This window comes from Microbulbifer variabilis ATCC 700307 (assembly GCF_000380565.1).
GTDB classification, from domain to species: domain Bacteria; phylum Pseudomonadota; class Gammaproteobacteria; order Pseudomonadales; family Cellvibrionaceae; genus Microbulbifer; species Microbulbifer variabilis.
The window spans coordinates 402,452-507,753 of sequence record NZ_AQYJ01000026.1 but is presented as its reverse complement, the minus strand read 5'-3'; the positions used below and the strand labels follow the sequence as shown (position 1 = coordinate 507,753).

Sequence of the window (105,302 nt, the reverse complement as noted above, 5' to 3'; positions counted from 1 at the left end):
GGACGGGATAACCGCTGAAAGCATCTAAGCGGGAAGCCTCCTTCAAGATAAGATCTCCCTGGGAACTTGATTCCCCTAAAGGGCCGTGGAAGACTACCACGTTGATAGGCTGGGTGTGGAAGCGTTGTGAGGCGTTGAGCTAACCAGTACTAATTGCCCGTGCGGCTTGACCATACAACAGAGATGGTTACTAACGACTAGCTAAGCTAGCGGATTGTGAGTTAGAGACATACGATCGCTTGCGGTGTATTACTACAGATTGTTTTACCGACTTATTTGGGGTTATCGCCGGTCAACAACATGACCGAGGCAAACAGCGATAACGCGGCAGGCCAAGCACATTGCTTATAAGACCAGCGCCAACCCAAGCCAGTTTGCCTGACGACAATAGAGTTGTGGAACCACCTGATCCCTTGCCGAACTCAGAAGTGAAACGCAACATCGCCGATGGTAGTGTGGGGCTTCCCCATGTGAGAGTAGGTCATCGTCAGGCTTCTAATCCGAAAGGGCCACCCAATGGGTGGCCCTTTTTTTATGTGTGAAAAAAACAAATAAAGACCTAAATTATGATTCCGCACTCTGGGAAAGGCCGTAAAGTCCGGATGTGGGTTGTGTTTATCTATTTTTAGGCTTCAAATTACTTGATTAGCTTCACTAAAAGATAATACTTAACTGGAATACAATAAGTAACATGTGGGCTGTAACTGACTATTTCAGTCGCTATGGAGTAATAATCATTTTGAAAATAATAAATAGGGTCAAGGGGGCTTTATGCCAGGTAGGGTGAGATTTTTAATAATTGCTTTAATTATGCTGCTATCTTCTTGTGCAACTGTGGAATTAACAGATGCAGGAAGAGATATACAAATTGTGCAACAGATATCTATTTCTGATCTTGATAAATATTATGAAGTTGGTGAGGTTGCTTGTAACTTTGGATTTAATGCACGATCAGCAATCACTAATATAAAGCAATGCCGAACTGATTTGAAGAATCAAGCGGCACAGTTAGGGGGGCATGTGATTGTTATAGAGCACCAGCAACTCGGAACAGGAGGGGGAACATCCTATGGTAAGGGGTATTCTGGCTGCCCAAACTGTATTTCGATGGTGGGAACCACCTATAAGGAAAAAGATACTGCTACAAACAATAAAAACTAATTCGATTTAAATCAGATAGTGAATCAGGTGCTCTTTTAAAAGTTATATTAAAAGAGCATTATTCTGTCAGGACGATTTTACTTTCATTAAATGGCTTTTAGGGGCTGTTGTTTTGAATTTATAAGATTTATCTCTTATGTTTTCAATTTTCACTAGATGTCATTCATTACTTTATATTTATATATAAAGTCGATATGCAAAGTATCGATTATAGCGTTCCTTCACTTTAATTCTAACAGTATTGACTATTAAAGACCATTGCATCGTAAATATGGGATGTTAAATTTCTGCTGAATGCGGTGCCAAAAGGTAAGCTTAGTTCCCACTTCTATAAATTATTTCTTAGAAATTCTACCAAGTAAGGCTAGAAAATATCTTCCCTGGTAACATAGATAAAACACCATGAGGATATAAACCATGTGGAAGCTTAAGTTTCTTTATGTAGTCTTGGGAGCTTTGACCACTTTCACTATTTTTAGTGGTTATTCAAAGTTTTCTGATTTTCCTTTAGGTTATGAAAAAACGAAGCATCGAGAGATTGCAGCTCGGGTAGGTAAGCATGAAATTAGCATTGAGGCACTGGATAGCGAGCTTCAATTTGCTCTATATGATATAGCTGAAATGCAATACGAGTTACGATTAAATAAGCTTCATGAATTAATAGGTAGTACGGGGGAGGGTAGAGCTGATATCGAGATATTATTACCTTTTCCACAGCCGCCTCGTATCGAGCTGACTTATAGTGCACGAAATATTCGAGGAAATCCCCGGGCGCCTGTCACCATCGCAGTATTTTGTTCTTTTCAGTCGCCACATTGTAAATCCACTCAGCCTGTGTTTAGGCGCTTAATGGTTGAGTATCAGGAATGGATAAGGCAGGTTAATTTCGATTTTCCTTTGAAGTTTCATAGAGAGGGTGTAATGGCTGCAGCTGTAACACGTTGTGCAGCAGAGCAAAGCAAGTTTTGGGAGTACCATGATGCATTATATACTCTGGCTCCAAGCGTTAATAAAAACGAATACGTACGCTTGGCTAAACAGCTTCAAATGGATAGTTCACAGTTTGATCGTTGTAGAGCTGACGGGCTATATAGATCTCAGGTGCTTGAAGACCAAAAACTAGCCATTGCTCTTGGACTAAAAAATGTACCCGTAGTTTTTATCAACGGCTTATACCTAAAGGGACCTCGCACTTTTGAACAGTATTCTTTCTGGATTGAAAAGGAATTGTATTCTTTGGGAATAAACCCAAAAGATGAAGCTGTCCAGAAAGATAGCAATAATATCAATGAGCGAAATTTACCCTTAACTAAATTGCCGCTTCGACTGCTTGGGATTAGCGAGTCGAGTGTCAAAAATAGATCAAAAGCATTAATTGAAGTGAATGGGGCAACGGCTCAATATTTCACTTTGGGACAAGCGCTTTTAGAGGGAGTCTCGCTGCTGCGGCTCTATTCCAAGTTTGCCGTCATTGAGAGCAATGAGGGATTGGCGAAACTTCCCCTTGAAGGTGAAGAGGGCACTGATATTTTATTGACCCAGTCATATATACATAGTGAGAAACTTAAGCGTCGTATTGAACAACCGATGGGACCTGGAACCCGTCAGCTAATCTCTCCATCTGGAGTGCTTACCCTGGGGCAGGAATGGTTGAGTAGACAATTGGAGGAGCGTGAAATCCTGGAGTCTAAGTTTACAGAGGCAGAACTGGAAGTCGAAGGGTATCACCTGATGCGACTGGAAGGCGTTGCTGATAATGAATTCTTTACTGCATTAGGCTTTCAGGAAAATGATGTATTGCTGAGGGTTAATGATAGCTGGGTTCATAGTGGTCAAAATGCCCTATGGGATGCGCTGACCAGCGGAAAGATAATTGATGTGGCATTCATGCGTAAGGGATTGCCACATCGATTACAGTACGTTGTTGAAGAGTTAGGATACTTTGAAGAAGAGCCGGATAGCGAGAAAGAATAACAGAAATAAGAAATGAGCCTGCTGTAACAACAATCTAAAAAAGCAACAGGCTCTATATCCACCGAGCAGTAAAATTTGAACTTAATTACTTATCTGTATTGCCTTGCCACAAAAGATCAGCCACTATATTCTGGCCTTGGACACTGGGATGGAAGCAGTCACCGCCATCAATATCGTCCTTACCAAATTGGAAAGTACCGGCATTTACCTCACCTTCACCAGTGTACTCGGCTATTACTTCAACGCCATTGGTGCCATTATAGCTTTCTGCCTCCTCGGCAAGTATTTCGTTATATCGACGTTGGGCTGCGCTAATACCGTTGTAGCGAGTGGTAAAATCCTCTCCATTCATAGTACCGCCATTGGTAGCAATTCGGCAGATACCAAAGGTAGACCAGACACTTTCACAGTCTACCCGAGAGTTTCCGGCTTGCTTTTCCAACCCTGCTGCGCGCAGGTCTTGTACACGGGGTACCGAACCGAGAAGAATAGTAGAGCCATTGGGCAGGCCTTCGACCAGTTTGTCTAACCCCGCGCGAATTGCAGAGCGCCATTCACTATCAGTGTAAAGTGGATCATCACAATTCGCCGGATCTACACACTCGCGGTTACAGATATCATTACCGCCTAAAACTACTTCTACGTGGTCAGCTACATTATTCTGCGAAAGAATCCGGTCGGCTTGAGTAGAGAAATTGTCTCCACCACTGAGCATTTCCGCTCCAGATTCCGCCGCATTTTTATTAGCGGCCATATTTGGTGAATTAACTTTATACTTGTCATGAATACTTTCAACTGAATTGTCATCACCATCAAACCAGGAGTGCTCTGGTTGGTCTCCACCAAGGAGACAGAAAAGATCCCAGAAATACTTATTGCGGGTACAGTCCGCTCCGAATGCCATGGTAATACTGTCACCCGCGGCGACCGACTTGGAGGGGGCTGCCATTGCTGGCTGTATCGACAAAACGCACAAAGCCAGGGTTATTACTACTCCATATTTATTCCACATTGTGTTTTCTCCCACACCGACTTTCGTCGTAGATAATTATTTTTTTGGTACTGCATCGGTGAACCAGTGGAGTGTAGGTCGGAGTGGAAAAGGGAGAGAAGTGAATGCTTCCGACTAATTAGTCAGAGTTTAATAAGTTGAAGTGGGTTGGGGTTTTGTCGTCTGTAACATTTCTTTCTGCAAGGCCACTTCTATTAAAGATCTATGCGATGATATTTATCCGCCCGGGTGACCTTCTGTTCATATCTGTTAGCTTCCACTATACTGCGCTCTACTTGTCGGAGTGCCTGTGGGCTGAGATCGCTGATGCGAGATCCGTTGAACCTGATCGGGGTAACCCCCGCGTAGGGAACAAGATCTGAAGTCGCCTGTTTTTTTACAGTTTGGCGTCTTTTCTCTTTGTATGTGCCCTGGATGCTGCGACCTTTAAATTCCCAAGTTTTAAGGTTACGCATGTCTGAGATCATTGAACAATCCGGTAAAGCCGGAAAGTCCTCCCGCGCTGCCAGTCGCGATTCCGCTAAAGAATTTCTTGAGAATCTTACAGTTCAGTCTTTCCCTAACTCGAGCAAGGTGTATTTGCCCGGTGAAACTCCCGACATCCAGGTTGGTGCCCGCCAGATCTGTTTGGGAGATAGTCTGGTAGGCGGGGATGCAGAGAATCCGGTGTTTGAACCCAATGAGCCCCTCACTATTTACGACACTTCGGGCCCCTATTCTGAACCCAATTTTAAAGTGGATGTACGGGAAGGGCTGCCCAAATTGCGCCAGGGCTGGATAGAGGGCCGCAGAGATACTGAACTGCTGGACTCTCGCCAAGCGGCCTACAGCCAGAAGCGTATGGCGGACCAGGGGCTGGATCATATCCGCTTTGAAAACCTTCCCGGCCCTCGCCGGGCCAAACCGGGACAGAATGTATCGCAGATGCACTATGCCCGCCGCGGCATTATTACCCCAGAGATGGAATTTATCGCAGTGCGCGAAAATATGGGGCGAGCCAAGTTGGCAGCGGAAATGAGTGAAAGTGAATACCAGAAGGCACGTGATGGTATTTACATCCCCGAGCAAATCACGCCGGAATTTGTGCGCCGGGAAGTTGCAGAAGGGCGGGCAATTATCCCGGCGAATATTAATCACCCGGAAGTGGAGCCGATGATTATCGGGCGCAACTTCCTGTGCAAGGTGAATGCAAATATTGGTAATTCTGCTGTGACTTCTTCCATTGAAGAGGAAGTAGAGAAACTGGTTTGGTCTACCAAGTGGGGCGCGGACACAGTGATGGATCTGTCTACCGGCGCCAATATCCACGAAACCCGCGAGTGGATTCTGCGCAACTCGCCAGTGCCCATCGGTACTGTGCCAATTTACCAGGCGCTGGAGAAAGTAGACGGAATCGCCGAAGAACTTAACTGGGATGTGTTCCGCGATACCTTGATTGAGCAGGCAGAGCAGGGGGTGGATTACTTCACTATTCATGCTGGCGTGCTTTTGCGCTATGTGCCGCTCACTGCCAAACGTATGACCGGGATTGTTTCTCGCGGTGGTTCCATTATGGCCAAATGGTGCCTCGCCCATCACCAAGAGAATTTCCTCTACACCCACTTCGAGGAAATCTGCGAGATTATGAAGGCTTACGATGTGAGCTTTAGTCTCGGTGATGGCCTGCGCCCGGGCTCAATTGCGGATGCTAACGATGAAGCCCAGTTTGGCGAGCTGCACACGCTTGGCGAGCTGACTGAAATTGCCTGGAAGCACGATGTTCAGACCATGATCGAAGGCCCCGGCCATGTGGCTATCCATAAGATCAAAGAAAATATGGATGAGCAGCTAAAGCACTGCCACGGCGCACCTTTCTACACTCTAGGTCCGTTGACCACGGATATTGCTCCCGGCTACGACCACATTACTTCCGGCATCGGCGCTGCACTTATCGGCACCTACGGCTGCGCCATGCTCTGCTATGTGACCCCCAAAGAGCACCTGGGCCTACCCAATAAAGAGGATGTTAAAGAGGGCCTTATGGCCTATAAGATTGCGGCTCATGCCGCAGACTTGGCCAAAGGGCATCCGCGGGCACAGAAGCGCGATGACGCCCTGTCAAAAGCCCGCTTTGAATTCCGTTGGGAAGACCAGTTCAATCTCGGCTTGGACCCGGAGCGGGCACGCACCTATCACGATGAAACCTTGCCAAAGGAATCCGGCAAGGTAGCTCACTTCTGCTCCATGTGCGGCCCAAAATTCTGCTCCATGAAAATCACCCAGGATGTGCGCGATTATGCGGCCAAGCAGGAAGCGGCACAGGGCATGGAGGAAATGTCGATTAAATTTAAGGACATGGGCAGCGAGATTTATCACAAGGGCTGATGAGTATTTTGGGGGAGAATCCTCTCCCCCAAGAATCGGATAGCAAAAGTACGGCGAGTGCACAGAGTTTATCGCCGGGTGTCGATTTGGATTTGCGAAGATAGGTGGTCTGTGACAAGCGAAACCAAAGCCAAAGTAGCTATTGCCGGTGGCGGCCTGTTAGGTCGCTTGCTCGCCTGGCGGCTCTGCCAACGGGAACTGGATATCACCCTGTTTGAAGCGGGTGATTTGTCGGCACCAGTCGGGGGAGCCTGCTGGGCGGCAGCGGGAATGATCTCACCACTATCGGAATTAGTGCACAGCGATAAACAGGTTTACAACCTGGGGCTGAAAAGCCTTGAGCTTTGGCCTGAGTGGGCCCGGCAGCTGAAGGAGCAGAGCGGGCAGGACGTGGAATACCGCAGGGCGGGCTCAGTGCTGGTTGCTCACGGCAAGGATAGAAGTGAGCTGTTGCAATTCCTGCGGGAGTTACAGGGCAAGTTGGGTGAATCTGCCAGGGAGCAGGTGCAACCACTCGATAGCAATACTTTAGCGAAATTAGAGCCCTCCTTACACGGCTTTGAGCAGGGGCTTTACCTGCGGGGTGAGGCGGATATCAATAATCACCGCCTATTGCCCGGGTTACTCAGCGTATTGCACCGAGGTGCAGTCTCTCTGCGAGAGCACAGCAAGGTAAATTGCGAAGCCGGGTATATCTCTGTGAACTCGGAGCGCGAAGAATTTGATTGCGTGATCGACTGCCGTGGTCTCGGTGCCAAGGGGCAGATTGAAGGCTTACGCGGTGTCCGTGGTGAGGTGATGGTGGTGGAATCCCGGGAAGTGGTTTTGCAGCGTCCAGTGCGCCTGCTCCACCCACGCTATAAGCTCTACGCTGTACCACGCAGCGATGGACGCACTGTAATCGGCGCCACAGAAATTGAGAGCGAAGACCAGTCGCCCATTTCCGTCCGCTCCAGTATGGAATTGTCTTCCGCGCTTTACTCCCTCAACCCGGCTTTTGCCGAGGCTCGTATTGTTGAGACCCGCGTAAATTGTCGCCCCGCCACTATGGATAATATGCCTTATATCCACAGCGAGGATGGCCTGATTCGGGTGAATGGCCTTTACCGTCACGGTTATCTTTTAGCGCCGGCAGTAGTGGAGCAAGTGGAGAGTCAAGTGGCACAACAACTGTTACAGGTGGTTTGATGCAGGTATTAATTAATGGGGAAACTCAGAGCCTTGAATCCCCGCTAAAACTCTCTGTGCTTTTACAGCAGCTCGGCTATCGCGGAGAAACATTTGCCGTTGCGATCAACGGTGGATTTATTCCCCGTACGGAATATAGCAATACACAGATAAATAACGGCGATAGCCTGGATATTGTTGCTCCGGTAGTGGGGGGGTAAAGGTGAGCGATCTACTAACACTGTACGGAAAGGCATTTAACAGCCGGCTTTTGGTGGGCACCGCCCTGTATCCATCCCCTGCGATTATGCGCGAATCCGTGCAAGCCTCAGCTTCGGAAATTATTACTTTGTCCCTGCGCCGGCAAAATCCGGCACAGCAGCAGGACAATAGATTTTGGGATTATATTCGCGAGTCCGGCTGTCAGCTGTTGCCCAATACCGCCGGTTGTAAATCGCCGCGAGAAGCGGTGGAGCTGGCAAAAATGTCCCAGGAAATTTTCCAGACCGATTGGCTCAAGCTGGAAGTGATTGGTGATGATTACAATTTGCAGCCAGACCCCTTTGGCCTGGTAGAAGCTGCGCGGGAATTAATTCAGTTAGGCTTCAAGGTTTTGCCTTATTGCACAGATGACCTGGTGTTGTGTCGAAAACTTTTGGATGTGGGTTGCGAGGTATTAATGCCCTGGGGGGCTCCCATCGGTACCGGGCAGGGCCTGCTCAATAAATATAACCTGCAAACACTGCGCGAGCGCCTGAGTGATGTACCGCTCATTATTGACGCCGGAATCGGTGCGCCATCACAGGCGGCAGAAGCACTGGAGATGGGCTTTGATGCGGTGTTATTGAATACCGCGATTGCAAAAGCCCAGGATCCGGTACTGATGGCTAATGCTTTTAAACTGGCTGTGGAATCCGGGCGCGCCGCCTTTAATGCCGGCTTGATGCTCAGGCGTCAAACTGCCAGCCCCAGCACCCCCACCCTGGATATGCCGTTCTGGCAGCAGGCAGAGAGCATATTGCAGGATTAGTATTTTTATGCGCGATCAACTTCAATCGAAAAAGCCAATTGTCTGGACCATTGCCGGCAGTGACTCCGGCGGTGGCGCCGGCATTCAGGCGGACCTGCTGACTTTTGCCGATCTCGGCTGCCATGGTTGCAGTGCTATCACGGCCAATACCGCGCAGAATACGGTGGAAGTCACTGCAATTAATGCAGTTTCCCTAGAGGTCTTGGCTTCACAATTGCGGGCCTTACAGCGGGATCTATTTCCTGCCGCAATTAAAATCGGTCTGCTAGCGAATGCTGAACAAGTTGTTGCGGTGGCAGATTTCCTGCGCCAGCTGAAAGCGGTGCAGCCGGTTCCGGTTATATACGACCCGGTTGCTGTTGCCACCAACGGAGCCGGGCTCACCGAAGGGAATATTACCGCAACGGTGTTGGCTCAGTTGATGCCACAGTGTGATCTGGTCACTCCCAATTTACATGAATTGGAATGGCTTACTGGAGCCAGTGTCACGGGTGCGGAATCTATTGTGCAAGCTGCGCGTCAGTTGCACGCCCAGGGCGGTACTGCAATTTTAGTTACCGGCGGCCATACCCAATTGCGTGCGGGAGAAGTTTCCGACTTACTGTGGGATGGTGAAAAGGCCGATTGGATTATTGGCCGGGAAGTGTCCAGTACAGGCACACATGGCACAGGCTGCACTCTGTCCTCCGCTATTGCCGCCTGCCGCGCCTTGGGCTATCCGTTGCGAGATGCCTGCGTCGTGGGTAAAGCCTATGTTCAGCGGGGCTTGTGCCGGGGAAATAATACACACATCGGCGCTGGTGCCGGCCCTGTAGGCCACTGTGGCTGGCCCCTGGATTTAATCGACTTCCCGGAGATTTTAGTGCCGGGAGAAGAGCGTGCGCTGGATTATGGTTTTGGTGCGGCCCAGCCTCTTGTTCAAGGGTTTGCCCAAACAGACTCTCAAGCATTGGGTTTATATCCGGTTGTGGATACAGTGGAGTGGTTGCAGCGCTTGGCCGAGCTGGGGGTGCGTACTTTACAGCTGCGAATAAAGAATCCGGGTGGGGACCTGCGCGCACAGATTGAGCGTGCAGTGGCTATTGGCAGGACGTATAACCTGCGCCTGTTCATCAATGATTACTGGCAGTTGGCGATTGAGTGCGGCGCCTACGGTGTGCATTTGGGCCAGGAGGATTTGCAGTCTGCTGATCTGAGGGCAATTCAAGCGGCAGGATTGAAGCTGGGTATCAGTACCCACGGCTTCTATGAATTACTATTGGCCTACCGTTATCGCCCCAGCTACCTGGCGATTGGTGCAATTTATGCGACCAACACCAAGGATATGTCGGATCAGTTGCAGGGCGTGCAGAAACTTGCGCGAATGGCAGCACTATTGCCCGATTATCCACTCGTGGCAATTGGTGGTATTAATATGCAGCGGGCCAGTGAGGTTATCGCTAGCGGCGTTGGCAGTATCGCCGTGGTCAGCGCTGTTACTAAAGCGGAAGACTACAAGCAGACGGTTGCCGATTTTAATGTCCTGTTGAAAGGTAAGCATGCGGAAGTAGAGCCATGTTAAGTAGTAAGGAATTACAGCGTTACAGTCGCCAGATAATGTTGCCCCAGGTGGGTGAAGAGGGACAGAAAAAGCTGTCTTCTGCGCGAATTCTGATTGTTGGCTTAGGTGGGCTCGGCAGCCCGGCAGCGATGTATCTAGCCGCAGCCGGTATTGGAGAGCTGCACCTGGTGGATGGTGATCATATCGATCTCTCCAATTTACAGCGCCAGGTTTTGTACAAAACCAATCACCAGGGAAAATCCAAAGCCATGGTGGCTGCACAACAATTGGCTGCGGCCAATCCAACTATTCGCATTCACCCCCACAGCCAAATGGCGAATGAATCCTGGCTGCGTGAGCAGGTAAAACAGGTGGATCTGGTGTTGGACTGCACCGATAACCTGGAAATCCGCCATACGATCAACCGGGTTTGTTATCAGGCAGGATGTCTGGTGGTAATGGCATCGGTGCAGGGGTTTTCCGGCCAGCTGATTAGTTTTGATTTTTCTGAAGGAAAAGGTCCCTGTTATGCCTGCCTGTTTCCGCCCCAGGAGCAGGCTGAAGTCCAGAACTGCTCTACAGCAGGTGTGATCGGTCCTGCGCTGGGTGTAGTTGGCAGTATGCAGGCTCTGGAGGCCATAAAGTACTTGGTAGGGTTGCCGGTATCGAGCTTGAATAAATTGCACTTAATCGAGACGGAAAGCTTAGCTCTGCAAACTTTGCAGCTGCCGAGCCATAGTAATTGCCCGGTTTGTAATACCTAGCAACTTTGTTTCCTCTTAAATTTTTCTTTCAGTAGATTTATACAGGGCTGGCAATATGAGCATATGCATAGCCAATATGCTTTATTTTTGCTCCTTTTTTGGCGTAATAATTATCTTTTTACTTTAGACCTACAGTTGCTCTAGAGCAGGGTTCCGCCAGACTCAAGGTATATTTCGAGTTAGTTGCCTGGATAAATATGTTTGCCTTTTTAGTGTCTTATAAACTTGGCTCGGCTATATAGATAAGCTATCAACCCGATAGCTTGTGAGAAATCTTTAAAGCTATCAGAATGGCATCACAACCACTTCGGTGACAAAAGTATTGGAAGAAGGATTTGTTTAATGAAAAAAATCGATATTGGTATTAGCGAAAAAGATAGGGAAAAGATCGCTGGTGGTCTCAAGCACTTGCTGGCGGATAGTTACACTCTGTACCTGCAAACGCACAACTTCCATTGGAATGTTACCGGGCCATTTTTTCGTGAACTGCACCTGATGTTTGAAGAGCAGTATAACGAGCTGGCCACCGCGGTAGATGATATTGCCGAGCGGATTCGCACCTTGGGGGTTTCTGCGCCAGGCACCTACCAGGCTTTTGGGCAGTTGAGCTCTATTAAAGAAGTTGTGGAAATTCCCGCAGCCGAGGATATGGTGAAAATTCTCACCAAGGGCCATGAGCAAGTGATTAAAACTTGCCGCGATGTATTAAAAGCTGCGCAAAAGGGAGAGGATGAATCGACTATTGCCCTGGTATCCGATCGTATGAGTGTCCATGAAAAAACTGCCTGGATGCTGCGCGCCACCAGCAGCAAGTAGTGGCTGGCCCTCTGGGCAAGTTACTGTTCCTGCGGTGCTTACTGCTCGGTGAGCAACTCCAGGAAAGCACCGGCGGGTGCAGAGAGGTTGCCGCGGCTTTTGAGCAGCGTGCCAACTTCCTGTGTCACCGCCGGAGCGGAGAGAGGCAGACAGGTTAAACCATGCTCTCGCATTTGTGCCTCACAAAGACTTGGTACGGCACTGACTCCCAAGCCTGTCCTGATCAGCTGCCCGATAGTGCTTAGTTGGTTGGCTTCACAAACATATTGAGCGGCTTTCCCACACTGGTTAAAGGCAGTATCCGTCCAGCGCCTTACCGCTGATCCACGGTTCATCGATATAAAAGGGTGAGTGGCCAAGTCGCGCCAGCGTATTGTCTTTTTTTCCGCCAATATGTGCTCTTTGGGCACTACTGCGATAAAACGATCGCGTTCAAAGGGCACAAACTCCATTCCGCCCAGTTCATCCGGGCGAAAACTGATACCCAATTCCGCGCGTCCCTCCTGCACCGCCTCTACAACCCGTTCCATAACCACATCTTCCAGCACAATATTGATTTGGGGAAACTTCTGGTGGAAGTCAGCCAATAGAGAGGGTACCCGGTTTAAGGCAAAAGCGGGGATAACCGCCAGCCGTAGCTGGCCGCGTTCCAGGCGGAAGCGCTGCTGTATAGCATCCAGTGATTGGTCCCAGCTATTAAGCAGTTGTTCCGCACGAACCAGGAACTCGCGTCCTTCTGGGGTCAAGACCAGTTGGCGACCATCGCGACTGAATAGGGGGCCTCCGGTGGCTTCTTCCAGATTACGGATGGCTATAGAGAGCGCCGGCTGGGAAGAGTGTAACTGGGCACTGGCCTGCGCCAAGCTGCGGCTGCGCGCTACGACAACGAAGGCACGAAGTTGTTTAATAGTAGCGCTCACTGGGGCTCCAGATACTTCAGGGAATGTTAAATTTTATTAAAGAAACCATCGAAAGATTAAAATAGTTTAAAGTCGTCGGGCAAGGCATGATTGCCGCTTTCGCCCTGGCGAAGGTCAAACAATCACCGAGAATAATGAACCTACAAGGTCTGTTGAGATGAAGGACAATGCACAACCCCTTTGGCAACCGAGCCCAAAGGCCATAGCCTCAACCCAAATGGATGAGTTTCGCCGGCTGGTTAATGAGAAACACCAGCTACAGCTGGAAAACTACAACGCGCTATACCAGTGGTCTGTTGAAGAGCGCGAGGACTTCTGGAGCGATTTGTGGGATTTCTGCGAAGTAGAAGCTGGTGTGCGCGGAGAAGAGATCTTGGGCCACGACAGTATGCCGGGTGCTGAGTGGTTCCCCGGTGCACAACTTAATTTTGCTGAGAACCTGCTGCGCTACCGCGACGATAAGGCGGCTTTGGTTGAGCGCCTGGAGAATGGTAGCCGCCGCCAGCTCAGTTACGCGCAGCTGTACGACCGGGTAGAGCGCTTGGCTTCAGCCCTGGCCAATCAGGGCGTGTCCAAAGGGGATCGTGTGGCTGGCTTTATGCCAAATGTGATCGATACCGTAGTGGCCATGTTGGCAACTACTAGCCTCGGTGCTATCTGGACTTCCTGTTCGCCGGACTTTGGCATTAATGGTGTGTTTGACCGTTTCGGCCAAGTGGAGCCGAAAGTGCTATTTGCCTGCGAGGGCTATCTCTATAACGGCAAAGTGATCGACTCGCTGCCGCGCCTGCGTGAGATAGTGGCCCGTATCGATTCTATTGAGAAGCTGGTGGTGGTACCTGTCGCCCGCTCTCAAGAGGAAACGGCTCAAGTACTAGCGGCAGAACCGCTGGATAAAGTGGTGTTACTGTCGGAGTTCGAAGCTGCAGCGCCCAAGCGCGAACTTACCTTTGCCCAGACCGCATTCGATCACCCCCTGTATATCATGTACTCTTCGGGTACCACTGGAGTGCCGAAGTGCATAGTGCACGGGGTGGGTGGTACCTTACTCCAACATCTGAAGGAGCATCGCCTACATTGCGACTTGCGTCGTGAGGATTCCCTGTTCTACTTCACCACCTGCGGCTGGATGATGTGGAACTGGCTGGTAAGTGGCCTGGCTTGCGGTGCAACTCTGGTGCTGTTTGATGGCTCTCCCTTCTATCCAGAGGCCAGGGGCCTATGGGATATGGCAGATGAGGAAGGCATTAGCGTATTCGGCACCAGCGCCAAGTATATTGCCGCCCTGGAGAAGAGCGGCTGTAAGCCTCGGGAAAGCCACAAACTGGAGAAGCTGCGCGCGGTGCTGTCTACCGGCTCGCCACTGGCCCATGAAGGCTTCCGCTATGTTTACCGAGACATAAAGAAAGACTTGTGCCTGTCTTCTATTTCCGGCGGCACCGATATTATTTCATGCTTCGCCCTGGGTAACCCGACTTTGCCGGTTTATGCGGGAGAACTTCAGTGCCGCGGCTTGGGTATGGCTGTGGAGGTCTGGAATGACGATGGTAAACCAGTAACTGCAGCGAAAGGGGAGCTGGTGTGCGCCAAATCCTTCCCCTGTATGCCGATCGGCTTCTGGAATGACCCCGATGGGACAAAATATAACAGTGCATATTTTGAAAACTGGCCGGGCGTTTGGGCGCACGGTGACTATGCGGAAATTACCTCCCATGGGGGGGTGATTATTTATGGTCGCTCCGATGCGGTACTGAATCCCGGTGGCGTACGCATCGGCACCGCCGAGATTTACCGCCAGGTGGAGAAGGTGGAGGAAGTGCTCGATAGTATCTGCATCGGCCAGCAGTGGCGGGATGATGTACGCGTGGTGCTCTTTGTTGTGCTTCGTGAGGGAGTGGAACTGGATGAGGATTTGGTGCAGAAAATCCGCTCCACTATTCGCGCTAACACTACCCCGCGTCATGTACCGGCCAAGGTAATTCAGGTGGCGGATATTCCGCGTACTATTAGCGGAAAAATTGTCGAGTTGGCAGTGCGTAATGTGGTGCACGGCAAGTTGGTCAAGAATAAGGAAGCCCTTGCTAACCCTGAGGCTCTGGCACAGTTCGAAAACCTGCCGGCTCTGGCTGAGGACTGAAGCTATTAATTAAGGGGGAAGGGTACGTAGGCGGGCGTCATTTTGTTTACCCGCGTTCTGCGCTACCCTTGCCATATAGTAATACCAATAAATTCAAGGCAGAAGAACAGGTATGGTTACTTATCTCTATTGGGCGGCGGTTATCGCCCTGGTCATTCTCTCCCTTTTTGTTGGCAGCCGTATGGGCAGCTTGAAAATTGGCGCTATTGCGGCCGCAGTTTTCTTCTTTGCGGGTTGGTTGGCGTATTACTTCCACTACGAACAGGTCTTTGTAAAACGCTTCGGTGGGGTGATGCGTATTTCCGTGCCCGATGGTTACCGACATATTGGCGCCACCTGGAAAGAGGACAATCTCTGGATTGAGAACTACGACCCCAAAACCAATCAATGTATTTTTACTGAATACTCCAAGGGAAATATTCTCGAAGGGCGAGTGATAATTCAGGATTGTAATCCGTTACTTGGCAATCTCAGCTCCCAGCCATAAGCTACTTGTTTATTCCTGGCCGGCGATTGATGCAATGTGAAGCTATCAATTGCTTTGCTTTTCGCCGGCAAACTTCACCTGGACATTACCAGTTCTGGGGCAAAATCGTATGTGAAGGGAATGGATACCTGGAAGTGCGCGGAGTAGCCGCTGCGGTCAACGGATTAATATTTTGCGAACTCTCTTTATCTCCCTGCTTATCGGTTTTGCATTGCTGCCTCTGCAGCAGGCAATAGCTATCCCTTTTTTCTCCAAATTACCTAGCTTTTCATTGTATGTACAAGGTGATTCCCAGCTGCAAGAAAAATTGAGTAAAGAACTCAATGAACTTCGCAAGAACAGCAGCGCCCTTGAGAGCTATGAAGACCCACAGGATGTAGCCCACTACGAACGCGGCAACCTCGCAAAATTGCTGCGTTCGGAGGGGTACTATGACGCTACTGTACGAGAGTCTGTACTGAGCAATGAAATTGTTTACCAGGTTGTACCAGGCCCACAGTACCTGATCAAAAGTCTGGATATTGAAATGCCTGTAGAACTGCGTGCGGGCTTTCCCGGCTTGCCTATCTCAGTTGGCGACCCGCTTCAGGCCGATGAGGTACTCGAAGGCGTGCAGAAGATAACCACGTACCTCAACAATAATGCCTGTCTGCTCAATGTCGATGTTACCTACCAAGCTACAGTGATCCACCAGGAGGCCGCTGCTCGCCTGGTGTACCGTGTAGCGCCGAGCCCGGAGGTAATGGTGGGCGATGTACAAATTCTCGGCGCTACCTCAATTGAAGAAGACTACTTGCGCAGCAAGTTGAATATTAGTCCTGGAGACTGTTTCAGCCGCAGCAAATTGGATGCAGCCCAGTTGCGATTATTGCGCACGAATTTAATTTCCAATGTGACTCATCAGGTATCGGAACCCTATAACGGCTTGGTGGATGTCATATTTATTGTGCAAGAACGAAACCACCGTACAGTTACATTGGGGGTGGGATACACCTCTGATGAGGGCCCCGGTGTGTCCGCCAGTTGGGAGCATCGCAATATTTTTCATCGCGGTGAAAAGTTGGAAGTTGAAAGCAAGGTAAACAAAGTCAAGCAGACTTTAGAGAGCAAACTGACCATACCGCGCTTCTTTAGGGACAAGCAGCGCTTTACCGCGAGCGTGGCCCTTACCGGTGAAGATGTAGATTCTTATCGCTCCAAAGCATTGACTCTCAAGGGGCTGGTATCGCGAAAATTGAGCAAGCACCGTACTATTAGCGCAGGGGCTGAACTCAAATTCAGCCGTGTGGATGAAAAAGTGGATGGTGCTGTGGAGGATGGGGATCCGGATGAGAACTATCATCTGCTGGCATTTCCCCTTGGTTTTAAACTGAATACTACAGATAAACCACTAGATGCTCGTCGTGGGGCTACCACCGCATTGGAAATTAAGCCCTATCTGGACTTAAACAAAAACAGTACGTCCTTTGTAAAAAATATCCTGCAACTGACTGCTTATAAAACGGCAGAGTCTATGCGCTACGAACCCACACTGGCCTTGCGTATTAAAGCGGGGGCTATTACCGGTGCGGCCAACCTGGAACTTCCTGCGGATGAGCGCTTTTATGCGGGGGGCGGCGGTTCGGTGCGTGGATATGGCTACCAGGAGTTGGGGCCGCGTATTGTTGAAATTAATGAGGACGGCGAGGAAACCCTGTCCGACTCAATAGGTGGACGCGGTCTCAGTGAGGTTTCTATTGAGGGGCGCTTTCGTTTTACGGATACCTGGGGTGGGGTCTTATTCCTTGATGGTGGCAATGCCTACGAAGATCCGAGCCCTAACTTTTCAGACCTTTTTTGGGGCACAGGTTTTGGTGTGCGCTATATCACCTCTTTTGCCCCCATTCGTTTCGATCTCGCCTTTCCCCTGGATCGCCGCGATGGTGTGGATGATCGTTACCAGGTCTATATCAGCCTGGGGCAGGCTTTCTGATGGCCAGGTTGAACGCATTTGCAATGGGTTTGGCCCGGGCGCTGGGTGCTCTCCTGCGTGGTCTGTGGCGATCCTTTGGTGCTGGGGGATCGCTTCTAACCGGCCTGTGCTTACTGATTGTACTTTCATTGATTTATTTCTTGGGTACTGAACAGGGGCGGGTAAGTCTTACTCGCACAGCTTTTTATGGGGCGGAGCAGGTGATAGACGGCCTCTCTATTGAGGCGGAGGGAATTGGTAGTGAGCGCCTCGGCGCATGGTTTTTCGAGCGTCTTCGGGTAGATTTTGAGAGCAATACCCTGGCGGAGGGTTATCAACTGGAATTGGAGCTGCAAAGTTTTTCCAGTAATCCTGTCAATATTGATCGAGTTGTAGTCAAGGACTTTCTATTAAATATTGATGTACTCGATGAACTACTGAAATCCCTGGCTCGAGCGGAAGAGAAAACCGCTCAGGATTTACAGGAAGAGGCTGGTAATAGAGAAGCCACCACTTGGGAAACCTTAGTACCTAGGTTCCGCCTTGGGGAGCTACGGCTTGAGCGATTGCAATTGATCAGCAGTAAGATAACCGATATCCCTGCGATCTCTGTGTATGGCAACAGCCTCTACCGGTGGGAGGGGCAGCCCACCCAATTGCAGCTGGAAATTCGCGAATTAAGTGGTGGTGATTTGCAGTTTATTGCCGATGGGCGCGAGCGTCAGCCCGGGCGATTTGTTTTGGATTTCTCTGCCAGTGAAAAAGCACAGGGATTTGTTGGGCGGCAGTTGCATTTACCTCAGGGGCAGGGGCTGGATGCGCGAGGAAAAATTTCCCTACGCCGTCGCGATAAACAGATACAGGTTGATATTGAGTCTCTTTCCACACCTTTTTCCCAGCACAAACTGGCGCTGACAGGCAGTTTGGTTTTTGATTTGTTTCCCTGGCGGGTGCATACCGATGGCATCTGGTTACAAGTGGATGGTAAACGCAGCACCTTGTCTGGCAATATTAGCGCTGACAATATCAGCGCAGAGCTTCATCTCAATCGCTTACCTATTACACTTTCCCGCCCTTGGCAAAATGTCTTGCACAGCGGTTGGTTCAGTGCTGGCTTAACAGTTTCCGGCACATTACCGCTGCCCGATATCTCTGGCCAGGTAAAACTGAACAGTAGTTATCGGGAGCAGCCCCTGGAGCTGATAGGCGAGGTAAATACCATACAGGGAATGATTCACCTGGAGTCCCTGTGGCTGGAATTTGCTGGGGCACAGATGCGTACCGCGGGCAGTATAGATACTGAAAATAAAACCCTGGATATGAGTGCGGCCGTGCAGGAGCTGGGAGTTGAGGAGATTCGCCGCCTTCTATTTTCCCTCCCGCAAACAGAGCAGCTGAAAATCCCTGATGACTTTTCCGGTACTCTGCACCAATTACAGCTAACCGCACAGGGACCTTGGGATAACCCGGATTTGCAGGGAGATTTGAGTGCTGTATCGGTTTACCGAAATTTACAGAATGAGTTGACAGCCCGAGTCAATGGAAACTTGAAGGGGCTAACCATTACGGATTTTTCCCTGGTGGGGGACAAGTTAAATATCCTTGGCGGTGGCACTGTAGATATTGAGTCTGAAGCACTGAACTTGCAGCTGCAGGTAGATATTCGCAATCTCAACCCAAGTGAAGATCTCGGTCTCGCTTCAGCTAAGGGTGTTAGCTTGGGCCTGCAGGGGCAGGTTGGTGTGGAAGGTCCCTGGTCCAATCCGCGCCTGAATACTAGCCTGGAATCCGATGGCCTGGTTCACGAATACCGATACAACCTGAAGGGTGATGCCAGCGGCGACCTCGAAAAGATTAATCTGCAAGGGTTGCGTGTGGAGTTATATGCCAACGGATCCATAGACCATTTCGACATGGGGCAATTCCGCGGCCCCCAGTCACCGACCACTATCCCGAGTATGCAAAAAGGGGCGAGTCAGCCCGAGCAAAATGCGAGCCGTCTCACCGAACTTGCAAAGGAAGCCCAGCGCCTGGGGCGCGAGGGAATTGCACTGATTGAAGCTGAGGGAGCACTTGAGCCAAAGCTGGGTCGGCTTGAGCTGGGGGTGAGTGCGCGCAACCTGCCGCTACCCCTGTTCGAGGTGTTAGGGTTGCCGCTACCCAAGACCCTGGAAGGCGAGCTTAGCCTGGATGGCGAGATCAAGGGAGCACTTACCAACCCTGAAGTACGCGCCAGTGTGTTGGCCCAGGGTGGCTATCGCCATGAACCCTGGCAGTTGCAGGGAGTGCTTGATTATGCGGATAAGAGTCTGGTTGTGGACGGGCTGGAATTTCTGTGGGCGGGGCGCAACCAGTTGTGGGCCCACGGTAGTCTCAACGAGCAGCGGCTGGATCTGCAGCTGCAGGGCAGGGCCTCACTGGAAGATCTCTCACGAGAGTTACCGTTTAATACACCTGAGCAGGGTGATGTCGTTTTGTACTCAAGTATTACTGGCAGCCCGCGCCAGCCACAGCTTGAAGGGGAATTGCGAATCAGTGGTTATACGCCCGGCCGTGAGCAAGGGCGTGTGCAGGTGCAGCCTCTCTCAACAGTGCTTGAATGGCATACCGAAGGTGGGGAATTGCAGGTATCTCTCGTGGCTGAGCACGATGGTCGCCGTGCAATAGATAGCAGTGCCAAGTTATTGATTTCTCCCATTTTTGAACGGTTGTTTTCTGATAGTTCAGCGGGGTCTGTGAGCGATATTCCTCTACAGCTGGTGAGCAGTGGTTCCGCAGATCTGTCTGTCGTTGCTGAATTTATTGACCCCAGGATACATGTAATGCGCGGTTTGCTGAGTTTCTCAGCGGATGGTGTCGGCACTTTGGGTGAGCCTCACCTTGTTGGTGGGATAGAACTGAGTGGAGCAAGCTATGAGCACCGCCCAAGCCACACCCGTATTACCAATATTGATTTTTATACACGCTTGACCCCGGGAAAGTGGCTTGTCGAAAGAGGCAGTGCCACAGTTGTTGATGGCGGTACGATTAGTTTGGGAGGGGCCGTGTTTTTTCCCGAGCAGGCACCGCCACAGATGAGCTTAAGCTTAAATCTGAATAGGGCACACTTACTGAATACTCCGGGAGTACGCGGTGCAATCTCTGGAGAAGCTACCCTGTCGGGTTCGACTGAGGATGCGCAAATCACCGGTCGTTTTACCCTGCGACCATTGGCAGTACAAATTGAGCAGTGGATTGGCAGCACGGTTCCGGAAATTCAAGTAGTGGAGGTCCAGGTGGATGGCCCACAGGTGGAGCGTGCACCGCTGCTGCTTAGCAAGATCAGTTTGGGAGTCGAGGTGATTCTGGATCAGCAGTCCTATGTGCGCGGACTTGGACTTAACTCGCAGTTGCGCGGTCAAGTGGATATTCACGGAACTGCGGCCAAACCGGAAGCCTCAGGTGAGCTGACTATCGTGCGCGGCAGTTTTGACCTGCTAGGTAAGAAGTTTAATCTTCAGGAGGGAGAGATTCGCTTCGAAAATAATGAAGTGGCAGTGTTTGTCGAGGGTGTTTATAGCTATCGCGATGGTGAAATCACAGCAAATATTTCAGGCTCTGCAACTGACCTGGATATTACTTTCAGCTCAGATCCTTCAGCCTCTCAGGATGAAATTTTAGCGCAATTACTATTTGGCAAGTCTCTTTCAGATATTTCACCGCTACAAGCCGTACGTCTGGTGAGCGTGGTGCGTAGCCTACAAACCGGTCGTGCCGTGCTCGATCCGGTAGCAAAAACCCGTGAATTGCTGCGTCTCGATACCCTTAATATTGAGCAGGAGGAAGGAGATGAGGGCGAAGAATATGCCCTTAGTTTGGGTAAATATATTACCAATCGGATTTATGTAGAGTTGCAACGCAGCACCGATCCGCTGAGCCCCTGGCAGGCGGAAATGCAAATAGAATTGCGTGAGAACCTAAACTTGGAGTTCAAAACCGCAGATGATGGAGATAGTGGTTCTGGCAGTGTAGAGTTGCAGTGGAAAAAGGATTATTAGTTTATAGCCGCCTGCAACCTATATTTCATTTTTTCTCAGACCTCAAAAATATCTCAACTGGATCGCAGAACGATCCAGTTTTGTACCAGCTTCTGGCTACTGATCCTCAGCTAATCTATACGTATGAATAGATTACCGAGTTGCTCTCTTTTTTCTTTTTTAGGTACTTCTTACACGGATAATACAATGTGCCGATAAGTACAATCCAGAATAAGTAGGTTCGCGCCAGGTTTGGCTCATAGCCTTCTGGCCATACTTTAGTGCCATTGAAGAAGTTGGTTGCAACTCCAAATTCCAGATATGTCCAAAGGTGAGCGGCTAAATTGATAATCGGTACATGTAAGAGATAGAAAAAGAGTGATGCCTGGCCGAACATAAGAAATATATTTAATACCTTGTTTTTTCTGTTTTCTACTAATGCCATTGTTAGTAATACTATACACATAGTCATTACTATATAGTTAAATGACATTGGATATTTGGAAGTATTGATAAAGCCGAGAATACCTTCATCAGGATTCCAGACATGGGGGTCCCCAAAGCCAATAAACCTTGAACTAAAGAATAGGATCGCTAGTACTGCTGCTGCCATTAGGAGAAAGTGTACCCTTTTTTTTGCCTCCAGTTCATATAGAGTGCCAGATGCATACCCTAGGTACATAAGGGCAAATAGAGGGATGATATTGTAGGCGGCGAAAATTCCGGTATCAAACTCAAATAGCCTGAATCCGCTGCGAACATGAGCCAGGATCCATATCCACTCGTAACTTCCCAGTAGTTGGCGTATGTAATTATCGTTTATATAGCCATGCAATCCAACTAAGGCCAGGCAGGCTATAAGGGTCAACTTATTGGGGAGGTAAATCAGGCCTGCTAGTAGTATCATTGATAGCCCCAGCGCCCATATAACCTGAACAAAGGCATAGTTGTAATCAAACTGCCAGGAAAGATTAACTAATGTAAGCTCCAGGAGGATTAGTACCAGGCCCCTTACCAGCAAAAACTGAGAGAGTTCCTGCTTGGAGTTTAACTTTTTACCATGTAAATAGGCACTTAGCCCGGTTAAAAAAATAAAACCAGGGGCGCAAATATGTGTGATCCAGCGGGTAAGAAATAGCATCACAGAGGTTTGGGATAGGTCGAGGGGGTCAAACTGGATGGCCGTCCAGAAATCTCGAGTGTGATCGAGCGCCATAACAACGACTAAAATACCTCTGGTAATGTCTATTGCTGGGTATCGCAAGTGGTTATCTCCAAGTTCGATTATTATTAAAATATTCGATTTTTCTTTGTAGGGGACTGGTGACTACTATTTGCAATTATGATTTTATATTAAGGACTGCTGTCATGTTGAGATATTTGTTTCCTTCAACAGTATCACATCTTGATATCTTTCCGACGCCCATTCATGGCATAAATCTGATAAATACTGGGCTAGTTCCCCCTCGGTAATCTCAAATGGTATAATTATCCCTGCAGGTCTTCGCTTTCCTTCAGGACCTTGGAAGAATGCCAGCCAGCCGTCATTATGCCTTTCAATTATAACTTCTCGACCAAAAATACTGTAACTATAAACTTTCATTGTAAAAATTCTACTTTCTATTTTTTTCGATGTTAATTGCCCAAATTGGTACAGGCTCTTTTGGCTATGTTTCTGAGGCCACGCTTAGCTAGAGGCTCTCTAGATTTTCTGGAACTCTTGCCCAATGAGGAACTCCAGATGTGAAAACCTTATTGGATGGGTTAAATATATCTGGGTTGTCTAAAGTGCCTGCTCCAACACTAATCAGGCCGAACTCTGTCTCCCCCCAAAGATTTGAGCCACAGTTTTTGCAGAAATGTTGTTTTACGGTCCGCCCTTCACTTGATACCTTTTTGTAGATTTTTGGAATACCTAGTGAGCATAAGAAATCTGAACTCCTAACCATAAATCCTGGCCAGGCATCTGATCCGGTTATCATTCTACAATCACTACAGAAGCAAAAAAGCTGTAATACAGGTTCCCCCTTGATTTTGTAACGTACATTGCGACAAAAACATCCACCTTCTTGTAAGTAGCTCATTTATTTTTCCTTTATTTCGTATGAGAGTTTGATTGGCACAGCGTGCAGCTTGATCGTATATTAGGGGGAGAGCTACTAATATTACATTTAAACCTGTGAGTGAGTAAATTTTGAGTCGCATTTTTCTTTGTCTAATAAATTGTTTGTGTGTAAGTCTTGGTTTTTTTGAATTTATTTTTAAGTCGATACGTTGGTACCTTCGTTTAGAGTTGTCTGAATAAATTTCTGGGTGTTTGGTTGGATGCCAGTGTGCTGGTGATGATGAGGAGGTGCCAAATTCGGAGGGTGTGGTGTGGATGGTCACTAGGATGATGACAGATAACTTTTTTCGCTCCATGGCTACCGTTTGCTGCGATCATTTCTCTCCTTTTATTGGCCGCCTAGTACTAGTAGGTGTGTCTAAGTCACTTCATATAATTACAAGTTGTGATCTGGTAAGATCTCCCAGGTATCAGTGTCATAATAAAGAAAAGGTGATTGTAAAAAACTTGGAAGAGGGTGAGAGAGAATAGGTAGATGATTCATTGATGGGTTGAAGCTGACTGTTTCCGTATTTTTGAATCTCTCGGTCATAGATTGATTGCTGATGACAAAAACTATACTCTCAATAATATCCAAAAGATTCGTAGTTCCATAACCCTAATAAGATCAGTGATGATAAATCTGGGAGGATATTACCCTGATTGTCATTCTGTTAGATTCCTTGCTCAGGATTAAAAGAAGATATGCTCGAACAGTTCTCTATAAATATTTCCTCTTGGGCTATTGTGCTCATTCTGGCTATAGTTTTCCTGCTGCCAAAAGCCATTGTTATCGTTAAGCCAAAGCAGTACCATTTTGTGCTATTTCTTGGCAAATACTGGAAGACCGCTACTCCTGGATTCAACTTGATTATTCCCTACCTCTCATGGGTTGATAAAAAGGCATCCACAGCTCTGCACGAGACGCCGGTGGATCTTAACCTGAAGACCAGCAATCATGTTACCTTCGGTTTAGTACTTAAAGTACAGCACCAGGTATCGTCCGATGTGAAGCTTGCATATAAAGCATTGTATGATCTGGAGAATTACCAATCTCAGCTGAAGTCTTTTGCCACTGATGCTGCAATTCCGGTAGCGAATGGCATTGAACTTGAAGATGTGTACAACAAAAAAGAACAGATAGCTGATAAAGCCAAAGAGCGCTTACGTGATTTTTTTCACGACTTTGGCGTTGAGATAGTCGATGTGCTTTCGGATGAGCCGCGTCTGCCCAAGTCTGTCGAAGTCCAGGCTAACAAGGTAATGGAAATGCAGCGGGAGAAGCAGGCGGCTACCTATGAAGCCGAAGCAATCCGTGAGCGGGAAGTGGGCAAGGCCAAAGCCGACGGTGAATCGGTTAAGATTCGTATGGAGAAAATGGGTGAAGCGCGTCGAGTTTATGCCGAGAGTGCCGCTGAAGCAGTCAAAGTGTTAACTAATGCCGGCACCAGTGCCGATGAGGCTTTACGATTTATGACTGCTATCGCCGACAATGATGCACTGGTGAGCGCCGCTCGCCACGGCAGTACTGTGGTTATGGCCACTGGCCAGTCGCAACAGGTGCCTGTTGCTCTGCCGATGCCGGAGAAACCTGCTGCCAAAGCTAAGTTTCGAACTTTAGAAGAAGTGCAACCCGTCTAAAAATAGTACTTTTACAGTGTGGGACAGGCTGGGGCTTTCGGCCTGTCTTGCAGCTCCCCTGGTCAGTGATGCATCGCTAATTATTATGTAATTTGTCTTAGTTTCTGTTTAGACCCACTTTGCATCAATTCCTTTGGCTTTGAATTCCTCCAGAATTTCCGGATTTTCTTCATTGTAAAAAAGGATAAGCTTTTTCAGGTTAGGTAGGAGATTCGTATCTGCAGTTGAGCATATGTCAAAATCGTCTGTTGTTCCGCACCAAAATGGAATGATTTGAGTCCAGATAGGGTAACTGCCTTCCTGACGAAGTTCTGTGATATCTGTGAGCCACTCTTTCTTTATTTCTATTCTTCGAAAATAATCTTGCACTTCATGGATCGGGTCATAACCTTCTTCTTCTATATCTATTGTTCTCCCTAGATGATTGGCAGCAAACTCGAAAACATTAAATTCCGGTTGGATGACTTTATGGAAATACATCAGTTTTTCCAAAACTAGAAGCCTAAAGTTCTCGTCAGTAAATTCTGCGTATTCACTCACTATGATTTTTCCCTATAAGTAATACAGATATGGATCTATTCTCGGTACTTTCTGAAGCACTGGGCTGGAGCACTGGGTAGTAGATTTTCCATCCTTGTTAGTCGTAAATAATCTCTTCTCTCTTTTTTAATACTGGAAGAAATTAGCTTCACATTAACAGGAAAAAGTGTGTATAAGTAGTCGTTGCGGAAGTTTTGACTATAAGTAAGTAAATACTCTAAATATTTACATGTTCAGTTTCTATTGTGCTTCTAGGTGGCTTTCTAGGGGTTTATAAGCCTGGAGTCACTGCACTTTTTCCACTAAGAAGAAAGGCGGGATCCAGCCGGTAGAACCGGCTTAGTTCTGCGTAAAGTTCAGGGTGTAACGCCCTCATGGCGATGGGAACCGTGTAGAAGCTTTCAGTTGCTACCGCAAAAAATTCGGCTGGAGATTGAGCGCCGTATAAATCCAGCACAGAGGGGGTATCTCCCGGGATTTGGCCATACTCGGCTCTTTGCCGGAGGCGATGAAACTCCCGGCTCATTACCTCGGCCCAGTTGGCCCCTTCGTCTACTTTTTCAAATAGAGGGCGACCATCAAAGAAACCATCTTCCTCATCTACCTTGTGGGCGAATTCATGCAGAGCAACATTGTGTCCTCGTTGAGGAAATTGCAAGTCTTCTTCCAGGTCTCCCCAGGAAAGTACAACTGGTCCTCGGTAGTGGGCCTCGCCTTCCCGAGCACTGCGCTTGGCTGTTTCTATAAAGCCTTCCCTGCGGGTCTCGTGAGCGACATAGGTATCCGGATAAAGCAGTAAACTGTACAAGTTAGGGTAGCATTCATTCTTACGCCCTAGCAGCAGCAGGCAGGCATGAGCGGCGATTGCAACTCTCATTTGCTCGGTAACCTGCAGGCCATCACAACCGACAAATTCCTTATCGTGTAGAAAGAGTGCAATATTACCACGCAGTTCTTGTTGCTGGTCGGCATTTAGGTAGCGATATAGGGGGAGCATCTCACGAACCAGCTGCAATTGTTCCGGAGTGAGTGCTTGTGAGCGACGGTGTCTGATACGCCAGCGGCGATAGAAGTGGGGCACAAACCAAACTGCTAGGGCGAGCAGGATAACAATGATAAAAGCGCTCATAGATTTATTGCTGACCGTTTGGTGGAGATATTCTCGCCAATTTCAAAAGCTTCACAACGAGTGCCTTGATGGTAAATCATTTGCCATTGATCATTATTGAGTACCCAAATAGAGGAACGCTTGCAGAAGTCTGAATAGTTACCCTGTTGATGGCGGTGAGCGCTGCGATAAAGTAGCAGTCGTACAGATTCAGAGAGTGCTGTACAGTGGTAATCCTGGCTGTGGATTTCCCCCTCGCTACTTTCTTTGGATTGCATCAGTGTAATTATCGAGTTGAGGTCAAAACTGCGCCCAGACTTCCCTACCTCATAAAAAGCTGGGTTTAATAGCTTCTCCACTATTGTCCGATTTCTACGGATTCCTGCACAGTGTAAGGCGGTTTCGTACTCAATCAACAGCTCTATATCGGACATCATTCCGCAGTTCCCTTTCTGGATTTAACCTCGTGGATTTTCTTGCAATTATTGGGTATCCCAACTCATACACTTTGCAAGTTTGACCTTACAGTCTGCCTGAGAAATAGACCTTTGGTTAAGATTCAGGTGATTTCTATCTGTTTTTCGGTTTCTGTTTCAATAATTTCAGAATTGGGGAGTTAGGCGCTTCTTTCAAGCCTCTTGGTTATTAAAGTTTTACCATTTAGTTGATTGCAGCGACTTGAAAAATGGCCTTAAGGTGCCAACACTTATGACGTCAGGGTGATTTTTCTATCACTGTGGAGATATTTATGCGTATGCGTTCCCTAATTGCTGCTCCCATATTGATATTCGGTGTCCTGCTCCAAGCGATAGCCCAGTCGGGCGGTACGCCTCTGAAAGTGGCGATTGCCGGCGATGCTCCGCCTTATGTGATCAATAATGCTACCAGTGGCCTGGAAATAGATATTGTGCGGGAGGCACTTCCGGGATACTCCTTGGAATTTGTCCAGATGGGGTTTGCGGAAACCGCTCCGGCTCTGGAGCAGGGCAAAGTACAGGCGGCGGTCAATGTGATGAAAAAAGACGATGATCTTTTTTATTCCAACAATATGATCAGCTTTGCCAATTACGCCATTACCAAAGCCAGCGATAAAATGAAGATTGACAGCATTGCGGACCTTGCTGGTAAGAAGGTAATTACCTGGCAAGGTGCTCCAATGGATTTGGGGCCTGAGTTTAAAAATATGTATGGTCCGAACGGAACGCAACGTCAGAATATTATTCAGGCGCCAACTGCCCCCGACCTGGTTGCACAGTTTTGGAAAATGAAAGATGTGGTGGCGGTTGTGGATATGGAGCTGTTCAAGTTTTTCAGTAATAAAATGGGGCACAAAATGGATCAGGTCAACCTTTTCCAGATTTTTCCCCTAATGACAGATTTCCGTGTGGGGTTCCGAGATCAAAAGGTACGAGATGATTTTAATCGTGGATTGGCAGAGTTGTGTCGTACTAGCCGCTACAAGGAGTTATTGAAAAAGTACGATGTGGTGCAGAAGCAGGATATCTGTAAGTAATTGACAGGCCAAATTACTTTTTGCTGGTAATATATACATGAAGGGCCGGGATCATCCCGGTCTTTTTTAGGTTAATACTATTTTTTATCTTGTTATGAAAATAGTTTCAAATTTTCTCATTTGTTTATCCGTTTGTGGCTGTTAGTTTTAAATTATGTCCACTTTGCTGGAATAAAAAGCGATATGCCCTTTAAGGAAACGGCATTCATCATACGGATCTTTATATTGCCAAGCAGCATCGCTAATGTTGTTACTATCAACCTGAATTGACCAGTAGCTGGCTTGGCCTTTAAATGGGCAGTAGCTGGTAGTTTTGCTTTCTATTAGCATTTTCTGTTTTACGTCGTCAAATGGAATATAAAAGACTTCAGGTAGGCCGGATTCTTTTACAGAGAGTGCTTTATCTGTCGATGCTATTGTTACCCCCTGAGAGTGTATTTGCACCTTTCTATTTAGTGGTGAAATCTCTACTTTGTGGTAGGGGTTCTCTTTAAATCCTGGTGCGGGATTGGTCATTTTCTGTAGCTCTCCTATTAACCCTGACATCAATCTTTAAATTGACTCTTTTATAGCGCACTTTTTATGGGCGAGTGGATTGTCAGTACGGGTCAAAGCAGACAAGTAGCGAGATTGTGGTCAACCCGAACTCTTACCCTGAACATTATTGTTAACTAAGACTCCTCACTACATAATTGATAAACTTTTTCCCTGATTCAAATATGTGCAGGGCTATAGTGGGTACGTTCATGCCAGGCCATTATTTTGCTGAATCCTGGAATATCAAATGGCAGTTCAGCTGTTGCAAGACCATCAATGCCGATTATGAGTTTCCTTGGAACTACTGCACATAGTTCACAGTTTTTCAGGACTTCTATCAAAGATAAAAAATTGGGGACAGAGATCGAAACGTGTCGGTGTCTGCCCAGGGAATCCAGAACAGTGTCGGTAACTCCGTGGAAAGCGTTGCCGGAAAAGGAAACTATTCCATGTTTCATGCTACAGAAATTACCTACAGTCAGTTTTTTGCCGGCCATTGGGTGACCGTCTGCCATAATGCAGATATAGCTTTCCTCGAATAGTGTTTTTGCTCGTAGCTCCTTATGCGCGGCATCGGGCGTAGTGATTGCCAAGTCCAGCTGACCCCGCTCCATTAGGGCAAACAGTTGCACATCATTTATTGGCTGGATTGAGATTTGAATATCTGGAGCTTCTTCCTGTAGGGCGTAGATTAGTGGTGTGACGACTGCCTTTAGTGCGTAGTCGGTGGCCGCAATGGAAAACGCCATGGTGCTCCCTATTTCACTTAGAATTTTCTTAACCGGATCTGCCAGTTCCAGTGCCCGAGGGGTGGGGTTGATGCCATGTTGCGAACGAGTAAAGAGAGGGTCATTGAGGCTGTTGCGCAATCTGGTGAGCATGCCGCTAACGGCTGGCTGGGTAACGGATAACCGTTCAGCCGCGCGGGATACATTGCGTTCGTCCATCAGAGTATCAAAGGCCCTGAGTAGGTTTAGGTCGATGTTTCTGATATTTGCCATTGCTATTTGCAGCTACAGGTCTCTACGTTAATGGGTGGTCTCATTATAAATTCTGTGACTTTATACGATAGCTTCGTGCTGGGTTTTTAGTGCTAGGCACTGAACTCAATAGGAAAGGTTGGGGAGGCGAGCGCTTACTTGGGCTTGGATGCAGCATCAGAGAAAAGAAAAAGGGCTTATATCTTGCGATATAAGCCCTCTTGTATGGCGCGCTCGGGAGGATTCGAACCTCCGACCGCCTGGTTCGTAGCCAGGTACTCTATCCAGCTGAGCTACGAGCGCGTTGTGGTTGCGAACTATAGTCAGTTGATCCTGTTAAGTCAACTAATTTTTAAGGAAAACTCCTTAAAAATCCGCAGCTTACCGAACTTCTTCGCTCTCTAGGAAGTGACTTCGAAGATCGATAGGGCGCGCATTCTGCCGCGTGGTTAGGGAGTTTGCAAGCCCTATTTTAAAAATAGTTGCTCCGACGCCTGTAAGTAACAATCTTTGGACTTGCGGGGGAGGGTACTTACATCCGCCTTTGCTGGCGGGGAACTATACTTAGTGCTCCAGACTATGGTGGTTGCTTCAGTTTAGGAAGTTGTCCGTCCCAGATTTAGTGAGATCCTATGGCAATGGCAGACGACCAGGATAAAGGGCAAAAGCTGCCGCCAGAGGACCCGCAATCCCCTCTCTCAAGTAAACCCCTCCAACAGAGTCCTCTAAGTTGGTTGCAGTACTTGGTCCTGATCTTTCTGGTCATTATGACCTTTCAATATTGCTCCAATGGTCGCTTCGGTAGTCCTAAGGAGCCCCTTGCTTACAGTGAATTTAAGAAGTCAGTCAGTGAGGGCAAGGTTGCGACTGTGGTTTTTGAGGGCGAACGAATTATTGGAACTTTCAAAGAACCCACTAACAAGGCAAAGCTTGAACAAGGCAGGAAGGGGGAGCCTCGCGAGCCCCAGCGTTTTATTACTACCATACCCTCGGTACAGGACCCTGAATTACTTCCGTTATTGGAAAAGCAGAAAGTTGAAATCCAGGCGGAGTCGTCCCAGGGAGGTATTTTACAACGCTTGCTTATTCTTCTTCTTCCCTGGATCTTAATAATTGGCCTACTTATCTGGTTAGGGCGACGTATGCAGGAGCGTATGAGTGGCGCTGCACCTGGAAGTCCTTTCGGCTTTGCACGCTCTCCGGCTAAACGCTATGAACGCAGTGAGTCCCAAGTGACCTTTGACGATGTGGCGGGTCTAAGTAATGCCAAGAAAGACCTGCAGGAAATAGCCGGTTACCTCAAAGACCCGGAGCATTATCGCAAGCTTGGGGCGAAGATTCCCAAAGGCATACTCCTGATGGGCCCTCCAGGCACAGGTAAGACATTAATGGCCAAAGCCTTAGCGGGGGAAAGTGAGGCTCCATTTTTCAGTATCAGCGGTTCAGAATTTATCGAGATGTTTGTTGGTGTCGGCGCATCGCGGGTGAGGGATATGTTTGCCGATGCAAAGAAGGAGGCACCCGCGATTATCTTTATTGATGAGATTGACTCTGTCGGGCGCGCACGGGGGACCGGTCTTGGCGGTGGGCACGATGAGCGCGAACAAACCCTTAATCAGATACTGGGAGAAATGGATGGCTTCGATCCCCAGGAAGCGGTAGTTGTGGTCGCAGCCACCAACCGGCCAGACGTGTTGGATGCCGCGCTCCTGCGCCCAGGGCGATTCGACCGCAAGATTACCCTGGACTTGCCGGATAAAGTGGCTCGGGAGGAGATACTGCAAATTCACTCGCGGGAAGTTCCCCTTGATAAAGATGTTGATTTGGAGCACCTGGCTGCATTGACTGCGGGCTTTGCCGGAGCAGACCTGGAAAACCTAATCAATGAGGCCGCCCTATTGGCTGGCAGGGAAAATAAGTCAACGGTGGACATGGATTGTCTGTTACGTGCCAGGGATAAAGTAGTGCTCGGTGGCGAGCGGGAAATGGTGATGGGAGAAAATGATAAGAGAACAGTTGCCTACCATGAAGCCGGTCATGCACTGGTAGCTAGCCTGCTACCCAATGCTGATCCCCTGGAAAAGGCCACCATCATTCCCCGCGGGCATAGTCTTGGGGCAACGGAACAAATTCCTGCTGAGGAACATCACAATATGCGAACCAGTTACCTGAAGGATCGCATCGGCGTAATGCTGGGGGGGAGGCTGGCTGAGCGTGTGGTTTTTGGTGAGGTCAGCACTGGAGCAGAATCGGACTTGAAGCAGGCTACGCGCCTGGCCCGCCATATGGTTACTCACTGGGGAATGAGTGACAAATTGGGACCGGTGGCCTTTCGCCGTGGAGAAGAACATATATTCCTGGGCAAGGAGATGGCCCAGCAAAAGGATTTTAGTGAGCATACTTCAGAAATTATCGATAATGAAATTATTGCTCTAGTGAGTGGCATAGAACGAGAGGTCGAGCAACTTTTGAGGAAACATCGCAGGCAATTGGACGCGCTTGCGGAGGCTCTATTGGAAAATGAAACTCTGGATGGGAGCGAAATGCACAAGATCATTGCGCAAGTGGATGATGCAGATTCATCAACACACTAATTATCCAAAAAAATCTTTATAAAATTTACAAAAGTACAACCGGACTTAGTGGTCAGTACTTAACATCCTTTGGCAAATTAAGATAAGTCTCGATGAATTTTGGGTATTAGTTAAATATCTACAAGTACCAGTTTTTAACTTTTCACTATTTAGGGTAAGTAAATTAAATATATGACTAATTAGTCTGTCCGATTGGTTTTAATCCGCTGCGGCAATGGATATTGTTTTCTGTGCATATTGCGAGCTGTTTTATTTTGGCATTTTCAAGGGATGTCAGATTATTACTATTTTTATTAATAGAGGGTCGATCGAGGGTGCGATTTATAAAAGACTGCTAGCAGCCCAAGACAGATTTTTTGCACTCAAACAGTGCGTTTTGCAATTTTTATATCCGTTACTTTTTTATTTTTCTGTTGAAAGCGAACTTTCCAGACTTATTGAGTTATTTTTATCGTTATCCACGATAAATAGACTTCCACCCAGAGGTATGAGCCTGTAACCTGTCTGCGTCACAGAAATCATGCAAATTCTGTGTCTCTTTATCAGCACGGTCTTAGATCGGAGCTCCGTTAAAGTCGGAATCTCATAAGAGAGTAGAGCGGCGGGGCCAGGTAGTACCGATTGCGATAAGTCCGTTGTTGTAGATAAAAAAAATAAAACAATGGAGAGAAAACATGGGAAGTCCGTCAAGACTCAAGCAGCATACTGCTCTGCTTTCCGCCTGTTCAGTAGCAACTCTTTGGTTAGCCAGTGGTGCAATCCCTAGTTTTGCCGCTGAGGGTTCGGTTAGTACTCTTATGGAAGAGGTGCAAGTCACCGCACGTAAACGCGCCGATGCGGAGATATTGCAGGAGGTTCCGGTAGCGGCAACTGCCTACTCCGGCGATCAGCTGGAGGCCTTGCATACTAAAGATCTGCAAAGCCTTTCATTCAAAATGCCCAATGTTCAACTGGAGGATGTGGGCACCGTCAAAAATACCGCGAACTTTACTGTGCGTGGGCTTGGAATTAACAGCTCCATTCCCTCTATTGACCCCACTGTTGGGGTTTTTGTTGATGGAATGTACCTGGGGGTTAATGCGGGTGTTGTTACTGACCTGTTTGACCTGGAAGGTATTGAGGTTTTACGAGGCCCGCAGGGGTTGTTATTTGGTCGTAATGTCACCGGTGGTGCTGTGGTAATAAAGACCGCACGCCCAACAGAAGAATTTTCTTCCCGAGTCAAGGTCTCGGTTACAGATAACCTGGATACAGTAACTGCAGGTTCCATCAATGGAGCTATCGCGGATTCGGTCAATGGTCGCCTGACTGTTTATTACAATGATGACCGGGGCTGGTTCGAGAATGTGGCAACAGGCAATGATAATGCCGGAGCCTCCGACAGTTGGTTTATTCGTCCAAGCTTTAGTATCCAGTTGGACGAGACCGCGGAGTTGCTGGTGCGCATGGAGCACGGCCGCATGGATTCCGATGGCGTGGTGGCGCAAAACCGCGGCTACGAATCGACCATGGTTCAGACTTTAGAGGGGCCGCAGTTCGCACCAAGTGCGCCCATATTTGCTGCAGCATTTGGCGTGGATGATTGGGATAACGGCAAAGATTCATTTGAAGTGGCTCAGGATGAAGAGGGCTACCAGAAAGATGAGTGGAGCCAGATAATTACCGAGTTCAATAAAGATGTGGCCTTTGGCGATGGCACCATCACCAATATACTCGCCTGGCGTGAGTACGAGGCCCGTGGTATTGGCGATATTGATTCACTACCGGTTACTCTTTTCCATGCAGATTCCAGTGTGGACCAGAGCCAGCTTAGTAATGAGCTTCGCTATGCTGGGCGTTTTGGTCGCACGGCCCTGACAACCGGAGTGTACTGGTTCAGTCAGGATATAACTTATCTTGAAAACAGACTGTTAGAGTTTGGGCAAACTAGTATAACGGGGGGGGGAGAGCAGGATCACAGTACCTATGGCATCTTTGCACAGGCAGATATTGATCTGAATGAAGCCTGGGTACTGACCTTGGGCGGACGCTATTCGAGCGAAGAAAAAGATGCAAAAATTGCCTCAATTCCATTGAATTTCTGCACTCTGGATGGCTGTGCGGCCTATGACTTTGAGGACAGCCAGAGCTGGAATGCCTTTACGCCAAAGGTTGGACTGCAGTGGACTGTATCTGAAGATACCCAGCTGTATACGTTCTGGACCAAGGGCTTCCGCAGTGGTGGTTACAACTTCCGCAACGCAGGTATTAATCCGAGTACCGGTAGGCCCTATACCCCTCAGGTAACTGATCAGGAAGAGCAAAGTAGCTTTGAGATTGGTGCCAAGGTAGATTGGCTGGATGGACGTTTGCGGACCAATATGGCGGTTTTCCATAACACCATTGATGATATGCAGAGGGAGGAAAACCTGCCTGATCCATTCACTGGTGTTGCACAGATAATCCGTAACACCGCCGATGCCACTATTCGGGGAGCTGAGTTGGAGGCCATGGCGGTTCTAACTGAGAACCTGCTGTTTACTTTTAATGTCGGCTACGTGGATGGTGACTACGACAAAGTACTGGGAGATCTCAATGGGGATGGTGTTGTAGATGGCACTGACCTTGGTCTTGAGATTCCTCGCCTAGCTCCATGGACATATGGTGTCGGATTTGTCCATGATCTGCAGTTAGGCACCTATGGTAGTTTGACCTCCCGCGTTAACTTTAATCATCGGGATGCGGCGCCTTATACCGATGATAATCGCGGAATGTTGTCCGAAGTCGATATGCTGGACTTCAGTATTGGCTATACACCGGATAGTGGCAGTTTCACTGTCTCCATGTTTGGTAAGAATATGCTGGATGAAGTGACAGAGGGTAACAATACTCAGCTGCCGCCTATTATGGGAGGGGTTGGTGCGAGCTTTACTCCGCTCAATAAAGGGCGTGTTATGGGGCTGGAGCTTCTCTACGAGTTCTAAGTTGCCATAGTTTATTGACCCTTACTCTCAGTTAGGTAAATCGTTTTCGCCGAAATGGTGAATAGCGGCCAGGCAGTCTTTTGGGGAGTTCTAGAAACTTCTTGGGAGATTTCCTGGCCGCTTCTGGTTTGCAGCTTATAGACTGTTTTACTCCCTGATTAAAGAAGCAGGACTTTTGGGCTGGTGCCTTGATAGATTCTCATACTGCCCCATTTTAAAAAAGTTGAGACAGCCTTAGGGCAATTTTAAGAATAACCCCTGTTGAAGGAGTGAACATGCGCGCAATTGATCTGCCGGAGTATGGTGGCCCAGAGAAAATGCAGGTCGCAGACCTGCCTACGCCAATTCCGGCCGCAGATGAAGTGTTGGTGAAGATTTCTGCCGCGGGGGTGAACCGGCCTGATATTGTTCAGCGCAATGGTCTTTACCCGGCTCCAGCGGGAGCTTCTTCAATCCTTGGCCTGGAAGTGGCTGGAGAAGTGGTTGCCGTGGGGGATGAAGTCAAGCGCTGGAAGTTGGGCGATAAAGTTTGTGCTCTGACTAATGGCGGTGGTTATGCGGAGTTCGTAGCAGTTCCGGAGGGGCAATGTTTACCCATTCCTGCCGGTTTGACCGAGGTTGAAGCGGCGGCTCTGCCTGAGACTTTCTTTACTGTATGGAGCAATGTATTCGACAGGGCAAAGTTACAGAGCGGTGAAATTTTGTTGGTGCATGGCGGCTCTTCCGGGATTGGTACCACCGCTATTCAGCTGGCACATCACTTGGGTTCCAGGGTTTTTGCTACTGCCGGCTCTACCGAAAAATGTGAGGCTTGTGAGAGGCTCGGTGCCGAGAGGGCAATTAATTATCACGAAGAAGACTTCGTGGCGGTAGTGCGCGAAGCTACGGCAGGCCATGGTGCCGATGTCATCCTGGATATGGTCGGAGGGGAATATATAGAGCGTAATATTCGTATGGCAGCCCATGACGGCCGGATTGTAAATATTGCCTTCCTCAAAGGTTCTAAAGTTGAGGTCAATATGCTGCCGGTAATGCTTAAGCGCCTCACACTGACAGGTTCTACACTGAGAGCCCGCACCGCTGAGGTGAAAGCGGATATTGCCTATTCGCTCGAAACCAAAGTTTGGCCGTTAATTGAAGCAGAAAAAATTCGCCCGCAAATTGCAGCTCAATTCCCTCTCGAGCAGGTAGCTGAAGCGCATCGTTTATTGGAGTCCGGTAAAGTTATTGGAAAAATTGTATTAACGCTTTAACGCGCTTTTTTATACGGTTTCCTTTTACTCATTGTGATGGGGGAGGGGAGACCTGAACAATCATCCCTTCGGGTGTGTTGCTTGGAGAGCAAAACCTGTCGGGTGTTTGCTGCGTTGATGGCCGCATGGATACATCATCACTCATCATCTCTACATAAGCCTTGTAGAGGTTGCTGATATTGCGCACATACTGTACCGGTTCGGAGCCTCGCACATAACCGTAACGCGCCCGTTTAAAGTACTGGGGTTGGGCCAGTTTCAGCATGGCCACCTCGACGTTGTCGAACCAGACATTTGGGTCCAGCCCCAGCTGTTCGGCAAGCCGTTGCGCATCGAGTAGATGCCCGTAACCTGCGTTGTAGGAAGCGAGGGTGAACCACAGTTTGTTCACCGTGGGCAGGGCGGGATTAAATCTGTCTCTTACCCAGTCCATATATTTTACGCCCGCTTTGATACCACGCTCTGGCTCAAACAGTGGTGGGGGGAATCCCATTTCTTCTGCGGTTGCTGGCATCACCTGCATCAGGCCCTGTGCGCCAACTGGGGATACCGCTTTGGGATTAAAGTTACTTTCTTGCCACATTTGGGCGACGATCATGCGCCAGTCAAAATCGTATTTAAAGGCGGATTCTTTAACCAAGTCATCGTAGGGAGATAAGTTTTCCCCCGGGATAACCCGGGTGCTTACTCTTTGCATAAAACGTTTATTTGGCTCGAAATATGCTGCGTATTGCTTTTTGTATTTATCGGTTTTTCGGTAACTTGTCAGGAACTTATTAAGATTTTGCAGCAAGTGCCAGTTTTGACGCAGAACCAGCCAGCCCTCTGGTGTTGGATCGCCTAGTACTGTGCCTAGCACTAAGTTCGGTTGAACTGATGCTTCAATTTTTGCGCGACCGGAGTGGGCGATAGTGGCATCCACCAAGCCCTCCGCAATCATCGAAAATATCTGAGACTGGGAAATATCCGGTGGTGCCACCCGTATATCCACGTCGATGCCCGCATTTTGCAGTGTTTTTGCTGTTTCAATAAATGAAGAATAAGCACGTAAGGTGAGTTTGCGCCCGTTTAAATCCTGAATTTGTTTGATGGGCGGAGTTCCCCTACCACTCACTACTTGCTCAGTAGATTCAACGACAGGTTTGGTAAATACCATTCCCTGTTTTTCTACCGCTGATGTAATATTCATTTCCGCTCCGGCAAAATCACCGCGACCTGCTCTGAGCCAATCTGCCAGGTTTTCCTCATAGGGCACCACGATAACCTGCAATTGGAGTTTGTGTTTGTCTGCAAAAGCCTTAGCTAGATCGTAGTCAAAGCCCATCAACAACCCCTTCCACAGGAAATAGGTGGTGGGGCCATTGTAGGTGAGCAGGCGGATTACTCCTGATTTTTTAATACCTTTCCAGTCAGTGATTCGCTCTTCTTGCGCTTTCACCAAATTACGGGTGAGAAAATTATCTACAGTGGACTGCAGGCGCCTGGAGGTTTTACGCATTCCCCAGGCAATGTTCTGGGGTTCGCTTACATAAGCACCAAGGCGTAAGTCGTCGCGGTAATTACGCAGGTCTTCTGCTGAATAATCCTCGAGAACTGCCACCCAGTTATTTTCCTCGTTCATCTTATCTACAAGACCATCGCGGTTACCGTGGATTTTATATTCCCGCATGCTCAGGTTGGCATCCGGAAATTCCGCGATTAGCTGCTGAGCAGTCTCTACATTGGCGGAACCTTTAGGGACAATAAGCTCGACATTATTTAATTTGCTCGGTTCGGTGATATCTGGTCCTGAGGCGCCGGTTACCAGTTGTCGCCGGGCCTGGCGAATAGGTACGCTAAAGTCAATTTGCTCTTCACGGGAATCGGTGACTGTCAGATCATAGGCGATGATATCTGCCTCTCCGGCGAGGAGCATTTTAATGGCATCGTCAGGGGTTTCTGCCTTGATCCATTTGGCTTCCAGTTTTAGCTTGTCGGCCAGTTTATTTGCCAATTCAAAGTGGCGAAGGCTGACCACGCTATCCCGGGGCAGCATATTTTCAGATGCACCGGTCAGGTTTACAAAGCGGATAGTGCCGTGTTTTTTTATTTCACGCAGATCACCGGTTTCAATGTAATTGACCTGCTGCTCTTTGGCGGGGATAACAGGGGGAGTGACGTTTTCAGGCTGTATGTTTTCTTGGCTCGTAGCAATCCTTGCCGGGCTGGCAAGGTCGCTTTCTTTTCCCTCTTTACTACATGCGGCAATGGCCAATACAAGTATTGAGAGGAAAATCACAGCCCAACAGGTGGGTCTGACTGCACTGTTAGCAGATCCCATAGATCGCTCCATAAGCTCTCTACAGGACGATTATAGTGTCGTGCCTAGGGCGCTTTTCTATTCTGGACTTTAGTCCCCAATACTTTCCACCCTTGCAGAAAAGTTCCCGCGGGCCAGTTTAATATTGACCTCCTGGTCTGCTTCCAGAGTACGGCTGTCTTTAATGGCTCTGCCGTTGGTGTCCATAGCGATAGCATAACCCCGTTGTAGAACCGCCAGTGGACTCACATTGTGAAGTAACTGTGCCAGTAGGTTGAGTTTGTCGTTATTGTGCTTCAAACGAAATTCAGTGACGCGTTGCAGGTTCGATTCTGCTTGTTGCAGCTTTTCACGTTTCTCCTGAATATGACGCTTTGGTTGGTAATGGACAAGTGACCGTTCGGCCGAGGCCAGTTGGGCTCGACGCTGCTGGGTTTGCAGCTGTCCGGCGGCAAACAGGCGCATTTCAATGTGGTCCAGGTGCTGGGCACGATTCTGTAACTGCTCGCGAGGGTGGCGCAGGCGGTTGCGCTTCAACATGACCAGTTGCTGTAAGTGGCGCATCTGGTGTTGTATTGCTCGATATAACCGAACTCTGCTATTTTCGAGCCGTTGAAATAACTCCGCTGCATTTGCGCTGGCGATCTCCGCTGCGGCTGAAGGGGTGGGAGCGCGCAAGTCGGCGGCCAAGTCTGAAATTGTGGTATCGGTTTCGTGGCCTACTGCCGAAATTGTGGGGATGGGGCAGGCAGCCAGTGCCCTGGCTACGACTTCTTCGTTAAAAGGCCACAGGTCCTCCAGTGAGCCGCCTCCACGTCCCACAATCAGCAGCTCATGGCGGCCGCTGCTACCGGCTTTTTCAATTGCCGCGGCAATTTGTTGTGCCGCCCCCTGTCCCTGAACAGCTACCGGCCATAGCTCGATTTCCGCGGCTGGGTAACGGCGACCTAATACATGGATCATATCGCGAACGGCGGCACCGGTTGGTGAGGTAATAATGCCAATATTGGTGGGCAAGTAGGGCAGGTTGCGCTTACGTGATGGATCGAATAATCCCTCGGCCTGCAACTTTGCTTTGAGTTGCTCCAACTGGCGCATCAGTGCACCGAAGCCGGCCTCTTCCATATGCTCGATAATGAGCTGGAATTCCCCGCGTCCTTCATAGAGGCTTACCCGTGCGCGGATCAGTACTTCGCGACCATTCTGTGGGCGAAAGGCCACATTGCGGTTACGTCCGCGGAACATGGCACAACGCACCTGTGCGTGTGCATCTTTAAGGCTGAAATACCAATGGCCTGAGCTGGGCACAGTAAAATTGGATATCTCCCCGCTGATCCATAATAGGGGTACGTTGCTCTCCAGCAGGTGTTTCACCTCGCGATTCAGTTCGCTTACAGACAGGACGCTGCGCTTTTGGTTGGGGGAGCTGGATTGCATCTGGGTCTCACTGGGAATAACTGGCGGAGCAATATTGCAGTATCCCCCCTACAGGTAAAGGGCTTTACTCGAGAAAACCACTTTTCTGCAAATTGACATTTGCGCTTTGGGCGCTGAGAGGTATAATCGCGCCGATACCCAATCCCGCCTATTCGAGGTTTGAGTGTCAACAATGTCTGAATCCAATCTGCGCATCGCGCGCGAAGCCCTCACTTTTGACGACGTCCTACTTGTGCCCGGTTTTTCCGAGGTTACCGCCAAGGATGTCAGCCTGAAAACCCAGCTTTCCCGCAATATCACCCTGAATATTCCCATTGTATCCGCTGCTATGGATACGGTGACGGAAGCACGCCTGGCTATTGCCCTGGCTCAGGAAGGTGGTATTGGTATTATCCACAAGAGCATGTCTATTGAAGAGCAGGCTCTTGCGGTTCGAGCCGTAAAAAAATTCGAAGCTGGTGTGGTAAAAGATCCTATTACTATTGAGTCTGATGCCACTGTACGCGAGCTGATCGCACTGACAAGCCACCATAATATTTCCGGTGTTCCGGTAATGGATAAAGGCAATCTGGTTGGTATCGTAACCAGTCGCGATGTACGCTTTCTTACCGATCTGGATGTTAGCGTCGCCAGTGTGATGACTCCGAAAGAGCGTCTGGTAACTGCTCACGAAGATGCCTCTTCAGATCATGTGCGCGAATTGCTGCACAAGCACCGCATCGAGAAAGTACTCGTTGTGAACGATGACTTTGAGTTGCGTGGTCTGATTACCGTTAAAGACTTTAATAAGGCCGAGCAGTATCCGAATTCCTGCAAGGACTCCGATGGTCGCCTACGTGTCGGCGCATCTGTCGGTACAAGCCCTGATACTGATGACCGTGTGGCAGCTCTTGTAGAGGCTGGTGTGGATGTGTTGGTAGTCGATACTGCCCACGGCCACTCCCTCAACGTGATTGATCGTGTACGCCGTATCAAAGAAATGCACCCCCAAGTGGATGTCATCGGCGGCAATATTGCGACAGGGGAAGCCGCTCGTGCATTGGTTGAAGCTGGTGCGGACGCAGTGAAGGTAGGTATTGGGCCCGGTTCTATTTGCACCACTCGAATCGTGACTGGTATCGGTGTGCCCCAGGTAACGGCAATTGCCGAGGTTTCCACTGCACTTAAAGGGACAGGCGTGCCTATGATTGCCGATGGCGGTATCCGCTACTCCGGTGATATTTCCAAAGCGATTGTCGCTGGTGCTTCCTCTGTAATGATGGGCTCCATGTTTGCCGGTACCGAAGAGGCGCCGGGTGAGGTAGAACTGTATCAAGGACGTACTTATAAATCCTATCGGGGCATGGGCTCTCTCGGCGCTATGGCGCGCACCCAGGGATCTTCTGATCGCTATTTCCAAGATGCCAGCAAGGGCGCAGAGAAACTGGTTCCGGAAGGTATCGAAGGGCGCGTCCCCTACAAAGGTCCTCTGTCTGCCATAGTGCACCAGATGCTGGGCGGCCTGCGCTCAGCTATGGGTTATACCGGTAGTGTGGATATTGAAACCATGCGCACCCGTCCGGAATTTGTGCGAGTAACTGCCGCCGGCATGGGTGAGTCCCATGTGCATGATGTACAGATTACCAAAGAAGCGCCCAACTACCCGGTGGGTGGACGCTAAGCCTCCCGGTGAACAACTTTCAGTACCAAGCCGCAAACGGACCTTTCAGGTCCGTTTGCCGTTATTTATTCTGTTAATGAGTCAATCATGAGCCAAGATATCCACTCCAGCCGAATTCTGATCCTCGACTTTGGGTCCCAATACACCCAGTTGATCGCCCGCCGTGTGCGCGAGCTGGGTGTTTTTTCCGAAATTCGCGCCTTCGACATGAGCGAAGAAGAGATCCGCGAATATAACCCGAAAGGTATTATCCTGGCCGGTGGGCCCGAGTCTGTACCGGAAGAGGGCTCTCCCCGCGCGCCAGAAGTGGTTTACAGCTTGGGAGTGCCGGTACTGGGGATTTGCTATGGCATGCAGACCATGGCACACCAGCTGGGCGGCGCAGTGCAGGGCAGTGATGTCCGTGAGTTTGGCTATGCCCAGGTAAAAGTAGAGGGCACTTCGAATCTGCTGCGCGATATCAGAGATCATCTCAACGATGAAGGTGAGGCACTGCTGGATGTATGGATGAGCCACGGTGATAAAGTCGTGCAGATGCCAGAAGGCTTTGAACTTCTGGCTTCCACCGATTCCTGCCCCATCGCTGGCATGTACTCGGCCGAAAAGAACTTCTTTGGTGTGCAGTTCCACCCGGAAGTGACCCATACCCTTCAGGGAATGCGTATCTATGAACACTTTGTTATCGACATCTGCGGTTGTGAAAAGCTCTGGACTCCGGCCAATATTATCGAGGACTCCATCGCCAAAGTGCGAGAACAAGTGGGCGATGGCAAGGTATTGCTGGGTCTTTCAGGGGGTGTCGACAGTTCTGTTGTGGCGGCACTGCTGCACAAGGCGATTGGTGATCAGCTGACCTGTGTTTTTGTGGACAATGGCCTGTTGCGCAAAAATGAGGGCGATCAGGTGATGCAAATGTTCGCCGACAATATGGGCGTACGGGTTGTTCGCGCCGATGCGGAAGAGGACTTCCTCTCACGTCTGGCAGGTGTGGATGAGCCTGAAGCCAAGCGCAAAATTATCGGTAATACCTTTATCGAGATTTTCGATCGAGAAGCTTCCAAATTGCAGGATGTGAAGTTCCTGGCGCAGGGTACTATTTATCCGGATGTGATTGAATCCGCCGCGGCCAAAACGGGCAAAGCCCATGTGATTAAGTCTCATCACAATGTGGGTGGCCTGCCGGAAGATATGCAGTTTGATCTGGTAGAACCTCTGCGCGAATTGTTTAAGGATGAGGTGCGCAAAATCGGCCTGGAGCTGGGTCTGCCCTACGATATGGTCTACCGCCATCCCTTCCCGGGACCGGGTTTGGGAGTACGTATTCTTGGCGAAGTAAAAAGGGAGTACGCTGATATCCTGCGCGAAGCAGATGCGATCTTTATCGAGGAGCTACACAAGGCCGATTGGTACCATAAAACCAGCCAGGCGTTTGTGGTATTCCTGCCGGTGAAGTCTGTCGGTGTCGTGGGGGATGGTCGTCGCTACGAATATGTGGTGGCACTTCGCGCAGTGGAAACCGTGGACTTTATGACCGCGCGCTGGGCGCATTTGCCCTACGAACTGATTGAGAAGGTTTCCAATCGCATTATCAATGAGATAGAGCATATCTCGCGCGTAGCCTACGACGTGTCCAGTAAGCCGCCAGCGACTATTGAATGGGAATAAAATAAGTAATTACTTCCCCGCCGCTTGCAGGGGTGTTTGGCACCCCTGCACCACTTTTTTCCCGCCAAGCGTGCCACTTTCCACAGCCGTGTCTCTTCCTGTTATTTCGGTCATTTACTTAGGGGATCTTTTAAGCAGGATTTACTTTCATTCGTAACTCGTTGATTTTTTGAACGTTTCCAGCTTTGGTTATTTTTTCTTCAGATTGTCACAATGACGTAACCATGGGCCTTTGCGCCGATCGCTTGAGAGTTAATCACAGAGATATCCACAGAATCTGTGAGTAGAGGTAGCTAGTGGATAAAGTGCAGCTGCTGTCGTGGAGAGGTGCCCAAATGCGGGAGCTTATTGGGGGTTAAAGAGTTTAGCGGGAGTTGTTTAACCCCCGGGGAAGCTTCAGAGTTGGTGGCGGAAGCTAATTAGGGCGGCGGTAACCGCTACATTCAGGCTTTCGACATCATTGTGCATGGGGATGCGGAGTAATTCATTACACTGTTTCGATACGGCCTCGCTGACACCGCGTGTTTCATTGCCGAGAACAAAAATGGTGGGGACTTCACCTGTAACCTCTGCCAGGGTCAATTGCGCGTGAGAGGAGAGGCCGCAGACACGGGCTCCCGCCTTGCGGAATTCTCCCAGTGTGTTCGCCAGTGTTTCACAGCGCAAAATGCGAGTTTTAAACAGGGTGCCAGTACTGGCCTTGATCACCAGTGGGTCAATCTGTGCGCAGCCTTTGCGCGGTAGGATTATGCCATCTATGCCGCCTGCACAGGCGGAACGAATAATCATGCCCAGGTTCTGTGGATTGGTAATACCATCGAGTGCCAACAGCTCGTAGGGCTTTTTATTGTTGTCGCCTTGACGCTGCTGAAGAAATCCTTCGCAGGTGCTGTAGTGGGGGAGGGCCAGGTCAAGTGCCACTCCCTGGTCCTGGCGAGAATTCTTCGAGATTCGTGAGAGTCCCTTGCGGTCCCAATGGACAATTTCCACCTGGCGCTCCTCGGCCAGCGCCTCCATACGACTGATTAGTTGATCGCGCCGGTTGCTGCTTGCCAGGTGTAGTTTATGCACCGGTAGGCTGGGATCTTCCAGGGCTTCGAGAACCGGCTTGCGCCCATAAATGGTTAGAAGACTGTCGTAGAAGGCTCTTTTTTTCAGGTACTCAGAGGAGTCTTTCACCGCATTGGCTCACTCAATAATTCGATCAAACTGGCCGCGCTCTCATCCGATAGCTGGCCGCGCCGCGCCAACTCTACACAGGCGAGTCCCAGTTGGCGATAGTGAAGTGCCAATTGTGGGTCCACAGAGGCAAGATTCTCCACTTGAGTGGCAACTGTCTCCAGGTCACCTCGGGCAATAGGACCTGTGAGGGACTTTTCGGGGCCCAGGGACATATTGTTCTGTGCGGTCTGCAGGACAATAGGTTCAAGCAGTTTGAGGGCGCTGTTGCGCTCGATACCCGCCGCGGCAAAGCTGCGTAGACTCAGGTCAATCAGAGCGGTGAGATAGTTGCAGGCAATTACTGAACCAGCGTGATACAGGGACTTGTGTTGAGCCTCAATGGTAAGGATTTCGCAACCGAGGGCGGTGAAAGCATTTTCCAGAGCACTGACAGCAAGACTGTCTCCCTCCAGTGCGACACTGCTGCCGGGGAGGGTATCCAGGGAGTGCAGGGGCTCGGCGAAACTGTGAACCGGATGGGCACTGGCGATAGAGGCGGGGCGCAGAACTTCGAGAACCTGCGAGCTGAGTGCTCCGCTGCAATGAAATGCGATAACGTCGTTGCGCTCTGCAAGTTTATCGGAGAGGCGCTGGGCAATCACAGCAATGTCACCGTCAGAGCAGGAAATCAGCCAGCAGTCGGCTTCGGCCATGGATTCTATAGACTCGGCAGCCTGGCCTGCACCGATAAATTCAACCGCTGCCAGTGCACTGTCGTAGCTGCGATTGAAGATGGACTTAAGTTGGAACAGTCCTTTTTGCTGCCACAGGCGCCCGAGGGTTTTCCCCAGGCGGCCAGCACCAATAATGTTAAGTGTCTGCATCAGTTTCCGGCGAGGCAATCGAGGTAGGCTTTTACGGCATTCTCAAGCCCCATACTTATGGCATCCACCGTGAGAGCGTGGCCGATGGAGACTTCCTGTAGCCCCGGCAGGGTACGATAGCGGTGCAAGTTAACGAGATTGAGGTCGTGGCCTGCATTAACACCGAGGCCCAGCTGACGTGCGTGTTCGGCAGCGGCGCAGTGGGTGGCAAAAATGCTATCCAAATCCGGGCTCTGTTTGGCAACAGCTTCCGCGTAAGGACCGGTATAAAGCTCAATACGATCAGCGCCAATATCTCTGGCCAGGCTGATCTGTTCCAGGTCAGGGTCCATAAACAAACTGACGCGGATTCCCGCCCCCTTCAATTTCGCAATCTGTGGCACTAGGCGCGGGCCGTCGAGCTTGAGATTGAAACCGTGGTCTGAAGTCAGTTGGTCATTGCTGTCTGGTACCAGGGTGCACTGATCGGGCTTGGTTTCCAGTGCCAATTCCACCAGGCCTGGATAGTCCGCTAAATGTGTAGCGAAGGGGTTGCCCTCAACATTGAACTCTATGCCCTGTCGTTCCCTGCACAGAGTTGCAAGTTCGCGTACATCGCCAGGGCGGATATGGCGCTGATCCGGACGCGGATGCACAGTAATTCCCTGTGCGCCAGCATCTAGGCAGATCCTGCCGTGGGCGACAACGTCGGGAAAGTTGCCCTCGCGGGAATTGCGGATGAGGGCAATTTTGTTGAGATTTACGCTGAGAGCTATCACTGCTTATTCTCCCTTAGTGTTGTTGGCGATAGTTTTATCGCCGACATCGATTCTTTTTGCGTCGAGGATACGGATAGGCACGTTGGGTGCACTCGGGTGCTTTCGATATAGGCCACGAGGCTCCCGCACAATTTTTTCTACTACATCCATGCCTTCGATCACCTTGCCAAATACGGCATAGCCCGCCTGGTCTTCTTTTGCATCGAGCCTGGTGTTGTCCACCAGGTTGATAAAAAATTGTGAGGTTGCACTATCTGGATCGTTAGTCCTCGCCATCGACAGGGTGCCACGCAGATTCTGTAAGCCATTGGTGGATTCGTTGACAATTGCGTCGCGGGTTTCTTTCCTTTGGAAATCAAAAGTGAAGCCGCCAGCCTGTACTACAAAACCGGGCACGACCCGATGAAAGATAATCCCGTTATAAAACCCGCTATCGGTATAGGCGAGAAAATTCTCCACTGTGGCCGGAGCCTCTTTAGCGAACAGCTCAACCCGGATTACGCCCAGGTCAGTTTTCAGTTCAACCTGGGGATTTTTGGCCAGTGCGGGAAGCGCAAAGAGAGCACAGAGAAAACACACAAAAAGTTTACGCATCATCCTTGTCCTTTTGGGGTTGTTTTAGGGATCTGATTTAACAGCGCGCCCGGTCCAATGCTGGATGAAGGGCTGCGGGGGGCGGCAAATGCCGCAACCCCAGCTCTTAATAGTATGCGATTTCTTTGCCCGGAAGTGAGATCAGTTGGCCCACTCGGAGTGGCGTTTGCGGGGGCGAACGCGGGGGGCAATCATTGCGAGTATGGCACCGACTGCCACAGATAAGGCACCAAACAAATACCATCTCTGGGATTCACTGCCGGAAAGACGTTGGATCTCGGCCTCTGCCATAATTTTTTCCTGCTTGAGTAGCTCGTGCTGGTGCAGAAGTTTCTGGTGACGCTCATTGAGGGATATAGCGTCCGAGGACAGGGTCTTGAGTGCTTTGAGTTCAGTAGTAAGGTCTTGTGTCTGTTGCTGGGCCGCGCTCAGGGAACTATTCAACTGGCTGTTCTCCTCTTCCAGGCGGCGGACCTCGCCACCGAGATTTCCCTCCATCTTTTCAAAGCGGGCCAGGTTGGCTTCGGCACTGGCCAGTTTGAGCTTTGCTACCGGTTCGGATACCAGGTATTGGCGCCTGACCCAGCCTTCAGTGCCGCCCGGTGTCCGCACTCGTGTCCAGCCTTCAGATGCAGCGTCCTCCAGGACCGTAAGCTCGGTGCCACTTGGCAGCCCCCGGTGGAGAATGCGAAACCCGTTACCCTTGCCGGAACGCATGGGTACGTGAAGTTGGTCGGTGATATAGCGGGTTTCAGCGCTTACTAAGGCTGGAACCACATTTAATAGTGCCGCAGCAAGCAGGCCCGACATTAGTTTTCTCATGGTCATACAGCTTCTATTTTTATGTTGTTATCAGGGCAGCACTAACTTGAAGGGTTTGACGGTTATTGATGCGTAGACCCCTGCTTCGATATAGGGGTCTCTGTCAGCCCAGGCTTTTGCATCCTCCAGCGAGGGAAACTCTGCAATAACGAGGCTGCCACTGAAGCCTGATTCACCTGGCTCTTCACTGTCTATGGATGGATGGGGGCCGGCGGCGAGCAGGCGGCCTTCATCTTTCAGACGGCCGAGTCTAGCCAGGTGATCAGCGCGCGCTTTTTTGCGCAAAGGGAGACTATCGCTAACATCTTCACTGATGATTGCGTACCACATTGTATTTAATGCTCTTGTTAGTTCTTTAAAGTGCTATTGCGCGACCATCACTTCTTCCAGTTTCAACCCGGTCAGCTTGCCGATGCGGGAGAAAAGGAAAAAGAGGGCACCCATTAAGATCAGGGTTGATGGGATTGCAATAACCAGATATCCATATGCCGTCATTTCACCCAGCTCGGTGTTGTAGGCTTCGGTGCCGGGTGGGCTGGTGACGATCATTTTGGCGAGAATGTAGTTCAGCGCCGAGGAGAAAAAGAATGACCCGGCAACAATCCATGAAGTCTGGCGCAAAGTGCGCTCAAAGGCCGGCTGGTTGCCATTTGCCTGTAATGACTGGGCAATTTTTGCCGTATTCAGAATTTGATCGTTGTAGAGGAGAGTTTTGACCAGGGGCCAGCGGGTATAAACGGATAGAGCCGTTGCAACGCCCAGCAGGCCGGGGATCGCGGCTTCCTTGATCGCAATGTATTGCGGGTCCAGCTTTAGCAAGCTGATACCGCCGGTGAGAAGGATGCCTATAAACCCGAGGGCCGAGAAGAAGTTGACCTTGCCCAGGCGCAGCAGGTCGCGAAGACCGTATCCCAGCGGGAAGGCCAGGGCCACGATTAACGCCCAAGTTGGGCCCAACCAGTCATCCCCGGAAAGTTTGGTCAGTATCAATGTCGGAATGATGACATTGAAGGTGATATTGCTGAGAAACCCTTCCTTTTTAGGTTTCTCGGGAGATGTTGTGGTCGAATTCGTTTCGGTCATACTCTATTCCGGTGATAATGCCCGCAGGAAATCAGTCTGGAGGCGATATCTCTATAGTCCCTCCAAAACAATTTCTTCCCCACTGACAATACTGCTGTCAGACTCCGGCCCCGAGGTCACCTAGGCTGACCATTGGTCCGGGCCTTATCCCTGAAAACGCCGGGTGCCGCTGTGACAGCATTGCCGGGTAATTGTTCCAAAATAATGGATACTGCGACGATCACTGTCGCCAAACTGAGTGAGAGCCCACTATTGAGAGCCCTGTCTGCTGATCTGAATACCGATCTTGTCGATCTGCACTGTCACAGTACCGCTTCTGACGGTATTTTAAGTCCTGCACAGCTGGTGTCGAGGGCGAAATGCCAAGGTGTGACACTGATGGCACTCACGGACCACGATACGGTGGATGGAGTAGCACAGGCACAGGAGGCTGGTGACCAATTGGGCATCACTGTGCTGGCTGGAATTGAATTCTCCAGCCTTTGGGGGCGTCGCTCGATTCACATTGTTGGTCTCAATGTTGATCTGACGTCGCAGGAGCTGCGTAATGCCATAAGCTTGCGCGAAGGGCTTCGCCTGGAGCGTGCCGAGCGTATTGCTGAGCGACTGCACAAGCGCGGCTTCATCGGTGCTCTAGAGGGTGGGCGTGCTGTTGCAGGGGAATCTGTATTGGGCAGACCGCATTTTGCCCGATGGTTAGTAGAAGCGGGTCATGTAGAGGATACAGCGCGGGCTTTTAAGCGTTATTTAGGCGCAGGTAAGGTAGGTGATGTGAAGGTCGAGTGGCCCCAAATGGTGGAGTCCATAGAGACAATTCATGCGGCTGGTGGCAGTGCTGTATTGGCACACCCACTTAAGTATGGGTTTACCCGCACCCAGTTGGTCCGGTTACTTGGCGAGTTTTCGCGCTGCGGGGGCGATGCGATAGAGTTGCTGTGCGGCCGCCAAAATCCTACCCAGACTAAGGAATTGCGGAGTCTAATGTCTTCGGTCACAACTGAACTTAACGGTCCGCAATTGCGCTGTTCCCTGGGAAGTGATTTTCACCAGCCAGACCAGCCCTGGCGGGAATTGGGTTGCGTGCGTCTACCAGAAGACGTCGAGCCGGTATGGAATCTGTGGCACACTCTGCACCGGGATCGACCCGGTCATGCCATGACAGCCTAGCCAAGCGTACTTTTTACGTATGTTTTGTAGATGCTGTCGAACCGAGATCCCTTGCGGGTCAGTCAAGGTCCGCAAAGAGGTTTCAATTCATTAAAGGCTTGGGGGGCTTTTGTGGCGCAGTTTTTTCAGATTCATCCGGATAATCCTCAAGGGCGCCTGATTTCTCAGGCTGCTGATATCGTGAATGCAGGAGGGGTTATCGTCTACCCCACAGATTCTGCCTATGCCATTGGCTGCCGTCTTGGAGAAAAGTTGGCCGTTGAGCGCATTCGCGCATTGAGACAGCTGGATAAACAGCATAATTTCACTCTAATGTGTCGGGATCTATCGGAGCTGGCTACCTATGCCAAGGTAGATAATCAGATGTTCCGCCTACTCAAGAATCATACACCTGGCCCCTATACATTTATTATGCCGGCTACCGCAGAAGTGCCACGTCGTCTTATTCACCCGAAGCGTAAGACTATTGGTATCCGTGTACCCGACAATGCAATAACTCTCGCCCTGATTGAAACAGTGGGTGAGCCCCTGATGAGTTGCAGCCTGATCATGCCAGGTGATGAGCAGCCCCTGACCGACCCCTACGATATTCGCGATACCCTTGAGCATCAGGTCGAGCTGGTGATTGATGGGGGGTTCTGTGGTATGGAGCCAACCACTGTTGTAGACCTTACCGGCGAAGAGCCGGAGCTGATTCGCCAGGGTTGCGGAACGGCTGATGAAATTCTGGGCTGAATAGTGTCACGCTAGTGTATAATCGCGCGTTTGCGCTTTCGAGGGTGGGGCAGGGTGTCCAGTGAAGAATTACTAGCCGAGGTGGAGGGGCAGGTGCTTGCCGAGGTCGCGGCGAGTGAAGGCGACTCTACCGAAGCTCCCCCTGAGAGTGTAGATACGCCAGGTCATTCGGAAGATGCGCCTGTGGCACTGGTATTAGGCGAGGCTTTTACTGACCTGCCACCAGACCTGTTTATTCCGCCAGATGCTTTGGAAGTGATTTTGGAGGCCTTTGAGGGGCCCCTGGATCTGCTTCTATACCTGATTCGTCGCCAGAACCTGGATATTCTTGAAATTAATGTATCAGACATCACCCGCCAGTATATGGCCTACGTGGAAATGATGACGTCGATACGTTTTGAGCTTGCAGCCGAGTACCTGGTGATGGCAGCCATGCTCGCAGAGATCAAGTCGAGAATGTTACTGCCGCGCCCGCCGGAAGCTGAGGAAGAGGAGGGTGAAGACCCTCGGGCCGCATTGATCCGCCGCTTGCAGGAATATGAGCGTTTTAAGACTGCTGCGGAGGATCTCGACGAGATTCCACGTATGGGGCGAGATATTCACCAAGCCAGCGCTGAAGGCCCCGATCGCAGTATCACCCGACCCGACCCGGATGTGGATCTCAAAGAGGTATTGGTTGCTCTGGCAGATGTATTGCGTCGTGCGGATATGTTTGAGAGCCACCAGGTCGAACGGGAGAAGCTCTCTACCCGTGAACGTATGACCCAGGTACTGGATCAGATTCGCCACGGCCAATTTGTGCCTTTTGTGAGCCTGTTTACCGTGAAGGAGGGGCGCCTTGGTGTGGTGGTTACTTTCCTTGCGGTGATGGAGTTGGTGAAAGAGTCCCTGGCGGAACTGGTACAAAACGAGGCCTTCGGCCCGATCCATGTACGGGCAGCCGGGCAGAGTGGCTCCGGAAGTGTTGATAGTCATGACGAGTACCTCTCGGGTCCTGAAAGTAGCTTGGAAGGAGACGACGATGCTCAGCCAGCTGAAGCACCAAGTGGTGAATTACTGCCAATTGAGAGTGAGCTGGAGGGTAATGACACACTGGTTGCTGAGGATGAGCAGTCGGTAGTAGAGCAGAATGGGCAGCCAAGCGAAGAGTTAGCTGGTGCGTAAAAGTGGGACGTGCCGGATGAATTGCCGAGAAAGCATCAGAGTTAGAAAATAGAAGATGACAATCGCTCCGGAATTACTGCGCAGAATTGTAGAGGGCGCCCTGCTTGCGGCAGGGCAGCCTCTGAGTGAAGAAAAGTTATTGTCGCTGCTTGAAGAAGAGGAGCAGCCCTCCAATACAACCTTGAGAGATATCCTTGAGGAGATAGCGCAGGATTGTATTGGGCGCGGCTTTGAACTCAGGAAGGTGGCCACGGGCTGGCGTTTCCAGGTGCCTGAAGATTTGGCGCCCTGGGTAAACCGCCTTTGGGAGGAAAAAGCGCAGAGGTATTCCCGCGCAACTTTGGAAACCCTGGCAATCATCGCCTATCGCCAACCGGTAACCCGCGGAGATATCGAGGAGATTCGCGGTGTAGCGGTGAGTTCGCAGATTGTTAAAACCCTGCTTGAGCGCGGTTGGGTCAAAGTGGTTGGCCATCGTGATGTGCCTGGCAAACCATCGCTGTATGCGACCACGCGGGAATTTCTGGATTACTTTAATCTAAGCTCCCTGGATAATTTGCCAACCCTGGCTGAGATTCGCGATATAGAGAGTCTCAACAAGATCCTTGAAGCAGAGGGGTTGTCCCCAGAAGAGATTACTGCGGCAGAGACTGATAGTGCAGATATTGAGGTGTCGCAAATCAGCGGTGAGGTTTCTGCAGAAAGTGGAGAGTCGGAGGTCCAGGAGGGTTCTGAAGAAGAAGTTGTTGATATTGCGGCTGAAGAGTCAGTGGGCGATATTGATAAAGAGCCTGATGATATTGATGGAGATGTGCGGGTTGAAGTGCTGGTAGAGGAAATTGTAGCGCAGTCAGAAGACCAGCCTGCTGAAGAAGTTGAGCCTGTGTCGCCAGTGGAGCGAGAGAAAATTGATGAGAAATTAGATGAGGGCGATCGGGATGATGCGGTTGAGGCTGCGGCATCGCTGGTTGCGATGGAGATTGAGCGGGAGCAGGAAGAAACGGTATTAGAGAATTTGGGTGCCGTTGACACAGGTGATACTGAAGCCGCCCCCCAAGACGATAATAGAGAGACTGAACTGGTAGCGGAGGCGCATAGCACAGCCCCGATAGCGGCGACCCTGCCGCCTAGTAGCCTGTTTGGTGATAACGACACAGCGAGCGAAGTCGGACTGGAAGATAGGGCCGAAGGGAATGCTGATGTCGATGATGATTCCCAGGATGTAGTGCAAGTGGAAAACACCACCCCATGAGTGATGGCACCTCGCCAGCAGGCGAAAAATTGCAGAAAGTATTGGCACGCAGTGGCCTTGGTTCACGGCGAGAGATGGAGCGCGCGATCGATGCTGGCCGCGTGACAATCAATGGAAAAGTGGCGGAGCTGGGTGAGCGGGTTACCGACCAGGACCGCATTGAATTTGATGGTCAGCGACTGCCATCGACCGAGGAGAATCGCTGCCGCGTCATTCTGTACAACAAGCCGGTCGGTGAGATTTGCTCACGCCACGATCCCGAAGGGCGCCCGACAGTTTACGATCGATTACCAAGGTTGAAGACGGGCCGTTGGATTTCTGTGGGGCGCCTGGATTTTAATACCAGTGGACTCCTATTGTTTACCAACAGTGGTGAGCTGGCCAACAAATTGATGCATCCCTCCTCGGTGATCGATCGCGAATACCTGGTACGAATCCAGGGCGAAGTGGACGATGAGATGAAAAGGCGCTTGGTCAAAGGGGTATTGCTGGATGATGGCTCTGCGCGCTTTACTGATATCGTCGAGAGCGGCGGTGAGGGTAGGAACCGCTGGTTCTATTGCGTGGTAATGGAGGGGCGCAACCGTGAAGTGCGGCGTTTGTGGGAATCTCAGGGTGTGCGAGTGAGCCGCCTCAAGAGAGTTCGCTACGGTAGTGTATTTATCCCCTCCCATGTGCGTGTGGGCCAGTGGATTGAGATGGAGCCCCGCGAAATTGATGATCTGTGTGTTACTGCGGGTCTGCCAAAACTTGGTCAGAGACCGCTCACACAGGGAGAAAAACAGACTCTTGAGCGCCAGCGCCGAAAGCTACGCAAGTCGCCGGTGCCGGCGCAGCGCCGCAACAAGTCCAGGTAAGCCCCAATAAAAAAGCCCGCCATTAGCGGGCTTTTTTATTGAAAATAGTAATGAGGCTGGTAGCGCGGTCTATGGTGATTGGGGTTCATTCTCCGGTGTTTCCCCAGCTTCCTCCTGCTGTTGGTTTTGCATTTCCGATTGAACACCCTGCGGGCCTCCCCCCATAGCATCATCAACATCCGAGGGAATATCTGAGACGGAGTCTGTAGTATTGCTGCTCCCCTGGTCTGCTCCGCCGGGCGTCGGACCCTCAATTGCATCAGTACTGGATTCCAACAAATTCTTAAGTTTTGACAGTCCGTGTTCGTAGGACTCACCTACCATTTTTTTCACAGCCAGGCCCATCCAGCGTTCCCTGGGGCCGCCTCCTGTATCGCTCATAAAGGCCCAGGTTATCTTGGTGCCTTCACCCTCGGGTTGGAGCTTAAACTCCGCCTCCGCAGTGCTACCATCACCGAAAGCCAGTTTGGTGCGGACCATAGAATTTGGCGTGCTGGCGGTGATAGTCTGGCTGCCGCTGCCTGCCTTCGAGTTCTCGCCACGCCAACTCATTTCCGCGCCCACGCCCTCTTCAGGTCCGCTGTAATCGTATTGCATAGATGGGTCTATATTGCGCCAAGGGGACCAGCTATTGAATTTGCGAAAATTATTGACGTAGGGAAAGACGGCCTGGGGAGGCTTATCGATATAGACGCTCCGCTCAAGGCTTACCTCTCGAGGGAACAGATATCCGGCGAGCAGTAACAATACCAGGAATATGAGGATATAGATGATCCAGCGCATAGCAGGGTCCTTTGCTATTGGCGGTCAAATAGTCATGATCGCCAGCCCGTGCTGGCGATAGATTGTTTATAGCAGTTTTTGCGCCGTTCAATCGTCGGTGATATGCAGAAGTGGCAGCTGAATCTCGACACACAGGCCGGCACCAATGCTATTGCGCGCAGTGATACTGCCTCCATGGTGCAGCAGAGTGCGTTGGGCAATAGCCAGACCCAGGCCAAAGCCACCACTCTCCCGGGTGCGTGCGCTGTCCGTTCGATAGAAGGGGCGGAAAATAGCCTCCAGTTCATCCTCCTCGACCCCTGAGCCAGAGTCGATTACAGAGATGCTACAGGATTCTCCGGACTCCTCTACCAGTACTCGTACGAGGCCGCCTGAGGGGCTGTATTTGATGGCATTACGCAGAATATTCTCCAGTGCTGCGGTCAGTGAGCTGCCGCGAGTAGCGATTAAAAGCTCTTCGCCAGTGGTGCTCACATCAAAGCTCAGGCTTTTTTCCTCAGCTTCTATGTGCAGATCATCAATCAATGCCGAAAGCAGGCTGTTCAACTCGACCACATCATCCAGTGGACGCTGCTCCTGGCTACTGACTGGCAGGGACAATACATCGGCAATGATATCCTCCAGGTAATCCGCAGCCTTGCCGATTTTGTCCAGCTCGGTGTCAAGCCCTGCCACCTGCTTTTGGCGGGCGATAGCCAAAGCTACCTGGAGCCGAGCCAGGGGGGAGCGCAACTCGTGAGAAACATCCTTGATCAGGCGGCGCTGTTCGGACATGGACTCCTGCAGTTGTGCGGTCATTGAGTCAAAATCGAGGGCAAGGTCAGTCAGTTCATCGTTGCGGGTGCGCAAACTCGGAGCAACCCTGTAGTCCAGCTCACCGGCAGCGACTCGTCTGGTGGCGGTTCGGAGCTGTTCAAGGGGGCGGCTCAAGTAGCTGGCCAGCCAGTAGCAGGCAACTCCGGAAGCGATCATTGAAAGCAGCAGCATGGGCCAGAAATTGCGCCATAGGAAGCGCAGCAAAAGGCCTTCCTTGCTATCGCCGGCAACCAGGGCGATGCGTAGAGGGTCCCCTGTGCGTAGTGGCAGGAAGAAGCCCACGGTGGGTTTATTGTCCACTAACATGTGCGCTTCGCGATTGCGGTAATCCAGGCTGTTGATCAGAGGCTTCATATCGGTAGGAACCTGGCGCCCAAGCAGATCGTTGCCCAGGTGGTCCACCGCGTAGACGCGGCGTTGGACTTTCTTAGGCGCTCGCTCCAGCCAGTGCTGGAACTGCTCAGGACCATGGCGGCGGGCTATACGCATATTGCGCATGACTTCTCGAAATAGTGCGGGCCCCTCCCAGCGCTCCTCCTGGCGTGGGTCGCCAAACTCGCCAAAATGGGTAATGTAAATGGCGGCAACCACCATCACCATGGCGGTGATCCATGCGCCAAAAAACATTTTCCAGAAGAGGCTGCGCATTTTGATACTACCTACTGCTTGGCCTGGGTGAGCATATAGCCAGCGCCGCGAATATTGATAATCAGATCGCGGCTGGCGCCTTTGTCGGCGAGCTTCTTACGGATATTGCTCACATGTACGTCGATTGAGCGATCGTAGGGCATAAGCTTGCGCCCTAGTGCACTTTCGGTCAGAACCTCTTTACCAACCACATCCCCGGCGTGCTGCACCAGCACTTTGAGTACTGAGAATTCAGCACCAGTGAGGGATAGGGCCTGTTCGCTCCAATAGGCCTGGTGTTCAGCTGGTAAAAGTCGCAACTGACCGCTGCTAAGGCTGTCGTCATTTTCTTCTATTTCAACCCGCCCACGGCGCAATATAGCGCGCAGGCGCGCGGCCAGCTCACGTGGATTACAAGGTTTGGGCAGGTAGTCATCGGCCCCCATTTCCAGGCCCACAATGCGATCCACGGTATCGCCTTTGGCTGTGAGCATGATGACAGGCAGGGATCTACTCGTTGGGGAGGCCTCTTCGCGGAGTTTACGCAGCACGTCAAAACCGTTGTGTACTGGAAGCATTACATCCAGTACCAGGGCGTCAAAGTTTTGGCTCTGTGCCAGCTCAAGCCCCCGGCCGCCATCATTGGCCGCTGTTACTTCAAAGCCTTCGCCGGTGAGGAACTCCCTCAGCAGGTCGGTCAATTCTGTGTCGTCATCGATCAGGAGGATTCGGCTCATGGCGTTCTCTCTGTTGCTGTGGTGCCATTATATGCAAAGCACTGGCGCTAGTTATCGCAGCCCTGTGGGCTTTTTACCGTTCTTAACAATTGTTTACCCCGGTTTGCCCCTGTTTACACAGGCCACACTTACTATGAAATCACTGAATGCAAACGAGAGGACAGAATGATGAAGAACTGGAAACTGGCGGTAAGCAGTTTGGCCCTGGCGGGTGTTTTAGCTTTCCCCGCAGCGACGATGGCGTCTGGCGGGGGTGGGGATCACCACAAGCGCGGCTTTGAGCACATGGCCCGTGAGTTGCAGCTGACCGAGGGACAAAAGGCACAGCTAAAAGCCAACCGCGATGGTACCCGTGAGGCGAGAAATGCCCAGCGTGAACAGCTGAATGCTCTGCGAAAGCAAATCCATGCTGCGATAGAGTCCGGTGCTGACCAGGCTACAGTGGATCAGCTGGGTGCCGAACTGGGTCGGCTGAAGGTACAGCAAATGCAGAGTCACTACCAGATGCGCCAGCAATTTGAGGCGATTCTCACCGATGAGCAGAAAGCCAAGTTTGAAGAGCTAAAAGCTGAGCGCAAAGAGCGCCGAATGAAATGGCGCGAAGGCCGCCTTGAGCGCCGCTCTTCAGACTCCTGATTACCCTTCTATAGACTCCTTGTGCGATCCACCGGGCGCGCCCTTCCCCAGAGGCCCGGTAGGTTCATAACCCTTTGCCCCCGTTCAAGGGGGCCTTTTTGTTTCCCCTGCTTTTGCTTTTCAGAGTCAGCTTGCTGCATTCCGCTATTGCTGGGAGAATACGCCGCCCCGCAAATAGGTGTCTAGTGTGGCCCGGTTAGGGCAGAGAGGAGTGACTGTGAGCAAAATCGGCTTGTTTTATGGCAGCGACGAAGGCAACACTGAATCTATAGCCCTGCGTATCCGCGCCCGCCTGGGTGAGGATAGGGTAGATCTGTTTGATATTGCCGATGTCACTCAGCTGGATATCGCCAACTACGAGCAGCTGATTTTTGGTATTCCCACCTGGGATTTCGGCCAGATTCAGTCCGATTGGGAGGAGTTCTGGGAAGATGTGCAGGAAATCGACTTTAGCGGTAAGACCGTGGCCCTTTACGGTTTGGGCGACCAGTTCGGATACGGCGATTACTTCCTCGACGCTATGGGCATGTTGCACGATGTGATTGTCGGGCGAGGAGCGACCATTGTCGGTTTGTGGTCTACTGAAGGCTATGAGTTTGAAGCTTCCAAGGCGGAGGTCGAAGGTGAGGGCAAATTTATGGGCCTCGCTATCGATGAGGATCAACAGGAAGAGTTGACTGCTCAGCGCCTTAACCTGTGGTGCAAACAAATTGCTGATGAATTCAATCTTGATGGTGGTGCTGACAGCATCATTGAGTTGGATGATTAAAATTGCATGGATCAGGCAATACCCTTTAAAGAATTCTGGGCTTGGTTGGCCGAACATCCCAACTGTATCCTTCGTGCCGGGAGTACAGACTCAGTAGTTTACGATGATGATGACTACTATTGGCGCTTTGCTGAGGAGGATGCCCGCACCTTGCTCGTTCAGGTTATCCGAGGAAAGCGCCCCGTAGCAGAATTCTTTATCGAACCTGCGCATGTATCCACTGTTCGAGTGAACCCTGGTGAACGAGGGGAATTCAATTTTGATTTGGTTACCGAATTTCAAGGGCAGATGCAGGTAATTTTTTATTTTGTATTGTCACATGGCTTTGACGAGGAAGTCAGTCCAGTCGAAGAGTCTTTCAAGTCTTCAGGGCACCTCCACTAAAAGCCAGGCTGTTCGGCTGTGTATTGGCGACACCAGTTGATAACTTGACTGGTGTCGAAAAGATTTGCGTTAGCTCGTTACTGTTTTTTCGTTGGCGATTTTTCTGCGGACCCAATGCCGATATTTTTATCAAGGAAGGCGAGCAGTTCGGTATAAAGCTTCATCTTGTTCTCCTCGCTATAAAATCCGTGCCCTTCGTTGGCAACAATAAGGCTTTTTGCAGGCTTCCCTTCTTTTTCAAGTTTTTTCAGTAGCTCCTCAGCATGTTCAACAGGTACACGCTCATCTTTCTCACCGTGAATAATAAACAAGGGGATATTGAGTTTATCGGTGTTGTGGATTGGAGAGTTTTCCTTTAAGAAGTTCTTATCTTTACTCAGTTCCCTATTAAGGTAGGCTAACCCTCTATCACGACGCTTGATATCCCCTTTCTTGTACATCATCTCCAAGTCATAAACACCCACATAGCCAGCCGCACATTTATACAGGTCTGGATATCTGATCGGATTCATTAGGGCAGAGTAGCCCCCAAAGCTGGCACCGTAAATACAAACTTTTCTTGGATCTGCATAGCCTTTCTCTACTGCCCAATGAACTGCATCGGCTATATCCTTTTGAATTTTTCCTCCCCACTCTTGCTCTCCGGCAGTGTAAAAGTGGTCGCCGTATCCTGTTGAGCCACGAAAGTTTACCTGGAGAACCAAGTAGCCATTTTGGGAAAGTATTTGTGCTTCTTGGTCATATCCCCAGTAGTCACGGGCATGGGGGCCTCCATGTGGTACTACTACCATAGGCAGATTTTTAGTTTGTCCTTTGGGGAAAGTCAGATAGGTGCCTATTCTCATGTTGTCCGTGGTGACGAATGACTCAGCTCGCATTGAGTTTAGAGTTTCAGGGGCAAGCCATTCTGATGATGATAATAGAAAGTCTACTTTCTTAGTCTTCAAATTTGCTAAGAAATAATCCCCTGGGAGTCGGTCTCCATAAACTTTTAGTATTCCTAAAGAGCCGTCATTAGTGAAGCTTGTAAAGTTGATTCTGTAGCCCTCAAAAGCCTTTTTTAAGCCACGGAAATAAGCTGCAAACCCATCTCCCTCATCAAAAAAGTGCTCTTCAGGATAGTCGGGGTTTAAGTAGACACCGATGGGGTTTTCACTTACAGGGTGGTGGATTACTCCGCTAATGTCGGAGTTATCGTGGGAAAATATTGGAGCTAGTTGGTTTGTCTTGTTATTAAATTTAACTAGTTGCTCTGTGTTATTGGGTCGGTCTATTAAAAAGTAGAAGTCACCGGTCTCAGAGTCTCTGCCTGTTGGCCAACCGCGGGTCAAGAGAGGATTTTCAAGTTTTTCCCACCCTTTTTGGGATTTCTTATAGATTTCACGAATGCCTTTTCTATTGCTGCCTGTGGCGAAAACTACATTGCCAAGTCCATCACTATGGGCTCGGCCCACCTGAGGCAGCCCTGTTATTCTAGTTTTAACACCACTATAAATATTTACCTTTAGGATTTCTCCTGTTGTTTCCCAGTCATTTGCCCAAGGTGATGTTGAGAGTAAGATTTTGTTTTTATCTTCTGGAAGAGTGTCAATAATTGTTGCATGCGCATATGTTGCTTTGGCTCTTTTTAAACGTGTGCCAGTCTGCATCTCGCTTGCTAAATATCCAAATATATTTTTTGCTTTGGATCCATCGAAGTTTACTGCAAACAGGGTTCCATAGAAGATTGGAGTTTCTAAGGCAGCTCTGCGCGACATAACTTCGGTGATAACTCTTTCATTGTTGGCCCAATAAAAATGTCCAACTTCATCCTTTCCTTTGAGCCGTAAGCCTCCTGTAATTTCAAAGTCATCAAGGGATAAAAAAAGTAAAATTCTCTCGCCTTTATGGATTTTTCTGATGGCTAAGTGGGTGCCTTCTGGAGATATTTTCACCTCCTCAATTTCTGCATGGCGTATTAGGTCCGATAGAGGTATCTGAGTGCCAAATGCGAAAAGCGGCCAAAGAAAAGCGAAAAATAAAAGCTTGCGCATATATGTTGCCCTTGTATTGAAGGTTCATAATTATGCGTGATAGGGCTATTAATGGAAATGGTTAGGACGGGTCTAGAAAGTTCGTCCTGACCTAAAAAACAGGAAATTAATCTTAATTCACTACTAAGTCCTGACTCTCTCGCTCAGGCTTGTGCTGTTCAAACCAGTACAAGATAGAGGCTACCTTAGCAATCATCTGGCTGGGTCTCGCGGCAATACTGTGAGAGGCGCCTGGGATACGCACCATTGCAGCTTCCACATCGTTCAACTTCAGTGCCTGGTAAAACTGCTCTGTTTCAGACATCGGTGTGCGGTAGTCCTCCTCTCCGGTAAGCAGCATGGTTGGCGTAGTGACATTGCCCACATAAGTCAGTGGTGAACGGCGGCGATATTCCTCCGGTTTTTCCCAGGGCATGCCTGAGAACCAGTACTTAGTAAAGAACCTGGAATAATCCGCAGTCAAGACGAAGCTTTCCCAGTTGATTACTGGTTTGGCAACGACCGCAGCTCGGAATCGATCGGTTTTGCCGATGATCCAGGCTGTTAGGGTGCCGCCCCCGCTGCCGCCGGTAACAAACAGTTGCTCCTCATCGATAAAACCCTGGTTGATGACTGCATCCACGCCGGCCATCAAATCGTCGTAATCCTGGCTCGGGTAGTTGTGGTGAATCAGATTGGCAAATTCATGCCCATAGCTGGTGGAGCCTCGGGGGTTTGTATAGAGAACCACATAGCCTGCGGCAGCAAAAAGTTGCACCTCTGCGGCGAACCGGGGGCCATAGTTAGAGAAGGGCCCGCCATGAATTTCCAACAGCAAGGGATATTTTTTCTTCGGGTCGAAGTTGGGCGGGTAGGCGACCCAGCCCTGTATATCACGGCCATCAAAACTGGACTTGTAATTGATCTCCTCCACGCGGGCCATATTGCGCAGCGGCATCACATCGTTATTGAGGCTGGTCAGCGCTTTTACTTTGCCATTGTGGGCCAAAGCCAGCTCTGCCGGATGTTGTGGATTGGTTTGCGTGTAAGCAATAGCTCCGCGCTTGGATGTGGCAAAGTGAGTGCCCGAGTAGGGTCTCCCCAGCGATAGACCGCCAGCATCACTGGCGACTACAGTGTCACTGCCACTAATTTTTTTAATGGCAATTTTTGTGGAGCCCTGATCGTCGTAGCTGTAAGCGATACGTTTACTGTCGCCTAGCCAGTGGTAGCTGGAGATACTGCGGTCTTTTGCGGTTTGGATTTTGCGAGACTCGCCGCTGCCGAGATCGATGATGCGCAGGCTGTGTTGTTGGTACCCGAGCCGTTGATCCTCAAATCCCAGGTAGGCAAGCTTTTTACCATCGGGGGAGATCTGCGGATGGTGATCAGGCCCGAATCTTTCGGTGATCTGCTCAATGTCGCCATCCTTGAGATTTACTCTATAAATTTCAGAGTTCATCAGTTCGATCTCGTGATCGGGGTGGCGGTTTGCAGAAAAGTAAATAGCGTCGTTGTTTTTACTCCAGGCGAGACTACTGTTGTGGTCGAACTCACCGCTGGTAAGCTGACGCGGCGTGCCGCCCTCACGGGAGATGACAAATATTTGGGTGTGCCCCTGCTTGAGATAACCCATACCGTCCGCACGATAAATACTGCGGTCGATAAACTGGGGTGATTTTGCCCACTCGGCGCCCTCGGGCGCTCCGGGCAGTTCAACCGGCAGAGGTTTGCTCTCTGGCACAAACATGGTGAAGGCAATTTGTTTGCCGTCCCTTGACCACTGAATATTTGAAGGGGATTTTGGCAGGTGGGAGATCTGCAGGTTTTGACCGTTATCGAGCCACAATAGGTGTATCTGGGGGCTGCCGCTGCGGGAACTGATAAAGGCGATTGTTTTACCATCCGGGGATAGGCGCGGCGAATAATCAGCGTAATCTCCTGAGGTCAGTGGGCGGTGGTCCTTGCCGTCGGCACTGATGCGCCATAGGTTTGCCCGCTTGTTGTCCGCCATTTTGTTCATGGAGTTGCGGACGTAGTAAATACTCTTTCCGTCGTTACTGAACTGAGGGTCGCTGGCATACTCGAGATTGAATACATCCTCATAGCTGAAGTTAGTGGGTTGCTCTTCAGCGAGGGTAGGACTGGCGATTAATATCGCCGCGGCTATTTTCAATAGTCTGTTCATTATCTGCGGGCTCCTCCATTTTGTTATCGGAAGGAGCATACCGCAGAGACGGTCGGGCAGGAGGCGAATAAGCCGATCCGTGTATTTAGTGGGATAGTCCGTGCAATTAATAAATAATTATCGTCTGGGTCAGTAAGCTCAGGTTAGAAGCTCCCTAAGTACTTCCCGATAAATTTCCTTAAGTATATCCAAATCGTCGGCTTTGACTCTCTCATCAACTTTGTGAATAGTGGCATTGACCGGCCCCAGTTCCACTACCTGCGCTCCTGTTGGAGCGATAAAGCGGCCATCGGAAGTGCCCCCGGCCGTCGATAATTCTGTTTCCTTTCCTGTGATTTTTTGAATCGCTTGCTCTACAGCGTGGACCAGTGGACCCTCGGCAGTGAGGAAGGGATGGCCGGACAAATTAAAGTTCGCTTCATATTTTAAGTTGTACTTATCCAGGATTGCTCGGGCACGGGCCTCCAGTTCTTCGGCGGTGGATTCTGTAGAAAAGCGCCAGTTACAGAGCAGATCCACCTCACCGGGAATCACATTGGTTGCTCCTGTACCTCCGCTGATGTTGGAAACCTGGAAGCTGGTGGCTGGGAAAAATTGGTTGCCCTGATCCCACTCTTCTGCGGCCAGTTCAGCAAGAGCTGGGGCCAAATTGTGAATTGGGTTTTCCGCCAGATGTGGATAGGCCACATGTCCCTGCACACCGAAGACTTTTAATTCAAGGCCCAGGGAGCCGCGTCTTCCATTTTTGATAATATCGCCGACGCGCTCGCTGCTGGAGGGCTCACCGACAATACAGCAGTCTATTTTTTCTCCCTGCTCTTCGAGCCACTCAACGACTTTGACTGTGCCGTTGATTGCCGGCCCCTCTTCGTCGCTGGTGATCAAAAAGGCGATGCGACCGCTGTGATCGGGGTGCTGATGGATAAACTCCTCACAGGCCACCACCATTGCTGCCAGTGAACCCTTCATATCGGCCGCGCCGCGACCATACAAAAAGTTATCGCGGATTTCGGGTTCGAAGGGTGGGCTGCTCCAGTTTTCCTCCGGCCCGCTCGGCACGACATCGGTGTGACCGGCGAAGGCGAGCAGTGGGCTTTTGCTTTGCCCGTTGCGCACCGCCCAAAAATTATCGGTATCGCCACGGCACAGCTTTGCCACTTTGAACCCAATTTTTTCCAGTCTCTCAATCATCAGGTCCATACAGCCTGCGTCCTCGGGGGTTACGGAGCGACGGCGGATGAGTTCAAAGGCCAGTTGCAGTGTGGGGGTCACGGAGTAATCCTTTTAGTCGATAAGGTGCGCTGTTATCAGAATTTATAGATGTAAGGAGTGGGCAGGGCTGGGGCCCCGCCGAAGCAAGTTTTAATTGCTGTGCAGTGCTGCATTCAACTCAATGGCACTCTTATTCGTTAAACATTCAACGGCGCCATTGGTAGAGTTTCTGCGGAACAGGAGGTCGGATTTTCCGGCCAGTTCGCGCGCTTTGATATGCTCGACCAGTTTGCCGCTGTCATCTAGCAGGGCCACCTTAGTTCCGGCGGTGATATATAAACCCGCTTCCACAGTGCAGCGATCTCCCAGGGGGATGCCGATACCGGCATTGGCTCCCAGCAGGCAGTTGTCGCCCACAGAAATCACTATGTTCCCACCGCCGGAGAGGGTACCCATAGTGGAGCTGCTGCCACCCAGATCGGAGCCCGCGCCGACAAATACGCCGGCCGAGATGCGGCCTTCGATCATGCCCGGTCCCTCGGTGCCCGCGTTAAAGTTGACGAAGCCCTCGTGCATGATCGTGGTGCCCTCGCCGAGATAGGCGCCGAGGCGCACACGCGCGGTGTGGGCGATACGCACTCCCGTAGGTACCACGTAGTTGGCCATCTTGGGGAACTTGTCGATGCAGGAAACTTCCAGGTGCTCTCCTTTTAAGCGCGCTTCCAATTGTCGCTGTGGTAGTTCCTCCAGGTCGATGGCTCCCTGGTTGGTCCAGGCTACATTGGCTAATTTACCGAAGATGCCATCGAGATTAGTTTCGTGGGGTTTTACCAGACGATGGGAGAGTAGATGCAGTTTCAAGTAGGCTTCGGGAAGCGATTGTGGTGCTTGGTCAGTGGAGAGTACTACCGCCGCCAGAGGCCGCTGGGTGATAGTAAATTGTTGCAGGATGTCTGCTTGATCGTTGGCACCCAACTGGCGCAATTTCTTTTCCAGGGGATGCAGTTGGGCTGGGTCCAGAGAAAGGCTGTAGTTGCCTTCGCCGATCTTCAGGGTTTCCTTGATTACAGCAGCTACACCCGTATCGGGCTTAAACAGAGGCCTGGGGTAGTAGACTTCCAGCCATTCCCCCTTATTGTTACAAGTGCCTACGCCAAACCCAATACTGTAAATATCGCTCATATTTTCCTCCTAGTTGGATTTGCTGGCGAGTTGGGCGAATTCGGTCTCTTTAAAACCGAAATGGGTGTTGTTACCGCTGGTGGTTACCGGGCGTTTGATCAGTGTTGGGGTTTCCCTGACCAATGCTAGGGCGATGTCATTATTCATGCTGTTTTTCTGGTCGTCAGTAAGTGCGCGCCAGCTGGTGGAACGGCGGTTTAGTACTTCCTGCCAGCCGAAATTTTCCAGCCAGTCTTTAAGGGGTACATTATCCATTCCATCTTCTCGGAAATCGTGAAATTGATAATCAACCCCATTTTTTTCCAGCCATTTACGGGCTTTCTTTACAGTGTCGCAGTTTTTAATTCCGTACAGAGTAATCACAGTTACGCCTTTTTGGTTTTCTTGGGATTTTTGCGGTTGGGATAACAGGTAGTGCAGATTTCGCATACGGTGCCATCACAGCCTCGTGCGGAACAGTATTCCCGGCCGTAGAAAATAATCTGCAAATGTAACTTATTCCACTTTTCCTTGGGAAACAGCCGCTTCAGATCCTTTTCAGTTTGGGTAACATTTTTTCCGCTAGTGAGCCCCCAGCGCTGGGCAAGTCGGTGAATATGGGTATCCACCGGGAATGCCGGATGTCCAAATGCTTGCGACATCACCACACTGGCGGTTTTATGGCCGACACCGGGCAGGGTTTCTAGTGCAGCCATATTTTCAGGTACTGCGCTATGGTATTCATTGACCAGAATTTGCGACAGTTTACTGATGGCCTTGGATTTCTGCGGGGACAGGCCACAGGGGCGGATGACCTCTTGGATTTTTTCCACCGGTACCTGTGCCATGCCTACCGGGTTGTCTGCCAGCAACCAGAGTGCGGGCGTTACCTGGTTGACGCGCTCATCGGTGCACTGTGCCGAAAGTAATACGGCCACCAGTAATGTGTAAGGGTCTTTGTGGTCAAGGGGGACCGGAGTTTCCGGGTAGAGTTCTTCTAGGCGCTGTAGAATAAAATCCACTCGCTCCTGTTTTAGTAAGTTTTTTACTGCCATTCTTTGTTGTGCCTGGGGCTCCGGGATGTATTTTTTGTGTCCGAGTGTTTGTGCTAGCTGCAAAAGGTTTTGATGCGCCGAGCGGCTTCCACGCACTCCTCAAGCGTCGCTACCAGGGCCATGCGTACGTATTCACTTCCCGGGTTTAAGTGCTCGTTTTCGCGTGCGAGGAAGGCGCCTGGCAAAACGGTAATGTTCTGCTGGCAAAATAGCTCGCGGGCAAAACTCTCTCCATGACCGACGCGCGGCCAGAGGTAAAAGCTTGCCTGAGGGAAACTCACTTCGAGGCAACCATCGAGAATATCAAGTACCGCATCAAATTTCTGTTGATAGAGTGTACGGTTTTGTCTTACATGCTCTTCATCCTGCCAGGCTGCGATGGACGCATACTGGTTTGGCAGAGGCATAGCGCAGCCGTGGTAAGTGCGATAGAGCAGAAATTTATCCAGCAGTTGCGCGTCGCCGGCTACAAACCCCGAGCGGAGGCCGGGCAGGTTTGAGCGTTTGGAAAGGCTGTGAAATACCACACAGCGGCGATAATCGTTGCGGCCGAGATCTTTGCATGCCTGCAGTAATCCGGTGGGTGGTGATGCTTCATCGAAATAGATTTCTGAGTAGCATTCATCTGAGGCGATAGTGAAATCGTAGCGATCAGCAAGCTGGATCAGTTGCTGTAAATCTGTTACTTCCAACAGCGCGCCAGTAGGGTTTCCCGGTGAGCAGATATACAGCAGTTCGCATTGTTGCCAAACTGACTCGGGGATGGAGGCAAAGTCGGGTTTGAAGCCGTTGGCCTTCACACAATTTATAAAATGTGGCTGAGCACCGGCAAGCAGTGTTGCGCCTTCATAGATCTGGTAAAAGGGGTTGGGCATAAGCACTTTACTGCCCGGTGTCACTATGGCTTGGGCAAAAGCGAATAGCGCCTCGCGGGTACCGTTTACTGGTAGCACCTGAGTTTCCGCACATAGCTGGTCCAGGTGGAAGCGTTTGCGCAGCCATTCTGCGATTGTCACACGCAGTGATTCCAGTCCCTTTGTGAGCGGGTAGGAGGAAAGCTTGTCCAGGTGTTGAACCAGCTTACCGCGGACAAAACCGGGTGGGGCATGCTTTGGTTCACCAATAGAGAGGGCAATATGCGGCTTGTCTGCTGCCTCCAAGCCCTCTTTCAGCGCTTGCAGTTTAGTGAATGGGTAGGGCTGCAACTTTTCCAGGTTGGGGTTCATAGCAGTCTCATACGCTCTCTCAATAGTTATTAGTGCGGTGTGGTGTGGTCGTCCAGTTCCCGGCAGATTGCCTCTTCCAGTGAGCGATTGATCTCGTTGTCACAGAGAGCTCGTCCCTCTGCATCGGTAATATGGAAAATGTCTTCCACTCGCTCGCCGAGCGTGGAAATTTTAGCGTTGTGCAGGCGCAGGTCATGGGCGATAAAAATACGCGCAATACGGGCCAGCAAGCCGGGCCTGTCGGCACTGGTTATTTCCAGGGTGCTATACAGGTCTCCGGGTTCGGCTGATAGGTGCGCCTGGCTCTCCAGTTCAAACATTTTTAGGCGGCGGGGGGTGCGACGCTGGATCACCTTGGAGTAGTCCTCCACCAGGGCCAGCTCCTCCTGCAACGTAAGCCGAATTTGCTGTAGTCGCTGCGGTTCGTCAAGCAGGGGTTGGCCGGACTCATCCAGTACGTAGAAGGTGTCCAATGTGTATCCGGAGGCGGAATTATAAAGTCGGGCGTCGTGCACACTTAAGTTGAGCATATCGAGTCCGGTCACAGCGGCAGCAAAAACATTGGCCCGGTCGGGAGTGTATACGAATACTTGGGTGGCACCGTCGTGCTCACCGGGGCCGGAATTGCGGGTCAACACCAAGGTGTCGCTTTGCTCCAGGGGGGCATTGCTGTGCAGCTCATGGATAGCGGCAGTGTGCCAGGTAATGTTGTCTGCACTCTCGCGTACAAAATAGTCCTCGCCCATCTGTGCCCAGATATTAACTACTGAAGCTTCGGGCAACCCCATTGCCTGTAGCTTTTCTAAAGCAAGGCTGCGGGTTTCCTCGATAATTTCTTCCCGATCTATAGGGTTTTCCAGGCCGCGGCGCAGGGCATGTTGGGTAGCTTGGTAGAGCTGACGCATCAGGCTCGCGCGCCAGCTGTTCCACAGCTCCGGATTGGTGGCATTGATGTCGGCCACTGTGAGTGCGTATAGGTAGTCGAGATGCTCGCGGTCACCAACTTCGCGGGCGAAAGCATGTACTACTTCGGGGTCGCTGATGTCCTGTTTCTGGGATACCTGGCTCATCAATAAGTGTTTTTCTACCAGCCAGCAGACCAGTCGCCGGTCGCGGGCGGGCAGTTGGTGTCGCTGGCAGAATTCAGTTGCATCTACTACTCCCAGCTTGGAGTGGTCGCCGCCGCGGCCTTTGGCAATATCGTGGTAGAGGCCCGCGATATAAAGCAACTCTGGTTGACGCATGCGACCTAGTATGTCCGCAGCGATGGGAAATTTTTCCCTCGCTTCTGGACTGCGGAAACTGCGCATATTGCGCACTACCTGCAAGGTGTGGGCGTCTACGGTGTAAATGTGGAAAAGGTCGTGCTGCATCTGACCGGTAACACGTCCAAACTCCGGTAGATATCGCCCTAGAATTCCGTAACGAGTCATGCGCGATAACTGCGTGGATAGCCCCCGCGGGGAACGTAATAACTGCATAAACAGTTCGCTGTTGGCGGTATTTAAACGGAAGTCTCGGTCGATCAAATGCCGGTGTTCGCGAATCAGGCGGATAGTAGAGGCGCGCACCCGGGTGATCTGCGGATTTCTCGCCATCAGTACAAAAATTTCCAGCAATGCTGAGGGGTACTGGCTGAAAACCTGTGGGTGAGTAACTTCAATCGCACAACCGCGAAGCTGGAAGCGTTCGTTAATGGGGGTGATATCCTGCTCGCCGCCGGGTGCCAGAATTGCTTCGCCGAGATATTGGAGAAGTACATCGTTCAGTTGGCGCAGTGCCATTACAGTGCGGTAGTAGCTGTGCATAAACTGCTCTACCGCCAGTTGGTTATTACTGTCCTTGTAACCAAACTGATTTGCCAGCTCCCTTTGGTAATCAAACAGCAGGCGTTCCTCCGCACGCCCGGCAAGCAGGTGGAGTCCATAGCGAACACGCCAAAGAAAACTCTCGCCAGACTGGAGGATGGCAAACTCCTCCTCAGTAAAAAAAGCCTTGCCTTGCAACTGTTTAAGTGTGCGCACCCGAAAGAAGTACTTGGCGACCCAGGCGATGGTCTGGATGTCGCGCAATCCCCCGGGGGAGTTCTTTATGTTGGGCTCGAGAATATATTCCGCCGCTTGTTGGCGGTTGTGGCGCTCTTCCTGCTCAGCGAGTTTTGCGTGGAAGAAGTCTACAGTGGACCATAGTTTGTTGCGCTCTAAAGAGGATGCCAGGTGTTCTCCTGGTGCGGCATCGCCAACCACCGTACGCGACTCTGTGAGGTTGGTCATCACGGTTATATCTTGGGCGCCAAGTTCCAGGCACTCCTCGACACCACGTACCGAGTGGCCGATATCCAAGCCCAGGTCCCAAAGGAGTGCCACAAAGCGCTCAATATTGTCGATTGTCTTCGAGTCCGAGCGGCCATTAGTAAGTATTAACAGGTCGATATCTGAGTGAGGGTGTAGCTCACCACGTCCATAGCCGCCGACTGCGAGCAGCCCTGTGCCGGGTTTCCATTCGTACTGATGCCATGCGTAGTGCAGTAAACAGTCCACGAATAGGGCTCTTTCATGAATCAGAGTGTTTACATCTTCGCCCTCGCGAAACCGCTCTGTCATCTGATGCTCGGCAGCGCCGACGGCATCCTTAAAAACTTGTAGGGGTGGCTTTTCGCCGGCGGCCAAATCTCGGCGAAATCTGGCCTGATCAAAGAAAAATAGAGGCCGTTCAAAGTGGGGGATGTGGGCCGGCTGCATGGGCGGAGTCCATTTGACTGTGTCCCGCCGCTTGGCGGCGGGTCTTTGCATCTTTTACTGAGGGCGCAAGCTAGGCGCACGGGCTAAAACTGTTCCTCACTGCGGGCGGTTAAAACCTCAACACCATTGCTGGTGACCGCCATAGTGTGCTCCCACTGGGCGGACAGGCGGCGATCTTTGGTGATTGCAGTCCAGCCGTCGCCGAGAACGCGGGTGGCGGCTTTGCCGGCATTGATCATTGGCTCAATGGTAAAGGTCATGCCCTCCTGCAGCACTTCGCCGGTTCCAGGCTGGCCGTAGTGCAGAATTTGAGGCTCCTCATGGAATACATCGCCGATACCATGACCGCAGAAGTCGCGCACTACGGTGTAGTAGTTTTTCTCGGCATGTTGCTGAATCACATGGCCAATATCGCCTAGGGTAGTGCCTGGGCGCACAATCTCAATAGCTTTGTACATGCACTCCTGAGTTACCCGCACCAGCCGCTCGGCATGTGCGGCTGGCTTGCCAACAAAAAACATCTTGCTGGTATCTCCAAACCAGCCATCTTTGATCACGGTGACATCAATATTGATGATGTCGCCTTTTTTCAGCACTTTACTTTCGGAGGGTATGCCGTGGCAGACCACTTCGTTGACAGATGTACAGATGGACTTTGGGAAGCCGCGGTAGCCGAGGCATGCGGGTATGGCCTTTTGCACGTTAACGATGTGTTCATGGCAGCGCCGGTCCAGTTCTTCCGTAGTGACACCGGGAATGACATGCTCGCCAATCATCTCCAGGACCTCTGCTGCGAGGCGGCCTGCGATACGCATCTTGGCAATCTGTTCCGGGGTCTTAATGGCTGAAGTCATGCGTGTCCTTAGGTCAGTAGTTGAAGGCGGGCTGTACCCACCGCGGCGCGATATTGTAGCGGATTGCCGGCGGCTGGGCATAGCTCACAGGCATGGAGGCGCTGCGTGCGTTGGACACAACCCCTGCGCGCCAAATTCTCGACTGTCCTTCACTCGGGTGCTGGATTGTGGTATAAAGCGCGCCGCTCCGGGATGCTCCCGGGGTGAAAATGCCGCACACGCATCGGCACATGTGTCTGGGTGCCTCAGAAGGGGTTGACGCATGGGATGTGTGGAGGACTAACCCGTATATTTAGAGGTTTATTATGCCGCAAGTAAGCATGCGCGATATGCTGCAGGCTGGTGTTCACTTTGGTCACCAGACTCGTTACTGGAACCCGAAGATGGGTCAATACATCTTTGGTGCCCGCAACAAAATTCATATCATCAACCTGGAGCACACTGTACCGGCTTTCAATGAAGCCCTGCAGGTGATCAAGGGGATGGCTGCTCAAAAGAAAAAGATTATGTTTGTTGGCACCAAGCGTGCTGCACAGAAATCTATCAAAGAGCAGGCTGAGCGCTGTGGCCAGCCATATGTCAGCAACCGCTGGCTGGGTGGTATGCTCACCAACTATAAAACCATTCGCGCTTCCATCAAGCGTTTCCGCGACCTGGAAGTTCAGTCCCAGGACGGTACTTTCGAGAAGCTGACCAAGAAAGAAGCCCTGATGCGTACTCGCACCATGGATAAGCTCGAGCGCTCCATCGGTGGTATCAAGGATATGGGCGGCCTGCCCGATGCGATCTTCGTAATCGATGTTGAGCACGAGCGCATTGCTATCCAGGAAGCCAACAAGCTGGGCATCCCCGTAATTGGTGTTGTTGATACCAATAGCGACCCGATTGGTGTTGACTACGTAATTCCCGGTAACGACGACGCTATTCGCGCGATCAAGCTGTACACCACTGTTGTAGCCGATGCGGTTCTCGCCGGTGCAGCTGAAGCTGGCAGCGCAGTGAATAAAGACGAGTACGTCGAAGCTAGCGATGACGAAGCTGCTGCAGAGTAATTTGCAGGGCGAAGTGGTGTAACCCAATAGCGTTACATTGCGAACTCAAAAAGGGGCCCAAATTACGGCCCCTTTTTTCTAATTTTTAGTGACAGAACCCCGAGGAAAGAATCATGGCGATTACCGCGTCTATGGTAAAAGAACTGCGTGAGCGCACCGGCCTGCCAATGATGGAGTGTAAGAAAGCACTCACCGCAGCGGATGGCGATATCGAGAAAGCAATCGAAGATCTGCGCAAAGCCTCTGGCCTGAAGGCTGCAAAGAAAGCTGGCCGCACCGCTGCCGACGGCGTTGTTGCCGCTAAAGTTGCTGAAGATGGCAGCTTCGGTGTGTTGATCGAGGTGAACTCTGAAACTGATTTCGTTGCCCGTGACGATAACTTCCAGGCTTTTGTTGCCAAGGTTGTTGATAAGGCATTTACTGAGCGCCAACAGGATGTCGCTGCCCTGATGGAAGGTGAGCTGGAAACTGCTCGCGAAGCACTGGTTCAAAAGATCGGCGAGAACATTGGTGTGCGCCGGATCGAGCTGGTTGAAGCCCCGGTCGTGGGTGCCTATGTACACTCCAACAATCGTATTGCGGCTCTGGTCGCTCTGAGCGCTGGTGAGGTTGAGCTGGCAAAAGACGTCGCCATGCACGTAACCGCAGTTAACCCTCAGGTAAACAAGCCGGAAGATATGCCTGCCGACGTTCTGGAAAAAGAGAAGGATATCATCAAGGCCCAGCCAGATATGGAAGGCAAGCCGGCTGAAATCGTAGAGAAGATGATGGGTGGTCGTATCAAGAAGTTCCTGAAAGAGAACAGCTTGGTAGAGCAGCCGTTCGTTAAGAATCCAGACGTGAGCATTGGCAAGCTGGTTAAAGATGCCGGTGCTGATGTAACTTCTTTCATTCGCTTCGAAGTGGGTGAAGGTATCGAAAAAGAAGAAGTTGATTTTGCAGCGGAAGTTGCCGCTCAGGTTAAATCCTCTTCCTGATCGAATAATGTGGGTGCCTCGGTACCCGCTCACGGTGGGGTGCTTCCGCTGGGGGTCTTATGCCTACAGCGGGGCACCCCTCTGTGTAATTGACTGAAAGTGTTGTAATGTTCGGCGGCAATACTTGGCCACTAAACAGGTACATTTGAGAGGACCGACGAATGCCCGGTATTAAAGACCGCAAATATAAAAGAATTCTGTTAAAGCTCAGCGGCGAAGAGCTGATGGGCGACCAGGGCTTTGGTATCAGCCCCAAGGTGCTGGATAAGATGGCCCTGGAAATTGGCCAGCTCGTCGGTATTGGTGTTCAGGTTGGTTTGGTTGTGGGCGGGGGTAACCTGTTTCGCGGAGCGGCACTGAGTGCTGCGGGCCTTGATCGGGTAACCGGCGATCATATGGGAATGTTGGCCACGGTGATGAATGCCCTGGCCCTGCGCGATGCCCTGGAGAGATCCGATATCTCTTCGCGAGTTATGTCCTCAATCCAGATGAGCGGCATTGTGGATCACTATGACCGCCGCGCAGCAATTCGCTATTTGGAGCGTGGCGAGGTGCTGATTTTTGCTGCGGGAACTGGCAATCCGTTTTTTACCACGGACTCTGCAGCCTGTTTGCGCGGGATTGAAATTGAGGCTGAGCTGGTATTGAAAGCCACAAAGGTGGATGGTGTTTACTCGGCTGATCCGGTCCTGGATCCGAGTGCAACTCGCTATGATCAGCTCACCTATGACGAGGTTCTGGATAAGAAGCTAGGCGTAATGGATTTAACTGCAATCTGCCTCTGCCGGGAGCACAACATGCCTGTGCGGGTGTTCCGCATGGATAAGACCGGGGCGCTGCTCAATATTGTTGTGGGCGGTGAGGAAGGCACGCTAATCGAAGAGGAAGTGAAATCGTGATTGAAGATATCAAAAAAGACGCTAAGACTCGTATGGGCAAGGCGCTCGACGCACTGGCCAATAATTTCAATAAAATTCGCACCGGCCGCGCGCACCCGAGTATTCTCGACGGTATTCATGTTTCCTACTATGGCTCCGATACTCCACTGTCTCAGGTTGCCAACGTCACTGTTGAGGATGCGCGTACCTTGTCGGTAACTCCCTGGGAGAAGAATCTGGTTCCGGATATCGAGAAGGCAATCATGAAGTCCGATCTGGGTCTGAACCCCAGTACTGCCGGAGCGGTTATTCGTATTCCGATGCCGATGCTGACCGAAGAGACTCGAAAGAACTTTATTCGTCAGGCTCGCGGCGAGGCTGAGACTGCGCGTGTATCTATCCGCAATATCCGTCGTGATTCTTTGGCGGAAGTGAAGTCCCTGGTAAAGGACAAAGAAATCTCTGAGGACGACGAACGTCGTGCTGGCGATGATATTCAGAAGATTACAGATCAGTTTGTTGCGGATGTTGATAAATCACTCGCGGTCAAAGAAAAAGACCTGATGGAAATTTAATGAGCATCGGTGGTACCGAGCTGACTAGCCCCAGGCATATTGCCATCATCATGGATGGCAATGGTCGCTGGGCCGCCCGCAGGGGGCTCGCTCCCTCAGCGGGCCACAAAGCCGGAGTCGAGCGTATTCGCGATCTCCTTTCTGCGTGTAGGAGCCGCGGGGTTGAAGTTCTGACATTGTTCGCCTTTTCCAGTGAGAACTGGCAGCGCCCGCCCAAAGAGGTGGAGCTCTTAATGAGCCTGTTTCACTCATATTTGCGCAAAGAGGCCCGTCGTATGTGCGATGAAGGTATTCGTTTGCGGGTGATTGGGCGTCGCGATCGTTTCTCCCCCCGATTACAGCGTGCAATAGCTGAAGCGGAGGAGATTACTCGAGAGGGTAGTCAGGGTAACTTGGTTATTGCTGCTGACTATGGCGGGCGTTGGGATATTACTCAGGCAGCACGCCAATTAGCGGAACAAGTGTTAAAAGGTGAACGCTCGCTCGATGCTATCGACGAAGAGGCAGTCGGTAGCAATATACAACTCGCCGATTTGCCTGCGGTGGATCTGCTGATAAGATCCAGTGGAGAGCAACGTATCAGCAATTTTATTTTATGGCAGGCCGCCTACAGCGAACTCTATTTTACAGATACACTGTGGCCTGACTTTGGTGAGGCCGCTCTGGATGCGGCAATTGCGGCATTTCAACAGCGCGATCGTCGTTTCGGCGGCCGGGCTGGCGAAGGGGACACGGCTGCGCAGGCCTGATTGATATTGGGCCGGAGGCGCGGCTATTTTTTTGCCTGTGTGAAATTTAGGAATACTACACCGGGGTATTCCGGGTCGCGAGAAGAGTGCGATCTGAAATGCGGGTCCAGATGAAAGGGGTTTTCGGTGCTAAAACAAAGAATAATTACTGCGCTGGTATTGCTGGTACTGTTTGCAGGGGTGCTATTTTTTCTGCCGATACAGTGGTATACGCTGGTTTTTGTCGCTGTAGTATTGCTGGGCGGCTGGGAGTGGGCCAATCTTTCTAATCTGAATCGCGCTCTGCGTTTCGTTTTTCTTGCATTACTGGGTGGTACTCTTGTTCTAACCGCGCAGTATGTATTTTCTATGGAGTTTGCTTCACCGGATATAGATCGAGCCCGTCAGATATTGGCGGTGGCCTGCGGCTGGTGGGCTCTTGCTTTCCTTTGGGTCCAGAGCTACCCCGCCAGCGCTATGCTTTGGGGCAATCGCTGGGTGCGCGGCATGGTGGGACTGTTGGTTCTTGTGCCCAGCTGGCTCTCTCTTGTGATTCTCCGAGGACTTGATCACGGTGCCTGGTTGGTGCTCTATGTAGTCGCTATTGTTGTGGCGGCAGATGTGGGCGCTTATTTCGTAGGACGCAAGTACGGTAGACGCAAACTGGCGCGCGAAGTCAGCCCAGGCAAATCTTGGGAGGGCTTTTTTGGTGGTCTTGGGGCATGCCTGATACTTGCACTTGGGACCTCATTCTTATTTGCACTGCCTTTAAAGAACACTCTTCTCTTTACCTTTGGTGTCCTTGTCACTGCTCTTGCTTCTGTAATAGGCGATCTCCTGGAAAGCATGTTCAAGCGACATCGGGGTATCAAGGACAGCAGCCATATACTACCAGGGCACGGGGGGATTATGGACAGGCTCGACAGCCTTTCCGCTGCTCTGCCGGTATTTACTATGGCCGCTCTCGCCAGTGAGTTACCCAAGTATCTGTAATGGGCTCATTTGCCCTTTTGAACTCTTTTCCGGTGTTATGTCATTTTGTTCGCACTGCCTCAGGTTGGCGAGGTGTGAGTGGAGTGATGGCGCCAACAGTTTCCCAGGTTTAGCGAGCGCTCATGCAAGGTAATTCCCCACAGGCGGTAACCGTACTAGGCTCCACAGGCTCAATCGGAGTTAGTACGCTGGATGTACTTGCCCGCCATCCGCAGCAGTACTCAATATTTGCCTTGACCGCCAATGAGAGAGTGGCGGAGCTAGCTCAGCAGTGCCGCAGATTTAATCCCCGCTATGCCGTGGTTAACGGTGCTGAAAAGGCTGAAGACTTACGGGCGCTGCTAGCAGAGGGAGTGGATACTGAAGTGCTATCGGGTGCCGAGGGCCTATGTCGGGTAGCCTCAGAGGATGAGACTGATGTGGTGATGGCGGCAATCGTCGGTGCTGCCGGCTTACGCCCGACACTTGCGGCGGTTGAGGCTGGGAAAAAAGTGCTGCTCGCCAATAAAGAGGCGCTGGTTATGGCTGGCCCTGTATTCCTGCGAGCCCTGCATGCCAGCGGCGCCCAGTTGTTACCTGTGGACAGTGAGCACAACGCAATTTTCCAGTGTTTACCATCTCCGTGTGAGAGCTTGGAAGAGGCGGGTGTGGAGAAAATTTTACTTACAGGTTCCGGGGGGCCTTTCCGTACACGCGATACCGGCGATCTATATAAGGTGACACCAGACGAAGCTTGTGCACACCCAAATTGGTCCATGGGGCGGAAGATTTCGGTGGATTCCGCCACCATGATGAACAAAGGGTTGGAATTTATTGAGGCCTGCTACCTGTTCAATGCACGACCGGAGCAAATTGAGGTGGTGGTGCATCCGCAGAGCATTATTCACTCTATGGTCCAGTATAGGGATGGATCACTGCTTGCTCAGATGGGGAACCCGGACATGCGTACGCCAATAGCCCATGCTCTAGCCTTTCCTAAGCGGATTGATGCCGGGGTGCCTGCTCTCGACTTAATTACTCAGGGGCGGTTGGATTTTGAAGCCCCTGACTATCAACGCTTTCCTTGCCTGCGCCTGGCCCAGGAGGCTATTGACATGGGAGGAAGTGCGCCTACGGTGCTGAATGCAGCAAATGAAATCGCGGTTGAGGCGTTTTTACAGGGGCGCATTGCGTTTACTAGTATTGCAGCTGCTATAGAAAAAGTGATGAATAGCACTGCGGTAGTTGAACTGACGGGGCTGGACGCAGTCGAAACCATTGATCTCAATGCGCGGGAGCTGACTGAGCGAACCCTTGGGGCGCTCTAATAAGTCGGTAGGCGTATAATGCCGGGGTTTGCGCATGAAAAGAGACTGTAACTGAGTATGGATTTAATTCAGACGGCAATCTGGGCCTTGGTGGCTCTCGGTGTACTGGTATCCTTCCACGAGTTTGGACACTTTCTTGTAGCACGTCTCTGTGGAGTCAAGGTGCTGCGTTTTTCCGTGGGCTTTGGCCGCCGCCTCATTTCCCGTTATGACCGCCACGGTACAGAATTTACTATTTCGGCTATTCCTCTTGGCGGTTACGTCAAGATGCTTGATGAGCGGGAGGGCAAAGTTGCCAGTCATGAACTGGATCATGCTTTCAATCGCAAGAGTGTCTGGGCGCGAATGGCAATTGCTGCTGCAGGGCCGGCCGCAAACTTCCTATTGGCAATAGTACTCTTTTGGGTAGTGTTTATGGGGGGCAGTGCCGGCCCAGTACCCATCATTAGCGCGGTAAAACCCGGAAGTATCGCCGAGGTAGCAGGGCTGGAGTCCGGTCAGGAAATTATTGCCGTCGATGGTCAGAGCACACCAACCTGGCAGGCTCTGAATTGGCGCTTAGCGAATCGCCTAGGCGACAGTGGAAGCATCGAGTTTTCCGTACGCTATCCAGATTCCAATCTTGAGTACCAAATGGTCGCGGATATCAACCGCTGGCTATCAGGCAAAGAGGTAGCTGACCCGCTGTCTGAGGTGGGTTTGGAGCTCTGGACGCCGCCCGTGAGTATGAAACTTCACAGTGTTTCCAAGGGGAGCCCTGCCAGTGCCGCGGGGATTCGCCCCGGAGATGAGATAGTGGGAACTGATGGGCGGGCCTTTTCCGGTTGGAAAGAGTGGAGTGAATATGTTCGTGCCCGCGCCGGTGTGCCTCTCCAGGTAGAGGTTGATCGCCAGGGGCAGCGCTTGGCGCTTTCGGTAACTCCAGCAGAAGTGGCACTGGATAGCGGTGAGCGAATCGGCCGTATAGGGGTTAGCCCTATAACTGAGCGCTGGCCGGAGGAGCGGGTGCGGGTTTTTCACTACGGAGTTCTGGGGGCTTTTTCAAAGGGTTTACAGGAGACCTGGGATAAAACTGTATTCACCCTGAATAGCTTGAAAAAGTTGATATTTGGTCAACTTTCAACCAAAAACTTGAGTGGTCCAATCACCATTGCTAAAGTGGCGGGTACTTCTGCAGAAGCTGGATGGCAGTCATTCTTGTCACTTTTGGCCCTGCTCAGTATCAGTCTCGGTGTACTCAATCTGCTACCTATTCCGGTACTCGATGGTGGTCACCTTCTTTACTACGGTATTGAGGCGATCAAGGGCTCTCCTGTTTCTGAGAGGGTTCAGATGATCGGGCTGCAGGTAGGTATGGCTCTCGTGCTCTGCATTATGGGGCTTGCGCTATACAACGATATTTTGCGCTTGTAATTTGAGAAAAAATTCTGACTCACCGATTGGATGTGAAAAATTGTGCTTGGGATAGGGAGCTCTCTTGTAATGCTGAAACTCCTGAATTGCAGTTAGTAAGGTCTGGAATAGTAGATGAATTACTTCCTGAAAGCGGTCTCCCTCGGCCTGATGCTGGCAGTGAGTGCTATGGCACAGTCGTTCGTGGTCAGCGATATCCGTGTGGAGGGATTACAACGCGTTTCTGCAGGCACAGTTTTCTCGGAACTTCCGGTGCGCGTCGGCGATGAACTCGAAGCAATGGAAGTCCAGGGCTTAACGCGTGCGCTATTTCGTACCGGTTATTTTGAGGATATTCAGATAAGTCGTGAGAACGATATCCTCGTTATTATTGTTCGGGAGAGGCCTGCTATCTCCAGTATCGAGATAAATGGGAATAAGGCGATTGCCACAGAAGACCTGCTGAAAGGTATGGAGGAAAATGGTCTGGCTGAAGGGCACATCTTTAAGCGGGCAACTCTCGAAGGCTTGGCTAAGGAGCTTGAGCGTCAGTATGTGGCCCAGGGCCGTTATGGTGCCAATGTGGAGGCGGAGGTGAAGGAATTACCGCGCAACCAAGTGAAACTTCGCGTAACCGTTGATGAAGGTTCTGTTGCAGCAATTAAGCATATCAACATCGTCGGGAATCGGGTTTTTTCAGATGAAGAGCTTAAAGGGATCTTTGAGTTGCGGACTACCGGTTGGCTATCCTGGTTGCGCAGAGATGACAAATATTCTCGTGAAAAGCTGACTGGCGACCTGGAGCGCCTACAGTCTTATTACTTGGATCGCGGGTATTTGGGATTTCAGATTGATTCTACACAAGTATCCCTGAGCCCGGACAAGAAGAGCGTGTTTATTACAGTCAATATGACTGAAGGCGATATTTATACAGTTGGTGAAGTGGAACTCGCCGGCGACCCGGTAGTACCTGAGGAGGAAATCAGGCGTCTGCTGCTAGTGCGTGAAGGAGAGACTTTTTCCCAGGTGAAAATGACTACAACTTCTGACTTTATTGCACAGCGATTGGGTAACAAAGGTTACGCTTTTGCGGATGTAAATGGTATTCCAGAGGCGGATAAAGAAGATAAGACGGTAAAAGTTACTTTCTTTATCAATCCGGGTAAGCGCGTTTACGTACGGCGTATTAGTTTTCGCGGAAATACTCGTACAGCGGATGAAGTTTTACGTCGAGAGTTGCGCCAGATGGAATCTGCTTTAGCTTCTTCCGCCCGTATTGAACAATCCAAAGCGCGTCTCGAACGCCTTGGTTACCTCAAGGTTGTAGAAGTTAAGACCGTTGAGGTACCTAGAACCTCAGACTAGATTGATATCGAATGGACGTTAGAGGAAAACCCTCAGCTGTTGGGGGAAACGGGGCACTAATCGGTGCCATAACTTCTGGATTGCGAATAAAAAGACCTGGAATTAGTAGATGAAAGATTTCCTGAAAGCGGCCTCCCTCGGCCTAGTGCTGCCACTGAGTGCTTTAGCACAGTCGTTCGTGGTCAACGATATCCGCGTGGAAGGATTACAACGTGTCTCTGCCGGCACAGTTTTCTCTGCTCTGCCAGTTAGGGTGGGAGATGAAATCGAGTCTGTTGAGATTCAGAGTGCAACCAGGGCACTGTTTCGTACAGGGTATTTCGAGGATATCCAGATAGGTCGCGAGAATGGCGTCTTGGTAGTGACTGTCCGGGAGCGTCCGGCCATTTCAAAAATAGAAATTACTGGCAACAAGGCAATTTCAACTGAAGATCTGTTGAAGGGCATGCATGACAACGGTTTGTCGGAAGGGCAGATCTTTAAGCGCGCTACCCTCGAAGGGCTTGCCCAGGAGCTTGAACGCCAGTATGTGGCTCAGGGCCGCTATGGTGCCAGTGTCAAAACAGAAGTGAAGGAGCTGCCACGCAATCAGGTTGAGCTCCGAGTGATCGTTGATGAGGGATCTGTCGCTGCGATTAAGCACATCAATGTTGTAGGAAACAAGGCTTTCTCCGACGAGGAGCTTGCAGAGATTTTTGAGCTGCAAACAACCGGTTGGCTGTCCTGGTTGCGCAGTGATGATAAGTATTCCCGAGAGAAACTGACAGGTGACTTAGAGCGCCTGGAGTCTTACTATCTGGATCGCGGCTATTTAGATTTTCAGATCGATTCCACCCAAGTTTCTCTGAGCCCTGACAAGCAGAGCGTTTTCATTACTGTCAATGTAATTGAAGGTGATGTTTACACGGTGAGTGATGTAGAGCTTGCGGGTGATCCGGTAGTAGGGGAAGAGGAAATCAAGCGCCTACTTCTGGTGCGGGAAGGGCAAACATTCTCTCAGGTGAGAATGACAACAACTTCAGATTACATTACCAAGCGGCTTGGCAACGAAGGCTACACCTTCGCCGAGGTGAATGGTATTCCCGAGCCAAACAAAGAAGAAAAGACGGTAAAAATCACCTTCTTTATTAACCCAGGCAAGCGCGCTTATGTACGCCGTATTAGCTTCCGTGGGAATACGCGTACCGCTGACGAGGTATTGCGTCGTGAATTGCGACAAATGGAATCGGCTTCGGCTTCTTCTGCCCGTATCGAGCAATCCAAGGTGCGCCTTGAGCGTCTTGGTTATTTCAAGGGGGTAGAGGTTGAAACTACAGAGGTTCCGGGTACCTCGGATCAGATTGATGTTGAGTATACTGTTGAGGAGCAACCCTCTGGCTCTATTGGAGGCACCCTAGGCTGGGCCCAGAGCAGTGGCCTCGTTCTCGGGGCAAATATCCAAGAAAATAACTGGCTGGGCACGGGTAAGTCGGTAGGAATCGGGTTGAATGTATCTACCTATCAGACAGCACTTAATTTTTCTTATGCAGACCCTTACTTTACGCCGGATGGTGTTAGTCGTGGGTTTAATGTCTTCTTCCGTGAGAATGATTACTCAGAGGTAAACCTCTCAGACTACAACACCACAACTTACGGTGGCGGGGTAAGCTTTGGTTATCCTGTTTCAGAAATTTCCCGAGTAGGGTTGAATGTTGGCTTTAGTCATCTGGAACTTTCTGCATCAGGCCGCTCTGTTCAGGAAATTAAATCAAGCCCTTTACCTATTGAGGGGCTTGATGACACCGTTACCATAGATGGATCTGCAGCGGTAGACTTGGCGCTAGATAATGATGAGGCGTTAGACGAATCAATGCCTCTGGATGAAGGCTTATTGAATACAGATTTAAATGGTTTTATTGATCGTTATGGGGATGCATTTAATAACCTTACTTTGACTACTTCCTATGCGCGCTCAACTTTGAACAGGGGCATATTGGCTACTAGGGGAGCCTCACAAAATTTCTCAGCAGAGTTTACGGTTCCAGGTAGTGACTTGGAGTACTATAAATTTGTTTATACCGGCCAATATTTCCGTCCTCTAACAAAAAGCTTGACTCTACGCTTACGTACTCGGTTAGGGTATGGGGATGGTTATGGTGACCTGAATGAGCTTCCCTTCTTTGAGAATTTTTATGCGGGTGGGTTTGGTTCAGTTCGAGGCTTTGAACGTAATACTTTAGGCCCTAGATCCACACCTGCAGAATTTTATGTTGGTGCTAGTTGTGCGACCGATGGTGAGATAATTACTAAAGAATGTTACTTGCTGGATACTGATGGTACGTTGGCTACTTCTTCAGTCGATGATGCCGATCCATTCGGAGGTAATATTTTGATTGAAGGTAGTGCTGAAGTAATCTTCCCATTACCTTTTATCAAGGATCAGCGCTCCTTGCAGTCTGCCTTCTTTATTGATGCGGGTAATGTTTTCGATACCAATTGTGATGAAACCCAGATCAACTGTTACGATGTGGATTTTGGCAAGATGAATGTTTCTGCAGGTGTGGGCTTGACTTGGGTGACAGGCTTTGGTCCCCTGACGTTTAGTTTGGCTAAGGCCCTGAAGAAAAACGAGGATGATGATGTGGAAGTGTTCCAGTTTACTCTGGGTAATAGCTTCTGATTTCATTAGGAAAAATTAAATTAGGCGCGTTAAAAGCGCATATAAAATAAAATCAATTGGAGAGACCAAAGTGCTTAAGAATGTAAAAGTTATTGCAATCCTGCTGGCCGGTATCACCTTGTCTGGAGCTGCCTTGGCGCAGACCAAGGTAGCTGTATTTAACCTGCAGGCTGCGATCATGAGCACCGACGTAGCCAAGACAAAGGTCAATTCTTTGAAGACCAGCTCTGAATATTCCAAACTGCAAAGTAGTGCAGAATCTATTCGTTCCGAACTGCAGAAAATGGCTGAAGATGCACAGAAAAACAGTGTCACCTGGTCCGATGAGCAGAAGACCGAGTATCAGCGTAAAATGAATTTCAAGCGCTCTGATTTTGAGACTACGGTCAAAAAGTTGCGTGCGATGGAGGCTCAGGTCGGTCAGGAAATCCAGGGCTCCCTTGGCCCTAAAGCCAAAACTGCACTGGAAGCAATTATTAAAGAGCAGAAACTGGACTTGGTTCTTGATGCCTCTACCGCCTACTTCGCAAACCCTGAAGTTGATCTAACTCAGGATGTTGTAAAGCGCATGAACGCAGCCAAGTAAGTATTATCCCTGTATGAGACACAATTTGTCCTTGGCCCAGCTCGCACTAGAGCTGGGCGCTGAGTTGCGTATGGCACCAGATGTCAGTCAAGACCAGGAAATTAGCAGCCTTAACACCCTGCAGGATGCCGTGTCTGACCAACTGACCTTCCTGGCAAATCCCAGTTATCGTCGCTTCCTTAAAACCACTAGCGCTGGAGCGGTATTGGTTACAACTGAATTTGTCGATGAGTGCCCGGTTTCCACCCTGTGCGTGGATAACCCCTATTTGGCTTTCGCACGTGCAAGTGCCTTATTTAATACGGCACCAGAAGCTGAAGCCGGTGTGCATCCAGCAGCGGTAATTCACCCAAAAGCTACGGTTGATCCCTCGGCCAGTGTGGGTGCTGGCGCTGTTGTGGAAGCTCATGTATCAGTAGGTCCCCGCGTTACTGTGGGAGCCAACTGCTTTGTGGGGGAGGGAAGTATTCTTGAGGAGGGGAGCTGCCTCTACGCTGGTGCTATCGTGCATCACGGCTGCAGGGTTGGGCGGGATTGTATTATCCATAGCCAAGTAGTGATCGGCGCTGATGGTTTTGGCTTTGCACCCCATAAGGGAGAGTGGATCAAGATCTATCAGCTCGGTGGAGTCGATATTGGTGATGAAGTTGAAATTGGAGCCAATACTTGTATTGACCGGGGAGCTTTGGGCGATACGGTAGTGGGTCGCGGAGTCAAGATCGACAATTTGGTTCAAATCGCGCACAATGTGCGAATTGGTGACTACTCAGCCATAGCCGCCTGTACCGGTATAGCAGGCAGTGCAATCATCGGAAAGCATTGCGCTCTGGGTGGCAGTTCGCGTATTGCGGGGCACGTAACGGTAGCTGATGGCTGCCAGGTTACGGCCAATACTTTTGTGACCAAATCCATTGATAGCCCGGGCATTTACTCCGGTGGTTTGCCATTCTCTGATAGCCAATCCTGGCGTCGCAACGCTGTGCGTTTTGGGCAGCTGGATAAAATGGCCCGCAAAGTGAAGGACTTGGAAAAGAAGTTGGATGAATTGTCCCGTCGAAGCGGCAAGAATGAGTAGTCCAGCCGGTAAGAATTGATCAAATATTGTTTTTGTTGTTTTCGGGGCGTTTAACGCCCCGAAGTGGTTTCTGGGGGCGTTTAGAATGATGGATGTATGTGAAATTCGCGAGTATCTGCCGCATCGTTATCCATTTTTGTTGGTAGACCGGATCGTGGAGTTGGAGGAAGGGAAATATATTAAAGGCTATAAAAATATTTCTGTGAACGAAGAGGTCTTTAATGGTCACTTTCCACAGATGCCAATCTTTCCCGGTGTTATGATCGTCGAGGCCATGGCTCAGGTATCTGGGATACTAGGGTTTAAGACTTTTGGTAAAAAGCCTGAAGATGGTTATTTATATCTGTTTGGCGGTGTCGATAAAGCGCGCTTTAAGCGTCAGGTAATACCCGGTGATAGACTGGATCTAGAGTCTGAGGCTGTTTCTGTACGCCGAAATATCTGGAAGTTTGCCTGTAAAGCCAGTGTGGATGGTGAGCTGGCAGCTTCAGCGGAATTGCTGTGCGCTGTAAAGAAGGTATAGAACCCAGAACCCCTGCGCATTGATTGATCGGCTAGATGCTTAGCCTTCTTCAAAGTCCCAGTTTCGCTATTTATTTGATGCTGTAGTGCCTAGATTTCACTACCTGAGGAGTAGATTCCAGAATGCAGACAAATATCCACCCCACAGCTATTGTCGATCCGACAGCTGTTATTGGTTCCGGGGTGAGTATCGGAGCCTATTCCATTATTGGAGCTGGCGTCGAGGTTGGTGATGCCTGTGATATCGCATCACATGTTGTTTTAAGTGGGCCCACTAAGTTGGGGAAAAATAACCGGATCTACCAATTTGCTTCTGTAGGTCAGGACACACCCGATAAGAAATACCGTGGTGAGGAAACCACCCTCGTTATCGGCGATAGCAATGTTATTCGGGAAGGTGTCACTATCCACCGTGGAACAGTGCAGGATCGTGGAGAAACTACGATCGGAAATGATAACCTGATTATGGCTTACGCTCACATTGGGCACGATAGCGTCGTAGGTAACCACACTATATTGGTTAACAATGTGGGTCTTGCCGGTCATGTGATTGTTAAGGACTGGGCTATTCTCAGTGGTTACAGTTTAGTCCACCAGAACTGCACCGTTGGCGAGCATGCTTTTTTAGGAATGGGTGCTGCTATTGGTAAAGATGTCCCTGCCTATGTCATGGTCGCTGGGAATCCTGCAGAAGCCAAAACCATTAATGCTGAGGGGCTGAGGCGCCGGGGCTTCTCTCGTGATGATATTTCATTGATCAATAAGGCTTACAAAACGGTCTATAGGCGTGGTCTTACTTTGCAGGAGGCTCTGCAGGCTCTGGCTGAGTTGCGCGAGCAGTCTCCCGTGATTCAGCCATGGATAGATTCTTTGCAATCCTCTTCTCGCGGTATCGTTCGCTAACCTCGGTTATTTGGGGAGCCTTAATCTTTTGGGCTCTCCAAGTTAGTCTTTGCGTAGTTTGCGCGATTTATACATATAAAGAGTTGCTCCCAAGTAGGAGGGGTTTTTAGGCGTGTCACAAAATAATAAACCGGTGCGTATTGGTATTGTTGTTGGTGAGGCTTCGGGAGATATTCTTGGGGCCGGTCTGATGGCTGCATTGAAAAAACGCCTCCCTCAGGTTCAGTTTGAAGGCATTGCGGGTCCACGAATGTTGGCCCTTGGTGCGGAATCTCTTTTTCCCATGGAGCGCCTCTCGGTAATGGGATTGGTTGAGCCTTTAAAAAGGCTACCTGAGTTGTTAAAGATCCGCCGATCGTTACGTCAGCATTTTTTAGATAATCCGCCAGATCTTTTTATTGGTATTGACTCCCCCGATTTTAATCTATCTCTTGAGGAGTCTCTCAAAGTAGAGGGAGTGCGGACTATGCATTATGTCAGCCCATCGGTTTGGGCTTGGCGTCGTGGCAGAATTAAAAAGATTGCCCGAGCGGTAGACCATATGCTGACGCTATTACCATTTGAGGCAGATTTTTATCGGCAGAATCAGGTTCCCGTGACGTTTGTCGGGCACCCTTTAGCGGATGATATTCCCTTACAAGTGAGTAGTATTGCCGCGCGTAAAGAGCTGGGATTTAGTGAAAGCGATAGGGTAATAGCCTTGTTGCCGGGTAGCCGTGGTGGTGAGGTGCGCTTGCTGGGCCCTTTGTTTTTACAGACTGCCCGCTGGTGTCACCAGCGCAATGCCGACCTGAAGTTTGTGCTTCCAGCGGCGAATGAGCAGCGCCTGACTGAGTTGCAAGAACAGCTGAAAGACTTTCCAGGTCTTCCGGTAACATTGTTAGAGGGAGACTCTCATAAAGCGCTGAGCGCTGCAGATTCTGTGCTAATCGCTTCGGGAACCGCGACATTGGAAACAATGCTGTTAAAGAAGCCCATGGTGGTTGCCTATAAATTGGGTCGAATCTCTTATGTAATTGTTTCTCGAATGCTACACACTCCTTGGGTTTCTCTGCCCAACCTATTAGCTCAGCGGGAGCTGGTTCCAGAAATACTGCAGAGTAATGCTACTGCAGAGAATCTTGGGGCGGCTTTAATGCGTTATTTTGAAGACCCATTACTCGGAGATCAGCTACACAGAGAGTTTGATGACCTCCATCAGCAGTTGCGCCGAAACGCCTCTGAGCGCGCTGCAGATGCTGTTTGTAGTCTGTTGGATTCGACTGGAAATCAATTATGAGCGCTAAAAAAGAGCTTCCTCCCTATGTGTGTACTTACCAGGGAGATTTACTTGCTGGTGTCGATGAAGTGGGGCGCGGTCCTCTGGCGGGAGATGTTGTTGCTGCGGCAGTAATTCTGGACCCTGCCAGGCCAATAGTGGGATTGGCAGACTCAAAAAAGTTAAGTGAAAAGAGGCGGGAGCAGCTTTTTGGGGAGATTAAAGAGCGTGCCCTGAGTTATTCCATAGCTCGCGCCACAGTGCAGGAAATTGATCAAATCAATATCCTGCAGGCTAGTTTGCTGGCTATGCATCGGGCGGTAGAACAATTGGCAGTGCAGCCGGAATTTGTTCTGGTGGATGGTAATAAGAAGCCAAGTTGGGGTTATCTCTGCGATACAGTGGTTCAGGGGGATAATCGAGTCGCGGCGATTGCAGCGGCCTCTATTCTTGCCAAAGTAACCCGAGATAGGGAGATGGTGGTGCTGGATATGGAGTACCCCGGGTATGGAATGGCCGGGCACAAAGGCTACCCTACCAAGGCCCATTTGCAGGCACTGCAAGAGTTGGGGCCGAGCCCTGTTCATCGGGTGAGCTTTGCCCCAGTAAAGCGGCTATTGGTGGACTTCGCCTAATGCAATTGACTGGTGACGACCTAAGGCCAGTCACCGGTCTATTTTTTTGATCCTGGCTTTAGTAATCATTTTTTCAGAAACCTCTTCAATTTCTACCAGGTAATTGAAAATATAGAGGCTGATATTGCCATCAGGGATGCTCTCCAAGTGTTCCATGGCCAGACCATTAAAGGTTTTAGGGCCATCGGTGGGTAAGTCCCATCCCAGCGTGCGGTTGATATCCCGAATAGAGGTGCCACCCTCTATCACATACCAGCCGTCGCCGGAAGCAATAATCTCCTCGTCATCACTAGGTACCTGGCTAGCGGTAAAGTCGCCAACTATTTCCTCTAGCAGGTCTTCCAGGGTGACAATACCCATCACTTCCCCGTATTCATCCACAACCAACCCCATACGACGCTTGGTTTTTTGAAAGTTCATTAACAGAGTGGGGAGTGGGGTGGCTTCCGGAACAAAATAAGGCTCATCGGTAAAGGACTTGAGGCGCTCGGCGGTCAGGTTATCGGGGCCATCGCGAAGGATCTGCGCGGCGCGGCGCAGGTGCAATATACCAACAACCTTGTTGATATCACCTCTGTAAACTGGCAAGCGAGTGAAGCTGCTTTCAGCCAGTTGTTGGAGAATCTCTTCGGCGCCGTTTTCAAGGTCAACCCCCATCACTTCATTGCGTGGGATCATAATGTCTTCAACTGTTGCTTGATCCAGGTCCAACACATTTAGGAGCATGCCTTTGTGCTTGCTGGGAATTAGTGCGCCGGACTCAAATACCACAGTCCTGAGTTCATCTGGAGCCAGGTGTTCGGCGTCACTATTGGCGGTTGTTTCTACACCCAGCAAGCGCGCAAGCCCATTGGAAATACCACCCACCAGGAGAACAACAGGAGTAAGCAGCCACTGCAGTGGGCGCAAAATAAATGAGGCGGGAAAGGCAATTTTTTCCGGGTGCAGTGCGGCAATGGTCTTTGGGGTGACTTCCGCAAAGATCAACAGGGTGATAGTTAATACTATCGTTGTGAGTATCTCACCATACACTTGAGCAAAGACAGAGCCAACAATAACGGAGACAAGTACGTTAACGAGGTTATTGCCAATAAGAATTGAGCCGATCAGCTTATCGGGTCGAGCAAGAAGCTCCATAGCCCGCTTGGCTCCGCGGTGGCCGCTTTTTGCCTGGTGCCGCAGGCGATAGCGGTTGAGTGCCATCATGCTGGTTTCGGAGCTGGAAAAGAAAGCTGATATAACAATCAGCAGGGCCAGCAGGCTAAATAGCAGGCCCGGGGGCATCTCGTTCAAGGGAGAACTCTTTTTATTTGGGAGCGGAGATATTGGAACAGAATGCAGACCTCCGCAAGTTTTCCGGTCACTTTTAAGTTGTTTTATCCATTCACGTTACCCGCGCTGCAAAATCACTTCCATTACCAGTTTGCTGCCAAAATAGGCCAGCATCAGTGCAGCAAAGGCGCTCAGCGTCCAGCGGACTGCGGTGTTGCCCCGCCAGCCCCACTGCCAGTGCCCCCATAGGAGGATGCTGTAGAGTACCCAGGCGATGATGGAGAGTATGGTTTTGTGAAGTGGGCCCTGCTCAAAAAGATTTCCCACAAATATAAAACCTGTGATTAGTGAGGCGGTGAGTAACAGCTGCCCGAACGCGACCAAGCCAAATAACAGGGATTCCATGCTCTGAAGCGGCGGTAGCAGTCGGGTGGCGCCCACAGGCCTGTGGTTGTGCAGCTGCTGGTTAAGATAAAATAGGTAAATAGCCTGTAGGGTGGCCAAGGTCAGCAGGGAGTAGGCCGAAATTGAAAGCAATGCGTGTACGGCAATGCCTGCGGAGAGCTGCTGGTGTGGCTCAACAGAACCCCAGGTGTGCGATGCCGCGAACTCTGTAAGCGCACCCATGGGAGCAAAGATTAGGATTAGCAGGGTTAGTGGGCGACCTGCAGCCAAAATAAGCAGTAACAGATTTACCACCCAGGCGATCAGGGAGAGCATCGCCAGTAAGTCGAAGCGATATCCTGCGGGTGAGAACAGGGTGTGTCCCAGGGATATCGCATGTGTGATCAAAGCACCTGCGAGAAGGCCCAGCAGCAGTTTATTATTTGGCTGCCGCTCGCGGGCGAGGGCACCTGCTGCGACTGCAGTTGTAGCTATGTAGAGAGCGATTGCCGTCCAGTGGGCGAATGCCGCCATTGAATAGATCCGTATCTTTTATTGCAATAGAAGAGGAGTGTGTCACAGCCCGCTGGAACAGGGAAGATCTGGTGATATTTCTGCTGTGAGGGTACCTGGGCTATACTGCCGCGCCTCAAAGTGGGAGTTAGAAGAGGCTCCCTCAAATTTCGCGGCCCTCCGCACTGGGGTCCAATCCGCAATCGGAGACATCGAGACGAATTTATGTTCGATAACCTGAGTGACCGCTTATCGGCGGCCCTAAAGAAAGTCACCGGCAAGGCGCGCCTGACCGATGACAATATCCGCGACACCTTGCGTGAGGTACGCAAGGCTCTGCTAGAGGCGGATGTCGCCTTGCCAGTGGTTAAGGCTTTCGTGCAGCAGGTGCGCACGGCAGCTGTGGGGCAGAAGGTTAGCAAGGCTCTGAATCCGGGGCAGCAGTTCGTCAAGATTGTTCAGGATGAGCTGGTTAAGGTGATGGGGGCCGCTGCTGAGCCACTTAACCTTGCTGTCCAGCCCCCAGCAGTAATCCTGATGGCGGGTTTGCAGGGTGCCGGTAAGACCACCAGTGTTGCCAAACTGGCCAAGTACCTGCAGGAGCGGGAAAAGAAAAAGGTAATGGTGGTGAGTGCGGATGTGTACCGCCCTGCCGCAATCAAGCAATTGGAGACTCTGGCGGGTGAAGTGGGTGCATTGTTTCACCCGTCGGAGGCTGAGCAGAAGCCTTTGGATATCGCCAAAGGTGCTGTAGATGCTGCGCGCAAACAGTTTGCTGATGTGCTTATCGTCGATACCGCTGGTCGTCTGCATATTGATAGTCAGCTGATGGACGAGATTCGCGAACTACACAGTGAGCTAAACCCTGCAGAAACCCTGTTTGTGATTGATGCGATGATCGGTCAGGACGCGGTGAACACTGCTAGTGCCTTTAATGAAGCCCTGCCGCTGACCGGGGTTATCCTGACAAAAGCTGACGGTGATGCCCGCGGTGGTGCGGCGTTGTCTGTGCGTCATGTGACTGGTAAGCCGATCAAGTTTATCGGTGTCGGTGAAAAAACTGACGCTCTGGAGACCTTCCACCCAGATCGAATTGCCTCCCGTATTTTGGGAATGGGCGATATTCTGTCTCTGATCGAAGAGGCTGAGCAAAAAATCGATAAGGAGAAGGCAGAAAAGCTGGTTAAGAAAGTCCAGAAGGGTAAAGGTTTTGACCTTGAAGATCTTCGCGATCAGCTACAGCAAATGCAGAATATGGGTGGCTTTGGTTCATTGCTTGAAAAAATGCCGGGCATGGGAGGCGTTGCCCAGGCAGCCCAGCAGGCTGATATGGGCAAAGAGTTCAAGCGAATGGATGCGATTATTTCCTCTATGACCCCCGCTGAGCGCCGTAACCCTGAGCTGCTTAACGGTTCGCGTAAGCGCCGCATTGTGGCCGGTTCCGGCACCCAGTTACAGGATTTGAATCGTCTGCTCAAGCAGCACAAGCAGATGGGTAAAATGATGAAGAAGCTCAAAGGCGGCGGTATGGGCAAAATGATGCGCGGCCTTGGCGGCCTGCCTGGCATGGGTGGCGGTATGCCCGGAGGTGTTGGCGGCATGGGTGGCCTGCCTGGTGGTTTGCCTCCTGGTTTTAAGAAGAAATAGTGCCTTTTGGGCCGCTGTTGCGGCCCGATGAATCGCTATACAAATCCCCTGCGGTACATTAGAATACGCCGCCTTTCGCTGGGTGAGCTGCCGGCGAAGTTGTATAGGTGGCTGCTCAACACAGCCATCCAGTATTTGAATCTACAGGAAAGTTACATGGTAACCATTCGTTTGGCTCGTGGCGGCGCTAAAAAGCGTCCGTTCTATCACCTGACCGTAACCGACAGCCGCAATTCCCGCGACGGTCGTTTCATTGAGCGTGTTGGATTCTTCAACCCGGTTGCTCGTGGCCAGGAAGAGCGTCTGCGTATCGATCGTGAGCGCGTTGACTTTTGGCTGGGCCGCGGCGCACAGGTTTCTGACCGCGTCAGCAAGCTGCTGAAAGAATCCGCTTAATTTGCGCGTAAGTGGTGCGCCTGTGACGAATAGCGGTGAGAACTCCGATCAATTGGTCACTGTAGGGCGCGTGACTACCGTTTATGGTGTGCGCGGCTGGGTCAAGGTTCACTCCTATACCGAGCCGATGGACAACATCCTGCAATTCCCCAATTGGTGGTTGCGGGGGCCGAAAGGCTGGGAGGCCCTGGAAGTCGACGCTGGTAAGCGTCACGGAAAGGGATTGATTGTACATGTGAAAGGCGTGGATGACCGCGATTTAGCGGCTCAACTTTGCCAGCGTGATATTGCCGTTGCGCGTGATCTTATGCCGGAACTGGGGCAGGGCGAGTACTACTGGCACCAGCTCGAAGGTTTACGGGTTATCAGCCGTTTCAACGGCGGAGAGCACGACTTTGGTATTGTCGCACGCATGATGGAAACTGGCGCCAATGATGTGTTGGTGGTGCGCGGAGGTGATGATAAGCGCGAGCGCTTGATTCCCTATTTGCCAGACCAGTTTATTGCAGATATTGACCTGGAAGCCGGTGTAATTACCGTCGACTGGGACCCGGCTTTTTAAGGCGTTTGGGCGATGACAAAAAGAATCGCTCTGGTAAGCATTTTCCCGGAAATGTTTGCCGCATTGACCGAGTATGGCGTCAGCGGCCGGGCTGTGAAAGATGGCCTGTTGGAAGTGCGCTGCTGGAACCCTCGGGAGTTCACCAGTGACAAACACCGCACTGTGGATGATCGACCTTACGGTGGTGGTCCCGGAATGGTGATGATGGCTGAACCCCTTTACCAGGCTTTACAGGCTGCTCGCAGCTGGGCCGGTGAGGATGGTAAGGCTGTACGAAGTATCTATCTGTCTCCCCAAGGGCGGCAACTGGATCAGCGCGGGGTCGAAGACCTTTCCGAAGCTGGCAATCTGGTTCTGCTGGCTGGGCGCTATGAGGGGATAGATGAGCGCATTGTCGAATCAATGATCGACGAAGAGTGGTCTATTGGTGACTATGTCCTTAGCGGTGGCGAATTGGCTGCTATGGTGATGGTGGATGCGATTACCCGCCTGATTCCCGGTGCTTTAGGACACGATCAGTCTGCAGTTGAGGACTCTTTTTCCTCGGGGCTGCTGGACTGTCCCCACTACACCCGGCCAGAGCAGTACCGGGGCGTAGCGGTGCCGGAAGTGTTGCTCTCGGGCAACCATGAAAGAATACGCCGTTGGCGCCTCAAGCAGGCACTGGTGCGCACACAACAGCGCCGCCCTGACCTTTTGGAAGGGATGGAGCTGGATAAGGAGCAGAAGCAGCTGCTGGAGGAAATTCAGCAGGAGCAGAAGTCCTAAAAAATTGATGCCGGATTCGCCGGGAGGCGGGAGTAGTTCGGTGAACTAGCTGAGAAGCTACACAAACTCTATTTGGGAGCAAATCCAAATGACTAACAAAATTATCCAACAGCTGGAGCAGGAACAGCTGAAGAGCGAAGTACCTCCTTTCGCACCGGGCGACACTGTAATCGTTCAGGTAAAAGTAAAAGAGGGTAACCGTGAGCGTCTGCAGGCGTTTGAAGGTGTGGTTATCGGTAAGCGTAACCGTGGCCTGAACTCCTCTTTCACCGTGCGTAAAATCTCCCATGGCGTTGGTGTAGAGCGTACTTTCCAAACTCACAGCCCGCTGGTTGACAGTATTAAGGTGAAGCGTCGTGGTGACGTGCGTCAGGCTAAGTTGTACTACCTGCGCAACCTGACTGGTAAAGCGGCGCGTATCAAAGAGAAGCTTAACTAAGTACTTCTCTAGCAGCTCACGAAAAAGCCGGGGCCAAATGGTCCCGGCTTTTTTGTGCCTGATAGATTTTGAGCGATGGGACCCTTAGGTCATTTACCCTCTAATCAGCTCTTGTGGGAGTGGCCGCCAACCTGGCAGGGTAAGTGAGTGGCCAGCCGGTGGTGGATAAAGGCTGGTGAGGCCCGGAAATCCCAATCCTCACATAAAAACAAATATTTGTAAGTTTCGGTTGTTCAGCTCACAACCTTGGCATTAGGGCGTAGTTCCCTGTGCCTGAATATGTTAAAACGCGCCATTGAGACCGGTTACGGTAATTAGCTGCCATACTGGCTGGAACTGAAGGCCGACGTTTGAGTCGAAGCCCATTGAGAATTTAAGGAGCAATCGGTAATGATGCTTATCAAGAAGCCACTAGCATTCGCTGGTTTACTGCTCGGCCTGCTTGGATCTGCGGCCCTGGCGGAAGTCGACGCAAATGTTGCAAAAGCCATAAAGGCTCGCCTGGAGACTGGTAACCCCAAGGCCACTTATGGCGATGTGCGTAAGAGCCCAATTAGAGGACTCTATGAGGTGGATGTAGATGGTGGCAACACTACCCTATTTGTCTCAGAAGACGGCGGTCATTTTATCTACGGCGACTTGTTTCAGGTGAAGAGTGGAGGTGGCCTCGCTAACCTCTCTGAGACGCGTAGGGCCGGTCATCGGGCCAAGGTGATGGGCAATCAGGATGTTAAGGACATGATTGTGTTCTCTCCGAAGGGGGAGACCAAGGCGAGCATCTATGTATTTACCGATGTGGATTGTGGTTATTGCCGCAAGCTGCACCAGGATGTGCCTGAGCTGAATAAACGTGGTATTGAGGTGCGCTACCTAGCGTTCCCGAGAGGTGGTTTGCAGTCTCTGGGGTACCGCAAGCTCGCTACCGCATGGTGTGCTGACGACAGTAATAAAACATTGACCGCTCTGAAAAACCGGGAGAATGTGCCCCTTAAGGTTTGCGATAACAATCCAGTGGCGGCTCAATACAAGCTCGGCAATGAGGCGATTGATGTCCGTGGTACGCCTACTATCGTAATGGAAGATGGTCGAGTGGTACCGGGTTATCTACCGCCGGCATCTTTAGTTAAGGAGCTGGGTATTTAATCCTTTCCGAGCCTGATAAGCCGGCAGCTGAGCTGCCGGCGTCTCTCTATTAAGCAGGGCTTTTCAAGGATACTTTCCTGGGTTGGGTCATATTTTCCGGAGCAAGAATATCATTGAGTTCCTCCTCGCTTAGCAGCCCATCTTCTAAAATTAGCTGTTTCACGCTGGCCCCGGTAATCAATGCTTGTTTGGCTATACGGGTCGCATTTTCGTAGCCGATAAATGGATTTACCGCAGTGATCAGGCCAATGCTGTTTTCCACCATCTGCAGGCAGTGCTCCTCATTGGCGGTGATGCCACTGATACAGCGTTGTGCCAGGGTATCCATAGCTTGAGTCATCAGTCGCATAGACTGCAGCAGGTTAAAGGCGATTACAGGTTCCATAACGTTTAACTGTAGCTGGCCGGACTCTGCTGCCAGGGTAATGGTCAGATCGTTGCCAATTACCTGGTAGGCGACCTGGTTAACCACTTCTGGAATTACGGGGTTTACCTTGCCGGGCATAATCGATGAGCCGGGCTGCATTGGTGGGAGGTTGATTTCATTGAGGCCGGCGCGTGGGCCGCTGGATAATAAACGCAGGTCGCTGCAAATTTTTGAGATTTTTACCGCGATACGTTTCATCACGCCGGAAAACATTACGAAGGCGCCCATATCGGAAGTCGCCTCAACCAGATTTTCTGCGCAGACAAAATCTATGCCGGAAATTTCAGAAAGGGCTGAAACAACTAACTGGCGGTACTCGGGGTCAGTATTGATGCCTGTGCCAATCGCGGTACCGCCCATATTGATTTCTGTAAACAGTGTCACCAGCTCCTTGACTCTGGCGACATCTTCACGAACGGTTGCGGCGAAGGCAGCAAACTCTTGCCCCAGAGTCATGGGGACAGCATCTTGCAGCTGGGTACGCCCCATTTTTATAACCTGAGCGAATTCTTCGGCCTTTTTATCGAATTCGACACAGAGAACCTCCATAGACTGTACCAAATCGTTGTAGCTAAGCAGTACGGCCAGGTTGATGGAGGTTGGGTAAACATCGTTAGTGGACTGTGACAGGTTTACGTGGTTGTTAGGGTGGGCTTTTTGGTATTCGCCTTTACTATGCCCCAACAGCTCCAGTGCGCGATTAGCTATAACTTCATTGGCATTCATATTGGTGGAGGTGCCGGCCCCCCCCTGAATCATGTCCACAAGAAACTGGTCGTGCAGTTTGCCGTCGATAATTTCATCACAGGCGCCCGCAATGGCTGTTTGCAGGTTGTTTTCAAGATAGCCCAGTTCCCGGTTGGCCTGTGCCGCAGCCTTTTTGACCATCGCCAGGGCTTTTACCAGGTTGGGGAAGTGATTCACGGTAATCCCCGTTATCTGGAAATTTTCCAGGGCGCGCAGTGTCTGGATGCCAAAATAAACATCTGCAGGCACTTCACGCTCCCCCAGCAGGTCGCGCTCAACTCGTGTTGCGCTGCCGGCGCTGAATACGGGCATGGGTTTTAGTGTATGGAAATCATTGGTCATATTGATTCCTGTTTTCTCTTTATCTGCATGTGGGCGAGTGCGTAGAGAGCAAGGTTTACTTTGCTCTGAGGTTCGCCTTTTTGTTGCGGTAAATTGACCCCTTAAGTGAAAAGGGGCTTTGTTGTTTAAAGTGGGGTGGCAAAAAAATTCTGCGGGCCCTCAGTAGTTGAGGTCTGGATGTTTTCACGGATATTCGGGTTGATTTCACCTGAGTCCGGACCAAAAACGCCGCAAAGCTTCAATGCATTTTTAATACTGATATTTCGTCCAAGGGACTCCAAAACCACTTTGGTGCAGACGGGTTCCCGTCTGTCATTGGCGGAAGCACCAAGCTTGAGGCCTGATAAATAACTGACGCGGCTCTTATAGGTTGGGTAGAGAATAGTTTGTGCTATCTCATTTCGTGTCAGGGCTTCGTAACCAATCAGGAATATGCGCTCAGAAAGAAAAAAGAGCATTCCCTTATAGCGGGATTTGTACCATTCCTCCCTGTTCGGATAGCGCATACGCTCAAAGCGCTGGAAGTAATAGCCATCTCCATCGGACTCTATATGTAGCAGGCTGCGAACAATATGATCCGGAAAGGTCATGGAGTAGTGATACTCAAAATAGAAGCCCAGGTACTTATCCGCCCGGCCCTGGGATTCACGCATGAGAATGTCGATATCCGGACTGTATGGGCGTATTGCTTCTTTTGTACTTGAGGGTGTGCTGCGTACACGAACAATCTGATCAAACTGTTCATGAGGCATCATAATTTCGTGAGGCTCAACCCCAAAAAAATGGCAGATTTTATTGAGAGTGTACTGCGAAGGTTGGGTATGACCATTCAGATATTTATTAAATTGCGCCCGATTAACCTCCATACGCCTGCACACTTCGGCGATTGAGCGGTAGAAACTGCACAAAAGGCGTAAGTTTTGTGAGAAGTCGTTACTCATCGATTATCTGCTTCTGGTTCCAATGCCCGGAAAATCCTTCCCAATATTTTATTAACCACTCCCTGGGTATGCCGATTTCCCACTCTATTTAACTGGGGGTACACTCTCCACACAGTGAAGTTTCCATCAGTTCTTTGATTTTATCGGTTGGATAGCCCATAGCTAATAAGTGATTTAACTTGGCAAAACAAGCTTCGCTGGTCATATCCAATCCACCAATAACACCTGCGCGTAATAAGGCAGAGCCCGCTGCATACTTGCCTAGGTCTACTACATTTTCGAGGCACTGGGATACGGCTACACAGATAATGCCCAACTCCGTAGCTTTCTCCAGTTGTGAGGTAAAGGCACAGTCATCGGTGGGTGCATTACCGGTACCATAGGTCTCTATCACCAAGCCTCGCGGGCGATGTTCAATGACCTTACTGAGGAAGAGGGAGGAAATGCCGGGGAAAAGCTTTATTAGTACAACATCGCCATCAGCGGATTCCGGGATTTGGAATTGTGTAGCACCACCGGGTTCCAGTAAGGCGTTGCGATCAATGTTGATCTGAATGCCCACTTCACCAAGGCATGGATAGTTCGGACTGGTAAAGGCATCCAGTGAGCCTGAACTCACTTTAACAGCGCGGTTACCTCGCAACAGTTTGCCGTTGAAGTAGAGACAGATCTCCTTGATTTCATCGGAACCACTGAGCAAAAGGGCGGCAATCAGGTTGTTGTAAGCATCACTTCGCATCTCCCTCAGGGGAATCTGCGAGCCGGTAACCAGTACTGGTTTGGCCAGGCCCTGAAGCGCAAAAGAGAGTGCGGATGCGGTATAGGCCATGGTGTCGGTACCGTGCAACACGACAAAGCCGGAGTACTGGCTATAGTTGTCGCGTATCAGGGTGGCAATACGATACCAGTCCCGAGGCTGCATATTAGCGCTATCCAGCAGTGGGTCGAGAGCCTGAAAGTCATAGCTTGGGAGCTGGCCAATGGCATCTTGTAAAAGGCGTTCTAGAGCGCCTTCCAAATCGGCATCCGGGATGTAGCCGGACTCGCTTCGACGCATGCCCAGGGTTCCGCCAGTGTACAGGATAAGAGTTTTTTTCATTACTCGACCGCTATCTGAGTCAGTTTTCAGGGCGCCCATTTTTCTGGAAAAGGCGCGGTATATGCAATTTCGCAGGTTGTTGGCACCTGATGCTAGTAGATGCTTATATAGCATCTACTGAGGATGGTATCTGTTTCAAGAAGTGTTTTATGGTGACAGAAGTGTCAAATGCCCTTATTTGAGGATGCCTAAAGCCGGTGCGCAATTTAATTGGATTTATTGCGTATCTCTCGGTAAGGTTGTCGATCTTTTGTCGACTTTGTTGATATTTATTGCGCTGTGCCCCGGAGTGATATTTTAGTGTATTTACGTTGGGCCGGGAGCAAATGCGCGGAGGGAATTTGTGAGCGCAACAATTGAAGAGTCTGCGGGGGCAGTTGGTCAGGTGGTTGCAGGAAAAACGCAGCGTGCAGTGAGAATTGGTGTGTGCGGCCTGGGCACAGTGGGTGGTGGGACGATCAATGTCCTGGCACGCAATGCGGAGGAAGTGGCCGCACGCTGTGGGCGCCCGGTGGCTATTGAGCAGGTTGGGGCGCGCCGGGATAACCCGGACTGTGACACCAGCCGACTGAATGTAACGCGGGAAATTTTCGATGTTGCCAACAATCCCGATGTCGACATTCTGGTGGAGTTAATCGGTGGCACTACTGTGGCCCGTGAGCTGGTATTAGCAGCCATAGAGAATGGCAAGCATGTTGTTACTGCTAACAAAGCGCTGATAGCCGAGCATGGCAATGAACTGTTTGAGTTAGCTGCCAGCAAAGGAGTCACTATTGCCTATGAGGCTGCCGTGGCTGGGGGTATTCCGATTATAAAATCCTTGCGCGAGGGGCTGGTCGGCAACCGGATTCAGTGGCTCGCGGGTATTATAAACGGCACGGGTAACTATATTCTCACCGAAATGCGCGATAAGGGCCGCAGCTTCGCTGAGGCGCTGTCCCAGGCGCAAGCGCTCGGCTATGCGGAGGCCGATCCCACTTTCGATGTGGAAGGTATTGATGCAGCGCACAAGCTGGTGATTATGGCTTCTCTGGCATTCACTATGCCGCTCGCTTTCGACAAGGTGTATACCGAGGGCATCAGCCGCATCTCCAGCGAAGACATCCGCTATGCCGATGAACTCGGCTATAGAATCAAGCATTTGGGTATTGCCCGCCGTACAGATCAAGGGGTGGAGCTGCGAGTACATCCGACACTGATCCCCCAGCGCCGCCTGATTGCCAATGTAAATGGGGTTATGAACGCTGTGCTTGTGAATGGTGATGCGGTTGGGCCGACCCTGTATTACGGCGCTGGTGCTGGTGCGGAGGCCACAGCTTCAGCTGTGATTGCTGATATTGTCGATGTGGCGCGTACCCTTGATGCCAGGCCAGACCAGCGAGTGCCCGCTGCCGGGGTGGCACTTACCGAGCAGGGAGATACCCAGGTGCTGCCGGAAGAAGAGGTGGTTACCAGCTATTATCTGCGCATATCTGCCCATGATAAGCCCGGTGTTATGTCTAAGGTGGCCACTATTTGCAGTGATCAGGGTATTAGTATTGAGGCCTTGATTCAGCACGAGCCTTCGGAAGGTGAGGAGTTGGTGCCGGTGGTGATCCTGACCAGCCGCGCCAGAGAGGCCTGCCTGCGTGAAGCAGTCGCTCAGATTGAAGCCCTGGATACGGTTGAGGGTGATGTGGTGCGAATTCGCGTGGAAAGCCTTGGCTGATCCTTACCTTTGTCGCTTATTTGGTACTGTTCCCGAGAGGAGCGTTGCCAGTTTTCTGTACATCCCGCTAAGTTTGAGAGCCAATTAACACCGTGAAATTTATCAGTACTCGCGGCCGCGCGCCGTCTCTCTCTTTTGCCGATACTGTTCTCACCGGGCTTGCCAGTGATGGCGGCCTCTATGTACCGGAGTCACTGCCGCAATTTTCCCGAGAGGATATTGCGGCTATGGCGGGTCTGGATTACCAGCAGCTGGCTTTTGAAATTATCCGGCCGTTTGTGGGAGAGGATCTCAATGAGCGGGAGCTACGCGATATTATCGAGCGCTCCTATGGTTTGGGGCAGGGTCAGTTTCGTCACAGGGCGGTAGCGCCTTTGGTGCAGACCGATACCAACGAGTGGATTCTGGAGCTTTTCCACGGCCCAACTCTGGCCTTTAAAGATTTTGCCCTGCAGTTTCTCGGTCAGTTGTTCGACCACCTGCTGAAAAAGCGTGGTGAGCGCGTGGTGGTGATGGGAGCTACTTCCGGGGATACCGGTTCGGCGGCGATTGAAGGCTGCCGCCACTGCGACAATATCGATATTTTTATTTTGCATCCCCATAACCGGGTCTCAGAGGTGCAGCGTCGGCAGATGACCACGGTGTTGTCGGACAATGTGTTCAATATCGCCATGGAAGGTAATTTCGACGATTGCCAGAATATGGTGAAGGCCAGCTTCGCCAACCATTCCTTTTTGCCCGATGGGCGCCGTTTAGTGGCGGTGAACTCCATTAATTGGGCGCGTATTATGGCGCAGATTGTCTACTACTTTTACGCGGCCTTGCGCCTGGGCGCATCAGATAAAACGGTAAATTTCTCCGTGCCCACTGGCAACTTTGGCGATATTTTTGCCGGTTACCTGGCGAAGCGGATGGGGCTGCCTATCGATCAACTGGTGATCGCCACTAATGCCAACGATATCCTGCACCGCTGCATCAGCGATAACGACCACACCCCTAAGCCGCTGATACACAGCCTGTCGCCCAGCATGGATATCATGGTGTCGAGCAATTTTGAGCGCCTGCTGTTTGATCTCTACGGCCGCGATGGTGCCGCAGTGGCGGAGTTGCTGGCAGATCGCAGTGTGCCTATGCACTTGAGCGAATCGGCCCTGGCGCAGGCCCAAAAGACATTTTCCAGCTATAGGGTCGACGATGCGCGTACTATTGAGGTGATTCGTGAGCAGTACCAGGCGACCGGCTATCTGCTCGATCCCCATACCGCTATTGGTGTCGAGGCCGCAAGAAGGGTGCGCCGCTCTGCTGAGCAGCCAATGGTTTGCTTATCCACTGCACACCCGGCAAAATTCCCCGATGCTGTGGCGCAGGCACTGCCACAAACTAAAATTCCCTTACCGGCACATATGCAGGACCTCTGGCAGCGCGAAGAGCGATTCAAGGTGCTGCCCAACGACTTGTCCCAGGTGCACGACTATATGGCGACCATGTTGTCCGAAGGGCACTAGCTGGCGCAGCGAGGGACTTGGCGGCCGGATTAAAAATAGCTGAGAGAGAATGAATACAACAATTCAGCGGCGGCCAGTGGATTTTTCCACTGGCCGTTTTGCTTCTGAAACTCCCAAAATTTTGCAGAGGGTACTGCTTGGTCGCGGTATCGTCAGCGAGGAGGCCCTGAACCACAGTCTCGCCAAGCTGCAGCAACCTCAGTTGATGCGGGGGCTGGATACAGCGGTGACACTGCTGGTGGAAACCGTGCGAGCGCAACAGAAGATCTTGATTGTCGGTGACTTCGATGCCGACGGTGCTACCAGCAGCACGCTCGCCGTACTGGCGTTGGGGGCCATGGGAGCTTCGGGTGTTGACTTCCTCGTGCCGAACCGCTTCGATTTCGGCTATGGGTTGACCCCGGAAATCGTTGAGGTGGCCAAAGATTATGCCCCGGATATGCTGGTCACAGTAGATAACGGCATCAGCAGCATCGATGGAGTTGCAGCGGCCAAGGCGGCGGGGATGACGGTGATCGTAACCGATCACCACCTGCCGGGCAGTGAGTTGCCAGAGGCTGATGCCATCGTCAATCCAAACCAACCGGGCTGTGATTTTCCCAGCAAGAATCTCGCCGGTGTGGGAGTGATTTTCTATCTGTTGAGCCGCCTGCGCAGTGCTCTGCAGGAGTGCGGCTGGTTTGAACAGAGTGGCATAGTCCCGCCGAATATGGCTGAGTACCTCGACCTGGTGGCATTAGGCACTGTGGCAGATTTGGTGCCTCTGGATCATAACAATCGCATCCTGGTGCACCAGGGTATCGCCCGTATCCGTTCCGGCCGTTGCCGGCCCGGGATTTCCGCACTGTTGGAAGTGGCGGGGCGCGATCAGCGAAGGCTTTCCACTACAGATATCGGTTTTACCCTGGGGCCGCGGATCAATGCTGCCGGGCGCCTGGATGATATTGGTACCGGCATCCGCTGCCTCCTGACCCGCGATCCCAATGAGGCCCGAGAGCTGGCGGGGGAGCTGGATAGGCTCAACCGGGACCGCAAGGCAATAGAGCAGGGTATGCAGCGGGAAGCCCTGGCGGCGTTGGAAGAACTACAGCTTGAGGGGGAGATTCCCTGGAGTCTTTGCCTCTACGATACTAATTGGCACCAGGGGGTAGTGGGTATCCTCGCCAGCCGTATCAAGGAGAAATTCCACCGCCCGGTAATTGCCTTTGCAGAAGGGGATAATGGCCTGGTGAAAGGCTCTGCGCGCTCCATTCCCGGTTTACATATCCGCGATGCCCTGAGCGATGTGGCTGCAGCCAATCCTGAATTGATCAGTAAATTCGGCGGTCACGCCATGGCCGCGGGCTTGAGCTTGCCGGCGGAGCACCTCAGTGCCTTTCGTACCGAGTTTGAGCGGGCAGTGCGCAACCGCCTGGATGAAAATCAATTACAGGCAGTGATCGACTCTGATGGTGAATTGGATATTGCAGATTACACCCTGCAAACTGCAGCCTTGTTGCGCGCCTGCGCCCCTTGGGGCCAGGCGTTTCCCGAGCCGGTCTTCGATGGGGAGTTTCTGCTGCTGCAACAGCGAATCGTTGGTGAGCGCCACCTAAAAATGGTGGTTGCCCCGCCGCAGGCTCCGCAACTGGCACTGGATGCCATCGCCTTTAATGTGGACACAGATCAGTGGCCGCAGGCTGCCGAAAGAGTGCGTTTGGCCTACAAGTTGGATGTCAATGAATTTCGCGGGCGGGAATCCCTACAGTTAATGGTGAACCTGCTGGAGGCGGTATAAGAGTCACCTTTTCAAAAATCGCGAAGTGCGGGGAGCGTATTCGCGGCTGTGCTTAAAAACGTCGTTGGAAGTAGAAGAAGTGAAACGGAAACAAGTCCAGGCTGAAGTCCTGCTGTTATTGGCCGCCCTGTTCTGGGGTGTCGCCTTTGTGCCACAAAAGGTCGCTATGGCGGATATTGAGCCGCTGGCATTTAACGCATGGCGCTTTATTCTCGGTGGCCTGATTTTGGTGCCGATCGTTTATTGGTTGTCTTCTCGCAGGGATTCCCAGCCCGGTGAAGTGGGTGGCAAGCATGTTAATCATCGTTGGAAAGCCTGTTTGCCCGGCGGTGCTGTGCTCGGTTTCTGGCTGTTTCTTGGTGCGGCGCTGCAGCAAGTGAGCTTGCTCTACACAACCGCTGGTCGGGCTGGGTTTATTACCGGTTTCTACCTGCTATTGGTGCCAGTGATCGGTTTGTCCCTCGGCCACAAAACCAATCGCTGGACTTGGGTGGGCATTGCTCTTGCCCTTTTCGGCCTCTATTGGCTGGCGGACTTTGCTGAAGAGTCGCAATTAATCGGTGACTTAATGGTGTTCGCGAGTGCCTTCGTATTCGCTATACAGGTGTTGTCGGCCGATCATCTGGTGAAGCGCTACGATGCATTGCGTCTCGCCTGTATCCAGTTCCTGGTATGCGGCTTTTTGTCAGCCCTGGCATCCCTCTTCACTGAAGAAGCAACAATGCAGTCGGCTGTGGATGCAGCCTGGCCCATCGCCTATATGATGATTTTTTCCACGGCACTGGCCTTTACTTTCCAATTGCTGGCCCAGCGCTATGCGGCGCCTTCCCACGCCACGGTAATTATGAGTCTGGAGGCGGTGTTTGCTCTGGCGGCGGGGTGGCTATTCCTCAATGAGGTGCTGAATGCCCGTGAGCTTATCGGTTGTGGCCTTATGTTGGCAGGAATGCTTGTTAGTCATTACGGTAACCACAATGGTACCCATCACTAGGAAGTAAAATGGAGCTGTCTGTACTCGCGCTTTTTGTCCCAGCCAGTTTTTTTGCCTCGGTAACACCGGGATTGTGCATGATGTTGGCGCTCAGCCTGGGAATTACACTGGGGGTGCGCCACACCTTGTGGATGATGGTTGGTGAGCTGGCGGGAGTAGCCCTAGTGGCTCTGGCTGCAGTGCTTGGGGCTGCAGTGCTGATGGCGCAGTACCCGACAGTATTTCAGGTTTTCAAATACTGTGGCGGTGCTTATCTTGCTTGGGTAGGCGTGCAAATGTGGCGCTCGCGAGGGCAATTGGCCGCCATTGATGGCGGAGGCCGGGGGGCTATGCGTGTACGGCCTTCGCCTAAAGCGTTAGTGGCCCAAGGGTTTGTTACTGCTGTGGCCAACCCTAAAGGATGGGCTTTTTTCATTGCCTTATTG

The 105,302-nt window shown here is 50.9% G+C and carries 89 protein-coding genes, 1 tRNA gene, 2 rRNA genes, 2 pseudogenes and 1 riboswitch (1 of these 95 cut by a window edge); of the genes and pseudogenes, 57 read left to right on the top strand and 37 right to left on the bottom strand.

From position 1 onward, the window contains the following. From G367_RS0113095 to G367_RS0113080, 4 genes are all read left to right on the top strand, one after another. Positions 1–174 (top strand): 23S ribosomal RNA (locus G367_RS0113095); the annotation flags it as partial. A gap of 203 nt (positions 175–377) precedes the next feature. Beyond that, positions 378–493: ribosomal RNA gene (rrf, locus tag G367_RS0113090) — 5S ribosomal RNA — on the top strand. Between the two features lie 278 nt (positions 494–771). Further along, a complete protein-coding gene (locus G367_RS0113085) occupies positions 772–1,161 on the top strand; it encodes a hypothetical protein (protein ID WP_020413588.1) in 390 nt (129 codons plus the stop codon). 417 nt (positions 1,162–1,578) lie between these two features. Then, a complete protein-coding gene (locus tag G367_RS0113080) occupies positions 1,579–3,135 on the top strand; it encodes a thioredoxin domain-containing protein (protein WP_020413587.1) in 1,557 nt (518 codons plus the stop codon). Positions 3,136–3,220: 85 nt separating this feature from the next. On the opposite strand, the gene G367_RS0113075 is transcribed toward G367_RS0113080, so the two are convergent. Then, a complete protein-coding gene (locus G367_RS0113075) occupies positions 3,221–4,147 on the bottom strand; it encodes an SGNH/GDSL hydrolase family protein (protein ID WP_020413586.1) in 927 nt (308 codons plus the stop codon). A 269-nt stretch (positions 4,148–4,416) separates the two neighbouring features. Continuing rightward, a riboswitch (TPP riboswitch) is annotated at positions 4,417–4,515 on the top strand. Between the two features lie 85 nt (positions 4,516–4,600). Here G367_RS0113075 and thiC point away from each other — a divergent pair. From thiC to G367_RS0113035, 7 genes are all read left to right on the top strand, one after another. After that, entirely contained in the window at positions 4,601–6,511 is a 1,911-nt protein-coding gene (thiC, locus tag G367_RS0113065; RefSeq protein ID WP_020413584.1) for a phosphomethylpyrimidine synthase ThiC, read from the top strand. A gap of 111 nt (positions 6,512–6,622) precedes the next feature. After that, positions 6,623–7,699 (top strand): glycine oxidase ThiO, encoded by a 1,077-nt coding sequence (gene thiO, locus G367_RS0113060; protein ID WP_020413583.1) that lies wholly within the window; start codon positions 6,623–6,625, stop codon positions 7,697–7,699. Next, complete coding sequence (gene thiS / locus G367_RS0113055) at positions 7,699–7,899, top strand: sulfur carrier protein ThiS (protein ID WP_020413582.1); 201 nt, start codon at positions 7,699–7,701, stop codon at positions 7,897–7,899. Before thiO ends, thiS begins: the two co-directional genes overlap by 1 nt. Before the next feature lie 2 nt (positions 7,900–7,901). Continuing rightward, a complete protein-coding gene (locus G367_RS0113050) occupies positions 7,902–8,708 on the top strand; it encodes a thiazole synthase (protein ID WP_020413581.1) in 807 nt (268 codons plus the stop codon). 7 nt (positions 8,709–8,715) lie between these two features. Next, the gene (gene thiE / locus G367_RS0113045; protein ID WP_020413580.1) at positions 8,716–10,269 is read left to right on the top strand and encodes a thiamine phosphate synthase; all 1,554 of its coding nucleotides are present in this window, start codon (positions 8,716–8,718) and stop codon (positions 10,267–10,269) included. Further along, positions 10,263–11,012: a HesA/MoeB/ThiF family protein gene (locus G367_RS0113040; protein WP_020413579.1), complete on the top strand. Its 750-nt coding sequence runs from the start codon at positions 10,263–10,265 to the stop codon at positions 11,010–11,012. The genes thiE and G367_RS0113040 overlap by 7 nt, the downstream gene beginning before the upstream one ends. Positions 11,013–11,354: 342 nt before the next feature. Continuing rightward, positions 11,355–11,828: a Dps family protein gene (locus tag G367_RS0113035; RefSeq protein WP_020413578.1), complete on the top strand. Its 474-nt coding sequence runs from the start codon at positions 11,355–11,357 to the stop codon at positions 11,826–11,828. Between the two features lie 38 nt (positions 11,829–11,866). Here G367_RS0113035 and G367_RS0113030 read toward each other — a convergent pair whose 3' ends face one another. Then, on the bottom strand, positions 11,867–12,748 hold the full coding sequence (locus G367_RS0113030) for a LysR family transcriptional regulator (RefSeq protein ID WP_020413577.1): 882 nt from the start codon (positions 12,746–12,748) through the stop codon (positions 11,867–11,869). Between the two features lie 157 nt (positions 12,749–12,905). Between G367_RS0113030 and G367_RS0113025 the strand changes: the two genes are divergently transcribed. From G367_RS0113025 to G367_RS0113010, 4 genes are all read left to right on the top strand, one after another. Further along, positions 12,906–14,885 carry an acetoacetate--CoA ligase gene (locus G367_RS0113025; RefSeq protein WP_083922734.1) on the top strand — a complete coding sequence of 660 codons (1,980 nt, stop codon included), beginning with the start codon at positions 12,906–12,908 and terminating at the stop codon, positions 14,883–14,885. Between the two features lie 112 nt (positions 14,886–14,997). Continuing rightward, positions 14,998–15,372, top strand: coding sequence for a hypothetical protein (locus tag G367_RS0113020; protein ID WP_020413575.1), 375 nt, complete (start codon positions 14,998–15,000; stop codon positions 15,370–15,372). A 172-nt stretch (positions 15,373–15,544) separates the two neighbouring features. Then, positions 15,545–17,344 (top strand): autotransporter assembly complex protein TamA, encoded by a 1,800-nt coding sequence (locus G367_RS0113015; protein WP_020413574.1) that lies wholly within the window; start codon positions 15,545–15,547, stop codon positions 17,342–17,344. Next, positions 17,344–21,360: a translocation/assembly module TamB domain-containing protein gene (locus G367_RS0113010; protein ID WP_020413573.1), complete on the top strand. Its 4,017-nt coding sequence runs from the start codon at positions 17,344–17,346 to the stop codon at positions 21,358–21,360. Before G367_RS0113015 ends, G367_RS0113010 begins: the two co-directional genes overlap by 1 nt. Before the next feature lie 115 nt (positions 21,361–21,475). On the opposite strand, the gene G367_RS0113005 is transcribed toward G367_RS0113010, so the two are convergent. From G367_RS0113005 to G367_RS25700, 3 genes are all read right to left on the bottom strand, one after another. After that, on the bottom strand, positions 21,476–22,603 hold the full coding sequence (locus G367_RS0113005; protein ID WP_157533500.1) for an acetyltransferase domain-containing protein: 1,128 nt from the start codon (positions 22,601–22,603) through the stop codon (positions 21,476–21,478). Between the two features lie 102 nt (positions 22,604–22,705). Beyond that, positions 22,706–22,942: a DUF7661 family protein gene (locus tag G367_RS0113000; protein ID WP_020413571.1), complete on the bottom strand. Its 237-nt coding sequence runs from the start codon at positions 22,940–22,942 to the stop codon at positions 22,706–22,708. A gap of 88 nt (positions 22,943–23,030) precedes the next feature. After that, on the bottom strand, positions 23,031–23,423 hold the full coding sequence (locus G367_RS25700) for a GFA family protein (RefSeq protein ID WP_083922733.1): 393 nt from the start codon (positions 23,421–23,423) through the stop codon (positions 23,031–23,033). Between the two features lie 725 nt (positions 23,424–24,148). On the opposite strand from G367_RS25700, the gene G367_RS0112995 reads away from it, so the two are divergent. Continuing rightward, positions 24,149–25,084 carry an SPFH domain-containing protein gene (locus G367_RS0112995; protein ID WP_020413570.1) on the top strand — a complete coding sequence of 312 codons (936 nt, stop codon included), beginning with the start codon at positions 24,149–24,151 and terminating at the stop codon, positions 25,082–25,084. 108 nt (positions 25,085–25,192) lie between these two features. On the opposite strand, the gene G367_RS23855 is transcribed toward G367_RS0112995, so the two are convergent. The 3 genes from G367_RS23855 to G367_RS23845 form a co-directional block, all read right to left on the bottom strand. After that, positions 25,193–25,624: a DUF6892 domain-containing protein gene (locus tag G367_RS23855; protein WP_020413569.1), complete on the bottom strand. Its 432-nt coding sequence runs from the start codon at positions 25,622–25,624 to the stop codon at positions 25,193–25,195. Between the two features lie 271 nt (positions 25,625–25,895). Beyond that, positions 25,896–26,753 (bottom strand): M90 family metallopeptidase, encoded by an 858-nt coding sequence (locus G367_RS23850; RefSeq protein WP_020413568.1) that lies wholly within the window; start codon positions 26,751–26,753, stop codon positions 25,896–25,898. After that, positions 26,750–27,169, bottom strand: a complete 420-nt coding sequence (locus G367_RS23845) for a nuclear transport factor 2 family protein (protein ID WP_020413567.1) — start codon at positions 27,167–27,169, stop codon at positions 26,750–26,752. Before G367_RS23845 ends, G367_RS23850 begins: the two co-directional genes overlap by 4 nt. A gap of 311 nt (positions 27,170–27,480) precedes the next feature. Between G367_RS23845 and G367_RS23840 the strand changes: the two genes are divergently transcribed. Then, the gene (locus G367_RS23840; RefSeq protein ID WP_020413566.1) at positions 27,481–28,245 is read left to right on the top strand and encodes a substrate-binding periplasmic protein; all 765 of its coding nucleotides are present in this window, start codon (positions 27,481–27,483) and stop codon (positions 28,243–28,245) included. Between the two features lie 147 nt (positions 28,246–28,392). Here G367_RS23840 and G367_RS0112970 read toward each other — a convergent pair whose 3' ends face one another. From G367_RS0112970 to G367_RS0112960, 3 genes are all read right to left on the bottom strand, one after another. Further along, positions 28,393–28,761, bottom strand: coding sequence for a DUF427 domain-containing protein (locus G367_RS0112970; RefSeq protein WP_020413565.1), 369 nt, complete (start codon positions 28,759–28,761; stop codon positions 28,393–28,395). A 197-nt stretch (positions 28,762–28,958) separates the two neighbouring features. Then, positions 28,959–29,783, bottom strand: a complete 825-nt coding sequence (locus tag G367_RS0112965) for a LysR family transcriptional regulator (protein WP_020413564.1) — start codon at positions 29,781–29,783, stop codon at positions 28,959–28,961. 205 nt (positions 29,784–29,988) lie between these two features. Continuing rightward, a tRNA-Arg gene (locus tag G367_RS0112960) sits at positions 29,989–30,065 on the bottom strand. 329 nt (positions 30,066–30,394) lie between these two features. Between G367_RS0112960 and ftsH the strand changes: the two genes are divergently transcribed. From ftsH to G367_RS0112945, 3 genes are all read left to right on the top strand, one after another. Then, positions 30,395–32,356, top strand: a complete 1,962-nt coding sequence (gene ftsH / locus G367_RS0112955; RefSeq protein ID WP_020413563.1) for an ATP-dependent zinc metalloprotease FtsH — start codon at positions 30,395–30,397, stop codon at positions 32,354–32,356. 674 nt (positions 32,357–33,030) lie between these two features. Continuing rightward, complete coding sequence (locus tag G367_RS0112950) at positions 33,031–35,319, top strand: TonB-dependent receptor (protein ID WP_020413562.1); 2,289 nt, start codon at positions 33,031–33,033, stop codon at positions 35,317–35,319. 275 nt (positions 35,320–35,594) lie between these two features. After that, positions 35,595–36,572 (top strand): NAD(P)H-quinone oxidoreductase, encoded by a 978-nt coding sequence (locus tag G367_RS0112945; RefSeq protein ID WP_020413561.1) that lies wholly within the window; start codon positions 35,595–35,597, stop codon positions 36,570–36,572. Positions 36,573–36,600: 28 nt separating this feature from the next. Here the strand turns inward: G367_RS0112945 and G367_RS0112940 are convergent, their stop codons facing one another. Both G367_RS0112940 and xseA read right to left on the bottom strand, forming a co-directional pair. Then, on the bottom strand, positions 36,601–38,892 hold the full coding sequence (locus G367_RS0112940; RefSeq protein WP_169337115.1) for a transporter substrate-binding domain-containing protein: 2,292 nt from the start codon (positions 38,890–38,892) through the stop codon (positions 36,601–36,603). A 69-nt stretch (positions 38,893–38,961) separates the two neighbouring features. Continuing rightward, a complete protein-coding gene (gene xseA / locus G367_RS0112935; protein ID WP_020413559.1) occupies positions 38,962–40,308 on the bottom strand; it encodes an exodeoxyribonuclease VII large subunit in 1,347 nt (448 codons plus the stop codon). A 172-nt stretch (positions 40,309–40,480) separates the two neighbouring features. On the opposite strand from xseA, the gene guaB reads away from it, so the two are divergent. Together guaB and guaA are read left to right on the top strand one after the other, a co-directional pair. Continuing rightward, a complete protein-coding gene (gene guaB, locus G367_RS0112930) occupies positions 40,481–41,968 on the top strand; it encodes an IMP dehydrogenase (protein WP_020413558.1) in 1,488 nt (495 codons plus the stop codon). Between the two features lie 87 nt (positions 41,969–42,055). After that, positions 42,056–43,633, top strand: a complete 1,578-nt coding sequence (gene guaA, locus G367_RS0112925; protein WP_020413557.1) for a glutamine-hydrolyzing GMP synthase — start codon at positions 42,056–42,058, stop codon at positions 43,631–43,633. Between the two features lie 396 nt (positions 43,634–44,029). Here guaA and rlmB read toward each other — a convergent pair whose 3' ends face one another. The 7 genes from rlmB to G367_RS0112890 all read right to left on the bottom strand — a co-directional run bounded on the left by rlmB (position 44,030) and on the right by G367_RS0112890 (position 48,935). Next, entirely contained in the window at positions 44,030–44,812 is a 783-nt protein-coding gene (rlmB, locus tag G367_RS0112920) for a 23S rRNA (guanosine(2251)-2'-O)-methyltransferase RlmB (protein ID WP_020413556.1), read from the bottom strand. Continuing rightward, a complete protein-coding gene (locus G367_RS0112915) occupies positions 44,809–45,678 on the bottom strand; it encodes a Rossmann-like and DUF2520 domain-containing protein (protein ID WP_020413555.1) in 870 nt (289 codons plus the stop codon). Before G367_RS0112915 ends, rlmB begins: the two co-directional genes overlap by 4 nt. Next, positions 45,678–46,436, bottom strand: coding sequence for a pyridoxine 5'-phosphate synthase (locus G367_RS0112910; RefSeq protein WP_020413554.1), 759 nt, complete (start codon positions 46,434–46,436; stop codon positions 45,678–45,680). Before G367_RS0112910 ends, G367_RS0112915 begins: the two co-directional genes overlap by 1 nt. Before the next feature lie 3 nt (positions 46,437–46,439). Next, complete coding sequence (locus G367_RS0112905; RefSeq protein WP_157533499.1) at positions 46,440–47,030, bottom strand: peptidylprolyl isomerase; 591 nt, start codon at positions 47,028–47,030, stop codon at positions 46,440–46,442. Between the two features lie 141 nt (positions 47,031–47,171). Next, positions 47,172–47,858 (bottom strand): TIGR04211 family SH3 domain-containing protein, encoded by a 687-nt coding sequence (locus tag G367_RS0112900; protein WP_245556693.1) that lies wholly within the window; start codon positions 47,856–47,858, stop codon positions 47,172–47,174. Positions 47,859–47,882: 24 nt separating this feature from the next. Next, positions 47,883–48,182: a YciI family protein gene (locus tag G367_RS0112895; RefSeq protein ID WP_020413551.1), complete on the bottom strand. Its 300-nt coding sequence runs from the start codon at positions 48,180–48,182 to the stop codon at positions 47,883–47,885. 33 nt (positions 48,183–48,215) lie between these two features. Further along, complete coding sequence (locus G367_RS0112890) at positions 48,216–48,935, bottom strand: VC0807 family protein (RefSeq protein ID WP_020413550.1); 720 nt, start codon at positions 48,933–48,935, stop codon at positions 48,216–48,218. Between the two features lie 204 nt (positions 48,936–49,139). Here G367_RS0112890 and G367_RS0112885 point away from each other — a divergent pair, with 204 nt between their 5' ends. The 5 genes and pseudogenes from G367_RS0112885 (at position 49,140) to rluB (ending at position 54,110) form a co-directional block, all read left to right on the top strand. Further along, positions 49,140–50,102: a PHP domain-containing protein gene (locus G367_RS0112885; RefSeq protein WP_020413549.1), complete on the top strand. Its 963-nt coding sequence runs from the start codon at positions 49,140–49,142 to the stop codon at positions 50,100–50,102. Positions 50,103–50,213: 111 nt separating this feature from the next. After that, entirely contained in the window at positions 50,214–50,837 is a 624-nt protein-coding gene (locus G367_RS0112880; protein WP_020413548.1) for an L-threonylcarbamoyladenylate synthase, read from the top strand. Between the two features lie 183 nt (positions 50,838–51,020). Beyond that, positions 51,021–51,785, top strand: a pseudogene (locus tag G367_RS23835) (segregation and condensation protein A); the annotation flags it as partial. Positions 51,786–52,056: 271 nt separating this feature from the next. Continuing rightward, on the top strand, positions 52,057–53,253 hold the full coding sequence (scpB, locus tag G367_RS25695) for an SMC-Scp complex subunit ScpB (protein ID WP_020413546.1): 1,197 nt from the start codon (positions 52,057–52,059) through the stop codon (positions 53,251–53,253). Beyond that, positions 53,250–54,110 (top strand): 23S rRNA pseudouridine(2605) synthase RluB, encoded by an 861-nt coding sequence (gene rluB / locus G367_RS0112865; protein WP_020413545.1) that lies wholly within the window; start codon positions 53,250–53,252, stop codon positions 54,108–54,110. Before scpB ends, rluB begins: the two co-directional genes overlap by 4 nt. Positions 54,111–54,179: 69 nt before the next feature. Here the strand turns inward: rluB and G367_RS23825 are convergent, their stop codons facing one another. The 3 genes from G367_RS23825 to G367_RS0112850 all read right to left on the bottom strand — a co-directional run bounded on the left by G367_RS23825 (position 54,180) and on the right by G367_RS0112850 (position 57,073). Then, the gene (locus G367_RS23825) at positions 54,180–54,893 is read right to left on the bottom strand and encodes an SRPBCC family protein (RefSeq protein WP_020413544.1); all 714 of its coding nucleotides are present in this window, start codon (positions 54,891–54,893) and stop codon (positions 54,180–54,182) included. An 87-nt stretch (positions 54,894–54,980) separates the two neighbouring features. Continuing rightward, positions 54,981–56,357: an ATP-binding protein gene (locus G367_RS0112855; protein ID WP_020413543.1), complete on the bottom strand. Its 1,377-nt coding sequence runs from the start codon at positions 56,355–56,357 to the stop codon at positions 54,981–54,983. Positions 56,358–56,368: 11 nt separating this feature from the next. Beyond that, on the bottom strand, positions 56,369–57,073 hold the full coding sequence (locus G367_RS0112850) for a response regulator transcription factor (protein ID WP_020413542.1): 705 nt from the start codon (positions 57,071–57,073) through the stop codon (positions 56,369–56,371). Between the two features lie 165 nt (positions 57,074–57,238). Between G367_RS0112850 and G367_RS0112840 the strand changes: the two genes are divergently transcribed. The 3 genes from G367_RS0112840 (at position 57,239) to G367_RS0112825 (ending at position 58,862) form a co-directional block, all read left to right on the top strand. After that, entirely contained in the window at positions 57,239–57,709 is a 471-nt protein-coding gene (locus G367_RS0112840; protein ID WP_020413540.1) for a Spy/CpxP family protein refolding chaperone, read from the top strand. A gap of 217 nt (positions 57,710–57,926) precedes the next feature. After that, positions 57,927–58,478, top strand: coding sequence for a flavodoxin (locus tag G367_RS0112830; RefSeq protein ID WP_020413538.1), 552 nt, complete (start codon positions 57,927–57,929; stop codon positions 58,476–58,478). A gap of 6 nt (positions 58,479–58,484) precedes the next feature. Next, the gene (locus G367_RS0112825; RefSeq protein WP_020413537.1) at positions 58,485–58,862 is read left to right on the top strand and encodes a hypothetical protein; all 378 of its coding nucleotides are present in this window, start codon (positions 58,485–58,487) and stop codon (positions 58,860–58,862) included. A 77-nt stretch (positions 58,863–58,939) separates the two neighbouring features. On the opposite strand, the gene G367_RS0112820 is transcribed toward G367_RS0112825, so the two are convergent. The 9 genes from G367_RS0112820 to map form a co-directional block, all read right to left on the bottom strand. Beyond that, positions 58,940–60,895, bottom strand: coding sequence for an alpha/beta hydrolase family protein (locus tag G367_RS0112820; RefSeq protein ID WP_020413536.1), 1,956 nt, complete (start codon positions 60,893–60,895; stop codon positions 58,940–58,942). A 112-nt stretch (positions 60,896–61,007) separates the two neighbouring features. Next, entirely contained in the window at positions 61,008–63,062 is a 2,055-nt protein-coding gene (locus G367_RS0112815; RefSeq protein ID WP_020413535.1) for a S9 family peptidase, read from the bottom strand. A 138-nt stretch (positions 63,063–63,200) separates the two neighbouring features. Then, positions 63,201–64,334: a succinyl-diaminopimelate desuccinylase gene (gene dapE / locus G367_RS0112810; RefSeq protein WP_020413534.1), complete on the bottom strand. Its 1,134-nt coding sequence runs from the start codon at positions 64,332–64,334 to the stop codon at positions 63,201–63,203. Positions 64,335–64,424: 90 nt separating this feature from the next. Next, positions 64,425–65,456, bottom strand: coding sequence for a 2,3,4,5-tetrahydropyridine-2,6-dicarboxylate N-succinyltransferase (dapD, locus tag G367_RS0112805; protein WP_020413533.1), 1,032 nt, complete (start codon positions 65,454–65,456; stop codon positions 64,425–64,427). Positions 65,457–65,465: 9 nt separating this feature from the next. Beyond that, positions 65,466–65,819: an ArsC family reductase gene (locus tag G367_RS0112800; protein WP_020413532.1), complete on the bottom strand. Its 354-nt coding sequence runs from the start codon at positions 65,817–65,819 to the stop codon at positions 65,466–65,468. A gap of 2 nt (positions 65,820–65,821) precedes the next feature. Then, a complete protein-coding gene (gene nth / locus G367_RS0112795) occupies positions 65,822–66,490 on the bottom strand; it encodes an endonuclease III (protein WP_020413531.1) in 669 nt (222 codons plus the stop codon). A gap of 53 nt (positions 66,491–66,543) precedes the next feature. Further along, positions 66,544–67,716 (bottom strand): succinyldiaminopimelate transaminase, encoded by a 1,173-nt coding sequence (dapC, locus tag G367_RS0112790; protein WP_020413530.1) that lies wholly within the window; start codon positions 67,714–67,716, stop codon positions 66,544–66,546. Between the two features lie 29 nt (positions 67,717–67,745). Continuing rightward, positions 67,746–70,457 (bottom strand): [protein-PII] uridylyltransferase, encoded by a 2,712-nt coding sequence (locus tag G367_RS0112785; RefSeq protein ID WP_020413529.1) that lies wholly within the window; start codon positions 70,455–70,457, stop codon positions 67,746–67,748. 83 nt (positions 70,458–70,540) lie between these two features. Beyond that, a complete protein-coding gene (gene map / locus G367_RS0112780) occupies positions 70,541–71,311 on the bottom strand; it encodes a type I methionyl aminopeptidase (RefSeq protein WP_020413528.1) in 771 nt (256 codons plus the stop codon). Between the two features lie 305 nt (positions 71,312–71,616). Between map and rpsB the strand changes: the two genes are divergently transcribed. The 16 genes and pseudogenes from rpsB to rnhB all read left to right on the top strand — a co-directional run bounded on the left by rpsB (position 71,617) and on the right by rnhB (position 88,216). Then, positions 71,617–72,363, top strand: coding sequence for a 30S ribosomal protein S2 (rpsB, locus tag G367_RS0112775; protein ID WP_020413527.1), 747 nt, complete (start codon positions 71,617–71,619; stop codon positions 72,361–72,363). A gap of 113 nt (positions 72,364–72,476) precedes the next feature. Further along, positions 72,477–73,340, top strand: a complete 864-nt coding sequence (gene tsf / locus G367_RS0112770; RefSeq protein WP_020413526.1) for a translation elongation factor Ts — start codon at positions 72,477–72,479, stop codon at positions 73,338–73,340. Between the two features lie 161 nt (positions 73,341–73,501). Further along, complete coding sequence (pyrH, locus tag G367_RS0112765; RefSeq protein ID WP_020413525.1) at positions 73,502–74,239, top strand: UMP kinase; 738 nt, start codon at positions 73,502–73,504, stop codon at positions 74,237–74,239. After that, positions 74,236–74,793 (top strand): ribosome recycling factor, encoded by a 558-nt coding sequence (frr, locus tag G367_RS0112760; RefSeq protein WP_020413524.1) that lies wholly within the window; start codon positions 74,236–74,238, stop codon positions 74,791–74,793. The genes pyrH and frr overlap by 4 nt, the downstream gene beginning before the upstream one ends. Beyond that, entirely contained in the window at positions 74,793–75,542 is a 750-nt protein-coding gene (gene uppS / locus G367_RS0112755; RefSeq protein WP_020413523.1) for a polyprenyl diphosphate synthase, read from the top strand. Before frr ends, uppS begins: the two co-directional genes overlap by 1 nt. A gap of 126 nt (positions 75,543–75,668) precedes the next feature. Further along, the gene (locus G367_RS0112750) at positions 75,669–76,514 is read left to right on the top strand and encodes a phosphatidate cytidylyltransferase (protein WP_020413522.1); all 846 of its coding nucleotides are present in this window, start codon (positions 75,669–75,671) and stop codon (positions 76,512–76,514) included. Between the two features lie 122 nt (positions 76,515–76,636). After that, entirely contained in the window at positions 76,637–77,821 is a 1,185-nt protein-coding gene (gene ispC, locus G367_RS0112745) for a 1-deoxy-D-xylulose-5-phosphate reductoisomerase (RefSeq protein WP_020413521.1), read from the top strand. A gap of 57 nt (positions 77,822–77,878) precedes the next feature. Next, positions 77,879–79,234 (top strand): RIP metalloprotease RseP, encoded by a 1,356-nt coding sequence (gene rseP / locus G367_RS0112740; protein ID WP_020413520.1) that lies wholly within the window; start codon positions 77,879–77,881, stop codon positions 79,232–79,234. Between the two features lie 114 nt (positions 79,235–79,348). Then, positions 79,349–80,575: pseudogene (gene bamA, locus G367_RS23820) on the top strand (outer membrane protein assembly factor BamA); the annotation flags it as partial. Between the two features lie 112 nt (positions 80,576–80,687). Then, on the top strand, positions 80,688–83,237 hold the full coding sequence (gene bamA, locus G367_RS0112730) for an outer membrane protein assembly factor BamA (RefSeq protein ID WP_020413518.1): 2,550 nt from the start codon (positions 80,688–80,690) through the stop codon (positions 83,235–83,237). 70 nt (positions 83,238–83,307) lie between these two features. Beyond that, positions 83,308–83,823 (top strand): OmpH/Skp family outer membrane protein, encoded by a 516-nt coding sequence (locus G367_RS0112725; RefSeq protein ID WP_020413517.1) that lies wholly within the window; start codon positions 83,308–83,310, stop codon positions 83,821–83,823. A 13-nt stretch (positions 83,824–83,836) separates the two neighbouring features. Then, positions 83,837–84,898: a UDP-3-O-(3-hydroxymyristoyl)glucosamine N-acyltransferase gene (gene lpxD, locus G367_RS0112720; RefSeq protein ID WP_040628788.1), complete on the top strand. Its 1,062-nt coding sequence runs from the start codon at positions 83,837–83,839 to the stop codon at positions 84,896–84,898. Between the two features lie 85 nt (positions 84,899–84,983). Continuing rightward, positions 84,984–85,421: a 3-hydroxyacyl-ACP dehydratase FabZ gene (fabZ, locus tag G367_RS0112715; RefSeq protein WP_020413515.1), complete on the top strand. Its 438-nt coding sequence runs from the start codon at positions 84,984–84,986 to the stop codon at positions 85,419–85,421. 122 nt (positions 85,422–85,543) lie between these two features. Continuing rightward, positions 85,544–86,323 carry an acyl-ACP--UDP-N-acetylglucosamine O-acyltransferase gene (gene lpxA / locus G367_RS0112710; protein WP_020413514.1) on the top strand — a complete coding sequence of 260 codons (780 nt, stop codon included), beginning with the start codon at positions 85,544–85,546 and terminating at the stop codon, positions 86,321–86,323. A 112-nt stretch (positions 86,324–86,435) separates the two neighbouring features. Continuing rightward, positions 86,436–87,602 (top strand): lipid-A-disaccharide synthase, encoded by a 1,167-nt coding sequence (gene lpxB / locus G367_RS0112705; RefSeq protein WP_020413513.1) that lies wholly within the window; start codon positions 86,436–86,438, stop codon positions 87,600–87,602. Then, positions 87,599–88,216, top strand: coding sequence for a ribonuclease HII (rnhB, locus tag G367_RS0112700; protein ID WP_020413512.1), 618 nt, complete (start codon positions 87,599–87,601; stop codon positions 88,214–88,216). Before lpxB ends, rnhB begins: the two co-directional genes overlap by 4 nt. Before the next feature lie 30 nt (positions 88,217–88,246). On the opposite strand, the gene G367_RS0112695 is transcribed toward rnhB, so the two are convergent. Both G367_RS0112695 and G367_RS0112690 read right to left on the bottom strand, forming a co-directional pair. After that, positions 88,247–89,509 carry an HlyC/CorC family transporter gene (locus tag G367_RS0112695; protein WP_026305100.1) on the bottom strand — a complete coding sequence of 421 codons (1,263 nt, stop codon included), beginning with the start codon at positions 89,507–89,509 and terminating at the stop codon, positions 88,247–88,249. Positions 89,510–89,605: 96 nt separating this feature from the next. Beyond that, positions 89,606–90,406 (bottom strand): cytochrome C assembly family protein, encoded by an 801-nt coding sequence (locus G367_RS0112690; RefSeq protein WP_020413510.1) that lies wholly within the window; start codon positions 90,404–90,406, stop codon positions 89,606–89,608. A gap of 204 nt (positions 90,407–90,610) precedes the next feature. Between G367_RS0112690 and ffh the strand changes: the two genes are divergently transcribed. The 6 genes from ffh to G367_RS0112660 all read left to right on the top strand — a co-directional run bounded on the left by ffh (position 90,611) and on the right by G367_RS0112660 (position 95,340). Continuing rightward, positions 90,611–92,032: a signal recognition particle protein gene (gene ffh, locus G367_RS0112685; protein WP_020413509.1), complete on the top strand. Its 1,422-nt coding sequence runs from the start codon at positions 90,611–90,613 to the stop codon at positions 92,030–92,032. Between the two features lie 156 nt (positions 92,033–92,188). Further along, positions 92,189–92,428 (top strand): 30S ribosomal protein S16, encoded by a 240-nt coding sequence (rpsP, locus tag G367_RS0112680; RefSeq protein WP_026305099.1) that lies wholly within the window; start codon positions 92,189–92,191, stop codon positions 92,426–92,428. Positions 92,429–92,450: 22 nt separating this feature from the next. Beyond that, complete coding sequence (gene rimM, locus G367_RS0112675; protein ID WP_020413507.1) at positions 92,451–92,990, top strand: ribosome maturation factor RimM; 540 nt, start codon at positions 92,451–92,453, stop codon at positions 92,988–92,990. Positions 92,991–93,002: 12 nt separating this feature from the next. After that, entirely contained in the window at positions 93,003–93,758 is a 756-nt protein-coding gene (trmD, locus tag G367_RS0112670; protein ID WP_020413506.1) for a tRNA (guanosine(37)-N1)-methyltransferase TrmD, read from the top strand. Between the two features lie 82 nt (positions 93,759–93,840). Then, complete coding sequence (gene rplS, locus G367_RS0112665) at positions 93,841–94,197, top strand: 50S ribosomal protein L19 (RefSeq protein WP_281165165.1); 357 nt, start codon at positions 93,841–93,843, stop codon at positions 94,195–94,197. A 390-nt stretch (positions 94,198–94,587) separates the two neighbouring features. After that, positions 94,588–95,340 (top strand): DsbC family protein, encoded by a 753-nt coding sequence (locus tag G367_RS0112660; RefSeq protein ID WP_020413504.1) that lies wholly within the window; start codon positions 94,588–94,590, stop codon positions 95,338–95,340. Between the two features lie 49 nt (positions 95,341–95,389). Here G367_RS0112660 and aspA read toward each other — a convergent pair whose 3' ends face one another. From aspA to G367_RS0112645, 3 genes are all read right to left on the bottom strand, one after another. Further along, complete coding sequence (gene aspA, locus G367_RS0112655; RefSeq protein WP_020413503.1) at positions 95,390–96,856, bottom strand: aspartate ammonia-lyase; 1,467 nt, start codon at positions 96,854–96,856, stop codon at positions 95,390–95,392. Between the two features lie 125 nt (positions 96,857–96,981). After that, positions 96,982–97,797: a helix-turn-helix domain-containing protein gene (locus G367_RS0112650; RefSeq protein WP_020413502.1), complete on the bottom strand. Its 816-nt coding sequence runs from the start codon at positions 97,795–97,797 to the stop codon at positions 96,982–96,984. Positions 97,798–97,885: 88 nt separating this feature from the next. Then, positions 97,886–98,896, bottom strand: coding sequence for a type I asparaginase (locus G367_RS0112645; RefSeq protein WP_040628880.1), 1,011 nt, complete (start codon positions 98,894–98,896; stop codon positions 97,886–97,888). A 385-nt stretch (positions 98,897–99,281) separates the two neighbouring features. On the opposite strand from G367_RS0112645, the gene G367_RS0112640 reads away from it, so the two are divergent. The 5 genes from G367_RS0112640 to G367_RS0112620 form a co-directional block, all read left to right on the top strand. Beyond that, a complete protein-coding gene (locus tag G367_RS0112640; protein ID WP_026305096.1) occupies positions 99,282–100,604 on the top strand; it encodes a homoserine dehydrogenase in 1,323 nt (440 codons plus the stop codon). A gap of 92 nt (positions 100,605–100,696) precedes the next feature. Further along, on the top strand, positions 100,697–102,109 hold the full coding sequence (gene thrC / locus G367_RS0112635; protein ID WP_020413499.1) for a threonine synthase: 1,413 nt from the start codon (positions 100,697–100,699) through the stop codon (positions 102,107–102,109). 49 nt (positions 102,110–102,158) lie between these two features. After that, positions 102,159–103,886 (top strand): single-stranded-DNA-specific exonuclease RecJ, encoded by a 1,728-nt coding sequence (gene recJ / locus G367_RS0112630; RefSeq protein WP_020413498.1) that lies wholly within the window; start codon positions 102,159–102,161, stop codon positions 103,884–103,886. 79 nt (positions 103,887–103,965) lie between these two features. Beyond that, the gene (locus G367_RS0112625; RefSeq protein ID WP_026305095.1) at positions 103,966–104,877 is read left to right on the top strand and encodes a DMT family transporter; all 912 of its coding nucleotides are present in this window, start codon (positions 103,966–103,968) and stop codon (positions 104,875–104,877) included. A gap of 8 nt (positions 104,878–104,885) precedes the next feature. Next, positions 104,886–105,302, top strand: the 5' portion of a protein-coding gene (locus G367_RS0112620; protein WP_020413497.1) for a LysE family translocator. 213 nt of this gene lie beyond the right edge of the window; only the first 417 of its 630 coding nucleotides appear in the window; the start codon lies at positions 104,886–104,888; the stop codon falls past the right edge of the window.

Excerpts from the sequence above, each read along its gene's own strand:
- G367_RS0113085 (WP_020413588.1), top strand. The coding sequence starts at position 772 with ATGCCAGGTAGGGTGAGATTTTTAATAATTGCTTTAATTATGCTGCTA.
- G367_RS0113080 (WP_020413587.1), top strand. The coding sequence starts at position 1,579 with ATGTGGAAGCTTAAGTTTCTTTATGTAGTCTTGGGAGCTTTGACCACT.
- G367_RS0113075 (WP_020413586.1), bottom strand. The coding sequence starts at position 4,147 with ATGTGGAATAAATATGGAGTAGTAATAACCCTGGCTTTGTGCGTTTTG.
- thiC (WP_020413584.1), top strand. The coding sequence starts at position 4,601 with ATGTCTGAGATCATTGAACAATCCGGTAAAGCCGGAAAGTCCTCCCGC.
- thiS (WP_020413582.1), top strand. The coding sequence starts at position 7,699 with ATGCAGGTATTAATTAATGGGGAAACTCAGAGCCTTGAATCCCCGCTA.
- thiE (WP_020413580.1), top strand. The coding sequence starts at position 8,716 with ATGCGCGATCAACTTCAATCGAAAAAGCCAATTGTCTGGACCATTGCC.
- G367_RS0113040 (WP_020413579.1), top strand. The coding sequence starts at position 10,263 with ATGTTAAGTAGTAAGGAATTACAGCGTTACAGTCGCCAGATAATGTTG.
- G367_RS0113035 (WP_020413578.1), top strand. The coding sequence starts at position 11,355 with ATGAAAAAAATCGATATTGGTATTAGCGAAAAAGATAGGGAAAAGATC.
- G367_RS0113025 (WP_083922734.1), top strand. The coding sequence starts at position 12,906 with ATGAAGGACAATGCACAACCCCTTTGGCAACCGAGCCCAAAGGCCATA.
- G367_RS0113020 (WP_020413575.1), top strand. The coding sequence starts at position 14,998 with ATGGTTACTTATCTCTATTGGGCGGCGGTTATCGCCCTGGTCATTCTC.
- G367_RS0113010 (WP_020413573.1), top strand. The coding sequence starts at position 17,344 with ATGGCCAGGTTGAACGCATTTGCAATGGGTTTGGCCCGGGCGCTGGGT.
- G367_RS0113000 (WP_020413571.1), bottom strand. The coding sequence starts at position 22,942 with ATGAAAGTTTATAGTTACAGTATTTTTGGTCGAGAAGTTATAATTGAA.
- G367_RS25700 (WP_083922733.1), bottom strand. The coding sequence starts at position 23,423 with ATGAGCTACTTACAAGAAGGTGGATGTTTTTGTCGCAATGTACGTTAC.
- G367_RS0112995 (WP_020413570.1), top strand. The coding sequence starts at position 24,149 with ATGCTCGAACAGTTCTCTATAAATATTTCCTCTTGGGCTATTGTGCTC.
- G367_RS23850 (WP_020413568.1), bottom strand. The coding sequence starts at position 26,753 with ATGAGCGCTTTTATCATTGTTATCCTGCTCGCCCTAGCAGTTTGGTTT.
- G367_RS23845 (WP_020413567.1), bottom strand. The coding sequence starts at position 27,169 with ATGATGTCCGATATAGAGCTGTTGATTGAGTACGAAACCGCCTTACAC.
- G367_RS23840 (WP_020413566.1), top strand. The coding sequence starts at position 27,481 with ATGCGTATGCGTTCCCTAATTGCTGCTCCCATATTGATATTCGGTGTC.
- G367_RS0112970 (WP_020413565.1), bottom strand. The coding sequence starts at position 28,761 with ATGACCAATCCCGCACCAGGATTTAAAGAGAACCCCTACCACAAAGTA.
- G367_RS0112965 (WP_020413564.1), bottom strand. The coding sequence starts at position 29,783 with ATGGCAAATATCAGAAACATCGACCTAAACCTACTCAGGGCCTTTGAT.
- ftsH (WP_020413563.1), top strand. The coding sequence starts at position 30,395 with ATGGCAATGGCAGACGACCAGGATAAAGGGCAAAAGCTGCCGCCAGAG.
- G367_RS0112950 (WP_020413562.1), top strand. The coding sequence starts at position 33,031 with ATGGGAAGTCCGTCAAGACTCAAGCAGCATACTGCTCTGCTTTCCGCC.
- G367_RS0112945 (WP_020413561.1), top strand. The coding sequence starts at position 35,595 with ATGCGCGCAATTGATCTGCCGGAGTATGGTGGCCCAGAGAAAATGCAG.
- G367_RS0112940 (WP_169337115.1), bottom strand. The coding sequence starts at position 38,892 with ATGGGATCTGCTAACAGTGCAGTCAGACCCACCTGTTGGGCTGTGATT.
- xseA (WP_020413559.1), bottom strand. The coding sequence starts at position 40,308 with ATGCAATCCAGCTCCCCCAACCAAAAGCGCAGCGTCCTGTCTGTAAGC.
- guaB (WP_020413558.1), top strand. The coding sequence starts at position 40,481 with ATGTCTGAATCCAATCTGCGCATCGCGCGCGAAGCCCTCACTTTTGAC.
- guaA (WP_020413557.1), top strand. The coding sequence starts at position 42,056 with ATGAGCCAAGATATCCACTCCAGCCGAATTCTGATCCTCGACTTTGGG.
- G367_RS0112915 (WP_020413555.1), bottom strand. The coding sequence starts at position 45,678 with ATGCAGACACTTAACATTATTGGTGCTGGCCGCCTGGGGAAAACCCTC.
- G367_RS0112905 (WP_157533499.1), bottom strand. The coding sequence starts at position 47,030 with ATGCGTAAACTTTTTGTGTGTTTTCTCTGTGCTCTCTTTGCGCTTCCC.
- G367_RS0112900 (WP_245556693.1), bottom strand. The coding sequence starts at position 47,858 with ATGACCATGAGAAAACTAATGTCGGGCCTGCTTGCTGCGGCACTATTA.
- G367_RS0112895 (WP_020413551.1), bottom strand. The coding sequence starts at position 48,182 with ATGTGGTACGCAATCATCAGTGAAGATGTTAGCGATAGTCTCCCTTTG.
- G367_RS0112890 (WP_020413550.1), bottom strand. The coding sequence starts at position 48,935 with ATGACCGAAACGAATTCGACCACAACATCTCCCGAGAAACCTAAAAAG.
- G367_RS0112885 (WP_020413549.1), top strand. The coding sequence starts at position 49,140 with ATGGATACTGCGACGATCACTGTCGCCAAACTGAGTGAGAGCCCACTA.
- scpB (WP_020413546.1), top strand. The coding sequence starts at position 52,057 with ATGACAATCGCTCCGGAATTACTGCGCAGAATTGTAGAGGGCGCCCTG.
- rluB (WP_020413545.1), top strand. The coding sequence starts at position 53,250 with ATGAGTGATGGCACCTCGCCAGCAGGCGAAAAATTGCAGAAAGTATTG.
- G367_RS23825 (WP_020413544.1), bottom strand. The coding sequence starts at position 54,893 with ATGCGCTGGATCATCTATATCCTCATATTCCTGGTATTGTTACTGCTC.
- G367_RS0112855 (WP_020413543.1), bottom strand. The coding sequence starts at position 56,357 with ATGCGCAGCCTCTTCTGGAAAATGTTTTTTGGCGCATGGATCACCGCC.
- G367_RS0112850 (WP_020413542.1), bottom strand. The coding sequence starts at position 57,073 with ATGAGCCGAATCCTCCTGATCGATGACGACACAGAATTGACCGACCTG.
- G367_RS0112840 (WP_020413540.1), top strand. The coding sequence starts at position 57,239 with ATGATGAAGAACTGGAAACTGGCGGTAAGCAGTTTGGCCCTGGCGGGT.
- G367_RS0112825 (WP_020413537.1), top strand. The coding sequence starts at position 58,485 with ATGGATCAGGCAATACCCTTTAAAGAATTCTGGGCTTGGTTGGCCGAA.
- G367_RS0112820 (WP_020413536.1), bottom strand. The coding sequence starts at position 60,895 with ATGCGCAAGCTTTTATTTTTCGCTTTTCTTTGGCCGCTTTTCGCATTT.
- G367_RS0112815 (WP_020413535.1), bottom strand. The coding sequence starts at position 63,062 with ATGAACAGACTATTGAAAATAGCCGCGGCGATATTAATCGCCAGTCCT.
- dapD (WP_020413533.1), bottom strand. The coding sequence starts at position 65,456 with ATGAGCGATATTTACAGTATTGGGTTTGGCGTAGGCACTTGTAACAAT.
- nth (WP_020413531.1), bottom strand. The coding sequence starts at position 66,490 with ATGGCAGTAAAAAACTTACTAAAACAGGAGCGAGTGGATTTTATTCTA.
- dapC (WP_020413530.1), bottom strand. The coding sequence starts at position 67,716 with ATGAACCCCAACCTGGAAAAGTTGCAGCCCTACCCATTCACTAAACTG.
- G367_RS0112785 (WP_020413529.1), bottom strand. The coding sequence starts at position 70,457 with ATGCAGCCGGCCCACATCCCCCACTTTGAACGGCCTCTATTTTTCTTT.
- map (WP_020413528.1), bottom strand. The coding sequence starts at position 71,311 with ATGACTTCAGCCATTAAGACCCCGGAACAGATTGCCAAGATGCGTATC.
- rpsB (WP_020413527.1), top strand. The coding sequence starts at position 71,617 with ATGCCGCAAGTAAGCATGCGCGATATGCTGCAGGCTGGTGTTCACTTT.
- tsf (WP_020413526.1), top strand. The coding sequence starts at position 72,477 with ATGGCGATTACCGCGTCTATGGTAAAAGAACTGCGTGAGCGCACCGGC.
- pyrH (WP_020413525.1), top strand. The coding sequence starts at position 73,502 with ATGCCCGGTATTAAAGACCGCAAATATAAAAGAATTCTGTTAAAGCTC.
- uppS (WP_020413523.1), top strand. The coding sequence starts at position 74,793 with ATGAGCATCGGTGGTACCGAGCTGACTAGCCCCAGGCATATTGCCATC.
- ispC (WP_020413521.1), top strand. The coding sequence starts at position 76,637 with ATGCAAGGTAATTCCCCACAGGCGGTAACCGTACTAGGCTCCACAGGC.
- rseP (WP_020413520.1), top strand. The coding sequence starts at position 77,879 with ATGGATTTAATTCAGACGGCAATCTGGGCCTTGGTGGCTCTCGGTGTA.
- bamA (WP_020413518.1), top strand. The coding sequence starts at position 80,688 with ATGAAAGATTTCCTGAAAGCGGCCTCCCTCGGCCTAGTGCTGCCACTG.
- lpxD (WP_040628788.1), top strand. The coding sequence starts at position 83,837 with ATGAGACACAATTTGTCCTTGGCCCAGCTCGCACTAGAGCTGGGCGCT.
- fabZ (WP_020413515.1), top strand. The coding sequence starts at position 84,984 with ATGATGGATGTATGTGAAATTCGCGAGTATCTGCCGCATCGTTATCCA.
- lpxA (WP_020413514.1), top strand. The coding sequence starts at position 85,544 with ATGCAGACAAATATCCACCCCACAGCTATTGTCGATCCGACAGCTGTT.
- rnhB (WP_020413512.1), top strand. The coding sequence starts at position 87,599 with ATGAGCGCTAAAAAAGAGCTTCCTCCCTATGTGTGTACTTACCAGGGA.
- G367_RS0112690 (WP_020413510.1), bottom strand. The coding sequence starts at position 90,406 with ATGGCGGCATTCGCCCACTGGACGGCAATCGCTCTCTACATAGCTACA.
- ffh (WP_020413509.1), top strand. The coding sequence starts at position 90,611 with ATGTTCGATAACCTGAGTGACCGCTTATCGGCGGCCCTAAAGAAAGTC.
- rpsP (WP_026305099.1), top strand. The coding sequence starts at position 92,189 with ATGGTAACCATTCGTTTGGCTCGTGGCGGCGCTAAAAAGCGTCCGTTC.
- trmD (WP_020413506.1), top strand. The coding sequence starts at position 93,003 with ATGACAAAAAGAATCGCTCTGGTAAGCATTTTCCCGGAAATGTTTGCC.
- G367_RS0112660 (WP_020413504.1), top strand. The coding sequence starts at position 94,588 with ATGATGCTTATCAAGAAGCCACTAGCATTCGCTGGTTTACTGCTCGGC.
- aspA (WP_020413503.1), bottom strand. The coding sequence starts at position 96,856 with ATGACCAATGATTTCCATACACTAAAACCCATGCCCGTATTCAGCGCC.
- G367_RS0112650 (WP_020413502.1), bottom strand. The coding sequence starts at position 97,797 with ATGAGTAACGACTTCTCACAAAACTTACGCCTTTTGTGCAGTTTCTAC.
- G367_RS0112645 (WP_040628880.1), bottom strand. The coding sequence starts at position 98,896 with ATGAAAAAAACTCTTATCCTGTACACTGGCGGAACCCTGGGCATGCGT.
- recJ (WP_020413498.1), top strand. The coding sequence starts at position 102,159 with ATGAATACAACAATTCAGCGGCGGCCAGTGGATTTTTCCACTGGCCGT.